This window comes from Stenotrophomonas sp. 82F1 (assembly GCF_056861525.1).
The window spans coordinates 171,663-285,662 of record NZ_JBSPUD010000004.1 but is presented as its reverse complement, the minus strand read 5'-3'; the positions used below and the strand labels follow the sequence as shown (position 1 = coordinate 285,662).

Sequence of the window (114,000 nt, the reverse complement as noted above, 5' to 3'; positions counted from 1 at the left end):
CCGGGGTGGCATGGGCACCTATTGGCTCAACACCTACAACCTGCCGTCGCGCCCGCTGTACAACCTGCCGGCGTTGACCCTGCATGAATCCGATCCGGGCCATGCACTGCAGGGTGCCATCGCCGCCGAGCAGAAGAACCTGCCGGAGTTCCGCCGCAGTGCCTACATCTCCGCCTATGGCGAAGGCTGGGCGCTGTACTGCGAAAAGCTGGGCGTGGAAATGGGCATCTACGAAACCCCGTACGAGGATTTCGGTCGCCTGACCTACGAGATGTGGCGCGCCACGCGGCTGGTGATCGACACCGGTGTGCACAGCAAGGGCTGGAGCCGCGAGCAGGCGCTGGCCTACCTGCGTGACCACACGGCGCTGAGCGAGCACGAAGTGACCACCGAAGTGGACCGCTACATTTCCTGGCCGGGCCAGGCGTTGAGCTACAAGCTCGGCGAGATCGCCATCGTGCGCCTGCGCGCGCAGGCGGAGAAGGAACTGGGTGACAAGTTCGACATCAAAGGCTTCCACGACACGCTGCTGAAGCAGGGCTCGGTGCCGTTGCCGGTACTGGAACAGCAGATCCAGGCGTACATCGCCGAACGCAAGAAGGCCTGACTCGCCGTGTGATCGGGTCAGAGCCCCGCCGGTGGCGGGGGGCCGACCCGGGCGCGGGGTCGGATCCCTTTCCCACGGAAAGGGCTCCGACCCCCCAACCTCACCCCACCGTCCGCACCTTCGCCACGCGCGCGGCGAAGGTCGGCAGCACCAGCAGGGTCAGCACCGTGGCGGTGATCAAGCCACCGATCACCACCGTCGCCAGCGGCTTCTGCACTTCCGCACCGGAACCACTGGCGATCGCCATCGGAATGAAGCCGACGATGGCCACCAGCGCGGTGGTCAGCACCGCGCGGATACGGCTGGACGCACCATTGATCGCGGCCATCATCGGCACGTCACCAGCGTCCAGGCGCTCGCGGATCGCCTGCATCAGCACCAGGCCATTGAGCGTGGCCACGCCGGACACCGCGATGAAGCCCACCGCTGCCGACACCGAGAACGGCATGCCGCGCAGCAGCAGGGCGAGGATGCCGCCGACCAGCGCCAGCGGCACGCAGCTGAACACCAGTACCGCTTCCTTGCCGCTGCGCAGGGCCATGAACAGCAGGCTGCCGATCAGCAGGAACACCACCGGCACCACTGTGGCCAGGCGCTTTTCCGCGCGCTGCAGGTTCTCGAACTGGCCACCCCAGGTCAGGTGCGCACCGGGCGGCAGCGCCACCTCGGCGACGGCGGTCTGCGCCTCACCAACGAAGCCGCCGAGATCGCGGCCACGCACGTTGGCCTGCACCACCACCCGGCGGCTGCCGTTGTTGCGGCTGATCTGGTTCGGCCCTTCGCTGACGCTGATGCGCGCGACCGAGGACAGCGGAATCACCACGCCGGCCGGCGTGGCGATCGGCAGCGAGGCCAGCTGATCCGGGTCGTTGCGTGCGCTGTCGTCCAGCCGCACAACTACATCGAAGCGACGGTCGCCCTCGAAGATCTTGCCCGCCGCCGTGCCGCCGATGCCGGTAGACAGCGCATCGCTGACGTCCGCGGCGGTCAATCCGTACTGCGCCGCTGCCACATGGTCGATCTTGACGTTGAGCGTGGGCAGGCCGGAAATCTGCTCCACGCGCACATCGGCCGCGCCTTCCACCGCACGCAGTTTCAGCGCCACCTGGTCGGCCACCTTCTGCAGCTGGCTGAAGTCATCGCCGAAGATCATCACCGCCAGATCGGTCCGCACGCCGGAAATCAGCTCGTTGAAGCGCAGCTCGATCGGCTGGCTGAACTCGAAGCTGTTGCCCAGCTGCTGGCCGGCCAGCTTTTCGAAGCGGGCCACCAGCGCTTCCTTGCCCAGCTTCGGATCGGGCCAGTCCGCACGTGGCTTGAGCACGATCACGCTGTCGGAAATGTTGGTCGGCATCGGGTCGATCGCCGCTTCGGCGGTACCGGTACGCGAGAACACCGTTTCCACTTCCGGTTGCTGGGCAATCGCCTTCTCCAGCGCCAGCTGCATCGCCAGCGATTGCTCCAGTGAGGTGGACGGCACGCGCAGTGCCTGCATTGCCACGTTGCCTTCATCCAGTGTCGGCATGAACTCGCGGCCGAGCAGGCCGAACGAACCAATACCCACCAGCAGCATCAAGCCCGCACCCGCCACCACTGACCGCGGACGCGCGACGGCCTGGCGGATGATCGGCTCGATGCGCCCACGCAGCACGCGGATCAGCTTCGTTTCGTGCTCGCCATCATCGCGGTGCGCCTCGCCGTCCTTCAGCTTCGGCTCGCGCACCAGCAGTGCGGCCATCGCCGGCACGAAGGTGAAGGAGAAGATGAAGGCACCCACCAGCGCCAGCATGAAGGTCGCCGCCATCGGGTGGAACGTCTTGCCCTCCACGCCTTCCAGAGTGAGGATCGGCGCGAACACCAGCAGGATGATCAGCTGGCCGAACGCTGCCGGTCGTGCCATTTTGCGCGCCGAATCAGCCGCGACACGCAGGCGTTCCATCGTGGTCAACGCGCGGCCCAGTTCGGCACGACGCTGGCCCAGCATCAGCAGCGTTGATTCGATCACGATCACCGCGCCGTCCACCAGGATGCCGAAGTCCAGCGCACCCAGGCTCATCAGGTTGCCGCTGATGCCGAAGCGGTTCATGCCGATCACTGCGAACAGGAACGACAGCGGGATCACCAGTGCGGTGATCGCCGCCGCGCGCAGGTTGCCGAGCAGCAGGAACAGCACCACCACCACCAGCAGCGCGCCCTCGGTGAGGTTCTTGGCCACGGTCTTGATGGTGGAATTGACCAGCACGCTGCGGTCCAGCACCGGCGCTGCCACGATGTCGGCCGGCAGCGATTTGTTCACTTGTTCCAGGCGCGCGGCGGCGGCCTGGGCCACGGTGCGGCTGTTGCCACCGGCGATCATCAGCGCGGTACCCAGCACGGCTTCATGGCCGTTGCGGCTGGCCGCACCCAGGCGCGGTGCGCGGCTCAGTTCGACCTCGGCCACATCGGACACCCGTACCACCACGCCGTTGCGGGTGGCCACCGGCGCTTGTGCCAGATCGTCGGTGGTCAGCGCCAGGCCATCGGCACGCACCACCAGGCCTTCGCCGGCACGCTGTACGAAGCCGGCACCGGCCTGCACGTTGGAGCGCTGCAGGGCCGTCACCAGATCGGCCAGGCCCAGGCCATGCGCGGCCAACCGCGCGCTGTCCGGGTGCACGCCATATTCCTTGACGTAGCCACCGACGGTGTCCACGCCCGCCAGTCCGGGGCTGGAGCGCATCTGCGGCGCGATGATCCAGTCCTGCACGGTGCGCAGGTAGGTCGCGCGTTCTTCCGGCGTGCGCAGCAGATTGCCTTCCGGCGTGCGGTAGACCTCACCGGCCTGCCAGCCGGCTTCACCGGGCTTGGCCAGCTTCGCAGGGTCGAACGCGGTGAAGTCCACCGTCCACATCAACACCTCGCCGAGGCCGGTGGTGACCGGCGACAGCATCGGCGAGGCACCCTCGGGCAGCGCTTCGGCGGCTTCGCGCATGCGCTCGGCCACCTGCTGGCGGGCGAAGTAGATGTCGGTGGCATCGGTGAAGATCGCGGTGACCTGCGAGAAGCCATTGCGCGACAGCGAACGGGTGGTGGTCAGGCCGGGGATGCCGGCCAGCGCGGTTTCCAGCGGATAGGTCACCTGCCGCTCGATCTGCTCGGGCGTCAGTGCCGGCGCCACGGTGTTGATCTGCACCTGGCGGTTGGTGATGTCCGGTACCGCATCGATCGGCAGCTTGCCGAGCTGGAACAGGCCCACCGCGGCAACGAGTGCAGCCAAGGCCACGACCAGCCAGCGGTGGCGTACCGCGGTTTCAATGATGAGCTTGAACATGGAAGGTCCTCAGTGCCCGTGCTCGGCTTCGCCCTTGGCCAGTTCGGCCTTGAGCAGGAACGCGTTGGCGCCGACGATGCGTTCGTCGCCGTTCAAGCCACCGAGGATCTCGATGCGGTCGCCGGCGCGTCGGCCGGCCAGCACCGGTTGCACCTTGAAGCCGCCCTCGACGGCGACGAAAACCGCGCTGCTGCCATCCACGTTCTGCACGGCATCGGCCGGTACGCTCAACGCGCCATCCTTGCCGTCGGTGACCACCACCGCGGACACCGGCGAACCGGCGGGCGGCAATGCCGCATTTACCGGCGTGGCACGGATCACCGCCACGCCACCCTGCTGGCGCACATCGGCGGCAGAACCGGTGACGGTGGCACTGAAGCTGCCGCCCGGCACGGTCACTTCCAGCGTCATGCCCGGGCTGACCTGTGCGGCCAGCGCTGGCGGTGCGGTGAACACCAGCTCGTTCATCGACGGATCGGCGACGTCGGCCACCGGGCTGCCGGCCGCCACCACGCCACCGGGCGTGACCTGCACGTTGCCGACGATGCCGGCCACCGGGCTGGTGATGCGCACGCGGCCGCTGCTGTCGGGTGAACCGTTGGCGGCGGCCTGTGCCTGTGCGGCCGCGGCCTGCGCCTGTGCCGCCAGCGAGCGCGCGCGTGAGGTTTCCAGTTCCTGACGGGCGACCACGCCCTGTTCGACCAGCGCCTTGTCGCGGCCATGGGCCAGGCGCGCCGCCTCGGCTTCCGCAGCGGCGGCAACCGCATTGGCGCGGAACACCGCCGCCTCGCCGCTGACCACGATCGCCAGCGCCTGGTTCTGCTTCACTGCCGTGCCCGGTGCGACCAGCACGCGCTCCACGCGCCCGGTCACGGTGGAGGCGACCGATGCACGCGCACCGATCGATGGCTCCACACGGCCGGACAGCCGCGTCGAACCGCCGCCGCCGCGGCCGACGGCAACCACGTCGATGCCGGAGGCCTTGATCTGCTCGGGCGTCAGTTGCACCACGCCTTCGTCGGCGTCGGGCACCTTGCGTGTTTCGGCCTTGGCTTCGGTGCTGTCAGCGGCATGACCATGGCCGTCGTCGACCGCTGCCTTGCTGGCGGTATCCGATGCGTCCGGGGTCTGTGCGTTGCCGGAGCAGCCGGCCAGCACTACGGTCAGCAGCAGGCCACCCACCAGGGGGAAAGAGCGGGACAGGTTCATCGGGCCTCCACAAAAGGTGCGCGCCCTTCGAGGCGGGCGAGATCGATTTCCGCGCCGACGCGCGACAGACGCGCGTCCACAGCGGTGCCGCGGGCGGCGATGAGGGCACTGCGGGTACTGCGCAGTTCCAGCTGCGAGATGCGTCCGGCGTCGAAGCCGATGCGGGCCAGGCGATAGGCTTCCTCGGCGGCGACCACGCTTTCGTCGGCCGCGCGGGTACGGCTGCCGGCCGCCTTCAGGCCCGCCACCGCCGACAACCGTTCCGCTTCGCTGTCGCGACGCTGCTGGTCCAGCCGCGCTTCGGCCGCACGCTGTTCGGCACTGGCGGCGCGGATGCCACCACGGTTGCGGTCGAACAACGGGATCGAGAGGCTGACGCCGAGCGTGTAGGCCTGCTCACGGTCCTCGCGGAAACGCGTCTGCGCGGCCGTGACGCTGAGGTCGGGCAGGGCACGCTTGCGCTCCACATCGACCAGGCGACCGGCTGCATCCACCTCGGCTTCGGCGACACGCACGGCCAGTGCCACATCGGTGGCGCCGCGCGGTGCCGGCGGTGCGCGGTCGAGCAGGCTGTCGTCGATCGTCTGCACCGGTGCATCCAGCAGGGCTGCACCGGCCAGGCGGGCCAGTGCGGCATCGCGGAAGGCCTGCGCCTCATCCAGCGTGGCGCTGGCATTGGCCACTTCGCTTTGTGCCTGCACCGCGCGCAACTGCGGCTCGCGGCCATGCTTGACCATGGCGGTGACCGCTGCCGCATCATCGCGGGTGAGGGTCAGCGCTTCGTCGGCCAGGGTGTAACGACGCAGGGCGCTTTCCGCCTGTGCGTAGATCGCCGCCAGCTGGCTGGCGACATCGCTGCGGCTCTGCGAACCACGCAGGGCAGCGGCCTGTGCCTCGGCGCGGGCGGCGCGGACGCGCGCGCCGCGCTGGCCCCAGACCTCCAAAGGCTGGGACAGGGTAAGTACGGTGTCGGCCCTGCCCATGCCGCCGTAGGAGCCCGTGCCCCAGGCGTTTTCGGCGGACCAGGAAAGGGAGGGGTTGGGCAGCGCCCAGGCCTGGTCGGCGCGGGCGTCGGCCGCCTCGGCCAATGCCGCGCCGACGCGGGTGCCGGGCAGCTGGTCGAGACGTTCAAGCAGAGTGTCGTACGAAGGTGCGGCTTGTGCGGCGACTTGTGCGGCGGGGATCAGGCCCAGCAGCACGGCGACGACCAGCCCGGCCGCGCGCGGCGACCGACGTGTCAGGATCGACATAGGGGGATTCCGGTTGTGAGTGAAACGGGAGCCCGCGATTGCGGGACGCGTTCAACTCACGCCCGGGGAGGACGTGCCAGTTCGTCCTGGGCGACCGCATAGGTCGCCGCGTCGCCTGCATTCATCCAGCGCGCCGGTTGCGGCGTGCCAAAGGCGGCGAAGGTGCTCGCCGGCAGGCTCAGGTTGGAGTGGTGGCAGTGGTTATGACTGCAGGCACCGGTGTGCTTGCCGTCGTTGTCACTGTCACCGTCGGGCTCTTCGGCAGCCGGCTCCACATGCACCACGGTGCTGTCGTGCGGTTCCACCGCACACGCCAGAACATCGGCCACCGGCACGACCACGAACGCCGCCATCAGCAGCATCAGCAGGGTCGAACGAAGGTGGCGGGCGATCCGGCGCATGGAGGGGAGGCTAGCAAGCGGTTTTCGGTGGATACAATATCAATGGCCACCTCGGGAATTCGTCGGAACCTGCCGTTCAGGTGCGCCGCGCACGGGACTGCTGCTCTGGTAGGTGCCGACCTTGGTCGACACGCCTTTCGGTCCGTGGGGTGGGACACCGGGATGCGCTTCTGTAGAGCCGAGCCCATGCTCGGCTGCTTTCGTGCGACCAGCCGCCCCGGTAGGTGTCGACCTTGGTCGACACGCTTTTTGACCCCCGACACATTGCCGGCCAGCGGCTGGCACTACCGGTCTGCAGGCAGCTTCGCGATCACCTTGATCTCGAACTGGAACCCATACAGCCAGATCACGCCGATGCCGGTCAGGGTCGGGAGGCGGACGTTGCCTGGCAGATCGCACCGGCTCCAAGCCATGCGCACCAGCGCCTGCTTGTCGGAATTGGCTCTTGGTGGGAAAGGTCGGGGCCGGGAAAATTCCGGCAACACGCCGCAGAAGCCCAGAGAATCGACTCGATGAACTACTACGCGCTATCCCAGGCAAATCCGCCAGGATGCCCCTCGTACTATCTGGACGCTCAGCTTCACGACAGGTTTCATCCTTTCCATCCTGCTGTTTCCCATGGCCGATTCCCTTGGTACGCCAGGGCCAGAACTGACACGGCACGGGTCTTCACAGACACCATGGTGCTGGTTGGCCCTGAGGCGAGTCATTCCCACGACATCGTCCGCATTACCTCGCACATTTACATTGCAAGCCAGAAGTTCATGGCAGCCTGCCTGAAATTTGATGCCAGGATGATCGACTTCAGGGGCATTCCTCATGTTTCAGAGAAGGGATGGACGACTTCAAAGAGTGAGTACAGTGCCATCATCTTCCATGAGACCAGCTTCTCCTCCGTCGCCTCTGAGGAAAACCAGATGGCGTATAGCAAGTATGGAGAGTCTCGCAGGATCAAGAAGCTGCGCGTGAAAAGCTCCTTCAAAGAACACTTGTTCCGGCTTAAGAACATGGAAGGCTCCAGCAACACCTTGATCTGCTCGGAGGACTTTCGTGCTTACGTCGGCGATAGTCTCAGCGACGTCGAATTTGTTGATACCGCGGATGTGGAGTGGCCGCGAATCAAGCCGATCTGACTCGCCCGACGACGTGGAAACAGGCGAGCGCAGGTCAACGCCCGTCGTTGCCGGCCAGCGGCCGGCACTACCGGTCGGCGGGCAGCTTCGCGATCACCTTGATCTCGAACTGGAAGCCATACAGCCAGGTCACGCCGATACCGGTCAGGGTCGGGTGCGGCGCTTCGCCCCAGTACTCCGGCACGATCGCCCAGGCCTTTTCGAAGTTGGTTTCCGGGTCGACCAGGAACACGGTCACGTCGATCACGTCGTCGAACGTACAGCCGGCCGCGGCCAGTACCGCGTTGAGATTGTCGAAGGCGCGGCGCACTTGGGTCTCGAAGTCCGGCTCGGGCGAGCCGTCCTCGCGGCTGCCGACCTGGCCGGAGACAAACAGGAAGCCATTGGACCGGATCGCCGGCGAGTAACGGTTGCGCTCGTACAGCGCCTGCCGGCCGGCGGGAAAGACGACATCGCGGTGGGACATACGGGGGATTCCAGACGGGAGGAGACCATCCTCCCCGCTGCCGCTGTCTGGATAAACCGCGATGATGCGCCTAGATTGATTGGTAATTCCAAATAATCAGGGCCGCTGACATGGACCGCTTCGAGGCGATGCGGGCGTTTGCCAGGGTGGTGGAGACCGGCAGCTTCACCCGCGCCGCGCACACCCTGCAGCTCAGCCGCACCACGGTCACCCAGCTGGTACAGCAGCTGGAGGCGCATCTGCGCCTGCGTCTGCTCAACCGCACCACGCGCCGGGTCAGTGTCACCGCCGATGGCGCGGCCTATTACCCGCGCATCGTGCGCCTGCTGGCCGAGCTGGAAGAGGTCGAGGGCGGCCTGGGCGATGCCGCCGCACAACCGCGCGGTCGCCTGCGCATCGATGTGCCCGGACCGTACGCGCGGCTGCGGCTGGTGCCGGCGCTGCCCGGTTTCCAGGCGCGCTATCCGGAGATCCAGCTGGAGGTGGGGGTCAGCGACCGCGAGGTCGATGTCATCGCCGACAACGTCGACTGCGTGATCCGTGGCGGCACCCCGGCCGACCCGGCGTTGGTGGCGCGGCCGTTGGCGAGCCTGCCGATCGGCTTCCATGCCAGCCCGGGCTATGTGCAGCAGTTCGGTATGCCGGAACACCCGCGCGCGCTGCAAGGGCCGGACCACCACACGGTCGGTTTCCTCAGCCCGCGCAGTGGCCGCGCCCGCGTGTTCAGCGCGAAGCGCGGCGCCGAGCGCTTCGAGGTGCAGGGGCGCTATTCCATCGGCTTCGATGATGGCAACGCCTATCTGGCAGCGGGTCTGGCCGGCCTCGGCGTGGTCGCGTTGCCCAGCTACATGGCCGAACCGCACGTGGCGCGCGGTGAGCTGCTGCCGGTGCTGCAGGATTGGCAGCTGCCGCCGATGCCGATGCACGTGATGTTCCCGCCGAACCGGCACATGAGCCAGCGGCTGCGGGTGTTCATTGATTGGGTGGTGGAGACGTTGGGCTGAGCCACCGCTCGATCGCCGCCACGCCGCATGCCACTCCGTCCTCGTTCGCCATTGCAGCGCCCAGCGCGGCTGCACGCACGCGCGTATCCGCCTGCTCGGCGAACGCCAGTGCATTGGCCAACGCCTGCGGCTGCAACCGTTTCGGTGACAGCGGCGCAGGCGCTACACCCAGCCGCTGCAGGCGATCGGCCCAGAAGAACTGGTCGGCGGCGAACGGCATCACCATCGACGGTATGCCGGCGCGACAGGCCGAATGCGTGGTGCCGCTGCCACCATGATGGATCGCCAGCGCGCAGCGCGGCAGCAAGGCTTCATGCGGGGTGGGCCCGATCACAAATACCGTGTCGGGCAACGCCATGTCGGGCACGCCGACCCAACCGGGGAACAGCAGCACGCGGCGCGGTGCCAGCGCCGACAACAGCGCCGGCAGCACACGTTCGCGGTCGAAGCCGGTCATGCTGCCGAAGCCCAGGTAGACCGGCGGTGGCCCGGCATCGAGGAAGGCCTGTAGTTCGGCTGACGGCTGCCACGGCGCTGCGGGTGCCGACCACTGGCCGCACACGAGGTGGTCGGCCGGCCAGTCCGAAGGCGGCGGCAACAGCTGTGGCGAGATGCCGTACAGCATCGGCAGGCCGGTCCACAGCGAGCGTCGTGGCCGCTGCCCGGCGTGCTGGCGGGCAGCGTTGATCGGGCCGCGGAACTGCCGCCAGATCAGGCCGTTGACCAGCCCGTAGCTGGCCCGGTTCAACCATCCCGGCGAGCGCCCGGGTGGCAGGAAGGGCGAGCGGAATGCGCGCGTTGGCGTCAGCGGAATCATGCCGGCGCCGATCACCGGAAGACCACGACGTTCGCCAACGCTCATGCCGACGAACGCCGCCAGGCCGCCGGTCATGATCGCATCGCAGCCCTCGGCTGCAGCATCGGCCTGGCGCATCCAGCCGGCGACGTGCTGCAGCGCCATCCGTGCCAGCCCGGTGCTGGCGGCGGCCACGCCGTTGCCGCGTGAGACCAGCGCCACCACTTCATCGTGGATGTCGCCTTCCAGCGCCGCGTGCGGGACGCCCATTGTTTTCGCGCTGCCCAGAGTGCCGCCGTCGGCCAACAGCATGACCTCGTGGCCGGCCGCGATCAGCCCGTGGCAGAGCATGACCAGCGGGCGCGTATCGCCTTCGGTGCCGTAGGTGAGGGCCAGCAATCGCATTGGAGCCTCCGCAGTGAAACGGCAGTATGCCGGTATCGCAGTGTTCGTCCCGCCTACCCGCTGGCGCGCCGCATGGGACAATCCCGCATCACCTGCCCACGCTGCACGGGCGCGCGCACCAGGATCCAGCACCGCATGACCGCACTGCCTTCACTACCGTCCCTTGTCTCCTGCCTGCGCGTTGCTGCTCACAGGTGTGCGGCATGAGCCGCGTCGTTGCGCTGGATACCGAAACCACCGGCATCTCGCATCGTCTCGGCCACCGGGTGATTGAAATCGGGGCGGTGGAACTGATCGATGGGCAGCTCAGCGGCCGCCAGTTCCACACCTATCTGCAGCCGCAGCGCAAAGTGGACTGGGGCGCGCAGCGCGTGCACGGCATCAGCGATGCGATGCTGGTGGGCAAGCCGCTGTTCGCGAGCAAGGCCGCCGAGCTGCTGGAGTTCCTGGGTGGCAGCGAGATGGTCGCGCACAACGCCACTTTCGATGTCGGCTTCCTCGACAACGAGCTGCGAATGGCCGGCATCCCGGGCACGCTGGCCCAGCACTGCCGCATCACCTGCAGCCTGAAGCTGGCGCGGGGGCGCTGGCCCGGCCAGGGCAACAAGCTGGACGATGTGCTGCAGCGCCTGCGCATTCCCGGTAATCGTGGCCTGCACGGCGCGCTGAAGGACGCCCATCTGCTGGCCCAGGTCATTCCGCACCTGCGTTGAGCTGGCCCTGTCGCCGTTGTAGAGCCGAGCCGACGCTCGGCTGCTTCTCCCCGTATGACCCAGCCGAGCGTGGGCTATGCGCTACAAGGGGCCCCGTCGCCGTGCTCAGGCCTTGCCCTGTGGGTAACTTGCGCAAGGCCTTGATTGCGTGCATAATGCGCGGCTCGCTGTGTCCGGTTTCGTGCCGGGCGGCGCCCCCGGGAGCACGTCCCCGGCCGCCCAACGCCAGCGTAACCCTTTGATTCTCTTGACGTGTGGTGGGCAACCATCGAGGCCGCCGTCTCCCGGGCTACGGGCTGACACAACTTACTATCGAGGTGCGCCATGTCCCGCGTATGCCAGGTTTCCGGCAAGCGAGTGCAGACGGGTAACAACGTCTCGCACGCCAACAACAAGACCCGTCGTCGTTTCCTGCCGAATCTGCACGAGCGCCGCTTCTGGGTTGCCAGCGAGAACCGCTGGGTGAAGCTTCGTGTTTCCGCGCATGCACTGCGCACCATCGACAAGAACGGTATCGATTCCGTTCTGGCTGAGCTGCGTGCGCGCGGCGAAAAGGTCTGAGGAGTAGACGATCATGGCAGGCAAGCGCGATAAGGTCCGTATGATTTCGACCGCTGGTACCGGTCACTTCTACACGACCGACAAGAACAAGAAGAACACCCCGGGGAAGATGGAATTCTCCAAGTACGATCCGGTCGTGCGCAAGCACGTCCCGTACAAGGAAGGCAAGATCAAGTAATCCGCAAGGATTGCTGATTGCCTCCGAAGAAACCCGCCCTCGTGGCGGGTTTTTTTGTGGTCCTCCGCCCCCGGTAGGTGTCGACCTCGGTCGACACGTTCCGACCCCGGTGGGTGCCGACCGTTGGTCGGCACGCTTGGCGCGGCTCGACTCCACCCACCCCGCTGGGCAGAATGGCCCATCACCCTCCCGACGGGCGCGCCTGATGCTGTTCGAGTGGTTGCTGGGTTCGTATCTGCTGCTGATCGACTGGCTGATCCGGCTGGTGGCGCTGTGCTGGATCCCCACCCGCACCACGCCGGGCGCGGCGCGCAGCTGGCTGCTGCTGGTCGGCTTCGTGCCGCTGCTGGGCCTGCCGCTGTACCTGCTGTTTGGCCACCCGTGGCTGTCGCGCGAGCGTATCCGCCGGCAGGCCGAGGCCTCGCAGGTGATCCGCGAGGAACAGGCGCTGCAGCGCCGGCTGCGCTGGACGCCACAGCCCGATTCGGCCAGTGCCGAAGTGGTGCCGCTGGTGCAGCGCCAGGGCGATTTCATGCCGGTGCACGGCAACGCGATCGATCTGCTGACCGACTACGACGAATCACTGCACACCCTGATCGCCGACATCGACCAGGCCCAGGACCGGGTGCACCTGCTGTACTACCTGATGTTCGATGACACGGTGGGCGAGGCCATCGTCGAAGCCCTGCAGCGTGCCGCAGCGCGTGGCGTGCAGTGCCGCGTGCTGCTGGATGCGGTGGGCGCCAAGCGCGGCCTGCGTGCGTACAGCAAGCGGCTGCGATCACGTGACGTCGAAGTGCGCGCGATGCTGCCCGGCGGCCTGCGCTGGCGCCGCAGCGGGCGCATGGACCTGCGCAACCATCGCAAGATCGCGGTGATCGACAACGAGGTGGGTTATGTCGGTTCGCAGAACCTGGCGCGGCCTGAATTCGTGGCCGGCCACCCCAACCGCGAGCTGGTGGCGCGCGTACGCGGGCCGGCGGTGGCGCATCTTGAAGCGGTGTTCGCCAGCGACTGGTACATCGAAACCGGACAGCGCCTGGATGTCATCGCCGACGTGCCGGTGTGCAGCGAGGACATCGCTACGCAGCTGCTGCCCAGCGGCCCGGCGTACCCCTACAGCAACGCGCGCGACGCGGTGGCCGCGCTGATCCATCTTGCCCGGCGGCGGCTGGTGATGGTGACGCCGTACTTCGTGCCCGACGAGGCAACCCTGAGTGCACTGCGCATCGCTGCATTGTCCGGCGTGCAGGTGCAGCTGATTCTGTCGGCCAGCAACAACCAGCGGCTGACCTCGTGGGCGCAGGAGGCCTACTACGATGAGCTGCTGCGCTGCGGGGTGCAGATCGCGCTGTACGAGCCGCAGTTCCTGCATGCCAAGCACATGAGCGTGGACGAGGACATCGCCGTGCTCGGGTCGATCAACATGGATATCCGCTCGTTCGCGCTGAATGCCGAAATCGGCCTGATCTGTTACGACCGTCAACTGGTCACGCAGCTGACCGCCATCGAGGATGACTATCTGCGCCAGTCGCGCCTGCTGGACCTGGAGCAGTGGCGCAAGCGCCCCGCGTGGCTGCGCAGCCGAGAGGGTATCGCACGGCTGGCCGATGCGTTGATGTAGGCCAGCACCAGCCGGGCAGGGTCGATGGCCTACAATCGGCGCATGACTGATTCACCGCGTAATGGCGAACTGGACCTGGCGATCATCGGTGGTGGTGCGGCCGGGGTGCTGGTGGCGATCCAGGTGTTGCGCCAGGCTCGGGCGCCGCTGGCGCTGGCCATCTTCGAGCCGACCTCGCAGCTGGCACAGGGCATCGCCTATGCCACGCCGTGGCCGGAGCACCTGCTGAACGTGCCGGCGGCGAAGATGAGCGCCTTCCCCGACCAGCCCGGCGACTTCCTCGATTACCTGCAGACGGCCAACGCCTACCCGGGCGAGGAGCGCGAGGTGCTGGGCGAACGTTACGTGTGCCGCCATTACTTCGCCGCCTACCTGCAGCAACGCCTGCGCGAGGCCGAAGCGACCAGCGCGGCGCGATTGCAGGTCATCGCCCAACCGGTGCTGGCGCTGCATGCCGATGACCACGGTTACCAGCTGCAGCTGGGCGATGGCCCAACGCTGCATGCAGCGCAGGCGGTGATCGCCACCGGCAACAGCATGCGGCCGCTGCCGGTGGACGGCGCCAATGCGCTGCTCGCCGATGACGTGGTCGAAGCCTGGGATTACGACGGCGTGCGCACGCTGGCCGGTGGCCATGCACTGGCCATCGTCGGCTCCGGGCTGAGCATGGCCGACACCGTACTGGCGCTGGCGGCCGCAGGTCACAGCGGGCCGCTGCACGTGATCTCGCGCCATGGCCTGCTGCCGTTGCCGCATGCACACGGTGGCCTGCCGGCGTTCGACCCGCAGGACCTGCTGCCGATGACCCTGCGCCAGCGCCTGCGTGAACTGCGCCAGCACGCACGGCAGGCACAGGCCGACGGCATCCCGTGGCAGGGCGTGATGGACCGCATCCGTCCGCACGGCCAGGCGCTTTGGCTCAGTCTGGGCGAGGCCGACCAGCGTCGCTTCCTGCGCCACGTGGTGCGCTACTGGGACGTACACCGACATCGCATCGCTGAACCAGTGGCCGAGCAGCTGCAGGCGCTGCAGGCCAGCGGCCAGCTGCGCGTCCACCGCGCCCGCCTGCAACGCGTGTGGCGCGACGGGGATGCCCTGCGGCTGTCGGGTCGCGAGGCGGGCGGTGGCAATGTGCAATGGATGATCGGTGCGGTGGTCAACGCCACGGGCGTGGAAACCCGCGCCTCGGCGCTGCGCACCCCCTTGTTGCAGCAGCTGCAGGCCGATGGACTGGCCCGTCCCGGTCCGCATGGGCTGGGCCTGGACAGCAGCGTGCCTGGCGACCGGCTGTGCGCAGCGGGTGGTCAGCCGCAGGCGCGCCTGGGCGTACTCGGCAGCCTGCGCATCGGCAGCCTGTGGGAAAGCCTGGCGGTGCCTGAACTGCGTCAGCAGGCGCAGGCACTGGCCGTGCAGGTGATCGCAGGAGCTGCGACGTCGATGCCGTAAAATGGAGGCATGGATGTCTCCCACTTGCTTGATGGCCTGAACCCGGCCCAGCGCGAAGCCGTCTCCGCTCCCCTCGGTCACCACCTGGTGCTGGCCGGTGCCGGGTCGGGCAAGACGCGCGTACTCACCCACCGCATTGCCTGGCTGCATGAAGTCGAAGGCGTGCCGACCCACGGCATTTTCGCGGTGACCTTCACCAACAAGGCCGCTGGCGAGATGCGCCATCGCATCGACGCACAGCTGCCGCATGGCAGCCGCGGCATGTGGATCGGCACCTTCCACGGCCTGGCCAACCGCCTGCTGCGCCTGCACTGGCAGGACGCCAAGCTGCCCGAAAGCTTCCAGGTGATGGATTCGGACGATCAGCTGCGGCTGGTCAAGCGCGTGGTACAGGCGCTGGAGCTGGATGACGGCAAGTACCCACCCAAGCAGATTGCCTGGTGGATCAACGCCCAGAAGGATGAGGGCCGCCGCCCGCAGCACATCCAGCCCGAGCCGAATGATGCGTGGCTGGAAACCATGCGCCAGGCGTATGCCGAGTACCAGGCGCGCTGCGACCGTGCCGGCCTGGTCGATTTCGCCGAGCTGCTGCTGCGCGCGCACGAGCTGCTGCGCGACAACCCGCCGTTGCTGTCGCATTACCGCGCGCGGTTCCGCGAGATCCTGGTGGACGAATTCCAGGATACCAACGCCATCCAGTACGCTTTCGTGCGCGTGCTGGCCGGGCATGAGTGCCACGTGTTCGTGGTCGGCGACGATGACCAGGCCATCTATGGCTGGCGCGGCGCCAAGGTCGAGAACGTGCAGGGCTTCCTACGCGATTTCCCCGGCGCGCAGACCATCCGCCTGGAGCAGAACTACCGCTCCACCGCCAACATCCTCAACGCCGCCAACGCGGTGATCGCGCACAACCCGGACCGCATCGGCAAGCAGCTGTGGACCGACAGCGGCGACGGCGACCCGATCGACCTGTACGCGGCGTACAACGAGATGGACGAGGCGCGCTACATCGTCGAGCGCGCGCGGCAGTGGGTGCGCGACGGTGGCAGCTATACCGAAGTGGCCGTGCTCTACCGCAGCAACGCGCAGTCGCGCGCGCTGGAAGAAGCGCTGCTGAGCGAACAGGTGCCGTACCGCGTGTACGGGGGCATGCGCTTCTTCGAGCGCGCCGAAGTGAAGGATGCGCTGGCGTACCTGCGCCTGTTGTCCAACCGCAACGACGACGCTGCATTCGAGCGCGCGGTAAACACGCCCACGCGTGGCATCGGTGACCGCACGCTGGACGAAGTCCGCCGCGAAGCACGCGCCCAGGGCATCTCGCTGTGGGAAGCCACCATGCTGGTGACCCAAGGCAGTGCATTGGCGGCGCGTGCGCGCAACGCGCTGGCCGGCTTCCTGGTGCTGGTCAATGAACTGCAGGCACAGACCCTGCAGATGACCCTGGCCGAGCGCGTGGACCATGTCCTGGTGCGTTCGCAGCTGCGCGAGCACTGGAGCAAGGAAAGCCGCAACGCGCTGGATTCGGAATCGCGTACCGACAACCTGGACGAGCTGGTGTCGGTGGCCTCGCGCTTCGTGCGCCGTGCCGACGACATCGAGGAAGTGGGCGAGGACATGGACGAGCTGGTCGCGTTCCTGGCCTATGCCGCGCTGGAAGCCGGTGAAGGCCAGGCGCAGGCGGGCGAGGAGGGCGTGCAGCTGATGACGCTGCACTCGGCCAAGGGCCTGGAATTCCCGCTGGTGTTCCTGGCCGGCGTGGAAGAGGGCCTGTTCCCCAGCGCACGGTCGCTGGAAGAAAGCGGGCGGCTGGAGGAAGAGCGTCGGCTGGCCTACGTCGGCATCACCCGCGCGCGACAGAAGCTGGTGCTGAGCTACGCCGAATCGCGGCGCATCCACGGCCAGGACAACTACAGCCTGCCGTCGCGCTTCCTGCGCGAGATTCCGCGCGAGCTGCTGCACGAAGTACGGCCGAAGGTGCAGGTCTCGCGACCGGCCTCGATGGGCGCAAGCCGGGTGATGGGTCACGCCGCCATCGAAGCGCCGCCGATCAAGCTGGGCGCGCTGGTCAACCATCCCAAGTTCGGCGAAGGCATGGTGACCGACTACGAAGGCAACGGCGCCCACGCACGTGTGCAGATCGAGTTCGCCGACGCCGGCAGCAAGTGGCTGGTGATGGCGTATGCCAACCTGACGGTGATCTGATCACCGCCGGGGTCGGATCCCTCCCGAAGAGAGGGCTCTGACTCCGGCGCGGTAGAAGGCAGCCGAGCATCGGCTCGGCTCTACAAAGGCGAGGGCTCATGACCCGCAACGTGCTCTTCCTCTGCAGCCAGAACCGCCTGCGCAGCCCGACGGCCGAGCAGGTGTTCGCCGAGTGGCCGGGCATCGAGACCGCCTCGGCCGGGCTGCTCGCCGACGCCGAAGAGATCCTCAGCCCCGAGCTTTTGCAGTGGGCCGACCTGGTGTTCGTGATGGAGCGGGCGCATCGCAACCGGCTGTCCAGCCGCTACAAGCCTTGGCTGAAGGGCAAGCGGGTGATCTGCCTGGATATCCCGGACGACTACGAGTACATGGACCCGGTGCTGGTGGAGCTGCTGAAACGGAAGGTGCCGCCCTTCCTGCGCTGAGCGCGGTCTTGTAGAGCCGAGCCCATGCTCGGCTGCTTCTGGTGGGAAAGAGCAGCCGAGCATGGGCTCGGCTCTACAATAGCGCCACATCTCCCAGGAACGCCCTCATGACCGAACCCACGCTGCATGTCACCGTGAAGTTGAACGCCAGGCTGCAGCCCGAGCATCGCCATGAGCTGTTCGAGGATCCGCTCGATGCGCTGCTGCAGGCGGCCGAACTGGGCGGGATCACCGGTGGCGGTACCGCGATGTCCGACGAAGGCGAAGTCGAATACGGCGATATCGAAGTGGCACTGGTCGATGCCGCGGGCGTGCCGAAGCTGATCGACCTGCTGGAGCAGCTGGGTGCACCGAAGGGTTCGCAGATACAGGGCGCAGGCGAGGCCGATCGCAGCTTCGGCGTGACCGAGGGCCTGGGCATCTACCTCGACGGCCTGACCTTGCCGGACGAGGTGTACGAGCAGTGCGATTCGAACCATGTGTTCGAACAGCTGTCCGAGCGCATCGATGGCTTGGGCGAGATCTGCAGCTGGTGGCAGGGGCCGAGCGAGACCGCGCTGTACATGTATGGTCAGTCGTTCGAGGCGATGCGTGAGGCGATCGCTGAATTCGTCAGCAGCTACCCGCTGTGCCAGAACGCACGCGTGGTGCAGATCGCCTGAGCGTAGGCCTCTACCGGTAGGTGCCAACCTTGGTTGGCACGATGTCGTCGGTCGCGGAGAGCAGCCGAGCATGGCTCGGCTCTACAGAAGGGCGTTACCGACTTGCGGCCTGCTGCGCGTTCTCGCGCAGGGCCAGGTGCTTGCCCAGCTGGTAGCCGCCATAGAACAGCACGAACGCGGCGGCCACGGCCAGAAGAATGGCCCGTGGGGTGATCCGTGATGTCGGCTTGCGGTCCTGCACGCGCGTGCTCCCCGATGGCGGCAGCGTGCCGCGCAGCCAGCATGCGCCGTGGGTGGCAGTCGGAGCAAGCTCGGCGCTAGGACATGGCCGGACCCTGCACCTGCTCCCAGTCCAGCCCGAACTTGGCCAGATACTTGCGCAGGCGGTCGGCGTCGTTGGTGCTGGCGCGCTGCGTGCGCGAGACCGCAAACAGCTCACGCCCGGCAGCGGACAGCGACTTCGCGCGTGCACAGACCCGCACCACCTCTTCCAGCTGCACGCGATCGAAACGGTCCAGCGTGTCCACGGCATCGCCCAACAGTGCATCCAGCGGTGACGGCGCATCGCCGCCGCGCCACTGCGCCTGCAGGCGCGCGATCTCGTCCTCCACGCCCTCGATCTGGATGCGCCCGGCACTCGCCAAGGTGGCCAGGCGCATGATCGACGCGCCCAGGTCGCGGAAATTGCCGCGCCACGCGGCTTCCGGGCTGGTGGCAAATGCGAGATAGCGCGTGCGTGCCTCGACGTTGAAACGTACCCGCGCATGCTGGTCCTTCGACCAGCGTTCCAGCTCGAACTCGATGTTCGGTTCGATGTCTTCCATGCGCTGGGCCAGGCCCGGCAGGCGATAGGTCCACAGGTTGAGGCGGGCCAGCAGGTCTTCGCGGAAGCGGCCTTCCAGCACCGACTGCTGCAGATCGCGGTTGGTGCCGGCGATCAGCTGGAAGTCGCTCTCCACTTCGCGGTCGCTGCCTACCGGCAGGAACCGCTTCTCTTCCAGCGCCCGCAGCAGCATCGCCTGTTCGTCCTGGCCGAGTTCGCCGATCTCGTCCAGGAACAGCAGTCCCTGGTGGGCTGAGCGCAGCAGGCCGGCACGGTCGCTGGAAGCACCGGTATAGGCGCCCTTGGTATGGCCGAACAGGGTGCTCATCGCACCGTCGCCGCGCAGCGTCGCGCAGTTCACCTCGACGAAGCGACCCGGCAACTGGTGCTTGAGCTTCTTCAGCTCGAACACACGCTTGGCCAGCTGGCTCTTGCCTGCACCGGTCGGCCCCATCAGCAGCATCGGCGCGCGCGAGCGGGTAGCCACCGTTTCGATCTGCTCGATCATGCGGTTGAAGGCCGCGTTGCGGGTGGCGATGCCGCCCTTCAGCAGGTCGCGGTCCTGCAGCTGCTGCTGGGCGAAGCGCTGGGCGATATGGTCGTAGCGCGATAGATCGAGGTCGATGACCGCGTACGTGCCGGCGGCGCCGTCCTGCTTGCGCGGCGGCGAGGTCTGCAGCAGGCGCCCAGGGAAGTGCCGGCTCTCGGTCAGCAGGAACCAGCAGATCTGCGCGACGTGCGTGCCGGTGGTGATGTGGACGTAGTAGTCCTCCTCCTCCGGCTGGAACGGATAGCTGGCGAGGAAGTCATGCAGGGTGGCGTAGACCCCCTCGAATTCCCACGGATCTGCCAGGTAGGTGTCGTGCCGCTGCACGCTGATGCCCGGCGCCGCCTGCACCAGATCCTCGCAGACCACCCGCGCCAGCTTGCTGTAGCGGCGCTCATCCAGCAGCAGCTCGATGCGGTCGGGCAGGAAATCCTCATGCATGCCCAGCGACACCGTCGGGCGCCACTTCTGCCAGCGCCCCGGGCCCTCGCCCGCGTCGAGCTGGGTGCCGAGCATGCCAAAGACCACCTGCCGACGCGCCATATCCATTCCTATAAAAGATGCGCCAGAAATATATATCGTTTCGCCGCGTCTCGCTGATCAAAATAGCTCGATTCAAGAGAAATTCCATGAAAATCAATCGCATGGATACTTGCGAGAAAAGTTGGCACGGCCATTGCTCTATATCCAGCAAGACACGACGCGGGCTGTTCCCGCCGAGGACATCAGCATGGCCAACCCTTCGCTCTTCTCCTGGATGCGCACGCCGCAGCCGCCGCAGGCAGACACCGTCAATGAAGCCGGTGGCCTGGCCTACCGCCGCGACCCGCGCGCAGCGCTGGCGCTGTATGCGGCCACCGGGTGCCTGAACAACACTTTCTACAGCGACGCCGAAGCGCAGCTTCAGCAGGTGCTGGCGCTGACCGCGCAGGTCGAGCCGCGCTTCATCGCCCGCACCGCGCTGTACGCCCGCCAGGTCGCACACATGAAGGACATGCCGGCGCTGCTGCTGGCGGTGCTCAGCCTGCGTGACCCAGAGGCGTTCGCTCTGGCGTTTCCGCGGGTGATCGACAACGGCCGCCAGCTGCGCACCTTCGTGCAGATCATGCGCAGCGGCCAGGTGGGGCGCCGTTCGCTGGGCTCGCTGCCCAAGCGCAGGGTGCGTGAGTGGATCCAGCAGGCGTCGGCGGAAACGCTGGTGCGTGCGGCGATCGGCCAGCAGCCGTCGCTGGCCGATGTGATCCGCATGGTGCACCCGAAGCCGGCCAACGCCGAGCGCAAGGCGCTGTATGCCTGGATCATCGGTCGCGCGTACGACGAGGCGCAGCTGCCGGTGGTGGTGCAGACCTACGAAGCGTTCAAGCGTGATCCGCGCGGGCTGCCGCCGGACCTGCCGTTCCAGTACTACAGCACGCTGCCGCTGGATGCGGCGCAGTGGTCGGCACTGGCCCGCAATGCATCGTGGCAGTCGATGCGGATGAACCTCAACACGTTCGCCCGCAACGGTGTGTTCGATGATCCGGCGATGGTGCAGGTGATCGCAGATCGCCTGCGTGATCCGCAGCAGGTGCGTCGTGCCCGTGTACTGCCGTACCAGCTGCTGATGGCGTTCCACGCGGGCGCTGGCCTGCCGTTGCCGATCCTGGAAGCGCTGCAGGATGCGATGGAGATCGCCACGGCATCGGCGCCGGCATTGCCGGGGCGGGTGGTGGTGGCGGTGGACGTGTCCGGTTCCATGCAGTCGCCGGTAACCGGCTACCGCAAGGGCGCCAGTACCGCGGCACGCTGTGTGGACGTGGCGGCGCTGGTTGCAGCCTGCGTGCTGCGCGGGCAGCCGCAGGCCAAGGTATTGCCGTTCGATACCGAGGTGCGCCACGTGCGGTTGAACCCGCGCGACAGCGTGATGACGTTGGCCCGCCAGTTGGCGATCAACGGTGGCGGTACGTCGGTCAGCGCACCGCTGCAGTACCTCAACCTGAAGCGCGAGCCGGTGGACCTGGTGGTGATGGTGTCGGACAACGAGAGTTGGCGCGACACCCGCACCGGCGGCCAGACCGCGACGATGCTGCAGTGGGACGCACTGAAGCGTCGCTGCCCACAGGCTCGGCTGGTGTGCATCGACCTGCAGCCGGTGGCCAGCAGCCAGACCGTGCAGCGCGGCGACGTGCTGCACATCGGAGGCTTCAGCGATGCGGTGTTCGACCTGATCGCGCAGTACGCCGCTGCGGCCGAGGACGGCAGCAGCTGGGTCCAGCGCATCCAGGACATGGCGTTGTAAGGCGGCAAGGATGTCGCCACGGACCGCCCGGCTGGCAATGGGGCCAGCCGGGCAGGGCCAGGAATTCGTTTTTGCGGTGAATGCTGGTGGAACTACATTGGTTGTCCCTTCGGGGTCGGGTTCGAGTCCCGCGTTTCCTGCCTGTCGTGAGGAAGCAGACGTTCCACTTCCCTTGTCACCGCACCTTTTCAAACGGCACCGGCAACGGCGCCGATGCTTCACCGCCGGCCGTGCGAATGCCGGAGGAACTACAGCCTCTTAAGCTCCAGGTCGCGGGTTCGACTCCCGCCTGCCGCGGCAACGCGGCGGTAGCTCAGTGGTAGAGCAGGATGTTCCTCCAGATTCTTGTCGTGCTGCCGGCACCTTCGCTTTCGTTGCGCGGGGAATGCAGGTGGAACTACATCGGAAGCCCTTCGGGGTCGGGTTCAAGTCCCGGCCGTCCTCCACGGCAACGTGGGCGACGGAATGTTCCACCACCTTTGTCACCGCACCTTCTTTGTTTTTGCTTTGGATGAAAGGAAACATCACCATGACCACCCTCAATTACGACGTGATCCAGCAGCCGGGTGCTGTACCGATCAAGCTGTGGACCCGCGGCGTGCCGCTGGAAGACCAGGCGCGCGAGCAGCTGCAGAACATCGCCAGGCTGCCCTTCATCCACAAGTGGATCTCAGTGATGCCCGACGTGCACCTGGGCAAGGGCGCGACCGTGGGTTCGGTGGTGCCGACCATCGGCGCGATCATTCCTGCGGCGGTCGGCGTGGACATCGGCTGCGGCATGATCGCGGTGCGCACCACGCTGGTTGCCAGCGACCTGCCGGACAACCTGTCGGCCGTGCGCAGCGCGATCGAGCGGGCGGTGCCGCACGGCCGCAGCGTGACCCGCGGTGGCCGCGACAAGGGCAGCTGGGACACGCCGCCCGAACTGGCGGTGGAAGGCTGGGCGCAGCTGGTGGATGACTTCGCATTGATCTGCGAGCGTCATCCGCGCCTGAAGAACACCAACAACCTCAAGCACCTGGGAACGCTGGGTACCGGCAACCACTTCGTCGAGGTCTGCCTGGATCAGGAGCAGCGCGTGTGGTTCATGCTGCACTCCGGTTCGCGTGGCGTGGGCAATGCCATCGGCACCTACTTCATCGAGCTGGCCAAGCAGGAAATGCGCCGCTGGATGATCAACCTGCCCGACCAGGACCTGGCCTACCTGCCCGAGGGCAGCCAGCACTACGGCGACTACGTGTTCGCAGTGGACTGGGCGCAGCGTTTCGCGCGCATGAACCGCGAGGTGATGATGCGCAACGTGGTGGCTGCGGTGCGCACGGTGATCAGCAAGCCGTTCGAGGCCGAGGCCGAGGCGGTGAACTGCCACCACAACTACGTGAGCCGCGAGACCCACTTCGGCAAGGACGTGATGCTTACCCGCAAGGGCGCGGTGAGTGCGCGCAAGGGCGAACTGGGCATCATTCCGGGCAGCATGGGAGCCAAGAGCTTCATCGTGCGTGGCCTCGGCAACGAGGACAGCTTCCACAGCTGCAGCCACGGTGCCGGCCGCGTGATGAGCCGTACCCAGGCGCGCAAGCTGATCACCGTGGATGACCACGCCAAGGCCACCGCGCACGTGGAATGCCGCAAGGATGCGGAGGTGGTGGATGAATCGCCGGCGGCCTACAAGCCGATCGAGGCGGTAATGGAGGCCCAGCGCGATCTGGTCGAGATCGTGCACACGCTGCGCCAGGTGGTGTGCGTGAAGGGATGAAGCAACCCGTGCGCGGCGTACACTGCGCCGCGCACGGCAGCAGGGCCCGGCATCGAAACAACGGGCATGGAGGAACAGACAGATGGACATGATTGAACTGGATGGCGGGCAGGGTGGCGGACAGCTGCTGCGCTCGGCACTGACATTGAGCCTGTGCACCGGCACAGGCTTCACGCTGCACAACATCCGCGCGATCCGGCGCAAGCCGGGATTGATGCGCCAGCACCTGACCGCGGTGAACGCCGCGGCGCGGGTCGGCAACGCGTGTGTGCACGGTGCGGAACTGGGCGCTACCTCGCTGCGCTTCGAGCCGGGGGCGGTGAGCGCTGGCGACTATCATTTCGCGACCGGCAGCAGCGGCTCGGCAACGCTGGTGCTGCAGACCGTGCTGCCGGCATTGTGGCGCGCGCAGGGGGCGTCGCAGCTGCGCCTGGAAGGCGGTACCCACAACCCACTGGCGCCCAGTGCGGACTTCATCGCCGAAAGCTATCTGCCGGCACTGCAACGGATGGGCGTGCAGGCGTCGATGCAGCTGCTGCAGCACGGCTTTCACCCGGCAGGCGGTGGCGTGATGGAGGTGCAGGTGCAGCCGTGCGCAGCGCTGCAGCCGCCGTCGCTGGAGGTGCGTGCGCCGTTGCAGGGAATCGAGGCACAGGTGCTGATGTCCGGCCTGTCCACCGGCATCGGCCTGCGCGAACTGCAGGTGCTGGCCGAGACGCTGGGCGTGGACCCGCATCCGCGCAACGTGCAGTCGATACGGCCGGCGCTGGGACCGGGCAACGTTGCCCTGGTGCGCGTGCGGCATGGCGACCACGTGGAGGTGTTCAGCGGGCATGGCGAGCGCAGTGTCTCCGCCGAGCAGGTCGGCGCGCGCCTGGCCGGGCAGGTGAAGCAGTACCTGGACGGCGCGGGTGCCGTTGGCGAGTACCTGTCCGACCAGTTGCTGCTGCCGATGGCGCTGGCGGGCGGCGGTGCGTTCACCACCCACGTGCTGAGCGATCACCTGGTCAGCAATGCGCGGTTGATCGAGAAATTCCTGCCGGTGGAATTCGACTGGCAACCGCACGAGGGTGGCTGGCGGGTGAAGGTGGAGGCCTGAGTGCCCGCCGCTACCGGAGCATCCCAGCCGCGTGTCGATCCTGGGCATGTTGCGCCGGCCGATGCCCGGCCGCGCATCGGCCGATCCACCCGCGCTGCGCAGACAGGCGTGCGCGCTGCCGGATTGATCCTGCGCAAGGCACGATCTCCACATCGGGTATGTAATGGTGTCGTTCCCACTGGGTAGATCATCGCGGAGCCCCACCATGTACAAGCGCATCCTGATCGCCACCGATGGCTCGGAGCTGGCCGACAAGGGCCTGGCCAAAGGCCTGGAGCTGGCCAAGGACCTCAACGCCGAGGTCGACATCGTCACCGTCTCCGAGCCATGGGCCGTCGGCATGTACGACGCCATGGGCTGGAGCGTGGGTTACATGAACAGCCCGGAGTACAAGGCCGACCGCGAGGAAGGCGCGCAGAAGGTGCTGCAGCCTGCCCTGGCCAAGGCGGTCGAGCAGGGCATCACCGCCAATCCGGTGCATGTGCTGGACCGCTATGCGGCCGACGGCATCATCGAGACGGCGGGCCAGCGCAACAGCGACCTGATCGTGATGACCTCGCACGGCCGCCGCGGCGTCACCCGCGTGCTGCTGGGCAGCCAGACCGCCGAGGTGCTGGCGCGCAGCACGCTGCCGGTGCTGGTCATCCGCTGATACAGAAGCGTTCCCGGGGAGGGGACCCGACGCCGGCCGCAGGATGCGCGCCGGCGTTGTTTTTTCCGGCGCCCGGCGGATAAGGCCACCGAAACATCCAGTAGATCCACCCCATGGGTGGATGGACATCGCCGATCGTCTTGATGGGGTCAGAGCCCTTTCCTGCGGAAAGGGATCCGACCCCGGTCACATCACCAGCTGTACAGCTTCCAGTACACCGGCGACACACCATCCTTGTCGTTGTCGAAGCGGCCATCGCCGTTCTTGTCGTACATGTAGAACGGCGCGCCGCGTGCCGGTGTCACCTTGACCATGCGCAGCTGGCCGGACACCCGGTACTCCTCGATGGTGTCACCGTTGTCCATGGTGCGCTTGGAGACATCGGCGCCCTTGACGTCCACCGGGGGCGCGCCGGCGCCGCCCATGCTGGCGCAGCCAGCGAGCAGGAGCACGGAAGCCAGCATCAGGGTTTTCATCGGCGGGGCCTTTGCCTGGAAAGAGCCTTGATTATGCCCCATCGTCGCGTCACTGCCGTGTCGCCTCGGTGCAGGCGTGGGCGCGTAGAATCGTCGCATGAGCAGATTAGTCCTGATCGACGGGTCCAGTTACCTGTACCGCGCGTTCCACGCGCTGCCGCCCCTGTCCAATGCACAGGGTGAGCCCACCGGCGCGCTGTTCGGCGTGGTCAACATGCTGCGCTCGACGCTGAAGGAACGCCCGGCCTACGTCGCGTTCGTCGTCGATGCCCCCGGCAAGACCTTCCGTGACGACCTGTACGACCAGTACAAGGCCAACCGCCCGCCGATGCCCGACGAACTGCGCAGCCAGGTCGAGCCGATGTGCCGCATCGTCGAAGCGCTGGGCATCAGCATCCTGCGCATCGATGGCGTGGAGGCCGACGATGTGATCGGCACCCTGGCCCTGCAGGGCGTCGCACAGGACCTGAAGGTCACCATCTCGACCGGCGACAAGGATTTCGCCCAGCTGGTCCGGCCGGGCATCGAACTGGTCAACACCATGACCGGCAGCCGCATGGATTCGGACGCGGCGGTGATGGACAAGTTCGGCGTGCGTGCCGACCAGATCGTCGACCTGCTGGCGCTGATGGGCGACACCGTGGACAACGTGCCCGGGGTCGAGAAGTGCGGGCCGAAGACGGCGGCCAAGTGGCTGGCCGAATACCAGCACCTGGACGGGGTGATCGCGGCCGCGCCGACCATGAAGGGCAAGATCGGCGAGAACCTGCGCGCCGCGCTGGAGCGCCTGCCGTTGAACAAGGAGCTGGTGACCATCCGCACCGATGTCGCGCTGGACGCCAGCCCGACCACGCTGGCCCTGCGTGATCCGGACGTGCCCACGCTGGGCGAGCTGTACCTGCGTTACGGCTTCACCCAGGCGTTGAAGGAACTGGGTGGGCCGGTACCAGCGCCTGCGGTGGCCAACGACGCGACGCCGAGCCTGCGTGGCACCGCGGCCGGCTTTGCCCGTGGCAGCGCCGAAGCGCCGCCGGCGGGCGAACTCGATCCGGCGCTGTCGGCGCCTGGCGAGTACGAGACCGTGCTGACCACCGAGCAGCTGCAGGCCTGGGTCGCACGCGTGCAGCAGGCCGATCTGATCAGCTTCGATACCGAGACCGATGCGCTGGATGCGATGCGCGCGCGGTTGGTGGGCATCAGCCTGGCGGTGGAGCCGGGCAAGGCCGCCTACATCCCGGTCGGCCATGACTATCCGGGCGCGCCGGCACAGCTGCCGCTGGCACAGGTGCTTGATGCACTGCGGCCGGTGCTGCAGGACCCGGCGAAGAAGAAGCTGGGCCAGCATGGCAAGTACGACCTGCACGTGCTGCGCCGCCATGGCGTGGACGTGCAGGGCTACCACGACGACACCATGCTCGAGAGCTTCGTGCTCAATTCCACCGCCACCCGCCACGACATGGATTCGCTGGCCCTGCGTTACCTGGGCTACAACACCATCAAGTTCGAGGAGGTGGCCGGCAAGGGCGCCAAGCAGATCTCGTTCTCGCAGGTGGGCATTGACGAGGCCAGCCGCTACGCCGCCGAAGACGCCGACATCACCCTGCGCCTGCACCACGCGCTGCAGCCGCAGCTGCTGGCCGAACCGACCCTGGACAGCGTGTACCGCAGCATCGAGATGCCGCTGGTGCCGGTGCTGACCAGCATCGAAGCCAACGGCGTACGGATCGACACCGACGAACTGCGCCGGCAGAGCCAGGACCTGTCCTCGCGCATGCTGGCCGCGCAGCAGAAGGCCACCGAACTGGCCGGACGCAGCTTCAACCTGGATTCGCCCAAGCAGCTGCAGGCGGTGCTGTTCGACGAGCTGAAGCTGCCGGCGGTGGTGAAGACCCCCAAGGGCCAGCCCAGCACCAATGAAGAGGCGCTGGAGGCGATTGCCGAGCAGCACGAGCTGCCGCGGGTGATCCTCGACTACCGTGGCCTGGCCAAGCTGCGCAGCACCTATACCGACAAGCTGCCGGAGATGGTCAACCCGGACACCGGCCGGGTGCACACCAGCTACCACCAGTCCGGCGCCGCCACCGGCCGCCTGTCCTCGTCCGATCCGAACCTGCAGAACATCCCGATCCGCACCGAGGATGGCCGCCGCATCCGCCGCGCGTTCATCGCCCCGGAAGGTTTCCAGCTGCTGGCGGCCGACTATTCGCAGATCGAGCTGCGGATCATGGCCCACCTGTCCGGAGACCCGGGCCTGGTGCGCGCCTTCGAGCAGGGCGCCGACGTGCATCGCGCCACCGCCGCCGAGGTGTTCGGCCGCACCCTGGAAGAAGTGACCAGCAACGAGCGTCGCGCGGCCAAGGCGATCAACTTCGGCCTGATGTACGGCATGAGCGCGTTCGGGCTGGCCCGCAACCTCGGCATCGACCGCGGCCAGGCGCAGGACTACGTGGCGCTGTACTTCAGCCGCTACCCGGGCGTGCGCGACTTCATGGAGCGCATGCGCGAGCAGGCCCGGGAGCAGGGCTACGTGGAGACCCTGTTCGGTCGCCGCCTGTACCTGAACGACATTCATGCACGTAACCAGGGCCTGCGTGCCGGCGCTGAACGTGCGGCCATCAATGCGCCGATGCAGGGCACGGCCGCCGACATCATCAAACGCGCCATGGTCGCGGTGGACCAGTGGCTGCGTGACAGCGGTGCCCCGGCGCGGATGATCCTGCAGGTGCACGATGAACTGGTATTCGAAGCCGAGACAGGATTCATTGAAGAGCTGCGCAGCAACGTCGTGCAGCACATGTCGCAAGCGGCACAATTGCGCGTGCCGCTGGTGGTTGATACCGGCACCGGCAGTAACTGGGATGAGGCGCACTGAGTCGCATTCAGGCCGAAAACGCCGTGAATTCGTTCATTTGCGTGATATTTCTGACTCGAACATGAATGTTTCCCTGAGGGGTGCTTATTAAATTGGGCCCCTTCACGAACCGTTAGTGTTCGGAGTGCTTCTATAACTCCCGACAGGCGCAACGCCTGTTGTGGATCTCTCCCATCCCCTGGAGCAGATCTCGGAACGGGGGCTCCTCCCCAAGCACCCGTTCCCCGGCCCCGTTGACCTCCCCCTGGTCAGCGGGGCTTTTTATTTGTGCGCTGCTGCGCCACGCTGGGCCATCGCTCAGCAGGGGAACCCGCAATGCCCGATCTGTTCGCCCTGGCAATGCCTTGGTGGGAATTCATCCTGCGCGCGGTGGTGGTCTATGCCGTGGTACTGGGCATGGTCCGGCTCAGCGGCAAGCGCGCGCTGGGGCAGGTCACGCCGTTCGACGTGCTGCTGATCGTGCTGCTCGGCAACGCGGTGCAGAACGCGTTGCTGGGCACCGATACGTCGCTGGCCGGTGGCCTGCTGCTGGCCGCCACGCTGATCCTGCTGAACTACGGCGTGGGCTGGATCACCGCCCGCAGCCGCCGCATGGAACGGCTGATCGAGGGCGAACCGGTGGTGATCGCGCGCAACGGCAAGCTCTTCGACAGCGTGCTGCGGCGCGAGCTGGTCAGCCGCGCCGATTTCGAGGTCGCCATGCGCCAGCAGAGCTGTATCGGCGTGGAAGAGGTGGAACTGGCCCTGCTGGAAACCAACGGCCACATCACCATCATTCCCAAGCGCAAGGACGATTGACGCGCGCCACAGCGTGGGCCGGAGGCAGTACTCCTGCGACCCACGCCGACACGGTTTACTGTTCGGCCGCCTGCGCCTTCATGCCCGCCCAGTCACGTGTGGCGTCCACATCGCAGGCTACATGGGTGCCCTTGCCGTCCTTGGCGCAGATCGCCGCCATCGTCTGCGGTACCTTGGGGTCGGCGGTGTGTGCATAGCCTGCGGCGAGCCCCAGGCAGCCATCGCGCACGCCGGCGCTGCACAGCTTGATGAAATAGGGCTGGGCCTGCGCCCACTTCTCGGCGTTGTGCAGTTCCTCACCCGCGACCTTGCAGCCAAGCAGCTTGCCGTCGTTGCAGCATGACGCGGCGCCGCCCTTGCGGGCCAGGGTCGGGCAGTCCAGCGGCTGCGGGATCTCCACGAATGCCGGCGGCGGCTGGCAGCTCGTCGCGGACTTGTCCATGCGCTGGTAGTAGCCGTAGCGGTTGTCCTTGTCCATCCCGGCCAGGGTTCCGTTGCTCAGTGGCTGCAGTACGAAATCGCTGCCGACGTCACGACGGATCAGGATCCTGCCGTCCTGCACGCGTGCGCGCAGGCGGGTGCCGACACCCTCCACTTCGACCAGGCCGGCATCCAGGAACCGCAGCGACGACAGCAGGCCAAGCTCGGCCTCGAAGCGGCCGCAGGGAAGCGCGGTAGCTGCGACCGGGGTCAGCGCCGACGGCGCCAGCGGGGTCAGCATCGCCAGGCCCTTGGCCGGGCCGCAGGCGTAGGTGCCCTCGCGCTGCGCGCACGAGCGCTGCAGGGCCTGCTGCGCCTGCTGCAGGCGTCCGCCGTTCCACAGCGCCTCGGCCACGTTGCTGCAGAACGACTCGCCCTGCTGCTGCGCGCACAGCGCCGCCAGTTCATCCAGCTGCGCTGCTGGCAGCGGTGCGTCCAGGGTCTGCTCCAGGCCCATCACCGCCCTGCCCATCAGCTCGCCGGCCATGGCCTTCATGACGGCCATGCAGGCTTCCCCCTCCTCGGGCGATGCGTCATCGCGGCAGTAGGGTGGCATCTGCGGCTCGGCCCGGGCACGCTGCGGTTGCGCCGCCGTGGCCTGGCGCTGGTAGGTCTCCTGCAACTGGGTGCAGGCCACCTCCACGCCCTCGCGGCACCAGGCGTGCAGCTGCGTGGGCGCGGCCTCGGGCAGTGCCTCCAGGCAGTCACTGGTGTCGGCCATGCAGCTGCCTTCGACCATCTCCGGTACCGGCTTGCAGGCGGCCGCTGCTTTCAGGTGGAACGTGTGGTACCCGCCGGTGACCGTGCGGTCGTTGTCGCTGAACTCCCAGTTCTCCAGGCGACCGGTGGACAGGTTGCCGGTGCCCAGCAGGTTGTCCTGGCGTACCAGCCGCAGCCGCTCCGTGGCCTGGTAGGGGCCCGAAAGGAAGCCGTGGGCTTCGCTTTCGATGGTCAGGCTGGCGTTGCCATCGTCCTGCAGGTAGGTGCCACAGGCCATCGACTGCGCGGCCACCGGCAGGCTGGGCACGGCCAGCGCGAGCAGCAGCATGAGGCGCCAGGTGGTCATCCGGCGGCGTGGGGAAACAACAACGGGCATCACGGTCTTCCTTGATTCAAGACAAGAGGGGGAAATGAAGCGGAGCACGCCGCAGCGCGGGCGGTGGTTCACACAACTGCCCGGATTGCGCAGCGGCAACGCGTGCAGCGTCCGGTGCCCGAAGCGCCTACAGCCAGTCGCGTGGCACCAGGTAATCGGCCAGGCGCGCTTCGGCGCTGCCGTCTTCCGGGGTAAACCCGTACTCCCAGCGCACGCGCGGGGGCAGGCTCATCAGGATGCTCTCGCTGCGGCCGCCACTCTGCAGGCCGAACAGCGTGCCGCGGTCGTAGACCAGGTTGAACTCGACGTAGCGGCCACGGCGGTACAACTGGAACTCGCGTTCGCGCTCGCCGTACGGCGTGTCCTTGCGCTGCTGCACGATCGGCAGATACGCATCGAGGAAACCATCGCCGACCGCGCGCAGGTAGGCGAAATCACGCTCGAAATCGCCGTGCAGGTCGTCGAAGAACAGACCGCCCACGCCACGTGTTTCGTTGCGATGGCGCAGGAAGAAGTACTCGTCGCACCAGCGCTTGTGCGCGGCGTAACGTTCGTCGCCGAAGGGCGCGCATAGATCGCGCGCGACCTGGTGCCAGTGCTGCACGTCCTCGTCGAACGGGTAGAACGGGGTCAGGTCGAAGCCACCACCGAACCAGCTGGCCACCACCTCGCCATCGCGCTGCGCCTGGAAGAAGCGCACGTTGGCATGGGTGGTCGGCACATAGGGATTGAGCGGGTGGAACACCAGCGACACACCGGTGGCGCGCCATGAGGCGCCGGCCAGCTCCGGGCGGTTGGCCGAGGCCGACGGCGGCAGCCGGCTGCCGGCCACGTCGGAGAAGCCGATGCCGGCCTGCTCGAACACCGCACCGTCGCGCAGCACGCGGGTGCGCCCGCCACCGCCCTCGGCACGCTGCCACAGGTCTTCCTGGAAGCGGGCCCGGCCATCGGCGGCCTCGATCGCCGCACAGATGCGGTCCTGCAGGTCGGTGAGGTAGGCGCGCACGCGCTCGAATTCGTTCATGGCGCGTACTTTACCGCAGGGCCCGGCCAGGCAAGCTCCCTTACTGCTTGTGGTTGGGGGTGCGTGGGGCCGGTCTGGTCCGATCCTCGTGCGCGGACTGTTCCTGGACCGCGCGGTCCAGAGCCTGGCCGAACTCCAGCAACCCCCAGTTGCGCGTCGCCAGCACGTCGCAGGCTACATGGCGGCCACTACCATCGGCCTCGCAGATGGCCTCAAGCATGGGGCGGGCGTCTACCCTGCTGCTGTTCTCCATGACGCTGACCAGGTTCTCACAGCCCTCGCGGATACCGGCCTGGCAGACCTTCTGGTAATGCTGGCTGGCCTCCACCCACTTCCCGTTCAGCGCGGCGCGACTGCCCAGCACGTGGCAGCCCTGCATCCTGCCGGCGGCGCAGCAGGCTTCGGCTTCACCGTCGATGGGCGCGCGCGGGCAGTCCTGCGGGAACGGAGTTTCGTCGAACACCAGTGGCGCGCTGCACTGTGCATTGCCCGGTTGCCGCTGGAACCGCTGGAAACGCGTCGAATCGTCCAGCCCCAGCAAGTCGCCGTTGGCCAACGGCTGCAGTACATAGTCAGCCCCACGCTCGTGGCGCATGCGGATCTGGCCGTCCTGTACGCGCGCGCGTACTCGCGAGCCGAAGCCAACCTCCACCATGCCACCGTCGCCGAAAGTCAGTTCGTCCATCAGCCCGCCGGAGGCCGCATAGTGGCCACAGGGCACGGCGGCGGCGGGGTGCTGCACCAGCGCTTCGCCCAGCTGCAGCAACGCGGACGCCTGACGGCACGATCGCTCGTCGCCGCCGTCGCAGGCCACCTGCAAGGCCGCCCGGCCTTGCTGAAAATTGCCGGCGGTCCACTGCAGCTTGGCGACATCCTCGCAGAAGCCACTTTCGCCCACCTTCGTGCAGAGCCCCTGCAGGCGTTGCAGCCGAGTATCCGACAGTGTGGGCTTGACTGCAGGCGAAAACACTTCAACCATGCTGGCCGCCATCGAGGCCGTGCGAATGGCGGTGTCGACTGCCTCGACGAGCTCGGGCCGCTCTTCCAGAATGGCCATGCAGGCCTCGGCGTCGGCAGCAGGGTCATCGTCGCGGCACTGGCGGGGGAAATCCATCTCGGCCATCGCCTTTTCCATGGTGGCCTGTATCACCGCGATCTGTGCTTCGGTCGGCGTATCGCTGCCGGGGGCCTGGTCGGCCTTGCGATAGCGATCGGGCAGGCGCTGGCAGAGTAGCGGAACGCCTTCGGCGCAGCCCGATTCCAGTGCCGGAAGGCTCAGCTCATGGTGGTTGTAGAGGCACTGCCGGGCGTCGGCCAGGCAGCTGCCGGGCGTATGTTCGACCGGGGGCAGGCACGCGGCCGGCTGGATCAGGCGGTAGCGTTTGCCGTCCCTATGCAGGGCGCGACCATCGCGCTGGACCTCCAGTTCAGAGACGAGGCCGAAGGTGAGATCAACCAGATTGAGGGTGCCTTCGCTGCGCTGGACAACGAAGGGCCGATCGGAGATGTAGCTGCCTTTCTCGACCCCGCGGTCAGGCCCATCCACGCGCAGCTGGTTGCCGCCGCCTTCGGCCTCGAAAACGCCGCAGCGTGGCAGGCCGGATGCGGCGGCCTGTTGGGCGCAAAGCAGCAGGGACAGCAACGCGATGCAGCGCGGAAGCCGGTTGCGCGGAGCGTAAGCAGACATGTCGAGGCCACAGCAGAAAGACGCGGGCCACGATAGCCAGCCCATCCCGATCCGCAATCAAATCCGCCAGAACGCAGGACCTGCCGTCGCGGCTTCAGCGCCGGGCGGGTCGTTCGCGACAAAACTGCGGGGCGCCCGGAGGACGTCGGTAACGCTGGTATCCGGTAAGCGCGTCCAGCCCCAGCAGATCGCCATTGGCCAGCAGGCCCAGCACGTAATCGGCGCCATTGTCGTGGCGTATGTGAAGGGTGCCGTCCAGCAGCAGCGCGCGCACGTCCTGCGTATCGACCCTGGCCCGCCCGGCATCGTCGAACGTGAGCGTGTCCAGGCTGCCACCATCGGCCTGATAGCGGCCGCACGGCACCTGCAGGAGCGGCACCAGGCGTAGATCGGCACCGAGTTCACGCAATGGTGCGGTACGTTCGCAGGCGCTGACGCGCCCCGCATCGCAGACCACCTGCAGGGCCTGCACCGCCAGCGCAGGTTCCAGCGCAATCAACTGTTGTTCGGCCACTTCGACGCAGAAGCGGCCACTGCGGTGCTGCAGGCACAGCTGCTGCAGGTGATCGCGTGCAGCGGCCCCAAGGCGCGAATCCAGTGTGTCTTCGTCTTCCTGCTGCAGGCGTTCACCTACCCGCTGCATGGCGGCAACCAGCGCATCATCGGTCAGCGCCTCGCACGCCCGTGGGTCATGCCCGGGCGTGTGTTCGCGGCAGACGGGCGGGCGCTCGAAGCGCGCGGGGCCGATGTCGTCGCTTCCCACCGCAGTCACTGCATCGCGCAGCTGTCGCAGCACCGTCGAGCAGCCCGCGCCAACGCCTTCGCTGCACGCGCGTTTGGCCTGGCCGGGCGAGGCCGTGGGCAGCTGCGCGATGCAGTGGCTGCCGGCGGCGCGGCAGCTGCCGTCCATCGCGGTGGGTTCGATGGCGCAGGCGCGCGCCTGGCGCAGGGTGTAGACCGTGACGACGTCGTCCTCGATGCGCTGCCCATCGGCACTGATCCGGATCGGCTCCGCCACGCCATCGTCGAGCATGACCAGCCGGGTCCGCGCCGCACTGCGATCGACCCACAGCGGCTCCGGCTCACTGATGTGGTTGTGGCGGTAGCCGGTACTGGGCGTGGTGAACACAAGCGCCATGCCGCCATCGGTACTGCGGTATTCGCCACACCGCAGCGCATCGGCACCGGCAGGCAGTGCGATGAGCAGGAACAGGGTGGGCAGGAAGTTCAACAAACGCATGCGACGGTCCTTGTCGTGCGGGAAAGAGATAGGGCTCAGCGGAAACGCGCGCGGATATCCGGCCGCAGCAGGCGCCAGCCCAGCCAACCCTGCAGCCCCGCGAACAAGACCGAGGTGCCGACCAGTGTCAGGGTGAACAGCACGCGCTGCACCTGCAGCTCATGCTGCGCTGTCGGGTCGCTGGCGAGCAGCGCGATGAATACCAGCAGCAGGCGGTCCATCCACCAGGCGATCACGAAGTTGGCCAACGCACTCAGGCCCAGCATCCACACGTAGGCCCACAGGCCCCATCGTCGCCCGCGCCACAGGCCCCAGCTGGCCAGGGTCGAGACCAGGCAGAGCAGGGCAACAAGCAGCGAGGTGGCCGCCGGGTGTTTCAGCATCCACCACAGGCTGCCGTCGAGCTGCTGCTCCCACGCCACTGTTACCAGCGTCATCCAGAACTCGGTGCGGGCCAGTGCAGCGGCCATCAGCGCCTGCGCGAGGAAGTAGAGGGTGACCAGCAGGCACAGCCAGAACGAGCCCTGCGCCATCGCGGCGACCCAGTTGTTGGGTGGCGGTGGGGTGGGCGCGGGAATCGGGGGAATCGAGGCTGACATCCGTTGTCCGGGTGAGCGATGCCCGCCTCGTCAGCGGGCCGTCGCCAGGGCAGCGACCGCTGGCAGGATATGGTGTTCGCTCAAGGGTGCCAAGGGCCGGCCGTGCGGCGGCTGCAGCGGTACCCAGGCCAGTTCGGCGATCTCCGCACGTGCGCACGGCTCACCTTCGATCCACACCCGCCAGGCCTGTGCCTGCACGCGGTGGCCGGGCTCGTTCACCGCCCAGTCCTCGAACGTGCCCAACGGCAGCGCCGAGGCGGCATCCAACCGCACGCCCAGTTCCTCGTGCAGTTCGCGTGCCAGTGCCTGCAGCGGCGCCTCGCCCGGGTCGGGCTTGCCGCCCGGCTGGATGAAGCGGCTGGCACCGTGCTTGCGCACCACCAGCGCCCGGCCGCGATCATCGAGGATGACCGCGGCCACGATGTGGATCGTGGCCGCGGCAGCACTCACTTCAGGTTCTGCTCGAACAGCTTGAGGATGCGCTTGTACTGGTCCAGCCAGGAGTCGGCACGCACGTAGCCGTGGCGCTCCAGCGGGTACGGCGCGATCGACCAGTTGTCCTTGTGCAGCTCGATCAGGCGCTGGGTCAGGTTCACCGAATCCTGGAAGAACACGTTGTCGTCCATCATGCCGTGGGCGATCAGCAGGTTGTCCTGCAGGTTCTGCGCGTACTCGATCGGCGACGACACGCGGTACGCCTCCGGATCGATGTCCGGGGTGTTGAGGATGTTGCTGGTGTAGCCGTGGTTGTACTGGTGCCAGTCGACCACCGGGCGCAGCGCGGCACCGGCCTTGAACGTGCCCGGCGAGCGGAACAGCGCCATGAAGGTCATGAAACCGCCATAGGAACCGCCGTAGATGCCGGCATGGTCACGGTCACCCTGCTGGGTGTCGACCAGCCAATCCAGGCCGTCCTTGTAGTCTTCCAGTTCCGGATGGCCCATGTTGCGGTAGATCGCCGTGCGCCAGTCGCGGCCATAGCCCTCGCTGCCGCGGTAGTCCATGTCCAGCACGATGTAGCCCTTCTGCACCAGCAGGTTGTGGAACATCTGCTCGCGGAAGTAGGCCGGGTAGCGCTGGTGCACGTTCTGCAGGTAGCCGGCACCGTGCACGAACATCACGATCGGGTACTTCTTCCCCGGTTCCTTGTTTTCCGGCTCGTAGTACTTGGCCCAGACCACGCCGGCGCCGTGCTTGGACGGCACCGCCACCAGCTTCGGCTGGACCCACTGGCGCGCCTTGTACTCGGCGGTGCGGGTATCGGTCAGCACGCGCGCCTGGCCAGCGCCGGTGCTCGGCACCACCGCCAGCTGCGCAGGCAGGTAGGCACCGGAGTAGCGCACCAGCAGCTGCTGGCCGTCCGGCGACAGCGAGAAGTCTTCCACGCCATTGAGGTTGGTCAGCTCGCGCACCTGGCGGGCGGCGGTATCGACCGCGCAGACTTCGTAGTCATGCGGGGCCTGCTGGTTGCACAGGAAGTAGAAGCCCTTGCCGTCCGCCGACAGCACCGGCGCCGAGGTCTCCCACTTGCCACTGGTCAACGCCTGCGGCTTGCTGCCACCGGCCTGGGTGTACAGGTGCGAGAAGCCCGATTCCTCGGACAGCAGCCACAGCGTGCGGCCATCGGCCATCCAGCCGAAATCGTTGAAGCCCCAGTTGATCCAGGCGTTGTCGGTCAGCCGGTGGCGGTTCTGCACGCGGCCGTCGGCAGCGGCAACGCTGACGATCCAGCGATCCTTGTTGTCGTTGGCGCGCAGCATCACCGCGGCCTGCTGGCCATCAGCGCTCCAGCGGATGCCACCGCCCATGAAGTCGCTCATCACCTGCACACTGCGCTCGCCCTTCAGCGCGTCCTTGCCGGCCTTGCGGCGCAGCTCGGCCAGCGGATCGGTGCCGATGCCCGGCAGGCTGGACAGCGACAGCTTCTCGGCCTTGCCGCTGCGTACATCCACGAACCACAGGGTGTGCGGCTCGAAGCCGTTGCGGCCGACGCGGGTGCGGGTGTCCTCGGTTTCCTCGTAGCCCGACTCGGTCACGTACAGCGGCATCTTGCCGCCGCGGCCGTCATCGAAGTCCTTCGGCTTGGTGGTCACGATCAGGTGGCCCAGGTCCGGCGACAGCACGCTGTCGACGATCTCCACGTCGGCGCCGAGGAACACCGGGCCAGGTGCGCGGGTCGGGTCGGCCTGGCGCCAGCGCTGGTCCTGGTCCTTCAGCGCCTCGCGCTGTTCGCGGTCGCGGCGCAGGGTTTCCAGCGTGCGCAGCTGCTGGTCGCGCAGCACGTCGGCCTTCGGCGGCGTGCTCGGATCCTTGTCGGCCTTCAGGCTGGCCACCTGCTGCACACCGCTGGCGGCGGTCCAGTGGAACCAGTTCTGGCCGACGCGCCAGATCACGCCGTTGTCGGCAGCGAAGTTCACACCGGCAGCGCGTTCGTTGCTGCGGGTCAGCTGGGTCAGCGCGCCGCTGCGCAGGTCGCGGACGAACACGTCGCCGTTGCGCACGAAGGCGCTGCGGCTGCGGCTGCGGTCATAGACCGGATCGGCCACGTCGAGGCTGCCGCGCTGGTCATCGGCCACCTGTGCGGCCACGCCACCGGCCACCGGCTGGCGGAAGGTGTCGCGCACCGGGCTGCCGTTGCGCTTGAGCTGGTATTCCACCTGCTGGCTGTTCCACGACCACCAGGCCTTCTCCACCGGCGGACCGATCCAGTCCGGATCGGCCATGGCCTGTTCGATGGTGATCGGCGTCGGCGCGGCCTGGGCGGCCGGAGCGGCCAGCACGGCAGACAGCAGGAGGGACAGGGGCAGCACTCGGGACATGGGCGGACAGCACCAGAAGAGGAAACCGGGCAAGCGTAGCAGCCGCAAGGGCCGGGGGAGGGGGCCACAGGTCATGGCAGCGGGATCGGCAAAGCGGTGCAACCGGTCGGCAGGGTCGCGCATCCAATCTCCTGAACCCGCATCATCCAGCGGACAGGAGCACGACCATGCAGGAACTCATCCCGATCACTCTCTTCATCTGCACCGCCTATGCGATCCATGCCATCGCCGATGCGCGTGCGCGCAGCAAGCTGGTGGCGCCGCACGTGCCGGAAGAGGTGATCCGCTCGCTGGCGGTATTGGAAGAGGAGCGCCGCCGCCAGGGCGCGCTGCGCTGGGGCATCAGCCTGGTGTGCCTGGCACTGGCCATGGCGCTGCTGGAGGCGATCGGTGCACGCGACCTGACGTTCGGCGCCGCCGCCGCGATGGTCGGCAGCGCCGGCCTGGGTCAGCTGCTGGCCTGGTACTTCACCCGCCCCGCAGCACGCAAGGGCTGAGCCGGCGCATGTTGCGGGCACAGGAGGAGCCCCACGCATGAGCCTGCTGGGGGAAGCGCTGGCCGCATTGCGGGGGCGGCATCGACAGGATGCCGCGGCCGCGACCACCCCTGCCGAGCCGCTGGATGCGGACCAGGCGCTGGTGCGCGCCATCATCGACGGCTCGCAACCGGCCTTCGAGCAGCTGGTGGAAACACACCAGCGCACCTGCGCGCATGTGATCGACCGCATGGTCGGCGACCGCGACCAGGTGGCCGACCTGCTGCAGGAAACGTTCCTGGCGGTATTCCGCCAGCTGCACCGGTTCCGTTTCGAATCCTCGCTGCGTACCTGGATTTCGCGCGTGGCCTACACCACCGCGCTTCAGTACCTGCGACGGCGGCGGCTGGAGGCGCAGTGGATGGTGGCGGTGGAAGCGCCCGAGGAACTGGGGATTGGTGACGACGGGCCGGGCCCGGCGGAAATCAGCGAGACATTGCAGGCCGGCCGCCACCTCGGGGCGGCGCTGGAACGATTGAGTGCGCCGCAGCGCCTGATCGTAGGCCTGCACTATCTGGAGGATTTCGATCTGGCCGAGATCGAACAGGTGACCGGCCTGGCCCGCGGTACCATCAAGAGCCACCTGTACCGTGCGCGCCAGGTCCTGAAGCAGGAACTGGTGCGGCACGCCACCGCCGGAGAGCTGCTGTGAACCGACCGACCGATTCCCGTGATGCGGAAGAGCGCGCGCTGGCAGAGGCGTTGCGTGAGCAGGCGCAGCAGGAAGAGACACCGGATGTGAGTGAGGCGCTGCGGAAGCGCATTGTCTCCGAATCGCGCGATAGCGGCGTGGGCTATGTCGTGGTGCAGGTGGTGTTGCTGGGGGCGCTTGTGGCTGGGGGCGTCTGGTACTTTTGGCGCTGAGAGGCTGATTGATAAGACGTCAGTCGCATCCGGCGTGAATTTTCTTCCGCCACTCCAACATTAAATTTCGGAAAATCCCCCGCGTCCGACGGATCGCGTCATCTTCAGACGCTAAGTGAAAGGCCCTGTGCTGAGGATAGTTGCAAAGGAATCCTCTTCTGTTGATGCCGATGATTCTGCTGGAAAAACCTAAATCGTCGGCATTCGCTGACGCTGGCCGGGAGCTGTGCAAGCTCACGGCTATATCCAGCAGTATCAACATCAAAGGAGCTGAATAATGTCGAAGATCGGCAAGTCCGTGCTTCTCCCTCCGGCACTCATTGCAATGCTTGGTCTATCTGGCATCGCATCTGCTGCGCATGAAAGTGCACCAAATGAACTCGCGCAGAACCACAACGTCCCTGTGCTGGACATCAATCTCGTCAGCGGAACGGAGTTGAAAGAAGGAATCGGCGATAACGAGATCGCAGGTGTTCAATGCACCAACTACTCAAGTGGTGGCACTCACTGCGGTCACTATTCGTCAGGCGACGCAGAAGAGCTCCAGTTCGCTCATGTTGTTCCTGAAGTCCAGAAGTTCAACGTCTAAGAACGCGGACGGTCGCCCATGGGGTGGCCGTCCGTCACCAAGGAGAAGTTGATGAGAACTTCCATAGAGGATCTTAGGAGAGCGATTGAAGATCCGCATAGAACGGTTGACGTTTGCTCAGTGCTGCTGGATGCGTGGCTTGAAGTCACTCCGCGTCGTTTGAGTGAGGCTCTTTCTAGATTCAGAGATAAGCGGATTGAGAATCAAGGGCGTGTGGAAAACTTTGAAAAAACGTTCAAACAGTTGGATCCCGCGGCGAGAAGAAGATTGCTTGGCTCCCCTTGGGTCTCCGGATTCATGGATGATCCAGATGGAGTTTCTCATGAAGATCCAGATGGACGGTCTGTCTCAACCATCGAAGCGCTTCACCTCGCCGCAACGGCCGAGTTTCTAGTTGCTCCCATCAATGACGGAATGGGAAAATTGCACCAAGGGAGGGGAGTCGAAAGCCCGCTGGGGGAGTGGGTGCTCAGACGGCATGAATCCGGATTTGAAAAAGTTGAGCGCGCAAAAGTGGGAGGTGTGATCGCTCTGGACGTGGATAGTGGGCTGGCGCGTCGAAACGAGCCAGAGAGTGGAACGTTCTGCAATCCATTCCTGAGTATCTCATCAGAAGAGCTTGTCGTAATCCAGGAGAAGCTGGAAGCAGCCATAGGGCTTGTGGACGAAGCCACTCCACATCTAGGTCTCCTGATTCGAACATTCACAAGGCGTGTGCTTGTGAGGAAGTCGATCCAGCCGGGTGATCAGGTTTCACCTCTGAATCTTGGGTCCGAGTATCGGCCGATTCATGCAGGTTGCATCCGAATCCTCAATGTCCATAGGCCAGAAATGACCGTGGATCTCTGCGCAGAGGCAATTCTGCATGAGTCCATCCACTCGTACCTTTCCGCCTACGAAGAGGTGCACGGGAAGTTCATGTCAGGCGCAATCAGGGTTCGCCCGGTTTCACCATGGTCTGGCAACTTCATTCCAAACCATTCACTGGCACACGCGGTTTTTGTCTACTACGCCATACATCAGCTCCTCGGGATATTGGTTGATATCGGAGCTGGCATTGGAGAAGAAGCCGGCAAGAGAATGAAGCGACGACTGATGCACGTTGCAGGCGGATTCTGCATCGAACGGAAGATCTCCACGCTATTCGTACTGGAGTCACCCGCTTCGCCGCAGCTGATGGCGGTCGTGAATGAAATTCAGGAGAAGATCAGGACTGAGTACAGCCAAAGAATGCCGAAGTACAAGCTGGAGAACGTGGCATGAAGACGCCAACCATTGTCATCCACTCCGATCCGGAAGACGTTGTCGCAGCCTTGCTTGGGGATGTTCAGGGCGTGAGTGTAATTCATCTGGACGAGCTGACTCGAAGCTGGTGCGTTCGGGAGGCTGAGGTAATTGAACCGGTACTGGAACAGTCGATTCCGAGCCTGTGCTCTGCCTACATCATCAACAGGGTCTTCGAGCTCTCTCGCACCGAGATTGGCTTGCGTCTTCGAGCATTTGGTCTGCATGAGAACTGGGCGCACGCAGCTTTGGGCTCTGTTCTGGCGCGAGCGCACGCGCTGGCACACGGTATTGGTCCTCGCGGCGTGAGTAGATCGCTTCTCCCCTTGAACGTGCAATGGAAGCTTCTTTCCGGGCGTATCCCTGGCATCAAGACGCCACAGTTCGCCTTTGGGTTCGGTCATCGAATGCCCGATATCTCGCATCTGGAAAAATTCGTGCAGAAGTCGGTCTGGTCCTACTTTCGGTGGAATGGCGATTCTGACGTCGCAGAAGATGAGCAGCAGTGGCATCCATTCTTCGTCGAGCAGCCGCAGGGCATCCCAATCGTGTGTAGCTATCACGGAGAGGCGTTCGCACTGAGTTTTCCGAGAGGATGGCCTGAGGTGGATCTTGGGGCTTTTCCTGGTCTCGTATCCGCATGCCGGGAACTGTTCGACAGCAGGATGGGCGAGATACTGGTGTACCAAGAGGATGAAATCCTGACCTTCTGCGCCTGCAGTCCTTACATGGCAGGAGTAGGTGAGCTGAGAGAAGGGAAGCAACTTCTTCTACGGGGAGTTCCTTCGAATTGAGGTTGAGGGCTCTGCAAAGGCCAAGGAGGGTAGGTGCACGGTTACTACATCAAGATGTCGTTGATTCGATTCAAGCAACGAATCGGCACACATCTCGCAATCGCTCTCATGCTGGGTGTCGGAGTAGGGATCACGACTGTGATGCTCTCCATTGTTCTTCAGGCATCTTCGGATCCCGTTCCAGAGCGGAGCTCCGCATTGTTCCGCCCGTATCTTGACGCACGTCCAGATGCCCTGCGCAATGCCTCCCCGGATCCTGGGCAGGCATTGACCTGGCCAGACGCGAAGGCGCTTCTGAACCAGGGCCGGACGTGGAAGCAGGCAGCTATGGCGGGAGGCGCGGTAACGCTTTCCCGGCCCGGAGAATCCAGCGCAAGACTGCGCGCGAGGTTCGCTACATCCGACGTCTTCAGTGTCCTGGGCATTGCCGTTGTTCAAGGGCGGGCATGGTCCGCCGAGGAGGGGCATGCCGCGAGCAGAACGGTGGTCCTTTCACGCGCGCTTGCAGAGCGGGAGTGCGCGCGTGACTGCATGGGCCATCAGTTGGAACTGAACATGCGCACCTATACCGTGGTGGGTGTCGCGGAGGACTGGCATCCGGTGCCCATGTTTCAGGGAGATCTGACACGCCGACCCTTTGTGGGACCCGATGAGATCTATCTGCCGGTCGAAACCGCAATCGCGGACGAGCTGACCGTTGTGGATGGAACGACGATCTGGGGAGGTGATCAGGACACAGATCCCGCAGGGCCCAACGTTTCCTGGCTTCAACTGTGGGTGTGGCTGCCCACCGCACACGATGTCGCCGCTTACAGCGCGAGTCTGAACGCCTATGCGAGGGAGAAGGGGCTTGGGATCGAGCCAGGCACCAAGCAGGTTGCACTCTGGCCGTTGATGGATTGGCTGGACAGGCTGGGATTGGTTCCGGAGCGGGCGAGGATGCAGCTCCGACTGTCACTGATCCTTCTCTGCGTGTGCATTGTCAACGCTGCGGCGTTGCTGAGCTTCAGTCTGGGTCGTCGTCGGCGGGAGCTCGCGATACGACGTGCACTGGGAGCGCGACGCCGAGACGTGTTCATCCAGCTCATGTGGGAGTCCATCGCAGCGGGACTCGCAAGCAGTGCGCTCGCTGTGGTCACTTATACGCTGGGAATCCTTCTGGTTGCTTCGGGAGACGTTCTGCCCAGTGCGATAACGTCGATGCATGCTGGGGCAATGCTGACGGCGGCGGGCCTGGGGGTCGCCACGACGTTGCTCTGTTCATTGTTCCCATCGTTTGAGATCTGCAGGGGTAGCTCATTGTCGAGTACCTTCGCGAAAGGGGCTGCCTGAAATGTTCGAATCGATGAGGGAGACCCGACGGCACATGGGGAGCGCCGCGCTTCTAGCAGTACAAACAGGGCTTGCAAGCCTGGCATGTGCATTCGCACTGCAGTCCGCTTTGGACAGCTTCTCCAGATTGAACACTCGGAACATCCGGGAGGCAGCATCGATTGGTGTGGTCAGGGTCTCGGATGCCGAAGAGGGCGTGGATGCTGCAGTGTTACGAGCAGACCTGTCCGCCATCCGGCTGCCCGGTGTACAGGACACGGTTGTGAGCGACTCTGTTCCGTTCGGAGGAAGAGCCAATCGATACGGCGTGTGCACCAGTGAATCCGCTATGGCGTACTCGATGAACGCGGGCACGACAGACGTTGCTGGATGTGATCGCATTCCCGTGGTAACTGCCAGCTCTGGCTTGCTGTCGATGCTGGGCGCGGGAATCGTCCTGGGAAGGGCTGTCACAGAGGACGACATGGTTGAAGGTGCCAAGGTGGTTCTGATCAGTGAAGCACTGGCTGCCAGTCTGTTCGGAACGGAGAGTGCCGTTGGCCGGCACCTGCATTTCGGCCCCGGCAGCAGTCGGGTCGTCGTGGGCGTATTCGCATCTGTTTCCGGGCCGGCACCAGTAGGCAATGAGCGAGACTCGCAGTGGGCGCTGCTTCCGGGACTTCCCGTGGGCGCGAGTCGCTATTATCTGGCGAAGTGGATGTCGGAGGTCGATCGGTCATCGCTTGATCGCGTTGTCGACGTACTGCAGCGGCCATATCGGATCGTGAATCCGGCCGGTATCGATACGCTGGCGGGATATCGCGACGCGTACGTCAAAGCTGATCGCTTCGCTACGTCCGTGCTCGCAATCATGACGGCCGTTGTTCTCGGTGTGCTGATGGCCGGTGTTTCCGGAGTCGTAGGCGCGTGGCTTGATCGACGTCGGCACTCCATCGGGATCCGACGCACATTGGGTGCTCGCGGGTCCGTGATCTTTGCAGAAATCATGTTCGAGGTTTCACTGTTTACAACGTTTGGCGCTGTGCTCGGCGCGATGACGTTGCCGTGGGTGTGGTCGTCACAGGACGACGTTCCTGGTTCACCATGGGTCCTGGGATTGATCGCTGCAGCGCTGGTGATGTCGGCCTGTTTCGCTGCCTTGGTGCCCAGGGCCCTGCGAATCGCCAAAGAGCAGCCGTTGACCTTGCTGAAGCCCTTCTAGCCATTCATCCCTCCCTTCACCCACCTCCACCTGCGACAAAGTGAAGCAGCGCGTCACCCTGTCGCATCCCGGCTTAACGATATCCCCCTAAAGTGGTCTGGTATCCCACCGGCTCCTGGCAGGAGGCGTCCCTTGGACGCGTTGTTGTTGTCGCGGATCCAGTTCGGATTCGTCATCAGTTTCCACGTACTGTTCCCGGCCTTCACCATCGGTACGGCCAGCTGGCTGGCCTTCATCGAATGGCGCTGGCTGCGCACGAAGCTGCCCGTATGGCGCGAACTGTATTTCTTCTGGCAGAAGATCTTCGCGGTGTCGTTCGGCATGGGCGTGGTCAGCGGCATCGTGATGGCCTTCCAGTTCGGCACCAACTGGCCGCGGCTGAGCGAAGTGGCCGGCACGGTCATCGGCCCGCTGCTGACCTATGAGGTGCTGACCGCGTTCTTCCTCGAAGCCAGCTTCCTCGGCGTGATGATGTTCGGTTGGGGCCGGGTATCGCCGCGCCTGCATTGGCTGTCCACGTGCATGGTGGCGCTGGGCACGTTGTTCTCGACGTTCTGGATCCTGGCGTCCAACAGCTGGCTGCATACGCCGGCCGGTTACGAGATGGTCAACGGCATCGTCCATCCCGTGGACTGGTGGCAGGTGGTGTTCAACCCGTCCTTCCCGTACCGGTTGGCGCACATGGCGCTGGGTTCGTTCATCACCACCTGTTTCGTGATCGGTGGCGTGGGTGCCTGGTACCTGCGTCGTGGCCAGCACGTGGAAGCGGGCCGACGCATGTTGATCGCCGCCGTCGCGTTCGCGGCGCTGACCGTGCCGCTGCAGATCTTCGTTGGCGACATGCATGGCCTGAACACGCTCAAGCACCAGCCGATGAAGATCGCGGCGATGGAAGCGCACTGGCATGAGACCAAGGAGGGCGAGGGCGTGCCGCTGGTGGTGTTCGCACTGCCCAACGAGAAGGAAGAGCGCAACGATTTCGAAGTGGCCATCCCGAAGCTGGGCAGCGTGATTCTCACCCACAGCCTGGACGGCACCTTCGATCCGCTGACGTCGGTGCCGGCCAGCGAGCGGCCGCCGGTGACGCCGGTGTTCTTCGCCTTCCGCATCATGGTCGGCCTGGGCACGCTGATGCTGGTGCTGGCCTGGGTCTCGGCCTTCCAGCTGTGGCGGAAGAAGCTGCTGGATTCGCCGTGGCTGCTGCGCGGCTGGAACTGGATGCTGCCCAGTGGCTTCATCGCGCTGATATCGGGCTGGTTCGTCACCGAGATGGGACGGCAGCCGTGGGTCGTCTACGGTGTGCTGCGCACCGCCGATGCGGTCGGCCCGCAGAGCGCATGGATGACCGCGCTGTCGCTGACGGTGTACGTGGTCGGCTACGCCTTCGTGTTCGGCTGGGGCATCTGGTACCTGGTGAAGATCCTGCGCCATGGCCCACAGCCGTACGACGCGGGCCCGTCGCTGGACCATGGCAGCCACACCCCGGCGCGGCCGCTGTCGGCCGCCGACGAACCGCTGGAGGAGCGCTGACATGGACCTGATGACCTGGCTGCCGGTGGCATGGTTCGCGGTGATCGGCTTCGGCGTGCTGATGTACGTGGTGCTGGACGGTTTCGTGCTCGGCATCGGCATCCTCGCGCCGTTCGCCGAAGATGAGGAACAGCTGGACCTTATGATGAACACCGCCGCGCCGATCTGGGATGGCAACGAGACCTGGCTGGTGCTCGGCGGCGCCGGCCTGATGGCGGCGTTCCCGAAGGCCTACGCGGTGCTGCTGTCGGCGCTGTACCTGCCGGTGCTGCTGCTGGTGGTGGCGCTGGTGTTCCGTGGCGTGGCCTTCGAGTTCCGCTTCAAGGCGCACCGTTCGCGGCGGCTGTGGAGCGTGGCGTTCGGCCTCGGTTCGTTGCTGGCCACGTTTGCCCAGGGCGTGATCCTCGGCACGCTGGTGCAGGGCCTGCCGCTGGTCGATGGTGTGTACGAGGGCGGTGCGTTCGGCTGGTTCAGCCCGTTCGCGATGCTGACCGGTGCCGCGTTGGTGGCCGGCTACGCATTGCTGGGCAGTACTTGGCTGATCCTGAAGACCGAAGGTCGTGTGCAGGCGCTGGCCCGGCAGATGACCCGGCCGCTGGTGGTGGCGGTGATCGCGGCGATGGGCCTGGTCAGCAGCTGGCTGCCGTTCCTGCAGTCGCGGCTGATGGAGCGCTGGTTCAGCGACGGCAACTTCTGGTGGCTGTCGCCGGTGCCGTTGCTGACCCTGGCGGTGGCCATCGCGCTGTGGCGCAGTGCCACCCATCCGCGTCGCGACCTGCCGCCGTTCCTGCTCAGCCTGGCGTTGTTCGTGCTTGGCTTCGCCGGCCTGGTGCTGGGCATGTGGCCGTACCTGCTGCCGCCGTCGATGACGTTGTGGCAGGCCGCCGCGCCGGCCTCTTCGCTCAGCTTCACCCTGGTCGGGCTGGTGCTGCTGCTGCCGGTGATCCTGGGCTACACGGCCTGGTCCTACCGGGTGTTCCGCGGCAAGGTGCGCGCCGACGCCGGCTATCACTGAATCCGTTCGCTGGTGCAGTCCACGCGGGGGGCGGTCGCTGACCGCTCCCCGTTGTGTTTTGTGAAACATGTCATCCCTGTGTCGGACGTGCTAGCGTGCGCTCCTTTCCGGCAGCCAGGGGGGCAGCCGGCGACGTCCTGGACGGATGCATGGCTGCAGGAATGGGGGGCAGCCGCGTGTCGCCGTAATGGCTCGAGACTCTCGTTCGCCCATCGAAACATCACCGGTAATGATCGAATTTTCCGTTGTCGACTGGGCCGCCTGGGCGCCTGGCCTGACCGAGCGTAGCCAATGGATGGGCTGGGCCGGGTCGCCGTTCCTGCCGCAGGGCGAGGACACGCCGGCGCTGGCCGAGATTCCGGCCATGCAGCGCCGCCGTATCGAGCGCCTGGGCCGCATGGCGATCCAGGCCGCGTGCTGGTGCGAGGACGGGCAGGGCGCTGACAGCCTGGTGCCGCTGGTGTTCGCCAGCCGCCATGGCGATGTCGCCCGTTCGATGGACCTGCTGGGCTCGCTGGTGGCCGATCAGCCGCTGTCGCCCACCGGCTTCGGCCTGTCGGTACACAACGCCATCGCCGCGCTGTATTCGATCGCCCGCGGCCACCGTGGCAACTACCTGGCGTTGTCTGCCGGCCAGTCGACGGTGGAAGCGGCGTGCCTAGAGGCCGTCGGCCTGCTCGGTGATGGTGCGCGTGAGGTGCGGATCGTGGTCTATGAGTCGCCATTGCCCGACGTTTACGCCAAATTCGCCGACGAACCCGACCCGTTCTTCGCCTGGTGCTGGCGTCTGGCACCCGTCGGCACCGCCGGTGGCACCGATCTTTCGCTGTCCTGGCAGGTCGCCGGCGACGTCGATCCGAGCGTGCCGGGCGTGTTGCCGCATGCGCTGGACCTGCACCGCTTCCTGCTGGCCGGGGATCCGCTGCTGCAGCACGTGACCCAAGGCCAGCGCTGGACCTGGCGCCGCCGTGGCTGAGGCGCTGCGCCGCCTCGATCATGCCTGGCGGGTGTTCGGCACCGGCCTCAGCTTCGCCGCGTTTGGCGTCGGCGGCCTGTTGCTGGGCGTGCTGGTGATGCCGGTGCTGCTGTTGATGCGCGACCCGGTCGCGCGTCGACGCCGGGCCCGCCGGCTGGTCCAGCGCGCCTTCGCCAGCCACGTGTGGCTGATGTGCCGGCTGGGGGTGATGACCCTGCAGGTGGAAGGGCGCGAACGCCTGCAGCGCGACGGCCTGCTGGTGCTGGCCAACCACCCGACCCTGATCGACGTGGTGTGCCTGATCGCCCTGCTGCCCAACGCCGACTGCGTGGTCAAGCGGGCGGTGGCCTGCAACCCGTTCATGCGCGGGCCGGTGCGTGCGGCGGGCTACATCTCCAATGACGACGGCGCCGGCCTGGTCGATGACTGCGCGGCGGCCGTGCATGCCGGCGGCACCCTGGTCATCTTCCCGGAAGGCACCCGCAGCGTGCCCGGGCAGCCGCTGCGGCTGCAGCGTGGCGCCGCCAACATCGCCGTGCGCGGGCGCCTGGACATCACCCCGGTGCGCATCACCTGCACGCCGCCGACGTTGACCAAGGGCCAGAAGTGGTATCGTGTACCCTCACGTCGTTTTCACGTTCAGCTGCAGATCGGCGAAGATATCCCGATCGCGCCGTTCCTGGCCGAAGATGACTCGCCAAGGGGGGATGCCCTGGCGGCCCGTCGCGTCACCGACCACCTCACTCGTTATTTCGACCTGTCTGGAGATCCGACCCGTGCAAGCACTTGAGCACGAGATCAAGGAATTGATCATTTCCTCGCTTTCACTGGAGGACATCACCCCGGAGGACATCGATCCGACCGCGCCTCTGTTCGTGGAAGGCCTCGGCCTGGACTCGATCGATGCGCTGGAACTGGGCCTGGCGCTGCAGAAGAAGTACGGTGTCAGCCTCTCGGCCGACTCGGAAGAAACCCGTCGCCATTTCTCCAGCGTGCGCGCGCTCGGCGAGTTCGTCGCCGCCCGCCAGTCGTAAGGCGCCAGGAACTGCCATGACCAAGAATGAATTGTTCGAGCGCATCGTCCGCATCCTGACCGACAGCTTCGAGATCGAGCCGGCGCGGATCAGCCCGGAGTCGCGCCTGTACGACGACCTGGACATCGACAGCATCGATGCGGTGGACCTGATCGTGCAGCTCAAGCCGCTGCTCGGCCGCAACCTGCAGCCTGAAGCGTTCAAGGCCGTGCGCACCGTGCAGGACATCGTTGATGTCGTGCACGGCCTGCTGCCCGGTCAGGCCGCTGCCTGACAGCAGCACGGACGCCGCGACCATGGCACGGGCACGCATGGTCGTGGTGGCAGCGATTTCGCTTGCCTATCCGGTACTGGTCTACGTGGCGATGGGCCGCTTCGAGCCGCGCTGGCTGGCGCTGCTGCTGTTCGCGCTGGCCCTGCTGCGCGCGCTGAGCACCCGGCAACCCTTGTGGTGGGCCGCCGCCGCCGGCGCGGGCCTGCTGGCCGGGCTGGCCACCGTGCTCAACCAGGCGCTGCCGCTGAAGCTGTACCCGGCGCTGGTGAACGTGGTGATGTTGACGGTGTTCGCCACCAGCCTGCGCTTCGGTCCGCCGCTGGTGGAACGCCTGGCGCGCCTGCAGGAGCCGGACCTGCCACCGTTCGCGGTGATCTATACCCGTCGCGTCACCCAGGTGTGGTGCGGCTTTTTCGTTCTCAATGGTGGTCTCGCCCTGCTCACCGCGCTGTATGCGTCGGACCGGGTCTGGATGCTCTACAACGGATTGTTGGCGTACGTGATGATGGGATTGTTGTTCGGGGGCGAATGGCTGGTACGGCGTCGGGTCAAGGCAGCGCACGCGCATGGCTGACTGGATCGCCCTGGATCGGCTGCTGATCACGGCGCAGCCCGGCCGCGACATCGGTGTCTGCGATGGCATTGCCGTCGACCACGTCGCCTTCCGCCTGCGCGTGCTGGCCTGGCGTGACGCTTTCAGCACTGCCGAAGGCCGCGACTGGGCGCTTTACTTCGATGACACCGTGGCCTTCGCTGCGGCGTTGTTCGGTGCCTGGCATGCCGGCAAGCGGGTCTTCCTGGCTGCCGACAACCTGCCCGCGACATTGCAGGCGCTGCAGCCGCAGGTGAGTGGTTTTGCCGGTGACCTGTCGGCCGATTACCAGCCCTTGCAGGCCACTGCCGCTGCTGCCGACGATGCGGCGCTGCTGCCGTTGGACGAGCGCGCCTGCGAACTGTGCGTGTTCACCTCCGGCAGCACCGGCCAGCCCAGCGCCATCAGCAAGCGGCTGGACCAGCTGGCGCGCGAGGTCGATGCCCTGCAGGCCGCGTTCGGCGCCCAGCTCGATGGCGCCCAGGTGCATGGCACCGTGTCCCACCAGCATATCTATGGCCTGCTGTTCCGCGTGCTGTGGCCGCTGGCCGCCGGCCGTGCGATCCAGCCCCGGCGCTTCTTCCACGAAGATCTGGTGGGCGCGCTGGCCGGTACCGATACGGTGCTGGTCGCCACCCCGGCCCATCTCAAGCGCCTGCCCGAGCAGCTCGACTGGGCCAGCCTGCACGGTCGCCTGCGTGCGGTGTTTTCCTCCGGCGGCCCGCTGCCCGAGGACGCCGCGCGCCAGGTCCGCCAGTGGTTGGGCGTGGCGCCCACCGAGGTTTACGGCAGCAGCGAAACCGGCGGTATCGCCTGGCGCCGCTGGGACGCCGATGCACCGCCGTGGCGGCCGTTGCCGGGCGTGCAGTGGCGGATCGAGGAGGACTGCCTGGCGGTTGCCTCGCCGCACCTGGAGACGTCGGACTGGTGGCGCACCCAGGATCGCGTGGAAGCACTGGCCGATGGCCGCTTCCGCCTGCTGGGCCGCGCCGACCGCATCGTCAAGATCGAAGAACGGCGCGTTTCGCTGGACGCACTGGAGCGCGCCCTGCGCGAAGATCCCGAGGTCGAGGACGCGCGCGTACTTGTGCTTCAGGGCCAGCGCGAGCAGCTGGCGGCAGTAGTGGTGCCGGCCGATCCGGCGCTGGCACGTGCCGGCGACAGCGCACGGCGCGCGCTGGGACAGCGATTGGGCACGCGGCTGGCGCAGGGCCATGACGCGGTCACCCGGCCGCGCCGCTGGCGCCTGGTCGAATCGCTGCCGATCAATGCCCAGGGCAAGGTCACCCAGGCGGCGCTGGTCGCGCTGTTCCAGCCGCTGCTGCCGGTGCCGGTCTGGGACTGTCGCGAAGAGGCCGCGGCCACCCTCCGGATGATGCTGGACCCTGCGCTGCGCGCGTTCCAGGGCCATTTCCCGCAGGCGGCGATCCTGCCCGGCGTGGCCCAGCTGGACTGGGCGGTGCGCTTCGGTCGGCAGGCCTTCGTGCTGCCGGCCGGGTTCCAGCGCATGGATGCGGTGAAGTTCCAGCGCGTGGCCCGCCCCGGCGACGAGCTGACCCTGCAACTGCAGTGGGACGCCGAACGCGGCGTGCTGACCTTCCGCTACACCTCCGTGCATGGCGTGCACGCCAGCGGCAGGGTGGTCTTCGCCGATGCGCATTGAACCAGCCACCGCTGGCGGCGCGTTCGCGCCGCTGGTGGTCATTCCCGTGTACGATCACGAACACGCCATCGGCGCGGTGGTCGACGGCGTGCAGGCCGCGGGCCTGCCCTGCCTGCTGGTCGACGATGGCTCGCAGTCCTCCTGCGCGCGGGTGCTGCGCGAACTTGCACAGCGATCGGGCGTCGACCTGCTGCGGCTGGACGTGAACCAGGGCAAGGGCGGGGCGATGCTGGCCGGTTTCGCTGAAGCGCAGCGTCGTGGGTATACCCACGTGTTGCAGATCGATGCCGACGGCCAGCACGACACCGGCGACCTGCCGCGTTTCATCGATGCCGCCCGCGCGCACCCGGACGCGGTGATCTGCGGCATTCCGGCCTACGATGCCAGCGTGCCGAAGGCGCGCCTGTATGGTCGCTACGCCACCCACATCTGGGTGTGGATCAATACGCTGTCGCTGCACCTGCGCGACACCATGTGCGGATTCCGCGTGTATCCGCTGCCGCCAGTGCTGCGCCTGATTGGTGAGGAAACCATCGGCCGGCGCATGGATTTCGACACCGAAGTGATGGTGCGCCTGTACTGGCGGCAGGTACCGGTCGAGCACCTGGCCACGCGCGTGACCTATCCGGCCGACGGCGTTTCGCATTTCGATGTGTGGCGCGACAACGTGCGCATCAGCCGCATGCATACCCGGCTGTTCTTCGGCATGCTCTGGCGTGCGCCGCGCCTGCTGTGGCGCCGGCTGCGGGGGCAGGGCTGAGATGAGCCGCGCGCAGAGCGCCCCGCACTGGGCCGATATCGGCGAGTCCACCTCGGTGGCCGGCGTGTTGTTCCTGTGCTGGGTACATCGCTGGTTCGGGCGCTGGCCGTTCCGCCTGTGCGTGTGGCCGGTGGTGGCCTGCCATTGGCTCGGCAACCGCGTCGGCCGCCAGGCCTCGATGCAGTATCTGCAGCGGTTGCAGGCGCATACCGGGGCGATTGGCCATGCGCCGACCCGGCGCGACAGCCTGCGCCATTTCTTCAGCTTCGCCGACACGATGCTGGACAAGATTCTGGGCCTTGGCGGCCGCTATCCGCCCGAGCGCATCCGCTTGCAGCGCGACCTGGTGCTGGGCAAGATCGCGCGCCGCGAAGGCGGCCTGATCCTGACCGCGCACATCGGCTGCCTGGAACTGTGCCAGGTACTGGCCGAGCAGGTGCCGGGGTTCCGCATCACCGTGCTGGTGCACACCGCGCACGCGCAGCGCTTCAACCGCCTGCTGCAGCGGCTGGACCCGCTGGCTGCGGTGGAGCTGGTGCAGGTCACCGAAATGGGCCCGGCCACGGCTGTGATGCTCGCCGAAAAGGTCGCCTCCGGTGGCTTCGTCGCCATCGTCGGCGACCGCGTGCCGGTGCAGGGCGGACGCAGCGTGATGGCCGATTTCCTCGGCCACCGTGCGCCGTTCCCGATCGGCGCCTACGTGCTGGCGGGCGCGCTGGGCTGCCCGGTCTACACGATGTCGTGCCTGCACCAGGGCGACGGCTATCGGGTGGCCTTCGAACAGTTCGCCGAGCGCGTGGTGCTGCCGCGCGGTTCGCGCGATGCCGCACTGGCCGAACAGGCGCAGCGCTTCGCGCACTGGCTGGAACTCCAGGTCATCCAGTCCCCGTTGGACTGGTTCAATTTCTTCCCCTTCTGGGATCAGGCTCCTCATGACTATTGACGCCGTACCCGTGTGCCGTTTCGGCGATGCACCGCTGACCATCGAAGACGTGGTCGCCCTGGCCCAGCGCAGATGCGAGGCCGCGCTGAGCGATGTGCAGGCGTTCCGCGCCCATATCCAGCGTGGTGCCGACTTCCTCGACCGCCTGCTGCGCGAGGATGGCGTCATCTACGGGGTGACCACCGGCTACGGCGATTCGTGCACGGTGAACATTCCGCCGGCACTGGTCGCCGAGCTGCCGCACCACCTGTACACCTACCATGGCTGCGGCCTGGGCCGTTACCTCGACCCGGCCGAGACCCGTGCCGTGCTGGCAGCGCGCCTGGCCTCGCTGGTGCGTGGCATGTCCGGCGTCAGCGTGCCGTTGCTGGAAGGCCTGGCCACGCTGCTGCAGCACGATGTGCTGCCGTTGATTCCCGCCGAAGGCTCGGTGGGCGCCAGTGGCGACCTGACCCCGCTGTCGTACGTGGCAGCCGTGCTGTGCGGCGAACGCGAGGTGCTGCACGACGGCCGCGTGCAGCCGGCGGCCGAGGTGCTGGCGAAGATCGGCATGACCCCGCTGAAGCTGCGGCCGAAGGAAGGCCTGGCGATCATGAACGGCACCGCGGTTATGACCGGCCTGGCCTGCCTGGCCTGGCAGCGCGCCGACTACCTGGCACGCATGGCCACGCGCCTGACCGCGTTCAACGTGCTGTCCAGCGACGGCAACGCGCACCACTTCGATGAAACCCTGTTCGCCGCCAAGCCGCACCCGGGGCAGTCGCGCATTGCCGCGCGCCTGCGCAGCGACCTGCACAGCGAGCGCCCGCCGCGCAACGAGCAGCGCCTGCAGGACCGCTACTCGCTGCGCTGCGCGCCGCACGTGATCGGCGTGCTGGAAGACACCCTGCCGTTCCTGCGCCAGCTGATCGAAACCGAGCTGAACAGCGCCAATGACAACCCGCTGATCGATGCCGACGGCGAGCGCATCCTGCACGGTGGCCACTTCTACGGCGGCCACATCGCGCTGGCGATGGATACGCTGAAGAACACCGTGGCCAACATCGCCGACCTGCTTGACCGGCAGCTGGCGCTGGTGGTCGATGCCCGCTACAACCATGGCCTGCCGGCCAACCTGTCGGCGGCGACCGGCCCGCGTGCGGCGATCAACCATGGCCTGAAGGCGCTGCAGATCAGCGTTTCCGCATGGACAGCCGAGGCACTGAAGCAGACCATGCCGGCCTCCGTGTTCTCGCGCTCCACCGAATGCCACAACCAGGACAAGGTCAGCATGGGCACCATCGCCGCGCGCGACTGCCTGCGCGTGATCGAACTGACTGAACAGGTGGTGGCGGCCATGCTGATCGCCGCCCGCCAGGGGCTGGCACTGCGCGAACGGGTTGGCATGAACGCGCAGCTGCATGGCAGTCTGGCCGACATGTACGCCGACCTGGGGCAGCGCATCGCCCTGGTCGAAGAAGACCGCGCGCTGGATCGCGAACTGCGGGAACTGCTGGTGGAGATCCGCGCGCAACGCTGGGAGCTGTATGTCGGTGAATGAAGGCAACGAACTGGTCGGCGAAATTGAGCTGGCCCCTGCGTTCCATGACTGCGATCCGATGAACGTGGTCTGGCATGGCAACTACTTCAAGTACTTCGAGATCGCGCGCTGCGCGTTGCTGAAGCGCTACGACTACGACTATCCGCAGATGCTCGAATCGGGCTACCTGTGGCCGGTGGTCGATGCGCGGGTGAAGTACGTGCGGCCTTTGCTGTTCGGGCAGGCGCTGCGCGTGCGCTCGCGCATCGTCGAGTGGGAGAACCGGCTGAAGATCGAATACGAGATCCTCGATGCGGAAAGCGGCCAGGTGCTGACCCGCGCGATGACCATCCAGGTCGCGGTCGACGCGGCCAGCAAGGAAATGCTGTACCAGTGCCCGCCGGTGCTGTGGCAGCGTCTTGGAGTGCCTGCCCCGTGATCCGAATCCTTCGTCTTCCGCGCGTGCTGCTGTGCGCGCTGCTGCTGGTTGCCGCGCCGCTGCTGCAGGCCGCCGATCCCGCCGTCGATGCCATCACCCAGGCCGTCGCCCGGCCGGACGTGCTGCGCGGGCAGTTCACCCAGGAAAAGCAGGTCAGCGGCTTCAAGAACCCGCTGCGCTCGCAGGGCCAGTTCGTGGTCGCGCGCAAGCATGGCGTGATCTGGTCCACGCTCAAGCCGTTCCCGTCCGAGGTGGTGGTCACCGCCGACCGCATCCTCAGCCGCCAGCGCGATGGCAGCACCCGCGTCGAGCTGGACGCGCGCCAGCAGCCGGCGATGCGCTCGGTCAACGCGATCATGTTCGCGTTGCTGAGCGGTGACGTGCAGGCACTGTCCAGCCAGTTCAACGTCCAGGCCACGCGTGAAGGGCAGGGCTGGCGTCTGAAACTGACGCCGAAGTCGGCGATGCTGGCCAAGGCCTTCCAGTCGCTGACACTGCAGGGCGACCGTTACGTGCGCCAGGTCGAGATCATCGAAGCCAACCAGGATCGCACCCGCATCCAGTTCACTGCGCTGAGCGAGGCTCCGGCAACGTTGAACGCCGACGAGGCGCGCCGCTTTGAGTGACAGCGCCGCACCGGATCGCCTGCGCCGCTGGTGGCACTGGCTGGGCATCGCCTGGCTGCTGCTGTTGCTGGTGCTGGGCGCGCAGCAGTGGCGCCTGTGGAGCCAGGAGTCGCGGATCGACACCGACATCCTCGCCCTGTTGCCGCAGGACGCGCACGACCGCCTGCTCAGCGACGTCACCCGGCGCATCGCCGATGGCAGCTCGCGGCAGGTGGTGGTGCTGCTCGGCAGCACCGACGGAGCCGCTGCCAAGCGCGCGCAGGCGGCGTTCGCTGCGGCAATGGCCAGTGATGCCGACAGCGCGCTGCTGGTGCCCAGTGGTTCGATCGAAGGCTGGTTCGATGACGCGCGAGCGTTCTACGCACCGTACCGCGACCGCCTGCTGACCCCGGCCCAGCGCGAGCAGCTGCAACAGGCCGAACCCGCTGCGCTGGCCGAACAGGCGCTGGGCGCGCTGTACGGCCCGATGGGCGCGCCGCGCCTGACCGAGTGGCGGCAGGATCCGCTGTCGCTGTGGCCGCAGTGGTGGCAGCAGCAGGCCCAGGGCTCCGGGCTGCGCCTGGGCGATGACGGTCTGCTTGAGGCCGAGGGCAAGCATTGGGCGGCATTGCAGTTCGATACGCCGGGCTCGGCCTTCAGGCTGGATGGCGAGCGCCATCTCGATGGCCTGCTCGAACGCGCCGGAGAAGCGGCCAAGGCCGCTGCGCCAGGTCTGGAGATCCTGCATGCCGGCGTGCCGTTGCATGCCGAAGCCGCCGCGGTGCAGGCCAACCAGGAGATCAACACCATTGGTTGGGGCTCGCTGGCGGCGGTGCTGCTTCTGGTGTGGCTGGCGTTCCGCTCGCTGCGGCCGATCCTGCTGGTCGCCGCCTCGCTGCTGATCGGCTGTGGTGTGGCGCTGGCGGTCACCGTGCTGGTGTTCGACAAGGTGCATGTGCTGACCCTGGTGTTTGGTGCTTCGCTGGTCGGCGTGGCCGAGGACTACGGCATCCACTGGTTTGCTTCGCGCCAGGCCGAACCGGCCGACCGCCGCTGGAAGCTGCTGCGGCATCTGCTGCCGGGCCTGTGGTTGGCGCTGCTGACCAGCGCGCTGGCCTACCTGGCACTGGGCCTGGCGCCGTTCCCCGGCCTGCGGCAGATGGCGTTGTTCTCGGTGGTCGGTCTGGCCGCTGCCTTCCTCACGGTGATCTTCTGGTTCCCGTGGCTGGACGGCGGCGAGATCCGAACCACCCGCTTCGCGCAGTGGCTGGGCAATACGCTGGAGCGCTTCCCGCGCCTGCACGGGCGTCGCCCGGTGGCGATCTTCCTTGGCGTGGCCGCGCTGGTGTCGGCCATCGGCATCGCCCGCCTGCACAGCAACGACGACCTGCGCAGCCTGCAATCGTCGCCGCCGGCGCTGATGGCCCAGCAGATCCGCCTCAGCCAGCTGCTGGGCATGCCCAGCCCGGCGCAGTTCTACCTGGTGCAGGGCAGTGACGCCGCACAGCTGTTGCAGCGTGAAGAAGCACTGACCGAACGCCTGCGTGAACTGACCCACGACAAGCGCATCGGCGGCTACCGCGCGATCAGCGACTGGTTGCCATCGCCCGCGCGACAGCAGGCCGATGCGGCGCTGACCGCCCGGGTGGAACCGGGTGTGCTGGCCGCGGTCGGCGAAGCGGTGGGTGAGCCCTTGCAGCGCCCTGCATTCGCAGCGGCGCCGCTGAGCGCCGAGGCCTTCCTCGCCTCGCCGGCTTCGCAGCCGTTCCGCCACCTGTGGGTCGGCAACGTAGGCGGGCAGATGATCAGCGTGGTGATGGTCGATGACCTGTCGCGTGCCGATGCGCTGGCCACCCTGCGTGGCGCTGCCGAAGGCCTGGACGGCGTGCGCTGGGTCGACCGCACCGCTGATTTCTCGCAGCTGCTGGGCCATTACCGCAAGCTGATGGGTGGCCTGCTGCTGGTTGGCATCGTGCTGGTGTTCGGCGCCCTGTGGCTGCGCTATCGGCGCCATGCCTGGCGCGTGTTCGCCCCCACCCTGGTCGCCGGTGCGCTCACCCTGGGCCTGCTCGGTCTGTTCGGCCAGCCGCTGCAGCTGTTCAATGTGCTGGCACTGATGCTGCTGCTGGGCATGGGCATCGACTACGGCATCTTCCTGATCGAGCACCGCGGCGATGCCAGTGCGTGGCTGGCGGTCTGCGTGGGTGCGGCCAGCACGTGGCTGTCGTTCGGCCTGCTGGGTCTTTCGCAGACACCCGCGTTGCGCGCGTTCGGGCTCACCCTGCTGTTCGGCATCGGCCTGGTCTGGCTGATCTCGCCGCTGTTCCGGCCGCCACCGCATGACGTGCCGCCGGCCTGAACGGACACGCTTCATTCCGATTCCTCCGCTTTTCCACCTGATCGAGCAACAAGGACGCACCGATGACTACTGCTGTGGATGCCGCTGATTCTTCCAGCCACGAAGACGTGGAACGTACCGAAATCCTGATCATCGGCGCCGGCCCGGCCGGTTCGGTGGCTGCGGCGATGCTGCGCCAGCAGGGGCGCAAGGTGCTGATGCTGGAACGCCAGCAGTTCCCGCGCTTCTCCATCGGCGAGAGCCTGCTGCCGCAGAGCATGGAATACATCGAAGCGGCGGGTCTGCTGCAGGACGTGGTCGAGGCGGGCTTCCAGTACAAGAACGGCGCGGCCTTCGTGCACGGGGACGCGCGCACCGCGTTCGACTTCAGGAAGAAGTTCTCGCCGGGTTGGGGCACCACCTACCAGGTGCAGCGCGCCGACTTCGACAACGTGCTGGCGCGCGGCGCCGAGCGCATGGGCGCGACCCTGCGCTTCGGCGACGAAGTGCTGGCGGTCGAGCCGGGCGAACAGCCGGTGGTGAACGTGCGCCGCCCGGATGGCAGCGAGTACCGCATCGAAGCCGATTTCATCCTCGACGCCTCCGGCTTCGCACGCCTGCTGCCGCGCCTGCTCGACCTGGAATCGCCGTCCAACTTCCCGGTGCGTGGCGCCATCTTCTGCCACGTGCGTGACAACATCCCGGCCGAAGCGGATTTCGACCGCAACAAGATCCTGATCACCACCCATCCCGAGCATATCGACGTCTGGTACTGGACGATCCCGTTCTCCAACGGTTGCTGCTCGCTGGGCGTGGTGGCCGAGCCGTCATTCTTCGAACGCTACGAAGGCGACGACCTGCAGAAGCTGCAGGCCATCGTCGGCGAGGACCCGAACCTGACCTCGCTGCTGGCCAACGCGGAGTGGGCGGTGCTGCCGGTGCGCCGCATCACCGGCTATTCGGCGAATGTCAGTTCGCTGTGGGGCCCGGGTTATGCGCTGCTGGGCAACGCCGGCGAGTTCCTCGATCCGGTGTTCTCCTCCGGCGTCACCATCGCGTTCAAATCCGCGCAGCTGGCCAGCGAATGCCTGAAGCGCCGCTACGCGGGTGAAACGGTCGACTGGGAACGCGACTTCTCGATTCCGCTGCGTGCCGGCGTGAAAACCTTCCGCCGCTTCGTCGAAAGCTGGTACCAGGGCGGTTTCCAGAAGATCATCTACCACCCCAACCAGCAGCCGCAGGTGCGCGACATGATCAGCTCCATCCTGGCCGGCTACGCCTGGGACACCAACAATCCGTATGTGGCCGATGACAGTGGCCGCCGCATGCGTGTGCTGGAGGAATTGTGCAGCGCCTGATTGCCCGCCTTTCTGCGGTCCTGCTGTGCCTGCTGCTGGCCGCCTGTGCCAGCCGCATGCCGCGGCCGCTGGTCGAACTGCCGCCGCTGCGGTTGGCACCATCCAGCCTGCCGGCGCCGTTGGCCCTGCAGCAGCAGCTGCACTTCCGCTTCGGCAGCCATGAGCGTGACCTGGACGCGCTGCTGGAAGCCGACGCGCAGCAGGTGCAGCTGGCCGTGCAGGCGATGGGCCAGACCGGCGTGCGCCTGCAGTGGGACGGCCAGCAGCTGACCCAGCAGCGTGCACCCTGGCTGCCGCCACAGGTGCGTGCCGAGCGCGTGCTGGACGATCTGCAGTTCGCGCTGTGGCCCACCGCCGCGATTGCCGCCGCGCTGCCGGCCGGCTGGCGGGTGAGCGATGACGGCCGCCAGCGCAGCCTGTCGCGCGACGGCACCGTGTGGCTGCAGCTGCAGCGCCTGGCCGATGGCAGCGTGCAACTGGACAACCGCGCCGAGGGCTACACGCTGCGCATCGAATCGATCGACATGGCCGGCCAGCCATGAAGAGCGCGCCCATTTTCCTCAACGACCTCGGCGTGGTCTGCGCACTGGGCGAGGGTCGCGCCGCGGTCGCCGCTGCGCTGTTCGCTGATGCGCCAAGCGGGCTGAGCGACAACGCCAGCCTGCTGCCAGGTCGCACCTTGGCGCTGGGCGAGGTGCACAGTCCGCTGCCGACGCTGGAAGCACTGCCGGTGTCCCTGCGGGGACGCAACAATGCGCTGCTGGACGTGGCCCTGGCGCAGATCGCGCCGGCCGTTGCCGATGCCATCAGCCGTTACGGTGCGGAACGCGTGGCCGTGGTGCTGGGTACCAGCACCTCGGGCATTGGCGAATCCGAACAGGCGCTGCGTACCCGCGCCGAGCACGGCCGTTGGCCCGACGGGTTCGACTACGCACAGCAGGAAATGGGCACCGCCGCGCAGTTCGTGCGAACCCGCAGTGGTGCGCTGGGCCCCGCCTGGACGCTGTCGACGGCCTGTTCGTCCAGCGCCAAGGCGTTGATGTCGGCCGCGCGCATGCTGCGTTCGGGCGTCGTCGATGCGGTCATCGCCGGTGGTGCCGATTCCCTGTGCCGGTTCACCGTGGCTGGATTCAGCGCGCTCGAATCGGTCTCCGCCGTGCGCTGCAATCCGTTCTCGCAGCATCGCTGCGGGATCAACATCGGCGAGGGCGCCGCGCTGTTCCTGCTGACCCGCGAACCGGGTGCGGTCAGCCTGGCCGGTTGGGGTGAGTCGGCCGACGCGCACCATATGTCCGCACCGGACCCGCAGGGCCTGGGCGCCATCGATGCCCTGCAGCAGGCGTTGCAGCGTGCCGGCTGGGCGGCTTCGGAAGTCGATTACGTGAATCTGCATGGCACTGCGACCGGCCACAACGACGCGATGGAAAGCCTGGCGGTGGCGCAGGTGCTGGGCACCGATGTGCCCGCCAGTTCGACCAAACCACTGACCGGCCACACGCTGGGTGCGTCCGGTGCGATCGAAGCGGCGCTGTGCTGGATCCTGCTGGCCGAGAATCCGCAGCAGCAGCTGCCGCCGCACTGGTGGGACGGCGTGGCCGATCCGGCGCTGCCGGCGTTGCCGCTGGTCGCCCCGGCGACCTTCCTGCAGCAGCTGCCGCGGCGTGTGCTGAGCAATTCGTTCGCCTTCGGCGGCAGCAATGCCGTGCTGGCACTGGAGCGCCGATGAACCTGCCGCTGTATGCAATCGAAGAGGTGGTGCCGCACCGCCAGGACATGTGCCTGCTGGACCGCATCCTGCGCTGGGACCAGGACAGCATCGAGGCGGAACTGGTGGTGCCCGAGGCCGGCCTGTTCATCGAAGACGGAGCGGTCCCGGCCTGGGTCGGCATCGAATACATGGCCCAGGCCATCGCCGCCTGGGCCGGCTGCCGTGCGCGCACGGCCGGCAACCCGCCGCAGCTGGGCTTCCTGCTCGGCAGCCGGCGCTATGCCAGCACGCGCAGCAGCTTCCCCAGCGGCACCCGCCTGCAGGTACAGGCGCGTTGCGAACTGTTGGGCGACAATGGATTAGGGATGTTCGCCTGCCGCATCCTGGCAGGCGAGGAAGAATGGGCGGTTGCCAACGTGTCGGTGTTCGAACCGGCCGACTCGATGGCCTATCTGGAGAGTGGACAGGCATGACAGGAAATCGAAGCGTGCTGGTGACCGGCGCGAGCCGGGGCATCGGCCGGGCCATTGCGCTGCGTATCGCGCGCGATGGCTTCGACGTGGTGGTGCATTGCCGCAGCCGTGTGGAAGAAGCACAGGCAGTGGCCGACGAGATCCAGGCACTGGGCCAGCAGGCCCGCGTGCTGGCCTTCGACGTGGCCGACCGTGCCGCCGCGCGCGCCGCGCTGGAAGCGGACGTGGAGGCACATGGCGCCTATTACGGCGTGGTGTGCAATGCCGGCATCGCCCGTGACGGCGCCTTCCCGGCGCTGTCCGAGGACGACTGGGACCAGGTGATCCACACCAACCTGGACGGCTTCTACAACGTGCTGCATCCGCTGATCATGCCGATGGTGCGGCGGCGCAAGCCGGGCCGCATCGTCACCCTGTCCTCGGTGTCCGGCGTGGCCGGCAACCGGGGCCAGGTCAATTACAGTGCAGCCAAGGCCGGCATCATCGGTGCCAGCAAGGCATTGGCGCTGGAGCTGGCCAGCCGCCAGATCACCGTCAACTGCGTTGCCCCGGGCCTGATCGAGACCGACATGCTCAACGAAGAAGTGGTCGAACACGCATTGAAGCTGATTCCGGCCGGCCGCGTCGGCCGTCCCGAGGAAGTGGCGGCCACGGTCGCGTTCCTGCTGTCCGAGCCGGCCGGCTACATCACCCGCCAGGTGATCTCGGTCAACGGGGGGATGATCTGATGGCCGCCGATCGTCGCGTGGTGGTCACCGGTGCCGCCGCCATCAGTCCGCTCGGCCACGACTGGCCGACCATCCAGGCCCATCTGCGCAGCTGCCGCAACGCGGTGCGTTCGATGCCGGAATGGGATGTGTATGCGGGCCTGAACACCAAGCTGGCCGCACCGGCGCAGGACTATGAGCTGCCGCCGAACTACAACCGCAAGACCACCCGCTCGATGGGCAAGGTCGCGATCATGTCGGTGCGCGCCACCGAGGTCGCCCTGCGTGAGGCAGGCCTGTTCGAGCACCCGGTGCTGCGCAGCGGCCGTACCGGCGTGGCCTACGGCTCATCGTCGGGCAGCCACGAGGCCACCGGCGAATTCGGTCGCATGCTGCATGAGTTCACCACCGACGGCATCAGCGCCACCACCTACCTGAAGATGATGAGCCACACCGCGCCGGTCAACATCGGTGTGTTCTTCGGCTTGTCCGGGCGTGTCTACACCACCTCCAGCGCCTGTACGTCGGGCAGCCAGGGCGTGGGCGCCGGCTACGAAGCGATCCGCAGCGGCAAGCAGACGGTGATGGTGGCCGGTGGCGCCGAGCAGCTCGACGCCACCGCCGCGGCAGTGTTCGACACCCTGTTCGCCACCAGCACGCGCAACGACGCGCCGCACACCACTCCGCGCCCGTTCGATGCCGGCCGCGACGGCCTGGTGCTGGGCGAGGGCGCCTGCACGCTGATCCTGGAAGATCTGGAGCACGCGCAGGCACGCGGCGCGACCATCCTGGCCGAGATCGTGGGCTACGGCACCAACAGCGACGGCCAGCACGTCACCCAGCCCAGCGCCGACACCATGGCCCAGGCCATGCGCCTGGCATTGGAAGACGCGGGCCTGCAACCGGCACAGGTCGATTACGTGAACGCCCACGGCACCGCCACCGACCACGGCGACATCGCCGAGACCCAGGCCACCGCCCAGGTGTTCGGCAGCCGCGTGCCGATCAGCTCGTTGAAGAGCTATGTCGGCCACATGCTGGGCGGTTGCGGTGCGTTCGAAGCCTGGATGAGCATCGAGATGATGCGCGCCGGCTGGTTCGCACCGACCCTGAACCTGGTCGAGGTGGACCCGCGTTGCGGCCAGCTCGACTTCATCACCGGGCAAGGCCGCGAGCTGCAGGCCGAGTACGTGATGAGCAACAACTTCGCCTTCGGCGGCATCAACACCTCGCTGGTGTTCCGCCGCTGGAGCGCGTGATCCCGCCGTACCCGCACCTCAACAAGGAGACGTTCCGATGCGCCGCACCCTGATGATCGCCACTGCCACCGCGCTGCTGGCCCTGACTTCCACCGCTTCGGCGCGCGATACCCGCGTCGAACAGTCCCTGCGCGAGCTGATCAGTTCGCAGGCCGCCAAAGATGCCGGCATCGACGGCAGCGTTCGCTTCTACCTGGCCGGCCAGCCGGTCAGCGTGCAGCAGCGCCTGGGCGAAGACGTGACCAACAAGAAGACCAACGCCGCCAACAAGAGCGACGTCGAGGCCTGCAACTGGGTGGCCCTGTCGGCGCTGCTGGCCCTGCAGGACGGTGCCAAGTCGCGCGGCGCCAACGCCGTGGTCGACATCGTCAGCTACTACAAGAAGAACGAGTTCAAGAGCGCGACCAACTACGAGTGCTGGGCCGGCACCTTCGTCGCCGGCGTGGCCCTGAAGGGCACCTACGCCAAGGTCAAGTAAGCGCGGCCGACCGGTGGCGCTGGCTGAACAGCATCGCCACATTGCTGAACCTCACCGGGGAAACGCCGTCGATCACGCCGCCATCGTCGCGTGACGGCTTTCCCCGGTGTCGGCTTTCCGACACAATCACGGCTCTTCCCGGGTTATCGTCCCGTGGACATGCACGCCTACGTCTATAAAAGCCAACTCAAGCCGGACACTTACGTCTATCTCGCCCGACGCGATGACTTCAGCGCTTTGCCTGCGCCGCTGTCGGCGTCGTTGGGTTCGCTCGTCTTCGTGCTGGAAGTGACCCTGGACGCGCAGCGCCGGCTGGCCCAGGCCGACCCGGCCAAGGTGCGCAGCGAACTGACCGAGCGCGGGTTCTACCTGCAGGTGCCGCCGTCGGTGAGCAGCATGATGCTGCGCCACTATGACTGAGCTTTCCCGATCCCGCGCCCTGTCGCTGGCCTTCACCGTCGGTGCCTTGCTGGCGCTGGGATCGGCGCTGGGTGGCCTGCCCGGCGCGGTGCTGGCGGCACTGGCCCAACCGGCGTTCGCGCTGGGGATTTCGTGGTGGCGGCGCAGCCGTGCGCTGCTGCCGCCGAAGGTGATCGCCCGCCAGGACCTGCCGGCCCTGCTGGCGCTGTGGACCGCCGCGCCGTTGCTGCTGGCCCTGCTGTTGGCCTGGCCGCTGGCCGCGCTGCGCGACAGCGGCAGCCTGGCCGCGGTGCTGGGCCTGAGCGTGCTGGTCAGCGCCGGCCTGCTGGCGGCATGGCGCACCTGGCCGCTGTGGAACGATGTCGAGCGTCTCGATGGTGGCCTGGCCCAGCATTGGCAGGCGCTGGCGGGTCGTGACCTCAGCGCCTGGCGTGGTCTTGGCGTGGCGGCCCTGGTGATGGCCCTGGCGGCACTGGTGGTACTGCCGACCTGGCCGGACCTGCTGCCGGAAAGCGCGCGTTGGCCGTCGGCCCTGGCGGTGCTGCTGCTGTCGCCGCTGCTGCACCTGCTGCTGCAGCGCATTGCGCAGGCGCCGCTGGTGTCGCTGCGCAGCCCGCTTGGTGCGGAACTGCCGGTCGATCGCGAAACGCTGTTCAGCGCGGTGGTGGACACCACGCCGCTGGAAGCCCTGGCGCCGCAGGAGCTGACCCCGGCCCTGTACGAAGCCGCACGCCACGGCCGTATCGACCGTGCGCTGCAGCTGCTGCAGGCCGGCGCCGATCCATACTCCCTGCCTGACCCGAACTGGCGCGACCAGCGCAGCCTGGCAGTGCTCGCCGCCGTCCTGCCGGACCTGCGCCTGCTGCGTGAGCTGATCGGCCGCGGCGTCGATGTGAACGCGCCGCATCGCGGCATGACCCCGCTGCTGGCCGCCACCCGCGACAGCTGGCATGGGCGTCCGGAAGCGGTGATGACCCTGCTGGCCAACGGTGCCGATTCGCGCGCCACCGACAGCGAGGGCAACACGCCTCTGCATCACGCCGCGCGCAGTTCCGACCCGGGCGTGGCCGCGCTGTTGCGTGACGCGGCCGCTGAAGTCGACGCACTGAACCGTGATGGCTGGTCGCCGTTGGCGGTAGCCTGCCAGGTCGGCAACTGGCGTCTGGCGCGCTTCCTGCTGGAGCGCGGCGCGCGCAGCGAACCGGCCGACGGCACCCCGGTGCTGCTGGCCGCGGCCGCCACCGAGGACGATGATCCGGCCGGCGTGCAGCTGCTGCTCAAGCACAAGGCACGTGCCGACGCGCGTGACCGCCAGCGCCGCAGCGCGCTGCATGAAGCGGCACTGGCCGGCCACGTGGACATCATCGGCGTGCTGCTTGCCGCCGGTGCCAACCTGGAAGCGCGCGATGCGCTCGGCCGTACCCCGTGGCTGGAAGCGGCCCGTGCCGGTCGCGCGGCCGTGGTCGAGCACCTGCTGCCGCACAAGCCCGACCTGGTTGCAGTCGACACCGATGGCCGCAACGCGGTGCTGCTGGCAACGATGGCCGAGGACGTTTCGCCGCTGTTGATCAAGCGCCTGCTGGAACTGGGCATCGCCGCCGACGGCAGCGATCCGGCCGGTCGACGCGCGGTGGACTACGCCGCCGAAGCCGGTCGCTGGGCGATCGTCGCCCTGCTGGATCCGTCCTATCCGTTGCCTGCCGCCGTCAGCGATGGCCTGGCCGAGCGCGGTGAGGCGGCCAGTGCCAGCGGCCTGCTGCCTGATCGTCCGCCGTTGACCCTGCTGCGCGAGGCGCTGGGGTTCGGCAATACCGATGGCATGGCCGCACTGGCCAGGCTGTGCCAGCCGGAAGAACTGGGTGGCCTGCTGCTCGACCCGGAGCTGGCGCTGGAGCCGCGTGCGGTCGACTGGCTGCTCGCCCACGGTGCCGATCCGTACGTGCGTGACGCCTGTGCCGATACACCGATGTTCGCGCTGCTGTCGCGTGGCATCGATGCCGTGCCGGCCCTGCAGGTGATGCTGCAGCATGGCCTGTCGCCGGCTGGCCGTGGTGGCCTGGCGCGTTTCCTGGCCGCCTGTGCGCAGCACGACCAGGCGGCGCGTGGCCTGGAACAGCTGGCGCTGGAACTGCTGGAACGCGGCGCCGATCCGTTTGCTGCCTCGCCGGCCGGTGATCCGCCGTTGTCACTGGCCGTGCGCCTGGGCTGGCTGCGCCTGCAGCAGGCCCTGCTCACCACCGGCGTGGACCGTGAAGCACGCGACAGCCATGGCATGACCGCGCTGCATCTGGCCACCGCACTGGCGCGCGAAAGTGCCCTGAAGCTGCTGGTGCAGCACGGCGCCTCGCCCGAAGCGCGTGCTGCAGATGGGCAGACGCCGCTGGGCGTGGCGCTGTCGATCGGTCGTCGCGATCTGGCCGACTGGCTGGACTGGCGGGTCTGGCCGCTGCCGCGCAGGACCCTGCGCGAAGGCGATCTGCCGGCCGCCGCGATGGCCGGTGATGTCGATGCCGTGCGTCGTTTGAATGATCTGGGCTTTGCCGTCGACGCCGTCGATGCGCAGGGCTGCACCGCGCTGCTGCGTGCTGCCGGCGGTGGCCATCTGGCCGTGGTCGACCTGCTGCTGGCGCGCGGCGCCGATCCGCAGCATGCCGCTGCCAGTGGTGCGACGCCGTTGTCGGCGGCGGTCAGCATGCGCCAGGTCGAGATCGTCTCGGCCCTGCTTGATGCTGGTGCGCAGCTCGAACACCGCCTGCCAGGCGGCGTCACCGTGCTGATGCTGGCCTCGGCGCTGGGCCTGCCGGACATCGTGGCGCGCCTGCTCACCGCCGGTGCCAACGTGCATGCCGGCGATGCCCAGCAGCTGGCACCGCTGCACTGCGCCGCCCTGTATGGCTTCAGTGCGCGCGACCGTTCGCGCCTGCTGGCGCTGCTCGACACCCTGCTGCTGGCCGGTGCAGAACCGGACCAGGCCGCCGCCGGTGCGGTCACGCCGCTGCTGCTGCTGATGGGCGCGCGCGCCGAACCGGGCACCGCCTGCGACGAGCAGGTGGTGATGGCCGCGGTCGAGCGCCTGCTGGATGAAGACGTGAGCCTGGACGTGCGCGACCCGCGTGGCTTCGGCCCGTTGCACCTGGCCGCCCTGCACGGGTTGCCGCTGCTGGTGCAGCGCCTGCTGCGCGCCGGTGCCGATCCGGAAGCGCGCGATGGCTTGAACCGCAGCCCGCGCGAGATCGCGGTGATGCGCGGCTTCATCGACGTCGCCGCCGAGTTCGAGCCGCGCGTGCCGGGCGTATCGTCGATGGCCAGGTTCCTGCGCGACAACGGCTGACCGACCGGGGTCGGATCCCTTTCCAACGGAAAGGGCTCTGACCCCGCCACGCAGTAGATCCACGCCATGCGTGGATGATCGCCGCGCACGGAAACAACAACATCCACGCATGGCGTGGATCTACTTGTCGTCGCTTTCCGCGTCCGCTTCGAACAGGTGCATCAGGTCGTTGCGCGCATCGCGCGAAGTCTGGATCACCGCCGCCTCGTCGTCGTAGACCAGGTACTGGTCGCGCAGCAGCTTCTCGTCGTGTTCGCGGAACTGCTGCACATGGCGCTCGGCCACGTTCGGGGCCACGCCCAGCGCGGTCAGCACGCGCCCGCTCATTTCCAGGCTGGTACCGAATACTTCGCGGAACGGTTCGGCCGACATGTCCATCAACCGCCACGCATGCTGGCGGTTGCGTGCGCGTGCCAGCACCGTCGCATCCGGGTACAGGCGGCGCACCATGCGCACCGCGCGCAGGTTGGTTTCCGGGTCGTCCACGGTGATCACGAACACGTCGATGTGCTCGCCACCGGCGGCGCGCAGCATCTCCGGCCGGGTCGGGTCGCCGTAGTACAGCTGGTTGCCGAAGCGGCGCAGGTCGGCCACGGTGTCCGGGTTCGCTTCCAGCGCCACGAACGGCACCTTCTGCGCGGTCAGCAGGCGCGCGATCACCTGGCCGAAGCGGCCCATGCCGGCAATCAGCACCTTCGGGCGATTGTCCGGCGCCACCTTGTCGGCCTCCGCCGCTTGCCGTGGCGCGGCTTTCTCCTCGCCGAGCAGGCGCAGCAGGGCGATCATCAGCAACGGGGTGATCGCCATCGACAGGCCGACAATCGCCACCAGCCGGTCATGGTTGGCATTGCCCAGCAGATGCGCACGCTGCGCTTCGTTGAACACCACGAAGGCGAATTCGCCGCCCAGCCACAACACGCTGCCCAGCAGCAGCGACTGCCGCGAACTGAGCTTGGCGATGCGGCCGATGGCGTACAGCAGGCTGAACTTCACCACCAGCAGGATCGCCACACCCGCGGCGATCATCCACGGCTCGGCGGCGATGCGGTCGAGGTCGATGCCCATGCCCACGGCGATGAAGAACAGGCCCAGCAGCAAGCCCTTGAACGGCTCGATCTGCGATTCCAGTTCGTGCCGGAATTCCGAATCGGACAGCAGCACGCCGGCCAGGAACGCTCCCAGGCTGGGGCTCAGGCCGGCTTCCTGCATGAACCAGGCGGTGCCCAGCACCACCAGCAGCGCAGTAGCGGTGAACACTTCCGGGCTGCGGGTGCGCGCGATGATGCCGAACAGGCGGCGCAGCACCGGCCGTCCACACAGGATCACCACCGCCAGCGCGCCCAGCGCGACGGCCGCATCTTCCCAGCGCAGCGTCTCGTTCTTGACCCCGCCCAGCAGCGGAATCGCGGCCAGCAGCGGAATGGCGATCAGGTCCTGGAACAGCAGGATGGCAAACCCCAGCCGGCCGTGGTCGCTGTTGATCGCCTTGTGCTCGGACAACAGCTGCAGGCCGACCGCGGTCGACGACAGCGCCAGTGCCACGCCCACCACCAGCGCGCTCTTCCACTGGAAGTGATCGAGCAGCAGCAGCCCGCCCAGCACCAGCCCGGACAGCGCCACCTGCGCTGCGCCCGCACCGAACACCGAGCGCCGCATCACCTTCAGCCGGGCAGGGGACAGCTCCAGCCCGATCACGAACAGCAGCATCACCACGCCGATCTCGGCCGCGCCGAGGATGCGGTCGGCATCCTGCACGAAGCCGAGGCCATCCGGCCCCAGCACCACGCCGGCCGCCAGGTAGCCCAGCACCGCGCCGAAGCCGAACTTCTTGAACACCGGCACCGCGATCACCGCGGCCAGCAGCAGCACCAGTGCCAGTTCCAGACCACCGCTATGCATGGGAATACCTGGTCATCGGAAGGCCGGCTGTGCGTCCGTTCGGCGGGGGGGAAGCGCGGCGGAGGCCACCTGGCCATTATGCGCGCGCGGCTGTGTACGCACGAGAACGGCAGTGGGCCCCTCGCCCGGTCACCGGCTGCGGGTTGACCTGCACCGGTCGCCGGTCCAGACTGCCCGCCGCTGCCGGCATGTCCGTCAGTACACCCCTCCAGAGTCCCCAACCCATGTCCAGCGACAGTAGAAGTCGACCTCGGTCGACGCCAGCGATGGCCACCGCCTGACATCGGGACGGTTTGCCTGCGTTGGCGTTGCGCGATGTCGCACCCCATGAAGGCGAATCACCATGAACCAGAAGCAATTGCTGCGTCCGGTGGCCGATGCCGCAGCATTGTCGGCACCGCTGGCGAACTACAACACCGCCGACGCGGTGGAATTCCTCAACACGCTCGAACTGCAGCGCGCCGCCGAGACGCTGGCTGCGCTGTCGTTGCCGCGTGCAGTGAAGATGCTGGAGGCGCCGGAGCTGCACCGCAGTGGCGAACTGGTTGCCGCGCTGCCGCCGGCACGCGCCGCCGCGCTGCTGGGGTTGATGGCCGACGACCGTGCCACCGACATCGTCCACGAGCTGGATGAAGAAGAACGCGCGCGGCTGATTCCGCTGCTGGGCAACGAAGCCCGGCAGACCATCCAGAAGCTGCTGAGCTACCCGCCGAACACCGCCGGTGCGCTGATGACCACCGAGTTCGTCGCCGTGCCCGCCACCTGGACCGTGGCCCAGACCCTGCAGCACATCCGCCAGGTCGAGCGCACGCGCGAGACCGTGTACGCGATCTACGTCCTCGACCCGGCCACCCAACAGCTGCAGCAGGTGGTGACCATGCGCCGGCTGATCACCGGCCTGCCGGAGGAATCGATCCTGGACGTGGCCCAGGTCAATCCGCCGGTGATGGTGGATGCGCAGATGGACCAGGAAGACGTGGCACGGCTGATCCGCCGCCACGATCTGCTGGCGATCCCGGTGGTGGACGCGCAGCAGCACATGCTTGGCATCGTCACGGTCGATGACATCCTCGATGCACTGATCGAAGAGTCCACCGAAGACGCGCACAAGTTCGGCGGCATGGAAGCGCTGGACAAGCCGTACATGCAGATCGGCTTTTTCGAGATGCTGCGCAAGCGCGCCGGCTGGCTGAGCGTGCTGTTCGTGGGCGAGATGCTGACCGCCAGCGCGATGCAGCACTACGAGGACGAACTGGCGCGCGCGGTGGTGCTGACCCTGTTCATTCCGTTGATCATGAGCTCGGGTGGCAACTCCGGTTCGCAGGCGACCTCGCTGCTGATCCGCAGCCTGGCCCTGCGCGAGCTGCGCCTGCGCGACTGGTGGAAGGTGGCCCTGCGCGAAGTGCCCACCGGCATGGTGCTCGGCGCCATCCTCGGCTGCCTGGCCATCGTACGCATCGTGATCTGGCAGCTTGGTGGCTTCCATGACTACGGCGAGCACTGGATTCTGCTGGCGATCACCATCGGCGCCGCGCTGGTGGGCATCGTCACCTTCGGTTCGCTGTCCGGGTCGATGCTGCCGTTCATCCTCAAGCGGCTGGGCTTCGACCCGGCCAGCGCCTCGGCCCCGTTCGTCGCCACCCTGGTGGATGTGACCGGCCTGGTGATCTACTTCAGCATCGCCGCGATGATCCTGCACGGCACCCTGCTGTAACGGGGGCGTCATCCACGCATGGCGTGGATCTACTGGTCCTGGCCGGCGTAGTAGATCCACGCCATGCGTGGATGCGATGCCAGGTTCCTGCGCACGATCATGCCGCCGCAGCGCCGGTCCGTGTAACGTAGGCGCATGAGTACCTACCACCTGCAGTCCGTGTTCCGTCCGCAGTCGGTCGCGGTGATCGGCGGCAGCCCGCGTGAGCGCTCGGCCGGCCGCGCAGTGATGCGCAACCTGCGTGGCACCGGCTTCCCCGGCAAGGTGGCATGGATCAACCCGCGCCACGCCGAGATCGATGGTATCCGCACGGTCAAACGCTTGAAGGACCTCGACTGGGTACCAGAGCTGGTGGTGATCACCGCGCCGGCCGCCATCGTGCCGCAGGTGGTACGCACTGCCGCCGAACGTGGCGTGCAGGCCGCGATCATCCTCACCGCGCATCTGGGTGAAGGCCCGGGTTCGCCGTGGGCACGGGTGGAGGCGGCCGCGCGCGCGCATGGCCTGCGCATCCTCGGCCCGCACTGCCTGGGCGTGATCGCACCGCATGCACGGCTCAATGCCAGCATTGCCGCGCATTTCCCGCAGGCCGGTGACCTCGCGCTGATCTCCGAATCCTCGGCGATCGCCGCGGCCCTGGTGGAGTGGGGCGTGGCGCGCTCGGTGGGATTCTCTGCCGTGGTTTCGCTGGGCGACACCATGGACGTGGACTTCGGCGACCTGCTGGACTATTTCGCTACCGACTACCGCACGCGCGCCATCCTGCTCTACGTCGAGCAGATCAAGGACGCCCGCAAGTTCATGTCGGCCGCCCGTGCCGCTGCGCGTGCCAAGCCGGTGGTGGTGGTGAAGTCCGGCCGCGCCGAACGGGTGCAGCCGGGCAGCGCCGATACCCACGTGCAGGCCCTGGCGCGTGCCGATGATGTCTACGGCGCGGCATTCAACCGTGCCGGCCTGCTGCGGGTGAGCGCGCTGGACGAACTGTTCACCGCGGCCGAATCGCTGGGCCGCCTCGGTACCTTCCCCGGTCGTCGCCTGGCCATCCTCAGCAACGGCGGCGGTGTCGGCCACCTGGCGGTGGACCAGCTGATTGCCCTGCATGGCACGCTGGCGCAGCTGTCCGACAGCACCGTGCAGAAGCTCGATGCGGTACTGCCGCAGGGCTGGTCGCGCAGCAACCCGGTCGACATCGTGGTCGATGCCGATGGTGATCGCTATGCCACGGCCATCGAGGCGCTGCTGGCCGACAACGAGAACGACGCGGTGCTGGTGGTCAACGTGCCCACGGCGTTCACCTCCTCGGCCGATGCCGCGCAGGCGCTGACCCGCACGCTCGGCCTGCGCCCGCGCCATCACCGCGACAAGCCGGTATTCGCGGTGTGGCTGGGCAACGACGACCAGGCCACCGCCACCCTCAATGCAGCGCGCGTGCCGACCTATCCCACCGAAGCCGAGGCCGTGCGCGGTTTCCAGCATCTGGTGCGTTACCGCGAAGCACAGAACGCGTTGATGGAAACGCCGCCCAGCCTGCCGCAGGACTTCAGCGTGGATACCGTGCGTGCACGTGCGCTGGTCGAGGCCGCGCTGGCCAACGGTCAAGGCTGGCTGGATCCACTGGCCACCCATGAACTGCTGAAGGCCTACGGCATCCCCTCTGCGCCGGTGATGCACGCACGCGATGCGCACGAGGCGATGGACCTGGCGCAACCGCTGCTGGAGCGTGGCGCGACCGTCGCGCTGAAGATCCTGTCGCCCGATATTCCGCACAAATCCGAAGTGGATGGCGTGCGCCTGAACCTGGCGACGCTGCCGGCGGTGCAGAGCGCTGCGAAGGCGATCCTTGCCCGTGCGCGGCAGCTGCGGCCGGATGCGCGCATTGACGGCCTGCTGGTGCAACCGACCATCGTCCGCCCGAAGGCACGCGAGCTCATCGTCGGCATCGCCGACGACGCCACGTTCGGCCCGGTGATCGTGGTCGGTCGTGGAGGCACGGCGGTGGAAGTGATCAACGACAAGGCACTGGCACTGCCACCGCTGGACCTGCGTCTGGCCCACGAGCTGATCGGCCAGACCCGCGCCTCGCGCATCCTCAAGGCCTACGGCGATGTGCCAGCGGCCGACGAGCGCGCACTGGCGCTGGCGCTGGTCAAGCTGGCGCAGCTGGCAGCGGATATTCCCGAAGTACGCACGCTGGACATCAACCCGTTGCTGGTCGACAGCAAGGGCATCCTGGCGCTGGACGCGCGCGTGGCGGTCGCGCCGTCGCGCATCCTGCACAAAGGGCGTGGCCATCCGCGCTTCGCCGTGTTCCCGTATCCGAAGGAATGGGAGCGCACCATCGAACTGTCCGATGGCGGTCGCGCCTTCGTACGCCCGGTGCGGCCTGAAGATGATGCGTTGTTCCGCGCGTTCTTCGCGCGCGTCAGTGACGAGGATCTACGCCTGCGCTTCTTCCAGTCCGTCAAGCACTTCAGCCACGAGTTCATTGCCCGCCTGACCCAGCTGGACTACGCGCGCTCGATCGCATTGGTGGCCATTGAGCCGCGCACCGGTGAAATGCTCGGTGCGGTGCGACTGCATGCCGATGCGGACTATCACCGCGGCGAGTACGGCATCCTGATCCGCTCGGACCTGAAGGGCCATGGCATCGGCTGGCGCCTGATGGCGATCATGATCGAGTACGCCAAGTGGCTGGGCCTGGACGTGGTGGAAGGCCAGGTGCTGCGCGAGAACAGCACCATGCTGGCGATGTGCCAGAGCCTGGGCTTCAAGACCAAACTGGACCCGGACGACCCGACGGTGATGATGGTGACGTTGCCGGTGCAGCAGGTGGAAGTCGCTGCGCCTCTGCTGTAGAGCCGAGCCCACGCTCGGCTGCACTTGATGCCATGCCCGGCGGAACGCCGGATTCAGCGCAGCGGCTCGACCACCACCGCCGTGCCATAGCACAGCACTTCGGTCAGGCCGGTCATCACATCGGTGGCGTCGTAGCGCATGCCGATGATCGCGTTGGCACCCAGCTGCCGCGCGTGCTTGACCATGTCTCGGTAGGTTTCCTCGCGCGCCTGCTCGCACAGCTCGGTGTAGATGGTGATGTTGCCGCCGAAGATCGTCTGCAGGCCGCCGACGAAGTTGCCGACGATCGAGCGCGAGCGCACGGTGATGCCACGCACTACGCCCAGGTTGCGTGCGATGCGGTAGCCGGGCAGCTCGAAGGCGGTGGTGACCATCGAATCATCGAAGCGCGCTGCGGAGGTGGTGGGTGTGCCACTGTTGTAGGGATCGGCCATGGCTGTGTGGTCGTGTTGTGGGTTTGAAGGCGCCACAATACCCCCATGACCGACCGCATTCCCCTGCTGCTGCTCCCGGGCCTGCTCAACGATGCCGAACTCTGGCGCGCGCAGCTGGCCGACCTGGCCGATATCGCCGACTGCACCGTGGGCGACCAGACCCGGGGCGAGACGCTGCAGGCGGTGGCCGAGGACGTGCTGGCGCAGGCGCCCGCGCGTTTCGCGCTGGCCGGCTTCTCACTGGGTGGCTTCGTCGCCCAGCAGATCCTGCGCACGGCGCCTGAGCGCGTGCTGCAGCTGGCCCTGATCGACACCTCGATCCATGCCGACTCCCCGGAACGTGCCGAACAACGCCGCAGCCAGCGCGCCAGCGTGCGCCTGCCGGGGAAATTCCATGGCTTTGGCGATGTGCTGATGCGCAGCTACATCGATGCCTCGCGGCTGGACGACTACGTGCTGGTGCAGCGCGTGCGTGACATGACCGCACGCCTGGGCGCGGAGGTATTCCTGCGGCAGAGCGCGCTGGAACGCAGTGATGGCCACGACGTGCTGGCCGCTTACCGTGATCCGCTGCTGATTGTCTGTGGTGCGAACGACCGCATCACGCCGTTGGCGGTGAGCGAAGAGATGCACGCGCTGGTGCCGCATTCGCAGCTGGTGGTGGTGCCTGATTGCGGGCACCTGGCGCCGATGGAAAAGCCGGAAGAGGTGAGTGCGGCGATGCGCGCGTGGCTGTTGCAGGGCGAGGGCTGAACCCACGCTTCTGGTAGGTGCCGACCTTGATCGGCACGTTGTTTCATCAATTGAACAGAGGCAAGCGCCGACCAAGGTCGGCACCTACCGGTAGCGCCGGGCCATGCCCGGCGGCTTTTGCTCAATCCCAGGCCGGCGCAATGCCTTCCGGGTTGGCCAGGCGATGGCCGCGGTCCAGCTTGGCGATCTGCGCCATGTCGTCCTCGGTCAGGCGGATCGCTGCCGCTTCCAGGTTGCTGGCCAGGTTCTCGCGCTTGGTCGACGACGGAATGACCGCGTAATCCTGCTGCAGCGCCCACGCCAGCGCGATCTGCGCCGGGCTGGCCTGGTGGCGGCCGGCGATGGCCTGGATCACCGGGTCCTTGATCACCTCGCCATAGGCCAGGCTCATGTACGCGGTGACGCGGATGCCGTTGTCCTGCAGGAACTTCACCAGCAGGCGGTTCTGCAGGTACGGATGAATCTCGACCTGGTTGGTGGCGATCGCATCGGCACCGAGGATCTCAATCGCCTTGCGGGTCTGGGCGATGGTGAAGTTGGAGATGCCGATCTCGCGGGTCAGTCCCTGTGCCTTGGCTTCAGCCAGCGCGGTCAGGTACTCCTCCATCGGCGTGTCGACCTTGTCGTTCGGCGACGGCCAGTGGATCAACGCCAGGTCGACATGGTCGGTGCGCAGCTTTTCCAGGCTGGTGCGCAGGCTCGCCAGCAGTGCGTCGCGCTTGAACTCGGTGATCCACACCTTGGTGGTCAGGTAGATCTCGTCACGCGGCACGCCGGACTCGGCGATGGCCTGGCCGACCTCGGCTTCGTTGCCGTAGATCTGCGCGGTGTCGATGGCGCGGTAGCCGACGTCCAGTGCGTTGCGCACCGAGTCGATCACGGTCTGGTCTTTCAGGCGGAAGGTGCCGAGACCGAAAGCGGGGACAGTCATGGGGAACTCCAAAGCGGGGGAAGGAGGTGATCACAAAGGGTAGGGCAGGGGCCGTGTGCATGCCGGCAACGGTGCATTGCGCTCATCAATGCGCCGCAATGGTGATGCCTTCGGCGCGATCATCGATGCCGTCGCGACGGTCCAGGCGACCGCTCAGCACGGTCAGGCCATATGCGCCGACCACCACCAGTGCGCCCAGCCATGGCGTGTGCATCAGGCCGATGTGTTCGACCACCAGGCCGCCCAGCGATGCACCCAGCGCGATGCCGATGTTGAACGCGGCGATGTTCAGGCCCGAGGCCACGTCGGTGGCCTGCGGTGCGTAGCGCTGTGCCTGCTTGACCACATACACCTGCAGGCCGGGCACGTTGCCGAATGCCACCGCGCCCAGTGCCAGTACGGTCAGCAGCATCAACCAGGTGTTGTGGGCGGTAAAGGTCATCACCAGCAGCACCACGGCCAGCAGCGCGAAGATGCGCTTCAGCGCGGGCACCGGGCCCATGCGGTCGGCCATGCGGCCGCCCCACAGGTTGCCGATCGCCACCGACACGCCATACACCAGCAGCACCAGGCTGACTGCGTTGGCGGAGAAGCCGGTGACGTCCTGCAGGATCGGCGTCAGGTAGGTGAAGGACAGGAAGGTGCCGCCGTAGCCGAGTGCAGTGATGGCGTAGACCATCAGCAGGCGCGGCTGCGCAAGCACGCCCAGTTGCTGGCGGAAGGTGGCCGGCGCGCTCTGCGCCAGGTCGCGCGGCACGAACAGCAGCGCACCCAGCAGCGCGATCACGCCCAGCCCGGCCACCGCCAGGAAGGTGGCGCGCCAGCCCAGGTGCTGGCCGATGAAGGTGCCCAGCGGTACGCCGGTCACCAGTGCCACGGTCAGGCCGGTGAACATGATGGCGATGGCACTGGCGGCCTTCTCCTTCGGCACCACGGCGGTGGCGATGATCGAGCCGATGGAGAAGAACACCCCGTGGGCCAGGCCGGTGAGGATGCGGGCGACGATCAGCGAGGTATAGCCCGGTGCCATCCATGCGATGACGTTGCCGAGGGTGAACAGCACCATCAGCGCGACCAGCAGGGTCTTGCGCGGTACGCGGCCGGTGAGCGCGGTCAGCACCGGTGCGCCGACGGCCACGCCGAGCGCATACAGGGACACCAGCAGGCCGGCCGACGGCAGGCTGACCTGGAGGTCGGCGGCGATGGTCGGGATCAGGCCGACGATGACGAACTCGGTGGTGCCGATGGCGAAAGCGCCGAGGGTCAGCGCCAGCAGGGCGAGCGGAATGCCACGGATCATGACAGTGTCCAGAGCGAAGGAAGGGGCGCAGTGTGCGCGGCCGACCTTTGCCGAAAAACCGGTCTTCACGCCAATCACTCTTGCCGCGTGGTCAATAATGGCGGCATGAAAACCACCCTCGACGAAATGCAGGCCTTCCTGGCGGTGATCGACAGCGGTTCGATCAGCGCCGCCGCCGAGCAGCTGGGGCAGACGCCTTCAGGCGTGAGCCGCGCGCTGGGCCGGCTGGAGGACAAGCTGGGTACGACCCTGCTGACCCGTACCACCCGTCGCCTGCACCTGACCGCCGAGGGCGAGGCCTACCTGCGTCATGCGCGGGCGATCATCGATGCAGTGGAATCGGCCGAGGAACAGATGGCCGCGCGCCGCGAGCGCCCGGCTGGCAGGCTGCGGGTGGATGCGGCGATGCCGTTCGTGCTGCACGTGATCGCGCCGCTGGTGGCTGGCTACCGGGCGCGCTATCCGGAGGTGCAGCTGGAGTTGAACAGTTCCGAGCGCTACATCGACCTGCTGGAACGGCGTACCGACCTGGCGATCCGCATCGGCCCGCTGGCTGATTCCACGCTGCATGCGCGGCCGCTGGGGCGCTGCCGGCTGCAGGTGCTGGCCAGCCCGGGCTATCTGGCCGCGCACGGAGAGCCGGCCAGCGTGGCGGCGCTGGGCCAGCACACGCTGCTCAGCTTCAACGAACCGGAATCGCTGAACCGCTGGCCGCTACCGGGCGATGCCGACGGGCAGTTGCTGGTGCGCCCGGATATCGCGGTATCCAGCGGCGAGACGCTGCGCACGCTGGCGGTGGAAGGCGTGGGCATCACCTGCCTGTCCGACTTCGTGACCGAACGTGATCGTGCGGCCGGCACGCTGGTGCCGGTGCTGGCCGCACAGACGCTGGATGTGTACCAGCCGATCCATGCGGTGTACTACCGCAACACGGCCGTGTCGGCGCGGATCAGCTCGTTCCTGGATTACCTGGGTGAAGCGATGGCCGCATCGGATTACCTGCGCTGATGTGAGCCGAGCGTAGGCTCGGCTCTACAGAGCCCGGAACGATCGACGGCCCGGTGTAGAGCCGAGCCCGGAACGACCGACGGCCCGGTGTAGAGCCGAGCCCGGAACGACCGACGGCCCGGTGTAGAGCCGAGCCCATGCTCGGCTGCCTGCAAAGGATCAGGCCGCCCGCGCCAAGGCACCCTTTGCCGCCGCCGTGGTCGACAGATCGAACACATCCACCGAGTCGATCAACCGGTTCGCCTGCTGTTCCAGGCTGCGTGCCGCCGCGCTCGCTTCTTCCACCAGCGCAGCATTCTGCTGGGTGGTGCCGTCCATCTGGATGATGGTCTGGCTGACCTGCTCGATGCCCGCCGACTGCTCCTGCGAGGCAGCGGAGATCTCGGCCATGATGTCGGTCACGCGCTGCACCGAAGCGACGATCTCGGCCATGGTGTCACCGGCCTGGCGCACACGCTGCGTACCGTGGCCCACCTGTTCCACCGACGTCTCGATCAGCGACTTGATTTCCTTGGCTGCCGCCGCCGAGCGCTGCGCCAGCGTACGCACTTCACTGGCGACCACCGCGAAGCCGCGGCCCTGCTCACCGGCACGCGCTGCTTCCACCGCCGCATTCAACGCCAGGATATTGGTCTGGAATGCGATGCCGTCGATCACGCTGATGATGTCGGCGATCTGCCGCGAGGAGCCTTCGATCGCATCCATCGTCGCCACCACCTGGCCGACCACTTCACCGCCGTGCGAGGCCACGCTGTGCGCACCGATCGCCAGCTGGTTCGCCTGCCGCGCATGCTCGGCGTTCTGGCGCACGGTGGAAGTCAGTTCTTCCATCGATGCAGCGGTTTCTTCCAGGTTCGCCGCCTGCTGTTCGGTGCGGCGCGACAGGTCGTTGTTGCCGGCGGCAATCTCGGCCGCGGCGGTGTGGATGTTGCCCGAGGCGTGCTTGATGTCGGTGACGATCGTGGCCAGCTGCGCCGCCGTGGTGTTGGCATCGCCGGCAATGCGGGCGAACACGCCCTGGAAATCGCCCTGCATGCGTGCCCCCAGGCGACCATCGGCAATGGCGCGCAGCATGGTCGAGACCTCGCCGAGGTTGTGTTCGGTGGTCTGCATCAACCGGTTCAGGCCATCGACCATCGCGCGGAAATCATGCTCGAAGCGCGCGCTGTCGCCGCGCTGGCTGAAGTCGCCTGCGGCAGCGGCTTCGGCCAGGCGGCGGATCTCGCCGTTGATCGCACCGAGGTTGGATTTGACCGCATCCAGCGCCTGGGTGATCACGGCTTTTTCGCCCGGCAGGCGCTCCATGTCCAGGCTGAGGTCGCCCACTGCATAGCGGCCCATGATCGCGATCGCGCGCATCTTCACCTGGATGTGTGCATCGACCAGGGTGTTGGTGTCGGCCACCATCGTGCCGTAGGCGCCGGGGAAGGCGCTGCTGTCCATGCGGTGGCTGATCGTGCCGGCGTCGTGTGCCTTGGCCATCGCGGTCTGCGCGTCGAGCACGCCGCGCACGGTGCTCTGCACGGCCTGCATCGCCTGCGCCAGGCGACCGATCTCGTCGCGGCTGCGTACCTGCACGCGGTAGTCGAGATCGCCGGCAGCGACCGCACGTGCGGCCGCTTCCACGGCCAGCACCGGCTGCACCACGGCGCGCCGCAGCCACCAGCCCAGGCCCATCAACAGCAGCACGGCCGCGCCAATGGTCAGTGCGGCGCACAGCAGCAGCGTCTGTCGTGCCTGCTGCGAACGCGCGGTCACTGCGGCTTCGGCCACCTGGGTGGCCTGCGTACCCAACGCATCCAGCGCGGTCGCCACCGGACGGTCTTTGCCACGCACCAGCGAATCGCCGGCCGCAGGATCGTAGCCGGCGTCAGCGAAGGCCTGCAGTGCCGCGTGGTAATCCTGCTGCAGCTGTGCGTGCAGGCCGGAAAACGCCTGCGCCAGTTCACGCGTGCGCGCATCGGGGCTGGCCGCCAGGCCTTTGGCCAGTTCGGCGACGAGGCGGCCTTCGCTGTCGAAGGCCTGCAGGTGGTGCTGGCGCAACGCGTCATCGTGACCGCGCAGCAGCACGTTCTTCCATTCCTGCACCTGCCCGCGGAACTCACGCTGCAGGCGCTCGGCGTCGCGGCTGTGGGCGACCTCCGGAGGGACTTCGGTGGACAGCTTCAACCAGGCAGACGCCAGGCCCGCCAGGGCGCATACCAGGACAACGGCCAGACCAACAGAAACGGCGCCGAGCAGCTTCGACTGCAGCCGCGGCGCATGGGAAGAGGCTTTCATGGGACGAGATCTCGGAAGGGGTGCGATGCGGTATCGACCATCCTTTAGGTCTCTGAAGTGCGATGCGTGTCACATTCCCGTTCTGTTTATTGATGTGAAGGGTGTGTTTAATAGGACAAATGTGTCCATATGGAACGAAAGCAGACCCTCGACAGCTGGTTTAAATGTAACTATTGTAGTTACATGAAATCCGCGAACCCGCTTTCCGACGCCCTGCACGTGATGGCCCATCTGGTCGGCCAGCCCGGGCCGCGAACCTCCGAACAGCTGGCGACCTGCCTGCCGACCCATCCGGTGGTGATCCGGCGCCTGCTGGCGCAGATGCACAAGGCCGGCCTGGTCCGCAGCACGCGCGGCCACGGTGGCGGCAGCCAGCTCGCCCGCGATGCGGCCACGATCACCCTGCACGACGTCTACCAGGCCATCGGCGCGCCGCCGATGGTCCAGGTCGGCACCCGCGAAGGGATGGGCGGCTGCCCGATCCAGCAGCTGGTCAACCAGGCCCTGCTGGAGAGTGCCCGCGAAGCGCAGCGCCTGCTCGAACAGCGGCTGCAGGCAACCACCCTCGACCAGCTTGGCGCCGACTTCGCCCGCCATCTTGCCCATCACCGTTCCCTGGAAGCGCACCATGAATCCTGATGTCCTCATCGTCGGCGGCAGCTACGCCGGCATCGCTGCCGGTCTGATCCTGGCGCGTGCGCGCCGGCCGGTCACGATCATCGACGCGGGTTCGCCGCGAAACCGCTTCGCCAGCCATTCGCACGGCGTGCCGGGCATGGACGGGATCAGTGGCGCCGAGTTGCTGAAGAACGCACGCCAGCAGTTGCTGGACTACCCGACCGTGCGTTGGCTGAATGCCGAAGCCGTGCGGGCCAACGCCAGCGCCGATGGCGTGGAGGTGCATACCGCCGACGGCCAGGTGCTGACGGCGCGCAAGCTGCTGCTGGCCACCGGTGTCGCCGACCAGTTGCCCGACCTGCCCGGCATGGCCGAACGCTGGGGCAGCACCGTGCTGCACTGCCCGTACTGCCACGGCTACGAAGTGGGTGGCGGTTCGATCGGCCTGCTCGGCGGCCATCCGATGTCGGCCGGCAAGGCGCCGCTGTTCGCCGATTGGGGCAACGTCACCTTCTTCAGCCAGGGCCTGCCGATCAGCGACGAGGAACTGGCCGCCATGCAGCAGCGCGGCGTGCAGATTGAAACCACGCCGGTCATCGGCGTGCACGGTGAGCAGCCCACCTGGCTGGAAGTGGAACTTGCCGATGGCCGCCGAGTCGCCCAGCGTGCGCTGTTCGTGCCTGCCGGCCAGGCGATGGCCACGCCGCTGGTGCAGCAGCTGGGCTGCGCGCTGGTGGAAAGTCCGCTGGGCGTGCTGATCGAGGTGGACATGATGAAACAGACCTCGGTGCCGAACGTCCATGCGGCCGGTGATGCGACCACGGTCGGCAACATCACCCTGGCCATGGCCGAAGGGGTGCGCGCGGGTATCGGCGTGCACCATGCGCTGGTCGGCGAAGACAGCCTGCCGCGTTGAGCTACTGCATCCACGCCTGGCGTGGATCTACTGAACGGTGCCGACGTTGGTCGGCACTGTCCTTCCTCACCCTTCCACGCTGGCCGCATCCAGTTGCGCCACGTCCTGCACGCTCAGCGTGACGTTCGCCGCTGCCAGCAGGTCGTGCAGCTGCTCCACGCTGGTGGCGCTGACGATCGGTGCGGTGATCGACGGCCGTGCGATCTGCCAGGCCAGCGCGATCTGCGCGGCAGTGGCGTTGTGCTTGCTGGCCACATCATCCAGCGCCTGCAGGATGCGCAGGCCGCGCGGGTTCAGATAGCGCTTGACCACGGTGGCACCACGCGCGCTGCTTTTGCCGGCATCGTCCGGCGTGCGGTACTTGCCACTGAGAAAGCCACTGGCCAATGCGTAGTAGTTGATCACGCCGATCTGCTCGCGCTGCACCAGCGGTTCCAGTTCCTTCTCGTAGCCGGCGCGGTCGTACAGGTTGTACTCCGGCTGCAGGGTTTCGTAACGCGGCAGCTTGTAGTCGGTGGACACCTTCAGCGCTTCAGCCAGGCGCGTGGCGCTGTAGTTGGACGCACCGATGGCGCGCACCTTGCCTGCCTCGATCAGGCGACCGAACGCAGCCAGGGTGGCCTCCAGCGGCGTGGATTCATCGTCCTCGTGAGCCTGGTACAGATCGATCACATCGGTCTGCAGCCGACGCAGCGAATCTTCGACGGCCGCATTGATGTTGTCCGGGGTGAGGCCGGGCCGCTCGGCCCATTTGGCCACCTTGGTCGCCAGCACCACCTTGTCGCGCTTGCCGCTGCGCGCGAACCACTTGCCGAGCAGCGTCTCCGACTCGCCACCCTGGTTGCCCGGCACCCACGCTGAATACACATCGGCGGTGTCGACCAGGTTGAAGCCGGCATCGACGAAGGCATCCAGCAGCGCAAAGCTGGCCTTCTCATCGGCGCTCCAGCCGAATACGTTGCCACCGAAGGCGAGCGGAGCTACATGCAGGCCGGAACGGCCCAGTTCGCGGATTGCCGTCATGGGCACGGACTCCTTGGGGGAAGTCCTTCAGGATAGAGCGCGATGTGTGACCGCGCTGCGGCGCTGACCACAAAACTGTGTTCCGCGACGCGCACGCGGCTAACGTTTTGTGAACACCTGCGGCGCGACGGCTGCTAGTCTCGCCGCATCTTCCGCTGGAGTCGTCCCGATGATTGCTGCCTCATCCCTGCGTGGTTGCCGCGTGCTGCTTGCCTCGGCGCTGCTGGTCGCCGTTCCCGCATTCGCTGCACCGGCCACGGTCGCACCGGCAAAGATCCAGGTGTCGCCGGCGATCGATGCGGCGGTGAAGGCCTCGACCCGCGACCCGGCCAACGTCAAGCGCGACGGTTTCCGTCATCCTGCGCAGACGCTGGGCTTCTTCGGCGTGGCGCCGGAAAAGACCGTCATCGAGATCACGCCCGGCAATGGCTGGTACTCGGAAATCCTGGCGCCGCTGCTGCGCGACAAGGGTCATTACATCGCTGCGGTGGTCGATCCGCAGGCCGTGGCGGAAGGTCGCGGCCGCGACTACCAGCAGCGCAGCCGCGACAGCCTGGAAAAGAAGTACGCCGCCGCACCGGCACAGTTCGACAAGACCACCGTCGTCGCCTACGACCCGGCCAAGCCGGTGTTCGGCGCGGCCAACTCGGCCGATGTGGTGCTGACCTTCCGCAACGTGCACAACTGGCGCAAGGCGGGCCAGGCGCAGGGCATGTTCCAGGGCTTCTTCAACGTGCTCAAGCCGGGCGGCGTGCTCGGCGTGGTCGAGCACCGCGCCAAGGCCGACGTGGCCGACGCTGACGACACCGGCTATGTCGGCCAGCAGCAGGTGATCGCGATGGCCGAGGCTGCCGGTTTCAAGCTGGATGCGCGCACCGAGGTCAATGCCAACCCGCGTGATACCAAGGACCATCCGAATGGCGTCTGGACCCTGCCGCCGACCAACCAGCACGACAAGGCCGATGATGCGAAGTACCAGGCGATCGGCGAAAGTGACCGCATGACCCTGCGCTTCATCAAGCCGTAAGCCGGCACGTCGTACTGCCAGCGCGGATTCCCCAGTGTAGAGCCGAGCCCATGCTCGGCTCATCGCGCACAGCGCGACGGATCGCAACAGCAGCCGAGCATCGGCTCGGCTCTACAGGTCGGTTGCACGACGCGCGGCGTGGGACAATGCCTTACCCGCCGCCTGCCGCGCCCGTAATGCTGATTGCCTTCAACAAGCCGTTCAACGTGCTCTGCCAGTTCACCGACCGCAGCGTGCCGCCGCGGCCGACATTGGCCGGTTTCGGCTTGCCGCCGCGCGTCTACGCTGCCGGCCGCCTCGACCATGACAGCGAAGGCCTGCTGCTGCTGACCGACAACGGCACGCTGGCGCACAAGCTGACCGACCCGAAGCACAAGGCGGACAAGCTCTACTGGGTGCAGGTGGAAGGCACGCCTAGCGAGGAGCAGCTGCAGCAGCTGCGCGATGGCGTGGTGCTCAATGATGGTCCGACGCTGCCGGCGAAGATCGAGCGCCTCGATCCTGCGCCTGAGCTGTGGCCGCGCGATCCACCGGTGCGTTTCCGCAAGACGGTGCCCGACAGCTGGCTGGCGATCACGATCCGCGAAGGACGCAACCGCCAGGTGCGGCGGATGACCGCGGCCGTGAACCTGCCGACGCTGCGCCTGGTACGCGCTGCGATGGGGCCGTACCGGCTGGATGACCTGCAGCCGGGGCAGTGGCGGCAGATCGGCTGAAACGAAAAAGGGCCGGAGGCCTTGCGGCGTCCGGCCCTCGTGCAGCGTCATGGGATCAGAGCCCTTCCTGCGGAAGGGATCCGACCCCGGCCAATCAGGCGTCGCTGCCGATATCGCTGTGCTCGTCGACCACGGTGTCGTTGCGGCGATCGCGCGCATTGATGCGCTGGGCCTGGCCGTTCACGACATGGCCATTGGCGGCCTTCTTCTTCTGCTGCTTGCGGTACAGCGCGTAGCCCAGCAGGCCCACGCCCACCGCAGCCGCCGCGATGGTCACCGCCGGATTGCGGCGGGCGAACTTGGTGGCGACCTTGCCGCCGGTCTTCACCGCGCCGAGCGCGGCGCCGGTCTTGATCCAGTCGCTGGCCTGCGGGCCGAGGTGCCGCAGGCTGCCGCCGGCGCTCTTCAGGCCATCGCCGGCGGTGTGGGCCAGGTCGAGGGCGCGCTCCAGGGCGCGGTCGGTGATTACGGTCAACTTGCTCATGCGGGGGTGTCCTTGCCTCGGGTCGAAGTCCAGTGTCGCCTGTTGCCCGTAAACGGTATGTCAGTCAGGCGGGCGCGTGGTGTGACTCTACCGCAGCCATTCAGGATCAGGCAGGTTGGGGTCGGATCCCTTTCCGTTGGGAAAGGGCTCTGACCCCGGCGCGCATCCTTGGGGTCAGAGCCCTTTGCCACGCAAAGGGATCCGACCCCGCCACTCAGGTTCCGCGCGGCTTGGCCCGGTGGGTCGCCGTGGCCGTCCACGGATCGTCCGGCCACGGGTGGCGCGGGTAACGGCCCTTCATTTCCTTCTTCACCTCGGCGTAGGTGTTCTCCCAGAAATTGCGCAGATCCTGGGTGACCTGCAACGGCCGGCCACCTGGTGACAGCAGGTGCAGGGTCAGCGGCACCCGGCCATCGGCGATACGCGGCGTGTCGGCCAGCCCGAACAACTCCTGCAGCTTCACCGCCAGCACCGGCGGCAGCGGCTCGCCGCTTTCGCCGTCCAGCGCGTAGGTGATCGGCCGTTCCAGCCCTGACGGTACGGTGATCCGGGTGGGCGCGTGGCGCTCGACCAGCTGCCGCTGCGACCATTCCAGTGGCGCCTTCAACGCTTCGCCGAAACTGGCCTCGTCCAGCGCATCCAGACGTGTCCTGCCAGCGAATGCCGGCTGCAGCCATTGCGCACGGTTGGCCAGCAATGCAGCGTCACTGCAGTCGGGCAGGCCCAGCTCGGGCATCCAGCGCCGCAGCGATTCCACCCGCGCCTGCCACTGGCGCAGACCCGCGGTCCATGGCAATGCCTGCAGGCCGAGCTCGGCAACGGCGTCGGTCAGCGCCTGCGCCGCCAGCTGCGGATCAACCCGGCCCGCCGAACGGCTGTCCATCACGATGCGGTCGAAGCGTGTTTCGCGCAGCGCAACCAGCGCGCGGCGCGTGTCATCCCAGCGCACCACGTCTTCGGTCACGAAGCGGTCGGGCCAGTTCCTGCGCAGGTAGCTTTCATCCACCGGTGCGGCGCGCAGCAGCAGCGCATCGCGGGCTTCGAAGCGCAGTTCGCTGGCCACCAGCCACGGTTCGCCCCGCAGGTCGCTCAGTTCATGCAGGCGTGCACTGCGGCCGTTGGCCAGCAGGTAGCGCAACGGGTCGTTCGGATGCTGGAAGGCAATGCGGTCGGGGAAGGCATGGGCCAGCAGGTCGCCCAGTTCGTGCGCTTCGATGCTGGCCGGTGGCGCGGCCTCACAGCGCAGGCGGCGGCGCCACTGCTTGGCAGCAGTGTCGATGGCGGCCAGGCCACTGCGGTTGGCATCGGCCGGCGCGCGGCCATTACGGAAGGCCGCCAGCGCACGCCAGCGCGCGGCCACTGCATCACCGCCCTGGCGCAATGGGTCGCGGGCTTCCAGCAACGCCGCAAGATCGGCGGCCAAGGCCTGTGCGCGGGCATCGGGTGCGGCCAGCAGCATCGCGGCCATCCGTGGATGGGTGCCCAGCGCCAGCACACGACGGCCGAGTGCAGTGATCGCGCCGCTGCTGGACAACGCGGCCAGGCGCTGCAGCAGCTCGCGTGCGGCGGCCATCGGCCCGCTCGGTGGTGGGTCGAGGAAGCGCAGGTCACTGCTGCCCCAGGCGGCCAGTTCCAGCGCAAGACCGGCCAGTTCAACCTGGTCGATCTCGGCGCGACGCTGCGGCTCCAGCCGTTGCGACTGCGGCCACAGCCGCCAGGCGACGCCCTCTGCCACACGGCCGGCACGGCCGGCACGCTGGTCGGCCGAGGCCTGCGCGATGGCGACCACGTCCAGGCGGGTGAACCCGCTGTTGGGGTCGTAGCGTGGCTCGCGTGCCTGACCGCTGTCGATGACTACACGCACGCCGGGCAGCGTCACCGAGGACTCGGCCACGTTGGTAGCCAGTACCACGCGGCGGCGGCCGTCGCTGGCGGCCTGCAGCACGCGCGCCTGCTGTTCCACCGGCAGCTCACCGTGCAGGGCCAGCACGTCCACCGCAGCGCCATCAAGACTGTCCTGCAGGCCGGCCTGCACGCGCGCGATCTCACGCTGGCCGGGCAGGAACACCAGCAGGTCACCCGGGTGCTCGGCCAGCGCCTGCTGCACGGCACGCCGCACCTGCAGCTCCAGTGCCTCGTCACGCCGCGCCGGGAAGTGGCTGATCGCCACCGGATAGCTGCGGCCCTCGCTGCTCAACCGCGGTGCATCGAGGAAGCGTGCCAGCCGCTCGCCGTCCAGCGTCGCCGACATCACCAGCAGGCGCAGGTCATCGCGCAGCTGCGATTGCACGTCCAGCGCCAGCGCCAGGCCCAGATCACCACTGAGATGGCGCTCGTGGAATTCATCGAACAGGATCGCGCCGACGGTCTCCAGCATCGGGTCGTCCTGCAGCATCCGGGTCAGGATGCCCTCGGTGACCACCTCGATGCGCGTGCGCGCCGATACCTTGTTCTCGAAACGGATGCGGTAGCCGACGGTGCCGCCGACCTCTTCGCCGAGCTGGCGCGCCATGAACATCGCGGCACTGCGCGCGGCCACCCGGCGCGGTTCCAGCAGGATGATCCTGCGGCCCTGCAGCCACGGCGCATCGAGCAGCGCCAACGGCACCTGGGTGGTCTTGCCGGCGCCGGGTGGGGCTTCCAGCACCAGCCGCGGGTGCGCGGCCAGGTGCTGCTGGATCTGCGGCAGCAGCGGAGAAATGGGGAATTGCGGGGCGTTCATGTGCAAAGGATAAGGGGCCATGACGGGCACGGGTACAATGCGCGGGTTTTCCTGCCCCTGCTGCCCCCATGCATCTGATCGATATCGGCGCCAACCTGACCCACGACTCCTTCGACCGCGACCGCGAGGCCGTGCTGGACCGCGCACGGCAGGCCGGTGTGGTGCAGATGATCATCACCGGTGCCAGCCGCGAGCACTCGCCGCTGGCCCTGCAGCTGGCGCAGCAGCACCCGGGGTTCCTGTACGCCACCGCCGGCGTGCACCCGCACCACGCGGTGGAGTACACCGACGAGTGCGATGCGGAGATGCGCGCGCTGCACGCCCATGCCGAGGTGGTGGCGGTGGGTGAGTGCGGGCTCGACTATTTCCGCGATTTCTCGCCGCGCCCGGCGCAGCACCGCGCGTTCGAGCGCCAGCTGCAGCTGGCTGCGGACAACGGAAAACCGTTGTTCCTGCACCAGCGCGACGCGCATGCCGATTTCATGGCGCAGATGAAGAACTTCGAAGGCCGCATCGGTCCGGCCGTGGTGCACTGCTTCACCGGCGAGCGCCAGGAGCTGTTCGATTACCTGGACCAGGACTGGTACATCGGCATCACCGGCTGGCTGTGCGACGAGCGCCGCGGTGGGCACCTGCGCGAGCTGGTGAAGAACATTCCGGCCAACCGGTTGATGATCGAGACCGACGCACCGTATCTGCTGCCGCGTACTTTGAAGCCGATGCCGAAGGACCGCCGCAACGAACCGGTGTTCCTGTCGCACATCGTGGAAGAGCTGGCGCGGGACCGTGGCGAGGATGTGCAGACCACGGCGGCGAACGCCACGGCCGCGACGCGTGCGTTCTTCCGCCTGCCCGACGCTGCCTGATCGGCACTACCCGTCAGCCGGGAACGCCCGGATCCGGTAGCGCCGGGCCATGCCCGGCGAGCGAAGCGGCAAGATCCGTCAGCCCTTCCCGATACGTTGGAAACTGCGGCGTCCAGCCCAGCGCTTGGCGCGTGCCGCGGCTGTCGATGCGCTTGTTGCTCTGGTAGAAGCGCCGCAACGTCGCGCTGAGCGCTGGATCATCCCAGGCCACTGCGGGCGGCAGGGCAAAGCCCCCCAGCTGCGCGGCGAAGGCCAGTACATCCTGCGACGGCGCCGGCTCGTCATCGCTCGGCAGATACAGCGCATTGGCCATGGGGCGGCGCATCGCGGCGATCACCACCGTTGCCAGGTCGTCCACATGCAGGCGATTGAACGCGAGCCCCGGGCGCACCACGTGCCGCGCGCGGCCCTGCGCCAGCTGCAGCAGCGCATTGCGCCCAGGCCCATAGAGGCCCGGCAGGCGGAACACGGCCGAGGCGATGCCGCGCGCCTCCGCCAGCGCACGCCACTGCGCTTCGGCGAGTTGTCGCTGCATGCCCACGGGTTCTGTGGCATCGGCAACGCTGCTCTCGTCGATCCAGCCACCGTCGCGGTCGCCGTAGACCGAGGTCGATGACAGGTAGCCGAGCCATCGCAATGAATCGCTGTCGCGCAGCGCGGCATGCAGCAGTCGCAGTGCCGGGTCGCCCTCGGCATCGGGTGGCACGCTGCACAGCACCGCGTCTGCGTGTGCGATGGCATCGAGCAGGGTGGGTGACAGCGCAGCGTCGGCCTGCAGTTGATGGCGCTGCAGGCCATCGTCAGGTGCTGACGCCGGATCGCGCACGGTGCCTTCCACCTGCACGCCTAGGGCCTGAAGGTGCGCAGCCAACACGCGCCCACTCCAGCCCATGCCGAGGATCAGTACGCGCATCGGCAACGGGCCAGGCGTGTTCATCGGATCACGCCGCGCGCTGGGCCTGATAGGCCTGCAGGCTGCTGTAGGCCACCTGCAGCAGCAACGCTTCCTGGCCCGCGGCGCGCGCACGCGCCAGCATGTCGCCAACGATCTGCGCGGCTTCCACCTGCTGGCCCGCTTCCAGGTCGCGCAGCATCGACGCCTTCAACGCCGAACCGGCCTGGGTCAGGGTGCTGCGCGCGGTGTCCTGCGCCGCCTGCGGCACCGGTTCGCCCGCGGCTTCGGCCACCGCCAGGCATTCGTCGTAGAGCCCACGCACGATGGTGTCGCCGTCATCGGTGGCCATGATGGTGCCGATGTCCGCGCGCAGCAGGCAGGTAGCCGCCGCCAGCGCGGTGAGGAACGTGTACTTGATCCACTGTTCCTGGCCGATGTGTTCGCTGGCCAGATGATCGAGATTCGCCTGCGCACAGGCTGCAGCGAATGCCTGCACGCGCGTGGAGATCGCACCGCCATCGCGTTCGCCGAAGGTCAGCTTGGCCGGCTTGCCCAGATGCAGCACGGCACCATCGGGCGCCTTGGTCGCACTGATGAAGCACAGCCCGCCGAGCACTGCGTCGCGGCCGAAGCGTGCGTCGAGCGCGTTGTAGTGGTGCAGGCCGTTGAGGATCGGCAGCACGGTAGTGCCCGCGCCCACGGCCGGTGCGATGGCATCGATCGAGCTGTCCAGGTCGTAGGCCTTGCAGCTGAGGATCACCAGATCGAACGGTTGTTCCGCAGCCAGCGCAGGCAGAGCTTCAGCGGTGACATGCTGCACCGGGAACGTGGCGTCACCCACCGGGCTGCGCACCACCAGGCCATCCCGATCCAGTTGCGCGGCGCGGGCCGGGCGCACGAGGAAGGTCACGTCCACGCCCGCCTGGGCCAGGCGACCACCGAAGTAACCGCCGGTACCGCCGGCGCCGAGGATCAGGATACGCATTGCACGCTCACCGCAGTTGGGGGATTCACTGCCGTGATTGTGCCGGAGTTCGCGGCCAACGGCTGCGCCCCTCGTGGTGGTTTGAAGCACAAGCCGTGTTTGGGTCGGGGGGGGGGGGGGGGGGGGGGGGGGGCGGGCCACGAGGGGCCGGGGGGTCGCCCTGGGGGCCGCCCCCCCCGTCCCCCCCCCCCCCCCCTACCCCTGACGGTTTCCGTGTGCGTCCACCACGGAAAACAAAGAAGAAAATCAAAAGCAACAGCGGGTCGCTCCGCTCGTTTCTCGTGATCATCTTTCGGTGGATCCACATTCATCAGATCGCAAACAAAAAGAGCCGAGCATTGGCTCGGCTCTACATGATCTCCAGCCATCCACGCATGGCGTGGATCTACCGTGTCGACCAAGGTCGACACCCACCAACAGCAGCACACACCGCCGTTCCGGCAGCAGCGGGAAACTGTCGAAGGCGGGGTGGTGTCGGGTTGCGGGGTGTCCGCGCCATGGATGGCGCGGCCAAGCCTACAAGGACGTACTTGCGGCGTCCCCGCAGCCCGACACCACCCCGCCAACCCACGGATATCTCGCCTTTGACGTTGACGTTGCCGGCCAGCGGCCGGCACTACCACCGCGGGTGCAGGGCCGCAGGCCCTGCAGGACATCCTCAGCTGCGCATGCCCACGCCACGCTTCAGCAGCCACAGCGCCAGCGCCGTCAGCACCACCACGAAACCGATCATCAGCGCATACGCCACCACCACCGGCACATCGCTGCTGCCCAGCAGGCCATAGCGGAACGCGTTGACCATGTAGAAGATCGGGTTCGCGTGCGTGGCCGCCTCCGCCCATGGCGGCAGCAGCTTCACCGAATAGAACACGCCGCCCAGGTAGGTCAGCGGGGTCAGGATGAAGGTCGGCACGATTGCCACGTCATCGAACTTCTTCGCATAGACCGCGTTGATGAAGCCGGCCAGCGAGAAGATCGTCGCGCCCAGGATCACCGTGGTCAGCGTCACCAGCGGATGCGGGATGCGCACCGGGGTGAAGAACATCGCGATGATCAGCACGATCACGCCGACCATCAGGCCGCGCAGCACCGCACCGGCCACGTAGCCCCACAGGATCACCCAGTTCGGCATCGGGCTGACCAGCAGCTCTTCCACGTGGCGGCCGAACTTGGCGCCGAAGAACGACGAACTGATGTTGCCGTAGCTGTTCTGGATCACGCTCATCATCACCAGGCCCGGCACGATGAACTGCATGTAGGTGTAGCCGCCCATGTCGCCCACGCGCGAACCGATCAGGCCGCCGAAGATCAGGAAGTACAGGGTCATGGTGATCGCCGGCGGCACCAGGGTCTGGCCCCAGATGCGCATGATGCGGGCGACTTCGCGGCGCACGATGGTCATCAGTGCGATGCGGTTGCGCTGCCCGTCGGTCAGGACCGGGGTCGGGGTGCTGCTCATGCGGACGTCTCCTGGTTGCCGGTGAGGCGCACGAACAGTTCCTCCAGGCGGTTGCTCTTGGTACGCATCGAACGCACGCGGATGCCCGCTGCGTTCAGTGCTTCGAACACGCGGTTCAGATCCATCGCGCGCGGCATGTCGATGTCCAGCGTGTGGCTGTCGGTGGCGATCAGGGTCGCACCCTCGATCACCGGCAGCTGCGCGGGCAGGGCGCCGTCGATGTCCAGCAGGAAGCCTTCCACATCAAGCTTGGCCAGCAGTTCGCGCATCGGGCCCTGGGTGACGATCTGGCCATGGTCGATGATGGCCAGATTGCGGCACAGGTGCTCGGCCTCTTCCAGGTAGTGGGTGGTCAGGATGATCGTGGTGCCGGCGGCGTTGATCTCCTTCAGCACCCGCCACATGTCGCGGCGGATCTCGATGTCCACGCCGGCGGTCGGTTCGTCCAGGATCAGCAGGCGCGGGCGGGTCATCATCGCGCGGGCGATCATCAGCCGGCGCTTCATGCCACCGGACAGGGTGCGGCTCATCACCTGCGCCTTCTCCCACAGGTGGGCGCGCTTGAGTTCGACCTCGGCCATCTGCTCGGCTTCCGCGCGCGGCACGCCGTAGAAACCGGCGTAGTTCACCAGGATGTCGAAGGGCTTTTCGAACAGGTTGAAGTTGATCTCCTGCGGCACCAGCCCGATCAGGCGCATGGTGGCGCTGCGGTTGCGCACCAGGTCGCTGCCGAACACCTCCACCTGGCCCTCGCTGAGGTTGACCAGGGAGCTGATGATGCCGATCAGGGTGGACTTGCCGGCGCCGTTCGGGCCCAGCAGGGCAAAGAAGTCGCCGGGGGCCACTTCCAGCGAGACCCCTTTCAGGGCCTGGGTGCCGTTGTCATAGGTTTTACGCAGGTCGCGCACGCGCAGGGCGGGCGCCGTATCGTTCAGGGAAGCCAAGCTCGAAGCCTTCGCGCCCATGGGCTGGCGCTGGAGAGGGGCGGGGAAGGTCTATTATAGAAGACCCCGAGGGCTTGCCCCGGCTACACACTGTCCCGAAAAGTCGTGCCTGTCCAATTCCCCATCAAACTGGTCGACCGCCGCATGCTGGCGCCCTCCATCGGCCATTACCAGTTCGTGCGTGACGACGGCCAGCCGCTGGATTTCCAGCCCGGCCAGTTCATCCAGGTCCATTTCAGCTACGCCGATGGCACCGAAACCAAGCGCAGCTATTCGCTGGCGACCATCCACGACCACGCGCTGGGCCCGGGCGAGGCGGTGGATATCGCGGTCAGCTTCGTCCCCGGCGGCGCCGCCACGGCCCTGTTCGAGGCGCTGGACATCGGCGGCCAGGTCAGCGCGTCCGGCCCCTACGGTCGGTTCTGCCTGAACCCCGGCGACCACAACGGCCGCTACCTGCTGATTGCCACCGGTACCGGCGTCACCCCGTACCGCTCGATGCTGCCATTGCTGGCAACGGCGATGGCCGAGCGCGGGGTGCAGGTGGTCCTGCTGCAGGGTGCACGCAGCCCGGGCGAGCTGCTGTACAGCGAAGACTTCTACAGCTTCGCCGAAAAGCACCCGAACTTCCGTTATGTGCCGTGCCTGTCGCGGGAACTGCCAGCCGAGCCGCACCCGGACGTGCACCATGGCTACGTGCAGCAGGCGCTGGCGGAGTTCACGCCGGACCCGGCCACCGACATCGCCTACCTGTGCGGCAACCCGGACATGGTCGACGCCTGTGCAGAAGCGCTGAAGGCGGCGGGCCTGGGCAATCCGCAGATCCGCCGCGAGAAGTACGTCAGCAGCAAATAGGCCCAGGTAGTGCCGGCCGCTGGCCGGCAACCTCATGGACGCACGAAGCCCTCACCGGAGGCGGCATCACGCCGCCCCCGGACCATGCCTCAGTACGGCACCCAGGCATCGCGCCAGGCCGAACCCACGCCCGGGCGGTACGCCTCGGCATTGACGTTGCACCACGCGCCTTCCGGGAACGGGCGGCAGGCATAGAGCTTGCCGTCGCTGCCCTTCACCACGGTCTGCCCGGGCACGTAGCTGCCGATGCCGGCCGGATAGATGAAATCGAAGTCGCCCGGCGGCTGCACCGGATCAGGCACCTTCGTATCCAGCTGGAACCGGTGGCCCTGCGCCAGATAGACGCGGTTCGCCGTTGCCGAAGCAATCGGCGTGATCACACCATTCTCCAGCACGCCGATACGGGCATGCCGCGCACCTGCATTGACCGCACGGGCCAACGTCAGCGGCCACTGCGTTGGCAGCGTCTGGCCAGTGGTCAGCGTGGTGTCGATGCGTTCCAGATCATTGCCGTTCGCGTTGAACACGCGCAGGGTGAGGGTCGTACCCGCGTCCAGGGCTCCGCGCGCGGTGACAGGGCCGGCATCGTGCCATTGCGGCGGCGGCGTCACACCACCGCCCCCCTCGAAACGCACGTCCATGCAGGTGTAGAACGCCTCGGCCGAATCCGAGCGCTGCCAGGTGTTGTAGATCAGATGCTGGCCGGTGCGCTGGGGCAACGGGCAGTCCAGCTTGTAGACACCACCTTCCGACAGCGGCACGTTGCCGAGGACGCAGAACTCCTGCAGATCCGACCAGCCCACGGGCGTACCTGGCTGCCATCCTTCGCGCGTCACATAGAACTTCCAGTCACGGGTGGCATGCGGGGCGGAGGCAAGGAATTCAAAGGTGTAGCGGCCGTTTCCATCGGCACGGATCGGCGTGGTCGACCAGTCGGACCGATCCAGATCCAGGCCGCGGTACTTGCTGTTGCCACCGCTGCACAACTGCCCGTCCGGCACCACGGCCTGGTGGTTGCCGTTGGCGCTGGCTTGGTTGACGCCGGCCCAGTCATAGAACGGCTGTGCGCCACCGATCGCCTTTGCGGCGGCACAGGCGGGATTGGTCGGGTTCTCCGGATTGCCCTGGAAGCAGGCATAGACCCGGCTGCTGGGTTTGGACATGGTGCCGTGTGCCAGCGCACCGGCAGAGACGCCCAGGCCGGCGATGGCAGTCATCGCGAGAGCGAGTCGATTGAGCGGTTGCATGGTGGGGATCCTGTGAACGGTGGAAGGACCAGCGAGTCTCCACACGATGCACAGCGCCATCCATTCAACGATTCCGAAAAGCCGCAGGCTGCGACGCAATGTGCATTGCCAGCGCGAACGGGTTAACACTTGATGCCGTTCCGGCGGATCTGCATCTGCCCGATTGCAGAAGCGGGGCGGCACGAGGGCGCCGCTCCCGCTCCATCACTCAGTCAGTACGGCACCCAGGCATCGCGCCAGGCCGCGCCCACGCCCGGCCGGTACGCCTCGGCATTGACGTTGCACCACGCGCCTTCCGGGAACGGGCGGCAGGCGTAGAGCTTGCCGTCGCTGCTCTTCACTACGGTCTGCCCGGGCACGTAGCTGCCGATGCCGGCCGGATACACATGGTCGAAGTCTCCGCCGGGTGAGGGCGTGCCCGGGTCCGGCACCTTCGTGTCCAGCTGGAAGCGGTTGCCGTCCTTCAGATACACGCGGTTGTCGGTGGCCGAGGCGGTCGGCGTGATCGCGCCGTTGCTGAGCACACCCACGCGCGCGTGCTGGGCGCTGGCATTGACCTTGCGGGCCAGCGCCAGCGGCCACTGTGCCGGCGTGGTCTGGCCTGCGGCCAGCGTGGCTTCCACACGTTCCACGTCGTTGCCGTTGGCATTGAACACACGCAAGGCCAACGTGGTGCCCACCGGCAGCTCGGTACGCGCGGTGACCGGCCCGGCATCCTGCCACTGCGGCACCGGCGTGGTACCACCGCCGCCTTCAAAGCGCACATCCATGCAGGTGTAGAACGCTTCGGTCGAATCCGAGCGCTGCCAGGTGTTGTAGATCACATGCTGGCCGCTGCGCTGCGGCAGCGTGCACTGCAGCTTGTAGGTGCCATCGGCCGACAGCGGCGTATTGCCCAGCGAGCAGAACTCCTGCAGGTCGGCCCAGCGCAGCGGGCTGCCGGGCTGCCAGCCGGCGCGGGTGACGAAGAACTTCCAGTCGCGCGTGGCATGCGGGGCGGTGGCTTTGAACACGAAGGTGAACTTGCCGTTCGCATCCGGCTGGATCGGCGTGGTCTGCCAGTCGCTGCGATCCAGGTCCAGGCCGCGGAAAGTCGGATTGTTGCCGCTGCACAGCTTGCCGTCGGGCACCACGGCCTGGTGGTTGCCGTTGGCGTTGGCTTGGTTGATGCCGTTCCAGTCGTAGAACGCCTGCGAGCCGGCCACTGCTTTGGCGGCCGCGCAGGCCGGGTTGGTGGGGTTTTCCGGGTTGCCCTGGAAGCAGGCATAAACGCGGCTGACCGGGGTGATCATCGTGCCGTGTGCGGCCGCGTTGCCGGCAACGCCAACACCGGCGCCAACGAAGACGGTAGCCAGCAGCAAGGGGGGGTATCGCAGAGACATGGCGCATCCTTGTGATCGTCGAAGGGAGCGGTGACCGCAGCACCCGCGCTGTGCTACGCGACGGACAATGAGCGGTACCGCCGCGAGTATCGAGCGGCAACGCACAGCGGGAAACCACGTCAACACCGATCCGTGACTACGTGTGTGAAGCCCTTCCCGCAGGCTTCACGCCACACTGAACGAATGCGTTGGCGGTCACGCCTGCAGCGCGGCAACGATCACGTTCGCGCACGGTCATGCCCGGTGATTGCCTGCCCGATCCACCCGGCACGAAAAGCACCCATGCCCTGCGTTGTGCAGGTGCACGAAGGCCACCGTCGTATCGGCAAACAACCGGTCCAGCTGCGCAGCAACCTCGGTGCCTTGGCAGACCAGGCCGCTCAGCATGAAGTCCGCGCTGTCATAGGCACGCACTGAAATCAGCCGACGGTGCACGTAGGCAGGTACCACGCCTGCCGGCAGCACGCAGCGGGTGGCACCGCGCTGCACGAAGATCGGGCCCGACGCGCGGTAAGGCGAACGTGTGGCCAGGTGTGTGTAAGGCAGCAGAAGCAGTTCGGCACCCGCAGGCGCGTCGGTCAGGCTGACCCTGCAGGGGTAGCCACCACCGTCGCCTGCGCGCCGCCGCACGATTCCCCGTGCAGCCAACGCATCGTCGCTGGATTCGAAAAGCGCTTCGAACGGCTGGTGGTCGATGCCACTGAGTTGCCACGAATGCATGAAGTGTCTCCCGGTTTTCCGCGCATTCTGTCGCCGCCACGGGCTGCGTGCTCGCCATTTTCCGCCACCGGATTCGATGGCCCGCCTGGCCCTGCCCAGGTGCGACGGTCCGTGCGGCCGCCACAAGGCGCTAAGATGCGCGCGCCGCCCTTCATGCAGCGCCGCATGTCCCTGGATTTCCCCACCGTCGCCGTGCTTGGCTTCCTGCTCTGCGTGGGCATCGCGCTGGGGTTCTCGTTGCTGCTGGTGGTGCTGCGCGGTCAACCGGTGCTGCGGCTGTGGACGCTCAGCCTGTGGGCCCTGACCCTGGGGGTGACCCTGCTGGCGCTGCGTCCCTACCTGCCGCAGGTGCCGGCGATTCTGGCCGGCAACGCGGCGATGGCCGCCTGCGCGGTGCTGCTGCTGCGTGGCATGGCCCTGCATCTGGGCCAACCCCTGCCGGTATGGCGACCGCTGTTGCTGGTGGCCGCGTTCATGGCCGGCATCTTCCTGTTCCTGGTGCCGTGGCCGAACCTGGTCGTGCGCCTGCATGTGTTCAGTGTGTTCGCTGCGCTCATCGATGGCTGGATCGCCTGGCTGCTGCTGCGCCACGCCCCGCCACAGCAACGCACCAGCTGCAGGCTGGCTGCGGCGGTATTCCTCGCCGAGGGCCTGCTGTACGTGGTGCGCCTGTTCCTGCCGGTGGCGGCCGGCGCCGGCGAGGACATCATGCGTACCGGCACGCCGATGTTCGCGACCTACCTGGCCGGGGTGATGCTGGAGCTGGCCCGTTGCTTCGCACTGGTGCTGCTGCTGGTCGAACGCATGCTGGTGGAACTGCGCCGGGCGGCACAGATCGATGGTCTTACCGGCCTGCTCAATCGCAGCGCGGTGCTGGCGGATGGGCAGCTGCAGCTGGAACAGGGACGCCGGCACGGTGCGTCGTTGGCGGTGCTGCTGCTGGATGTGGATCATTTCAAACAGGTCAACGATCGTTGGGGCCATCTGGCGGGTGACCAGGTGCTGCAGCATTTCACCGGGGTGCTGCAGCGCTGCGCTATCGGCCGCGTGCATCTGCTCAGCCGCTATGGAGGCGAGGAGTTCCTGCTGCTGCTGCCTGGCAGCAACGGCAGCGAGGCGACGGCGCTGGCCGACGCGATCCGCCACGGGCTGCAGCAGCGTCCGGCCCTGCTCGACACCGGTCCGGTGGCGGTGACCGCCAGCATCGGCCTGGTGCTTGACGACGGCCGGACCGATCTTTCCGGCCTGATCGCGTTGGCCGACAGCGCCCTGTACCGGGCCAAGGCCGAGGGCCGCAACCGCCTGGTGGCGGTGCCGACGCCGGCCTAGGACATCCACCTGTCGCCGCCAGCGCCCGGCGCGTGTAAGTTGGGTCACATCTGTTTGGTCACATCTGCCGCGGCACACCGTCGTGGTGGACAGGAACATTCCCAGGGGAATCACGCACGATGCAACGACACCATTTCGCGCGGGCCGGGTTGCTGGCCAGCATGCTGATTGCCGGCTGCAGCGCACCGCCGCAGGCAGGCACCGACGGCGCAGGCGATACGCCCAGCCGCCGCTACGGCCAGATCGATTTCCGTCCCTGCACGCTGGCCACTGAAGGCGCCAGCGACAATGTCGAGGCGCAGTGCGCCACGTTCCAGGTGCCGGAAGACCGGTCCCGTCCGGATGGCCGCAGGATCGACCTGCGCGTGGCCTGGCTGGAGTCGGGCAACAGCGGTTCCGGCCTGCCGGACCCGGTGTTCTTCCTGGCCGGCGGCCCCGGCCAGGCGGCCAGCGAAGTCGCCGTCATCGTCGATACGGCACTACGCCAGGTGCGCAAGCAGCGCGACATCTTCCTGATTGACCAGCGCGGCACCGGCGGCTCCAACCCGCTCAGCTGCCTGGGCGCGGATGGCAAGGAACTGCCGATGGATGAAGAGGCTGCGCCCAGCGAAGCGCTGCTGCGCGAGTACGCCGAACGCTGCGCTGCGTCGCTGAAGGGCCGTGCCGACCCGCGGTTCTATACCACCGCCGAGGCCATCGCCGATCTGGACGCGGTACGCCAGGCGCTCGGCGCCGATACGCTCAACCTGGTCGGCGGCTCGTACGGCACCCGCGTTGCCCAGCGCTATGCGGCGGCCTACCCGCAACACACCCGCAGCATCGTCATCGACGGTGTGGTGCCGAACGATCTGGTGGTAGGGGGTGAGTTCGCCAATACCTTCGACAACGCCATCACCCTGCAGTCGGCGCAGTGCCGCAAGGATGCTGCCTGCAGCAAGCGCTTCCCGGTCGATACCCGCGCACAACTACGCAGCGTTGCGGACACCCTGCGCCGCACGCCGGTTACCGTCGAGTACCGCGATCCGGGTACCAATGCGCCGCGCAAGGATGTGTTGACCCCGGACAGCGTGGTCGGCCTGGCGTTCGCCTTCTCCTACGTGCCGCAGTATTCCTCGCTGCTGCCACTGGTGCTGGACGAGGCCGCGCAGGGGCGTTATGCGCCACTGGCCTCGCTGGTACGCGGTGCGACCCGCAGCATGGATTTCCAGATCAACCGTGGCATGCAGTGGTCGGTGATCTGCAGCGAAGATGCACCGCGCTACCAGGCGCCGGCGGAAAGCGGAGACGCGCTGTTCGGGCCGGAAGCGGCGCGTGCGTTCTTCGCCGCCTGCCCGGTGTGGCCGCATCAGCCGGCGCCGGCCGCTGCGGCAGCGCCGCTGCGCAGCGATCTGCCGGTGCTGTTGCTGTCCGGCGAGCTGGACCCGGTGACGCCGCCGCGTTACGCCGAACAGGTGCTCAAGGGGCTGCCGAAGGGACGCGCGCTGGTCGCCCGCGGGCAAGGCCACGGCACCCTCACCGCCGGTTGCATGCCGCGCCTGCTCGGCCAGTTCATCGACACCACCGATGCCAAGGCGCTGGATGCCAGCTGCCTGGACACGCTGAGCTACGTGCCGGCGTTCACCTCGTTCAACGGATGGGCCCCATGATCGTCGCCGACAACCTGCACAAGGCCTTCAACACCCGCACCGGCCGTATCCAGGCGGTGGCCGATGTCGGCTTCCGCGCCGAGGATGGCCGCATCACCGGCCTGCTCGGGCCGAACGGCGCCGGCAAGACCACCACCATGCGCATGCTGTACACGCTGATGACGCCGGATGAAGGCAGCATCACCGTCGATGGCATCGATGCCGCCCGCGATCCGGTGGAAGTGCGTCGCCATCTCGGCGTGCTGCCCGACGCGCGTGGCGTCTACAAGCGGTTGACCGCGCGCGAGAACATCGCCTATTTCGGCGAGCTGCATGGCCTGTCCGCGTCGCGCATCCGCGAACGCATCGAAGTGCTGTCGCATGCGCTGGACATGGGCGACATCCTCGACCGCCAGACCGATGGCTTCTCGCAGGGCCAGCGCACCAAGACCGCCATTGCCCGCGCGCTGGTGCACGACCCGCGCAACGTGATCCTCGACGAACCCACCAACGGCCTGGACGTGATGACCACCCGCGCGCTTCGCCGATTCCTGCTGGGCCTGCGCGAGGAAGGGCGTTGCGTGATCCTGTCCAGCCACATCATGCAGGAGGTCGGTGCGCTGTGTGACCACATCGTGATCATCGCCAAGGGCACGGTGATGGCCGCCGGCAGTGCCGATGAACTGCGTGCGCAGTCCGGCGAACCCAACCTGGAAGATGCGTTCGTGAAACTGATCGGCAGCGAAGAGGGCCTGCACGCATGAGCATGATGTCGACCATGATGACGGTGATGCGCAAGGAACTGCGCGACCTCTCGCGTGACCGCCGCACCCTGATGCTGACCCTGCTGTTTGGCCCCTTGCTGTACCCGCTGCTGATCCTGGGCATGGGCAAGCTGGCCGAAAGCCGTGTGCGCATCCAGATTGAACAGCCGCTGCAGATCCCGACCATCGGTGCCGAGAATGCGCCGAACCTGGTGCGTTTCCTGGCCGCGCAGGGGCTGAACACCGCGCCGGCGCCCAAGGATCTGGCCGAGTCGATCCGCTCGCAGGAGATCGACGTCGCGCTGCGCATCAGCCCCGATTTCGGCAAGGACTGGGCCGACGGCAAGCCCGCGCTGGTGGAAGTGATCCGTGACAGTACCCGGCGCGCCGCCGAGGTGCCCAGCGCCCGCCTGCAGGCGGCCCTGGCGACCTACAACGGCCAGGTCGGTGCACTGCGGCTGATGGCACGTGGCGTCGACGCACAGGTGGCGCGGCCGCTGGAGGTGGCTACCCAGGACATGGCCAGCGCCGAGGCCAAGCGCGGCATGATGCTGTCGATGCTGCTGCCGGTGCTGCTGACGCTGACCTCGTTCATTGGTGGCGCCTATCTGGTGATGGATGCCACCGCCGGTGAGCGCGAGCGGCAATCGCTGGAGCCGCTGCTGGCGACCCCGGGTTCGCGCAGCGCCATCGTCAGCGGCAAGATCGCCGCCGCCTGCGTGGTCGGCTTCGCCTCGTTGCTGCTGACGTTGATCGCGTTCAAGGCCAGTGCGCAGATCGCGCCCGGCAATGTCGGCCGGCAGCTCAACATGAACATCGGCTCGATGTTGCAGATGCTGCTGGTGATGGTGCCGATGCTGCTGATCGGCACCTCGCTGCTGACCTTCCTCTCGGCCGCGGCCAAGAGCATGAAGGAAGCGCAGAGCCACATGACCTGGCTGGTGCTGCTGCCGATGCTGCCCGGCTACGCGTTGATGGCCTACCCGGTGAAGAGCGAGCTGTGGCAGTACGCAGTGCCGTTCCTGTCGCAGAACCAGATGCTGCTGAAGGTGATCCGCCACGAGGCGATCAGCCCGACCATCTGGGCGGTCTACCTCGGCGCAAGCCTGGGTCTGGCCGCAGTGCTGTGGTTTGCTGCCGTGCGTCGTTACCACAACGAACGCCTGGCGATTTCCGGCTGAGCGTAACCGGTAGCGCCGGGCCATGCCCGGCGGATACAGAACGAGGCCCGGTCATCCCGGGCCTTGTTCATGTCAGCGCAGTGAGGCGTTTCCTCCCCCATACCGCGCCGGCGTCACTCCCATCTCGCGCTTGAACACGGCGATGAAGGAACTGGGCGTGTCGTAGCCCAATGACAATGCGACGGTGGTGACCGGCTCACCGGCCAGCAATCGCGGCAGTGCCAGCAGCACGCGCAGGCGCTGCCGCCAGTGGGTCAGGGTCATGTTGGTCTCGGCCTGCCAGCGGCGGGCGAGGCTGCGACTGGACAGGCCGCTCGCTGCGGCCCAGCCCTCGACGCTGCGGGTGTCATGCGGCGCGCGCGCCAGGGCCGAGGCGATGCGACGCAGGCGGCGGTCGCTGGGTTGCTGCAGGGCCAGCGGCAAAGGCGTGCCGGCTTCGATCTCATCGATGATCACCCCCGCCAACCGCTGCTGCACCGCATCCAACGCCTGCCCGGACCACCGCAGTGCACGCGGCACCGCCACCTGCAGCAGGTCGCTGGGCTGGAAGATGCGTGGTGTGGTCGGCAAGCCCGCGCAGGCTTCCCTGCTGAAGTACAGGCTCCAGCCATCGAAGCTGCCGATGCTGGACAGCGCATGCGGGTGCTGCGGCGGAAGCCATGCCACGTGTCCGGCCGGAAGCAGCCAGTGGATGTCGCCCGCCTCGATCCGCAGCAGGCCCGTGTGGGCGCCCAGCAGTTGCCCGCGCGCATGCTGGTGGCGAAGGGTGCGGCGTGAACCCGGCATCGCCAACTGCGTGCCGAGCAGGGCCGGTCCTCCGCTGGCATCGGCCAGTGCAGGATCGATCAACGGCGTCTGGGCTGTCTGCTTTGCCATATCTATTGGCAGTTATACGGCAGAACAGTCGGCGGCGAGCGTTGAAACTGGTCGTCCATTCCCCAGGAGCACGCCATGCAACCGCAGGACATCCTTCCCGATCACCAGAACGACGTGCAGGTGAACGGTCTTACCGTGCGCAAGGGCAGCGTCGGCGCCTTTCTCGCCAGCGTCCGCGACTGGCAGGACCCGGCCGGTGATGCCGCCACCCGTGTCGCCGCCGAAGCAGATCTGCGCAGTCTGCTGCCGGGACTGCACGCACTGGGCCTGTTCCAGGTGCTGGCCGCACGTGATCCGGCGCTGCAACGGTTGATCGACGGCGCAGCCTGAAACGTACAAGGCCCGGACATGCCGGGCCTTGCTCCAGAACCACCGGGCGCGGCCCGGCGCTACCGCCTTGGGCATCAGCCGCCCGGTGCGAACACCAGCGTGCGGCGGGTGGTGACCGGGGCATTGACCGGCTCGAAACGCCAGCGCTTGACCGCGTTGAGGGCTTCGCGATCGAAAACGCGCGAGGGCGTCGCGCGCAGAACGCGCGCGTTGGTCACCGAGCCGTCGGTGCCGACGGTGATTTCCACCAGCACTTCGCCGGAGGTACCCGAACGCAGCGCTTCGGCCGGGTAACGCGGTGCCGGCGTGCTGACCGGGCGCAGGCTCGGCGCAGCGGCGGTCGCGGCCTGGCGGGCGGCGTTGGCCTGCTGGGCAGCGGCCTGCTGCTGCTTCTGCTCGGCATCACGGCGGGCGGCGGCCTGGCGCTCGGCTTCCTGGCGCTCGCTGTCACGACGGGCAACATCCTGCTGCGCGGCAATCTGCTTGGCCGCCTCGGCTTCCTTGGCGCGCTGTTCGCTCAGGCGCTGCTGCTCGGCCAGCTGCTTGGTGCGGTCTTCAGCGTCCTTCTTGACCTTCTCGGTCTCGTCTTCGGTGCGCTTGGCCGCGATCTGTACGCCCTTGCTCAGGCCTTCTTTCAGGCGCGGCAGGGCCGGGGCCGAGGCGTCGACCTTTTCGATCAGGGCGACCAGCCGCTGCGCTTCGGTGAAGTCCTCGCGGCCCAGGTGCTGCTCGGCGGCGATCAGGGTGTAGGGCAGCAGGTCGGTCAGCGCGCTCTTCACCGAGGCATCGTCCGGGGTCTTGTCGCGCAGGGCCAGGTAATACTCGATGGCGTTGTCGCCGGCCGGGGCGTACATGCGGTTCTCGCGCAGTGCCTGGCTGGCCGATTCGCGCAGCTGCTCGGTGCCCATCGACTGCACCTTGGCAGCCACCGCTGGTGCGGCTGGCGCTGCAGCGGCGGGGGCGGTGGCACCCTGCGCGGCCGGGGCCGGTGTTTCTTCCTTGCCCGAGCAGGCAGCCAGGGCCAAAGCCAGAGCGACCGGCAACCACCGGCGCGCGGCAGCGATCATTGCGACGTGCGACATCCTGCTCCCCTCTAAGAAGACGACGTTACGAAAAACGTAGATACGCATGGCCGGAACGGAAGATCCGGGCGTGGCGGGGGACGTTTCCCAGCGTCACCGTCGCCTGCAGCGAGGGTGCAATCTAGCATCCCGGCCACCCTTGCGTACAAGGGCCGGGAGCGGCGCCGGCAGCGGCAGTCGTGCCGCCGCCGGCGATGGCGTCAGTGCGCGGCAGCCTTGCTGTGGCTGTTGGACATCAGCTTGTCGGTCCAGGCGATGCCGATCGCCGACAGGATGAACACGCAGTGGATGATGGTCTGCCACAGCACACCATCGGGGGTCAGGGTCGTGCAGGTATCGGGGCCGGCGTTGTAGAAGCTGGCCGATGCCGACGAAGCCGCTGCCGCCCATTGTTCCGGCTTGCACAGCGGCAGGCCGTTCAGCGGGCTGGCTGCAATGAACGTCTTCAACAGGTGGATCGAGGAGATGCCGATGATCGCCATCGCCAGCTTCACCTTCAGCACGCTGGCGTTGACGTGGCTCAGCCATTCCGGCTGGTCCGGGTGGCCTTCCAGGCGCAGGCGCGAGACGAAGGTTTCATAGCCGCCGACGATCACCATCACCAGCAGGTTGGAGATCATCACCACGTCGATCAGGCCCAGCACGATCAGCATGATCTGCTGCTCGCCCATCGACACCGAGTGCGAGATCAGGTGCCACAGTTCCTTGCCGAACAGGAACACGTAAACGCACTGGGCAACGATCAAACCCAGGTACAGCGGCAGCTGCAGCCAGCGGGTAGCGAAGATCAGGCTGGACAGCGGGGACAGTAGCGGACGGTTTGCACTCATGCGGAGGATGCTGCGTTTCGGGGGAGAGGCGAGGTTACCGGCCCGCCATGACGGTGCCAAGCCAACGCACGCACTAGACTTCAGGTTCCTTTCCGTACCCCAGAGCCGCCGCCATGATCGACCTGTATTACTGGCCTACCCCGAACGGCCACAAAGTGACCCTGCTGCTGGAAGAAGCTGGCCTGGAGTACCGCATCCACCCGGTCAACATCGGCTCGGGCGACCAGTTCAAGCCGGAATTCCTGGCCATTTCCCCCAACAACAAGATGCCGGCCATCGTTGACCACGCCCCGGCCGACGGCGGCGCCCCGCAGAGCGTGTTCGAGTCCGGCGCGATCCTGCTGTACCTGGCCGAGAAGACCGGCCGCTTCCTGCCGGCCGATCCGCGTGGCCGCGTCACCACCCTGGAATGGCTGTTCTGGCAGATGGCCGGGCTGGGCCCGATGAGCGGGCAGATGGGCCATTTCAACGTGTACGCGCCGGAGAAGATCCCGTACGCGATCGAGCGCTACGACAATGAAGTGCGCCGCCTGCACGGGGTGATGGACAAGCGCCTGGCCGAGCACGCCTTCCTGGCCGGCGCGGACTACACCATCGCCGACATGGCCAGCTACCCGTGGGTTGGCGCCTACGACAAGCTGCCGGCCGACTTCGACGCGTTCCCGAACCTCAAGCGCTGGCACCAGGCCATCGCCGCCCGTCCGGCCACCCAGCGCGCCTATGCGCTGCGCACGCAGGTGAACCCGGACGCTGGCAAGCCGCTCAGCGACGAAGAGCGCAAGCACCTGTTCGGCAAGCGCTGACCCGGCACGGTGGGTGCCGACCGTTGGTCGGCACTCATCATGGGAAGACATCATGGGCAGAAGGTCATGCTGTCTTCCCGCACCGGCTTGGTTAGGATGGAGGCTGACCGTCCCGCGCCCGCCGCGGTGACGGACCTGCCGTTTGCCGGGATCCTCCATGCGCCATCTGTTCGCCTCGCTCGCCCTCATGCTCGCCACCGCTACCGTCGCCCACGCTGAAAAACTCACTCTGGAAGCCATCACCGGCCCGCTGCCGTTGTCCGGCCCGACCCTGATGAAGCCGAAGGTGGCACCGGACGGCTCGCGCGTGACCTTCCTGCGCGGCAAGGACAGCGACCGCAACCAGCTGGACCTGTGGAGCTATGACATCGGCAGCGGCCAGACCCGCCTGCTGGTCGATTCCAAGGTGGTGCTGCCCGGTACCGAAACTCTCAGTGACGAAGAAAAGGCCCGTCGCGAGCGCCAGCGCATCGCCGCGATGACCGGCATCGTCGACTACCAGTGGTCGCCGGACGCGCAGCGCCTGCTGTTCCCGCTGGGCGGTGAGCTGTACCTGTACGACCTCAAGCAGGAAGGCAAGGCAGCGGTGCGCCAGCTGACCCACGGCGAAGGCTTTGCCACCGATGCCAAGCTGTCGCCCAAGGGCGGCTTCGTCAGCTTCATCCGCGGCCGCAACCTGTGGGTGATCGAGCTGGCCAGTGGGAAGCAGATGCAGCTGACCGCTGATGGCAGCACGACGATTGGCAACGGTATCGCCGAATTCGTCGCCGACGAGGAGATGGACCGCCATACCGGTTACTGGTGGGCGCCGGACGATTCGGCCATCGCCTACGCCCGCATCGACGAAAGCCCGGTGCCGGTGCAGAAGCGCTACGAAGTCTATGCCGACCGCACCGATGTGATCGAACAGCGTTACCCGGCCGCGGGCGATGCCAACGTGCAGGTGAAGCTGGGTGTGATCTCGCCGGTGGAACAGGCGCAGACGCAGTGGATCGACCTCGGCAAGGAGCAGGACATCTACCTGGCCCGCGTCGACTGGCGCGATCCGCAGCACCTGAGTTTCCAGCGCCAGTCGCGCGACCAGAAGAAGCTTGACCTGGTGGAAGTCACCCTGGCCTCGAACCAGCAGCGCGTGCTGGCCCACGAAACCAGCCCGACCTGGGTGCCGCTGCACAACAGCCTGCGTTTCCTCGACGACGGCAGCGTGCTGTGGTCGTCCGAGCGCACCGGTTTCCAGCATCTGTATCGTATCGACAGCAAGGGCAAGGCCACTGCGCTGACCCACGGCAACTGGTCGGTCGATGAACTGCTGGCGGTCGATGAAAAGGCCGGCCTGGCATACTTCCGTGCCGGCATCGAATCGGCGCGCGAAAGCCAGATCTACGCCGTGCCGCTGCAGGGTGGCCCGCCGCAGCGCCTGTCGAAGGCGCCGGGCATGCATAGCGCCAGCTTCGCGCGCAACGCCAGCGTGTACGTGGACAGCTGGTCCAACAGCAGCACCCCGCCGCAGATCGAACTGTTCCGCGCCAATGGCGAGAAGATCGCCACCCTGGTCGAGAACGATCTGGCCGATCCCAAGCATCCGTACGCGCGCTACCGCGAGGCGCAGCGCCCGGTCGAATTCGGCACGCTCACCGCTGCCGACGGCAAGACCCCACTGAACTACAGCGTGATCAAGCCGGCCGGCTTCGATCCGGCCAAGCGCTACCCGGTGGCGGTGTACGTGTATGGCGGCCCGGCCAGCCAGACCGTCACCGACAGCTGGCCCGGCCGTGGCGACCACCTGTTCAACCAGTACCTGGCCCAGCAGGGCTATGTGGTGTTCTCGCTGGACAACCGCGGCACCCCGCGCCGTGGCCGTGACTTCGGCGGCGCGCTGTATGGCAAGCAGGGTACGGTGGAAGTGGCCGACCAGCTGCGCGGCGTGGCGTGGTTGAAGCAGCAGCCGTGGGTGGACCCGGCGCGCATCGGCGTGCAGGGCTGGTCCAACGGCGGCTACATGACCCTGATGCTGCTGGCCAAGGCGTCGGACAGCTACGCCTGCGGTGTGGCCGGCGCGCCGGTGACCGATTGGGGCCTGTACGACAGCCACTACACCGAGCGCTACATGGACCTGCCGGCGCGCAACGATGCCGGCTACCGCGAAGCACGCGTGCTGACCCACATCGAGGGCCTGCGTTCGCCGCTGCTGCTGATCCACGGCATGGCCGACGACAATGTGCTGTTCACCAATTCGACCAGCCTGATGAGCGCGCTGCAGAAGCGTGGCCAGCCGTTTGAACTGATGACCTATCCGGGTGCCAAGCACGGCCTGTCCGGTGCCGACGCACTGCATCGCTACCGCGTTGCCGAAGCCTTCCTGGGACGTTGCCTGAAGCCTTGATCATCATCCGGGAAGGAGCCCGCCCATGACCCTGCCGCCGCCGATTCCTGCTCCCTCCAACCTGGCCTCCGGCTGGTGGTGCCGGCATTGGCGCTGGGCGATGCCGCTGGCGGTGCTGCTGTTCCTGGCCGCCCTCGGTGGTGCCATCGCCTGGAGCGTGCTGCGCTGGACCGAGGCCGCGCACGACAGTGCGCCGATGCGCGAGGCGATGCGTCGCGCCGGCTGCAGCGTCGAACTGGTGCAGGTGTTCGGCGAACCGCTGCAGGCCGGCACACTGCCGCTGGGCAGCATGCAGACCGCCATCAACGGCGAGCGCGATGTCGGCCTGACCGTGGCGCTGGAAGGACCGCATGCGCATGGCCGCTTGTTCGTGAAGGGCACCCGCAGCGACGACGTGTGGGATTACCCGGTGATGTACGTGCTGGCGGAAGACAAGCAGACCTTCGACCTGAGCGCACTGGATGATGCCGAGGCGGCTGGCGAATGCGAACTGCAGGAATGCCGCGCGCGTGGGGAATGTGCGCTGACGGCCGCGCTGTGACTGTACGACCGAGCGCGGAATCAGAGACTGTCGCGATCCGCCACAGTTGAATTCACTCTTCCCGATCAAGCCTCGGCTCGGCTCAGCACCTCTCGTGGGAGTCTGCTCAGTCACGTCATTGCATGGCGCTGATCAGCTGGATCGTCATTGGTATCGCCATGAATTTTCGCCGCTTTGATAGGGTGGATTGATAGTGCGAGCGACGTCGCGGAACGCTGAGGCACACTCATTCCAATCATTGATCCGTTGCAGCGTTTGTTCGGCTGCAGCGTTTCACTTGATCCTGGAAGGAACGTGCAATGCGAACGTATGCAATCAGGAGCGCGGTGGCACTGACGGTCTTCGCGCTGCTTTCGGTCGGTCCGACCAAAGCGGCCGAGCCATTCGTGGAGGCGCTCCCAGACGCAGTGCTGGCTGAAGCCGAGCAGGGGTTGCGCAGAGGAGGCGGCGACGTGGAGTGGGTGCGCCGGGTTCGCGTGAATGAGACCGCCCTGGCTGCTGATGAGATCACCGTCGATCTCCACGACAGGGTTCTTCACCTTGTCCGCGATCCTTCCGAACCCCTGTTCGAGAGCGTCCAGAGTGTGATCTACCGGCCTGCGGATGACGTAGGTGCCCAACGAGAGGTGCGCTCGATCTCAGGCCTGCAGTGGGTGGGTAAGGTGAAGTCCGTAGCGCTGGATGCTGAAAGGAAGCTTGAGCAGCGCACGTACGTGAGAATCTGGTCGGACGCTTCAGGAACACATGCGAGATTCGCCCTTGGGTTCTGGCATTACACGCTGGACGGTGATCGACTGGTAAAGCGCGATGTGCGCCGCGCTCTACGAGACGAGCGTGACGATGTGAGGGACCGGCGACCAGATCGGCCCGCTCCAGACCTTCCTCCAGGAATTGCCGCCGGCGGGAGCGGCGAAGGTCGCGATGTGATTCGGGTTGCGTACGGCTTTGCGGCAGGCGCGCTGGTGGATGGGCTGGATCCGGCAATCGAGCAGGTCAGGGCTGCAGTGATCGAGGCGAATGCCGGATTTGCAGCAAGCGGTATTGAATTGGAGTTGCAGGCGGCGGCCAACGCGCTTCCGGGATACCGCGAAGCCACGCTTGATCAGACTCTCGACGACATCGCAAAGGGTAGGCGCGGACCACTCTGGCTGCTGCACGTGGCGCGCGAGGGCGAGCGAGCCGACGTGATGGTGATGATCATCGATACACATTCGTGCGCTCCCGCATGCGGATTGGCCCAGCAGGTATTGGCGACCCGGGAAACGGCCTTTCTCGCTGTTGAGCGCAGATGCCTGGCCCAGCACACCCTTGCGCATGAGATCGGCCATTTGCTGGGAGCAGATCATGATCCCGAGAACGTGACACTTGATCCGCCCAGATTCGCATTCGGGCATGGCTATCAGTTCAACGCGGAAGACGCGCCTGGTTGGCGTACCGTCATGGCCTTGGAATGCAGTGACCGGACCTGCCCGCGGGTGAACCTCTGGTCATCCCCGCTCATCCAGCACGGAGGCGTGCCAACGGGATCGGTTGATCTTCATGACAACGCAAGAGTCCTGCGCGAGACGAAAGGCGTCGTTGCCGGCTTCTACCCGGATCCGCCAGCGCAGAACCCCGATGCCTCATATCCGCACCCGTGACGTCCGGGCGATTGTCGGCACCGCCATGAGCGCGTAGGGTGCGGGCAACCCTGTCCTGGAGTGCTCCATGAAGCCGATCGCGCTTGCCATCGCCCTGGCCCTGACCGCCGCCCCGCTGCTGTCGGCCCCACCGGCCCTGGCCGCACCGGCCGCCAAGGCCTCTACGCCGGCCAGCCCGGCCTGGGTCGCGCGCAGCAACGCGCTGGCGCAGATCCTGCTGGACGCCCAGGGCCCGTTCCAGCCCGAGGAGACCGGCTTCTTCGGCGTGCCCGGCTACGACGACAAGGTCGCCGACCTCGGCCCGGACAACGACCAGCGCTACCGCGCCGCGATGGCCAAGGCCCGCGACGAACTGAAGGCCAAACTGGCCACTGAGAAGGATCCCAACGTCCGCCAGGACCTGGAGATCATGATCGCCGCCGCCAACCAGAACATCGAAGGCAGCGAGCTCAACCAGAAGTACCTGCTGCCGTGGCGCGATGCGCCGCAGAGCGTGTTCGGCGGCCTCAACCTGCTGCTGTCCGACCAGGTGCCGGCCGAGCGCCGGGCCAAGGCGGTCGATCGCCTCAAGGCATACGCGGGCCTGCAGCCGGGTGGCACCGCGTTCACCACGCTGGCCCGCCAGCGCTACGAAGAGCGGTTGAAGGACAGCACGCTGCTGCAGCCGACGAAGATCGAAGTGCAGCAGTCGCTGGACAACGTCGAGACCTACATCACCGGTATCGAGTCGCTGCTGAAGAAGTACCAGGTTGCTGGTGCCGACGAGGCGATGAAGGCGCTCGCCGCACAGATGAAGGACTACGCCGCATGGACCCGCAAGGAGGTGCTGCCGAAGTCACGTGCCGATGCGCGCCTGCCGGCCCCGCTGTACGCCTATCAGCTCAAGCAGGTCGGCATCGACATCGACCCGAAGCTGCTGATGCAGCGCGCGCAGCTGGAGTTCATGGAAACGCGCTCGGCGATGCGCCAGCTGGCGCCGCTTGTCGCGAAAGAGAAGGGCCTGAAGGTCAGTGATCCGAGCGACCCGGTGGCGGTGATCCGCGCGCTGAAGGGCGAGAAGATCGCCGATGACCAGCTGGAAGGTCACTACCGCAAGGTGATCGATGCCATCGATCCGTTGATCCGCGAGCACCGCATCGTCGATGTGCCGCAGCGCGCAATGCAGATGCGCCTGGGCTCGGCCGCCGAAAGCGCTGCCAGCCCGGCACCGCACTTCCTGCCCGCGCCGCTGGTCAACAACACCGGGCAGCAGGGCACCTTCGTGCTGCCGCTGGGCAACCCGGCGGCCGGTGCGGGCGCGCAGTACGACGACTTCAACTTCGGGTCGGCGGCCTGGACGCTGAGCGCGCATGAAGGCCGCCCGGGTCACGAACTGCAGTTCACCGCGATGGTCGAGCGCGGCGTGTCGCTGGCGCGCACGATGTTCGCGTTCAATTCGGTGAACGTGGAAGGCTGGGCGCTGTACGCCGAAGCGGAGATGGTGCCGTACGAGCCGCTGGACGGGCAGATGATCGCGCTGCAGTTCCGCCTGCTGCGTGCCGCCCGCGCCATGCTGGACCCCATGCTCAACCTTGGCCTGACCGACCGTGCCAACGGCGAGCGCGTGCTGATCGAGCAGGTGGGCCTGTCCAAGGCGATGGCTACCCAGGAACTGGACCGCTACATGGTGCGCATGCCGGGCCAAGCGGGCAGCTATTTCTACGGCTACACCCGCATCCTCGAACTGCGCATGCAGACCGAGCTGGCACTGGGCGCGAAGTTCGACCGCCTGGCGTTCAACAACTTCCTGCTCGACCAGGGCCTGTTGCCGCCGGACCAGCTGGCTGAAGCGGTGAACCAGGTGTTCGTGCCGAAATACCAGAAGAAGTAACGGTAGCGCCGGGCCATGCCCGGCGAGCGCAGCGGAAGAGACGCCGGGCATG

The 114,000-nt window shown here is 67.1% G+C and carries 102 protein-coding genes and 1 pseudogene (1 of these 103 cut by a window edge); 68 read left to right on the top strand and 35 right to left on the bottom strand.

The genetic code is table 11. From position 1 onward, the window contains the following. Positions 1–607 carry the 3' portion of a DUF885 domain-containing protein gene (locus AC13GI_RS07510; RefSeq protein WP_482995953.1) on the top strand. The gene continues 1,166 nt to the left of window position 1, outside the view, so 607 of the gene's 1,773 nt are visible here — the last part of the coding sequence; its start codon lies off the left edge, out of view; the stop codon is at positions 605–607. Positions 608–707: 100 nt separating this feature from the next. On the opposite strand, the gene AC13GI_RS07505 is transcribed toward AC13GI_RS07510, so the two are convergent. The 5 genes and pseudogenes from AC13GI_RS07505 to AC13GI_RS07485 all read right to left on the bottom strand — a co-directional run. Then, complete coding sequence (locus tag AC13GI_RS07505) at positions 708–3,917, bottom strand: efflux RND transporter permease subunit (RefSeq protein ID WP_482995952.1); 3,210 nt, start codon at positions 3,915–3,917, stop codon at positions 708–710. A gap of 9 nt (positions 3,918–3,926) precedes the next feature. Next, entirely contained in the window at positions 3,927–5,126 is a 1,200-nt protein-coding gene (locus tag AC13GI_RS07500) for an efflux RND transporter periplasmic adaptor subunit (protein ID WP_482995951.1), read from the bottom strand. Further along, on the bottom strand, positions 5,123–6,376 hold the full coding sequence (locus tag AC13GI_RS07495) for a TolC family protein (protein WP_482995950.1): 1,254 nt from the start codon (positions 6,374–6,376) through the stop codon (positions 5,123–5,125). The genes AC13GI_RS07500 and AC13GI_RS07495 overlap by 4 nt, the downstream gene beginning before the upstream one ends. A gap of 56 nt (positions 6,377–6,432) precedes the next feature. Then, positions 6,433–6,777 (bottom strand): hypothetical protein, encoded by a 345-nt coding sequence (locus AC13GI_RS07490; protein WP_099819917.1) that lies wholly within the window; start codon positions 6,775–6,777, stop codon positions 6,433–6,435. A gap of 284 nt (positions 6,778–7,061) precedes the next feature. Next, positions 7,062–7,163, bottom strand: a pseudogene (locus AC13GI_RS07485) (RidA family protein); the annotation flags it as partial. Positions 7,164–7,289: 126 nt separating this feature from the next. Between AC13GI_RS07485 and AC13GI_RS07480 the strand changes: the two are divergent. Further along, positions 7,290–7,910: a hypothetical protein gene (locus tag AC13GI_RS07480; RefSeq protein ID WP_482995949.1), complete on the top strand. Its 621-nt coding sequence runs from the start codon at positions 7,290–7,292 to the stop codon at positions 7,908–7,910. Between the two features lie 67 nt (positions 7,911–7,977). On the opposite strand, the gene AC13GI_RS07475 is transcribed toward AC13GI_RS07480, so the two are convergent. Further along, a complete protein-coding gene (locus tag AC13GI_RS07475; protein WP_100461983.1) occupies positions 7,978–8,376 on the bottom strand; it encodes a RidA family protein in 399 nt (132 codons plus the stop codon). 110 nt (positions 8,377–8,486) lie between these two features. Between AC13GI_RS07475 and AC13GI_RS07470 the strand changes: the two genes are divergently transcribed. Continuing rightward, positions 8,487–9,380 carry a LysR family transcriptional regulator gene (locus tag AC13GI_RS07470; RefSeq protein ID WP_482995948.1) on the top strand — a complete coding sequence of 298 codons (894 nt, stop codon included), beginning with the start codon at positions 8,487–8,489 and terminating at the stop codon, positions 9,378–9,380. Here the strand turns inward: AC13GI_RS07470 and AC13GI_RS07465 are convergent. Next, positions 9,349–10,581, bottom strand: coding sequence for a glycosyltransferase (locus AC13GI_RS07465; protein ID WP_482995947.1), 1,233 nt, complete (start codon positions 10,579–10,581; stop codon positions 9,349–9,351). The genes AC13GI_RS07470 and AC13GI_RS07465 overlap by 32 nt on opposite strands. Before the next feature lie 203 nt (positions 10,582–10,784). Between AC13GI_RS07465 and AC13GI_RS07460 the strand changes: the two genes are divergently transcribed. The 8 genes from AC13GI_RS07460 to AC13GI_RS07425 all read left to right on the top strand — a co-directional run bounded on the left by AC13GI_RS07460 (position 10,785) and on the right by AC13GI_RS07425 (position 18,392). Further along, positions 10,785–11,294, top strand: coding sequence for a DNA polymerase III subunit epsilon (locus AC13GI_RS07460; protein ID WP_482995946.1), 510 nt, complete (start codon positions 10,785–10,787; stop codon positions 11,292–11,294). Between the two features lie 324 nt (positions 11,295–11,618). Continuing rightward, the gene (rpmB, locus tag AC13GI_RS07455; RefSeq protein ID WP_005411638.1) at positions 11,619–11,855 is read left to right on the top strand and encodes a 50S ribosomal protein L28; all 237 of its coding nucleotides are present in this window, start codon (positions 11,619–11,621) and stop codon (positions 11,853–11,855) included. Between the two features lie 10 nt (positions 11,856–11,865). After that, positions 11,866–12,033 (top strand): 50S ribosomal protein L33, encoded by a 168-nt coding sequence (rpmG, locus tag AC13GI_RS07450; protein WP_170272460.1) that lies wholly within the window; start codon positions 11,866–11,868, stop codon positions 12,031–12,033. Positions 12,034–12,238: 205 nt separating this feature from the next. Next, positions 12,239–13,657, top strand: a complete 1,419-nt coding sequence (gene cls / locus AC13GI_RS07445; RefSeq protein WP_482995945.1) for a cardiolipin synthase — start codon at positions 12,239–12,241, stop codon at positions 13,655–13,657. Positions 13,658–13,681: 24 nt separating this feature from the next. Then, positions 13,682–15,103: an FAD/NAD(P)-binding protein gene (locus tag AC13GI_RS07440; protein ID WP_482995944.1), complete on the top strand. Its 1,422-nt coding sequence runs from the start codon at positions 13,682–13,684 to the stop codon at positions 15,101–15,103. Between the two features lie 9 nt (positions 15,104–15,112). Further along, positions 15,113–17,305 carry a DNA helicase II gene (gene uvrD, locus AC13GI_RS07435; RefSeq protein WP_482995943.1) on the top strand — a complete coding sequence of 731 codons (2,193 nt, stop codon included), beginning with the start codon at positions 15,113–15,115 and terminating at the stop codon, positions 17,303–17,305. 98 nt (positions 17,306–17,403) lie between these two features. Beyond that, the gene (locus AC13GI_RS07430) at positions 17,404–17,730 is read left to right on the top strand and encodes a low molecular weight protein tyrosine phosphatase family protein (RefSeq protein WP_099819909.1); all 327 of its coding nucleotides are present in this window, start codon (positions 17,404–17,406) and stop codon (positions 17,728–17,730) included. Between the two features lie 107 nt (positions 17,731–17,837). Next, a complete protein-coding gene (locus AC13GI_RS07425) occupies positions 17,838–18,392 on the top strand; it encodes a hypothetical protein (RefSeq protein ID WP_205404547.1) in 555 nt (184 codons plus the stop codon). A gap of 94 nt (positions 18,393–18,486) precedes the next feature. On the opposite strand, the gene AC13GI_RS07420 is transcribed toward AC13GI_RS07425, so the two are convergent. Beyond that, positions 18,487–18,633, bottom strand: a complete 147-nt coding sequence (locus AC13GI_RS07420) for a hypothetical protein (protein WP_164745102.1) — start codon at positions 18,631–18,633, stop codon at positions 18,487–18,489. 76 nt (positions 18,634–18,709) lie between these two features. Next, the gene (gene rtcR, locus AC13GI_RS07415) at positions 18,710–20,305 is read right to left on the bottom strand and encodes an RNA repair transcriptional activator RtcR (protein WP_482995942.1); all 1,596 of its coding nucleotides are present in this window, start codon (positions 20,303–20,305) and stop codon (positions 18,710–18,712) included. 187 nt (positions 20,306–20,492) lie between these two features. On the opposite strand from rtcR, the gene AC13GI_RS07410 reads away from it, so the two are divergent. From AC13GI_RS07410 to AC13GI_RS07395, 4 genes are all read left to right on the top strand, one after another. Beyond that, positions 20,493–22,040 (top strand): RNA-binding protein, encoded by a 1,548-nt coding sequence (locus tag AC13GI_RS07410; protein ID WP_482995941.1) that lies wholly within the window; start codon positions 20,493–20,495, stop codon positions 22,038–22,040. A gap of 529 nt (positions 22,041–22,569) precedes the next feature. Further along, complete coding sequence (locus AC13GI_RS07405) at positions 22,570–23,796, top strand: RtcB family protein (protein ID WP_099819905.1); 1,227 nt, start codon at positions 22,570–22,572, stop codon at positions 23,794–23,796. An 82-nt stretch (positions 23,797–23,878) separates the two neighbouring features. Then, entirely contained in the window at positions 23,879–24,895 is a 1,017-nt protein-coding gene (gene rtcA / locus AC13GI_RS07400) for an RNA 3'-terminal phosphate cyclase (protein ID WP_482995940.1), read from the top strand. A 205-nt stretch (positions 24,896–25,100) separates the two neighbouring features. Further along, complete coding sequence (locus tag AC13GI_RS07395) at positions 25,101–25,547, top strand: universal stress protein (RefSeq protein WP_482995939.1); 447 nt, start codon at positions 25,101–25,103, stop codon at positions 25,545–25,547. A 191-nt stretch (positions 25,548–25,738) separates the two neighbouring features. Here AC13GI_RS07395 and AC13GI_RS07390 read toward each other — a convergent pair whose 3' ends face one another. Next, complete coding sequence (locus AC13GI_RS07390) at positions 25,739–26,023, bottom strand: DUF2782 domain-containing protein (protein ID WP_099819903.1); 285 nt, start codon at positions 26,021–26,023, stop codon at positions 25,739–25,741. 97 nt (positions 26,024–26,120) lie between these two features. On the opposite strand from AC13GI_RS07390, the gene polA reads away from it, so the two are divergent. Then, positions 26,121–28,895: a DNA polymerase I gene (gene polA / locus AC13GI_RS07385; protein ID WP_099819902.1), complete on the top strand. Its 2,775-nt coding sequence runs from the start codon at positions 26,121–26,123 to the stop codon at positions 28,893–28,895. A gap of 315 nt (positions 28,896–29,210) precedes the next feature. After that, positions 29,211–29,693 carry a DUF421 domain-containing protein gene (locus AC13GI_RS07380; protein ID WP_089237785.1) on the top strand — a complete coding sequence of 161 codons (483 nt, stop codon included), beginning with the start codon at positions 29,211–29,213 and terminating at the stop codon, positions 29,691–29,693. 55 nt (positions 29,694–29,748) lie between these two features. On the opposite strand, the gene AC13GI_RS07375 is transcribed toward AC13GI_RS07380, so the two are convergent. The 7 genes from AC13GI_RS07375 to AC13GI_RS07345 form a co-directional block, all read right to left on the bottom strand. Next, the gene (locus AC13GI_RS07375) at positions 29,749–31,269 is read right to left on the bottom strand and encodes a hypothetical protein (RefSeq protein WP_482995938.1); all 1,521 of its coding nucleotides are present in this window, start codon (positions 31,267–31,269) and stop codon (positions 29,749–29,751) included. A gap of 127 nt (positions 31,270–31,396) precedes the next feature. Further along, entirely contained in the window at positions 31,397–32,293 is an 897-nt protein-coding gene (gene hemF / locus AC13GI_RS07370; RefSeq protein WP_482995937.1) for an oxygen-dependent coproporphyrinogen oxidase, read from the bottom strand. A gap of 40 nt (positions 32,294–32,333) precedes the next feature. Further along, positions 32,334–33,935, bottom strand: a complete 1,602-nt coding sequence (locus AC13GI_RS07365) for a hypothetical protein (RefSeq protein ID WP_482995936.1) — start codon at positions 33,933–33,935, stop codon at positions 32,334–32,336. A 139-nt stretch (positions 33,936–34,074) separates the two neighbouring features. Then, a complete protein-coding gene (locus AC13GI_RS07360) occupies positions 34,075–35,220 on the bottom strand; it encodes a hypothetical protein (protein WP_482995935.1) in 1,146 nt (381 codons plus the stop codon). Positions 35,221–35,255: 35 nt separating this feature from the next. Next, complete coding sequence (locus AC13GI_RS07355) at positions 35,256–35,819, bottom strand: hypothetical protein (protein ID WP_380653824.1); 564 nt, start codon at positions 35,817–35,819, stop codon at positions 35,256–35,258. Positions 35,820–35,849: 30 nt separating this feature from the next. Beyond that, positions 35,850–36,269, bottom strand: a complete 420-nt coding sequence (locus tag AC13GI_RS07350; protein ID WP_099819896.1) for an NUDIX hydrolase — start codon at positions 36,267–36,269, stop codon at positions 35,850–35,852. Then, on the bottom strand, positions 36,266–38,638 hold the full coding sequence (locus AC13GI_RS07345; RefSeq protein WP_482995934.1) for a S9 family peptidase: 2,373 nt from the start codon (positions 38,636–38,638) through the stop codon (positions 36,266–36,268). Before AC13GI_RS07345 ends, AC13GI_RS07350 begins: the two co-directional genes overlap by 4 nt. A 167-nt stretch (positions 38,639–38,805) precedes the next feature. Here AC13GI_RS07345 and AC13GI_RS07340 point away from each other — a divergent pair, with 167 nt between their 5' ends. The 31 genes from AC13GI_RS07340 to AC13GI_RS07190 all read left to right on the top strand — a co-directional run bounded on the left by AC13GI_RS07340 (position 38,806) and on the right by AC13GI_RS07190 (position 68,660). Then, positions 38,806–39,135 (top strand): hypothetical protein, encoded by a 330-nt coding sequence (locus AC13GI_RS07340; protein ID WP_099819894.1) that lies wholly within the window; start codon positions 38,806–38,808, stop codon positions 39,133–39,135. A 37-nt stretch (positions 39,136–39,172) separates the two neighbouring features. Next, entirely contained in the window at positions 39,173–39,826 is a 654-nt protein-coding gene (locus tag AC13GI_RS07335; RefSeq protein ID WP_482995933.1) for an RNA polymerase sigma factor, read from the top strand. Beyond that, positions 39,823–40,038 (top strand): hypothetical protein, encoded by a 216-nt coding sequence (locus tag AC13GI_RS07330; protein WP_099819892.1) that lies wholly within the window; start codon positions 39,823–39,825, stop codon positions 40,036–40,038. Before AC13GI_RS07335 ends, AC13GI_RS07330 begins: the two co-directional genes overlap by 4 nt. Positions 40,039–40,315: 277 nt before the next feature. After that, on the top strand, positions 40,316–40,627 hold the full coding sequence (locus AC13GI_RS07325) for a hypothetical protein (RefSeq protein ID WP_133119604.1): 312 nt from the start codon (positions 40,316–40,318) through the stop codon (positions 40,625–40,627). 51 nt (positions 40,628–40,678) lie between these two features. Next, positions 40,679–41,890: a hypothetical protein gene (locus tag AC13GI_RS07320; RefSeq protein ID WP_133119603.1), complete on the top strand. Its 1,212-nt coding sequence runs from the start codon at positions 40,679–40,681 to the stop codon at positions 41,888–41,890. Continuing rightward, positions 41,887–42,705: a hypothetical protein gene (locus tag AC13GI_RS07315; protein ID WP_099819890.1), complete on the top strand. Its 819-nt coding sequence runs from the start codon at positions 41,887–41,889 to the stop codon at positions 42,703–42,705. Before AC13GI_RS07320 ends, AC13GI_RS07315 begins: the two co-directional genes overlap by 4 nt. A gap of 33 nt (positions 42,706–42,738) precedes the next feature. After that, complete coding sequence (locus tag AC13GI_RS07310; RefSeq protein WP_099819889.1) at positions 42,739–44,037, top strand: ABC transporter permease; 1,299 nt, start codon at positions 42,739–42,741, stop codon at positions 44,035–44,037. 1 nt (position 44,038) lies between these two features. After that, on the top strand, positions 44,039–45,238 hold the full coding sequence (locus AC13GI_RS07305; protein ID WP_099819888.1) for an ABC transporter permease: 1,200 nt from the start codon (positions 44,039–44,041) through the stop codon (positions 45,236–45,238). Between the two features lie 132 nt (positions 45,239–45,370). Beyond that, positions 45,371–46,768, top strand: a complete 1,398-nt coding sequence (locus tag AC13GI_RS07300) for a cytochrome ubiquinol oxidase subunit I (RefSeq protein WP_482995932.1) — start codon at positions 45,371–45,373, stop codon at positions 46,766–46,768. A gap of 1 nt (position 46,769) precedes the next feature. Then, positions 46,770–47,783, top strand: coding sequence for a cytochrome d ubiquinol oxidase subunit II (gene cydB / locus AC13GI_RS07295; RefSeq protein WP_482995931.1), 1,014 nt, complete (start codon positions 46,770–46,772; stop codon positions 47,781–47,783). Positions 47,784–48,012: 229 nt separating this feature from the next. Beyond that, positions 48,013–48,759 (top strand): beta-ketoacyl synthase chain length factor, encoded by a 747-nt coding sequence (locus AC13GI_RS07290; RefSeq protein ID WP_482995930.1) that lies wholly within the window; start codon positions 48,013–48,015, stop codon positions 48,757–48,759. Continuing rightward, complete coding sequence (locus tag AC13GI_RS07285) at positions 48,752–49,549, top strand: lysophospholipid acyltransferase family protein (protein ID WP_089237756.1); 798 nt, start codon at positions 48,752–48,754, stop codon at positions 49,547–49,549. The genes AC13GI_RS07290 and AC13GI_RS07285 overlap by 8 nt, the downstream gene beginning before the upstream one ends. After that, positions 49,536–49,793: a phosphopantetheine-binding protein gene (locus AC13GI_RS07280; RefSeq protein WP_005411610.1), complete on the top strand. Its 258-nt coding sequence runs from the start codon at positions 49,536–49,538 to the stop codon at positions 49,791–49,793. The genes AC13GI_RS07285 and AC13GI_RS07280 overlap by 14 nt, the downstream gene beginning before the upstream one ends. 16 nt (positions 49,794–49,809) lie before the next feature. Beyond that, positions 49,810–50,067, top strand: coding sequence for an acyl carrier protein (locus tag AC13GI_RS07275; protein WP_025878014.1), 258 nt, complete (start codon positions 49,810–49,812; stop codon positions 50,065–50,067). Positions 50,068–50,089: 22 nt separating this feature from the next. Further along, positions 50,090–50,641: a COG4648 family protein gene (locus tag AC13GI_RS07270; protein WP_265951669.1), complete on the top strand. Its 552-nt coding sequence runs from the start codon at positions 50,090–50,092 to the stop codon at positions 50,639–50,641. Continuing rightward, positions 50,634–52,322, top strand: coding sequence for an ApeI family dehydratase (locus tag AC13GI_RS07265; RefSeq protein WP_482995929.1), 1,689 nt, complete (start codon positions 50,634–50,636; stop codon positions 52,320–52,322). Before AC13GI_RS07270 ends, AC13GI_RS07265 begins: the two co-directional genes overlap by 8 nt. Beyond that, positions 52,312–53,082, top strand: a complete 771-nt coding sequence (locus AC13GI_RS07260) for a glycosyltransferase family 2 protein (RefSeq protein ID WP_099819882.1) — start codon at positions 52,312–52,314, stop codon at positions 53,080–53,082. Before AC13GI_RS07265 ends, AC13GI_RS07260 begins: the two co-directional genes overlap by 11 nt. A gap of 1 nt (position 53,083) precedes the next feature. Next, positions 53,084–54,025, top strand: a complete 942-nt coding sequence (locus tag AC13GI_RS07255; protein WP_482995928.1) for an LpxL/LpxP family acyltransferase — start codon at positions 53,084–53,086, stop codon at positions 54,023–54,025. Then, positions 54,015–55,565 carry an HAL/PAL/TAL family ammonia-lyase gene (locus AC13GI_RS07250; RefSeq protein ID WP_482995927.1) on the top strand — a complete coding sequence of 517 codons (1,551 nt, stop codon included), beginning with the start codon at positions 54,015–54,017 and terminating at the stop codon, positions 55,563–55,565. The genes AC13GI_RS07255 and AC13GI_RS07250 overlap by 11 nt, the downstream gene beginning before the upstream one ends. Then, complete coding sequence (locus AC13GI_RS07245) at positions 55,552–55,983, top strand: acyl-CoA thioesterase (protein WP_033832524.1); 432 nt, start codon at positions 55,552–55,554, stop codon at positions 55,981–55,983. The genes AC13GI_RS07250 and AC13GI_RS07245 overlap by 14 nt, the downstream gene beginning before the upstream one ends. Next, complete coding sequence (locus AC13GI_RS07240; RefSeq protein WP_482995926.1) at positions 55,980–56,609, top strand: outer membrane lipoprotein carrier protein LolA; 630 nt, start codon at positions 55,980–55,982, stop codon at positions 56,607–56,609. The genes AC13GI_RS07245 and AC13GI_RS07240 overlap by 4 nt, the downstream gene beginning before the upstream one ends. Beyond that, a complete protein-coding gene (locus tag AC13GI_RS07235) occupies positions 56,602–58,947 on the top strand; it encodes an MMPL family transporter (RefSeq protein ID WP_482995925.1) in 2,346 nt (781 codons plus the stop codon). The genes AC13GI_RS07240 and AC13GI_RS07235 overlap by 8 nt, the downstream gene beginning before the upstream one ends. Before the next feature lie 62 nt (positions 58,948–59,009). Further along, the gene (locus AC13GI_RS07230) at positions 59,010–60,284 is read left to right on the top strand and encodes an NAD(P)/FAD-dependent oxidoreductase (protein WP_380653787.1); all 1,275 of its coding nucleotides are present in this window, start codon (positions 59,010–59,012) and stop codon (positions 60,282–60,284) included. After that, positions 60,272–60,826: a DUF3261 domain-containing protein gene (locus AC13GI_RS07225; RefSeq protein WP_482995924.1), complete on the top strand. Its 555-nt coding sequence runs from the start codon at positions 60,272–60,274 to the stop codon at positions 60,824–60,826. Before AC13GI_RS07230 ends, AC13GI_RS07225 begins: the two co-directional genes overlap by 13 nt. Then, positions 60,823–62,010: a beta-ketoacyl-[acyl-carrier-protein] synthase family protein gene (locus AC13GI_RS07220; protein WP_482995923.1), complete on the top strand. Its 1,188-nt coding sequence runs from the start codon at positions 60,823–60,825 to the stop codon at positions 62,008–62,010. The genes AC13GI_RS07225 and AC13GI_RS07220 overlap by 4 nt, the downstream gene beginning before the upstream one ends. Next, positions 62,007–62,465 carry a hotdog family protein gene (locus AC13GI_RS07215; protein WP_482995922.1) on the top strand — a complete coding sequence of 153 codons (459 nt, stop codon included), beginning with the start codon at positions 62,007–62,009 and terminating at the stop codon, positions 62,463–62,465. The genes AC13GI_RS07220 and AC13GI_RS07215 overlap by 4 nt, the downstream gene beginning before the upstream one ends. Further along, positions 62,462–63,193, top strand: coding sequence for a 3-ketoacyl-ACP reductase FabG2 (locus tag AC13GI_RS07210; protein WP_099819873.1), 732 nt, complete (start codon positions 62,462–62,464; stop codon positions 63,191–63,193). Before AC13GI_RS07215 ends, AC13GI_RS07210 begins: the two co-directional genes overlap by 4 nt. Then, the gene (locus AC13GI_RS07205) at positions 63,193–64,431 is read left to right on the top strand and encodes a beta-ketoacyl-ACP synthase (protein ID WP_482995921.1); all 1,239 of its coding nucleotides are present in this window, start codon (positions 63,193–63,195) and stop codon (positions 64,429–64,431) included. Before AC13GI_RS07210 ends, AC13GI_RS07205 begins: the two co-directional genes overlap by 1 nt. A 37-nt stretch (positions 64,432–64,468) precedes the next feature. Beyond that, positions 64,469–64,909: an excinuclease ATPase subunit gene (locus AC13GI_RS07200; RefSeq protein WP_380653771.1), complete on the top strand. Its 441-nt coding sequence runs from the start codon at positions 64,469–64,471 to the stop codon at positions 64,907–64,909. A gap of 159 nt (positions 64,910–65,068) precedes the next feature. Beyond that, a complete protein-coding gene (locus tag AC13GI_RS07195) occupies positions 65,069–65,329 on the top strand; it encodes a YcgL domain-containing protein (protein ID WP_176022324.1) in 261 nt (86 codons plus the stop codon). Next, a complete protein-coding gene (locus tag AC13GI_RS07190) occupies positions 65,322–68,660 on the top strand; it encodes an ankyrin repeat domain-containing protein (protein WP_482995920.1) in 3,339 nt (1,112 codons plus the stop codon). The genes AC13GI_RS07195 and AC13GI_RS07190 overlap by 8 nt, the downstream gene beginning before the upstream one ends. A 120-nt stretch (positions 68,661–68,780) precedes the next feature. Here AC13GI_RS07190 and AC13GI_RS07185 read toward each other — a convergent pair whose 3' ends face one another. Further along, entirely contained in the window at positions 68,781–70,559 is a 1,779-nt protein-coding gene (locus AC13GI_RS07185; protein WP_099819870.1) for a monovalent cation:proton antiporter-2 (CPA2) family protein, read from the bottom strand. A 343-nt stretch (positions 70,560–70,902) separates the two neighbouring features. Here AC13GI_RS07185 and mgtE point away from each other — a divergent pair, with 343 nt between their 5' ends. Beyond that, positions 70,903–72,273: a magnesium transporter gene (mgtE, locus tag AC13GI_RS07180; RefSeq protein ID WP_099819869.1), complete on the top strand. Its 1,371-nt coding sequence runs from the start codon at positions 70,903–70,905 to the stop codon at positions 72,271–72,273. Positions 72,274–72,408: 135 nt separating this feature from the next. Further along, positions 72,409–75,129: a bifunctional acetate--CoA ligase family protein/GNAT family N-acetyltransferase gene (locus AC13GI_RS07175; RefSeq protein WP_482995919.1), complete on the top strand. Its 2,721-nt coding sequence runs from the start codon at positions 72,409–72,411 to the stop codon at positions 75,127–75,129. Between the two features lie 53 nt (positions 75,130–75,182). On the opposite strand, the gene AC13GI_RS07170 is transcribed toward AC13GI_RS07175, so the two are convergent. Continuing rightward, positions 75,183–75,563 carry a YbjQ family protein gene (locus AC13GI_RS07170; protein ID WP_482995918.1) on the bottom strand — a complete coding sequence of 127 codons (381 nt, stop codon included), beginning with the start codon at positions 75,561–75,563 and terminating at the stop codon, positions 75,183–75,185. A gap of 45 nt (positions 75,564–75,608) precedes the next feature. On the opposite strand from AC13GI_RS07170, the gene AC13GI_RS07165 reads away from it, so the two are divergent. Beyond that, positions 75,609–76,316 (top strand): alpha/beta fold hydrolase, encoded by a 708-nt coding sequence (locus AC13GI_RS07165; RefSeq protein ID WP_482995917.1) that lies wholly within the window; start codon positions 75,609–75,611, stop codon positions 76,314–76,316. 121 nt (positions 76,317–76,437) lie between these two features. Here AC13GI_RS07165 and dkgB read toward each other — a convergent pair whose 3' ends face one another. Together dkgB and AC13GI_RS07155 are read right to left on the bottom strand one after the other, a co-directional pair. Next, positions 76,438–77,247 (bottom strand): 2,5-didehydrogluconate reductase DkgB, encoded by an 810-nt coding sequence (dkgB, locus tag AC13GI_RS07160; protein ID WP_099819865.1) that lies wholly within the window; start codon positions 77,245–77,247, stop codon positions 76,438–76,440. 85 nt (positions 77,248–77,332) lie between these two features. After that, a complete protein-coding gene (locus AC13GI_RS07155; RefSeq protein ID WP_482995916.1) occupies positions 77,333–78,547 on the bottom strand; it encodes an MFS transporter in 1,215 nt (404 codons plus the stop codon). A gap of 105 nt (positions 78,548–78,652) precedes the next feature. Here AC13GI_RS07155 and AC13GI_RS07150 point away from each other — a divergent pair, with 105 nt between their 5' ends. Further along, positions 78,653–79,555 carry a LysR family transcriptional regulator gene (locus tag AC13GI_RS07150; RefSeq protein ID WP_099819863.1) on the top strand — a complete coding sequence of 301 codons (903 nt, stop codon included), beginning with the start codon at positions 78,653–78,655 and terminating at the stop codon, positions 79,553–79,555. Positions 79,556–79,714: 159 nt separating this feature from the next. Here the strand turns inward: AC13GI_RS07150 and AC13GI_RS07145 are convergent, their stop codons facing one another. After that, the gene (locus AC13GI_RS07145) at positions 79,715–81,835 is read right to left on the bottom strand and encodes a methyl-accepting chemotaxis protein (RefSeq protein ID WP_482995915.1); all 2,121 of its coding nucleotides are present in this window, start codon (positions 81,833–81,835) and stop codon (positions 79,715–79,717) included. A 183-nt stretch (positions 81,836–82,018) separates the two neighbouring features. Between AC13GI_RS07145 and AC13GI_RS07140 the strand changes: the two genes are divergently transcribed. Further along, on the top strand, positions 82,019–82,474 hold the full coding sequence (locus AC13GI_RS07140; RefSeq protein WP_265951649.1) for an Rrf2 family transcriptional regulator: 456 nt from the start codon (positions 82,019–82,021) through the stop codon (positions 82,472–82,474). Next, positions 82,464–83,369 carry an NAD(P)/FAD-dependent oxidoreductase gene (locus AC13GI_RS07135; RefSeq protein WP_482995914.1) on the top strand — a complete coding sequence of 302 codons (906 nt, stop codon included), beginning with the start codon at positions 82,464–82,466 and terminating at the stop codon, positions 83,367–83,369. Before AC13GI_RS07140 ends, AC13GI_RS07135 begins: the two co-directional genes overlap by 11 nt. 66 nt (positions 83,370–83,435) lie before the next feature. Here the strand turns inward: AC13GI_RS07135 and AC13GI_RS07130 are convergent, their stop codons facing one another. Next, complete coding sequence (locus tag AC13GI_RS07130; RefSeq protein WP_180165010.1) at positions 83,436–84,392, bottom strand: aldo/keto reductase; 957 nt, start codon at positions 84,390–84,392, stop codon at positions 83,436–83,438. 169 nt (positions 84,393–84,561) lie between these two features. Here AC13GI_RS07130 and AC13GI_RS07125 point away from each other — a divergent pair, with 169 nt between their 5' ends. Both AC13GI_RS07125 and AC13GI_RS07120 read left to right on the top strand, forming a co-directional pair. Beyond that, positions 84,562–85,419, top strand: coding sequence for a class I SAM-dependent methyltransferase (locus AC13GI_RS07125; RefSeq protein ID WP_099819858.1), 858 nt, complete (start codon positions 84,562–84,564; stop codon positions 85,417–85,419). Positions 85,420–85,595: 176 nt separating this feature from the next. Continuing rightward, on the top strand, positions 85,596–86,135 hold the full coding sequence (locus AC13GI_RS07120; RefSeq protein ID WP_099819857.1) for a pseudouridine synthase: 540 nt from the start codon (positions 85,596–85,598) through the stop codon (positions 86,133–86,135). 94 nt (positions 86,136–86,229) lie between these two features. On the opposite strand, the gene AC13GI_RS07115 is transcribed toward AC13GI_RS07120, so the two are convergent. Continuing rightward, the gene (locus AC13GI_RS07115) at positions 86,230–86,619 is read right to left on the bottom strand and encodes a hypothetical protein (protein WP_025877588.1); all 390 of its coding nucleotides are present in this window, start codon (positions 86,617–86,619) and stop codon (positions 86,230–86,232) included. Positions 86,620–86,833: 214 nt separating this feature from the next. Further along, a complete protein-coding gene (gene hrpB / locus AC13GI_RS07110) occupies positions 86,834–89,341 on the bottom strand; it encodes an ATP-dependent helicase HrpB (RefSeq protein WP_482995913.1) in 2,508 nt (835 codons plus the stop codon). Positions 89,342–89,409: 68 nt separating this feature from the next. Between hrpB and AC13GI_RS07105 the strand changes: the two genes are divergently transcribed. Continuing rightward, positions 89,410–90,207, top strand: a complete 798-nt coding sequence (locus AC13GI_RS07105) for a TatD family hydrolase (protein WP_180165017.1) — start codon at positions 89,410–89,412, stop codon at positions 90,205–90,207. Between the two features lie 13 nt (positions 90,208–90,220). On the opposite strand, the gene AC13GI_RS07100 is transcribed toward AC13GI_RS07105, so the two are convergent. The 4 genes from AC13GI_RS07100 to AC13GI_RS07085 all read right to left on the bottom strand — a co-directional run bounded on the left by AC13GI_RS07100 (position 90,221) and on the right by AC13GI_RS07085 (position 94,511). Further along, positions 90,221–91,144: an NAD-dependent epimerase/dehydratase family protein gene (locus tag AC13GI_RS07100; RefSeq protein ID WP_482995912.1), complete on the bottom strand. Its 924-nt coding sequence runs from the start codon at positions 91,142–91,144 to the stop codon at positions 90,221–90,223. Between the two features lie 4 nt (positions 91,145–91,148). Then, positions 91,149–92,087 (bottom strand): 2-dehydropantoate 2-reductase, encoded by a 939-nt coding sequence (gene panE / locus AC13GI_RS07095; RefSeq protein ID WP_482995911.1) that lies wholly within the window; start codon positions 92,085–92,087, stop codon positions 91,149–91,151. A gap of 658 nt (positions 92,088–92,745) precedes the next feature. Further along, positions 92,746–93,546 carry an ABC transporter permease gene (locus tag AC13GI_RS07090; protein WP_099819852.1) on the bottom strand — a complete coding sequence of 267 codons (801 nt, stop codon included), beginning with the start codon at positions 93,544–93,546 and terminating at the stop codon, positions 92,746–92,748. Next, a complete protein-coding gene (locus tag AC13GI_RS07085; protein ID WP_236512602.1) occupies positions 93,543–94,511 on the bottom strand; it encodes an ABC transporter ATP-binding protein in 969 nt (322 codons plus the stop codon). Before AC13GI_RS07085 ends, AC13GI_RS07090 begins: the two co-directional genes overlap by 4 nt. An 84-nt stretch (positions 94,512–94,595) precedes the next feature. Here AC13GI_RS07085 and AC13GI_RS07080 point away from each other — a divergent pair, with 84 nt between their 5' ends. After that, the gene (locus AC13GI_RS07080) at positions 94,596–95,345 is read left to right on the top strand and encodes a ferredoxin--NADP reductase (RefSeq protein ID WP_089237690.1); all 750 of its coding nucleotides are present in this window, start codon (positions 94,596–94,598) and stop codon (positions 95,343–95,345) included. Between the two features lie 89 nt (positions 95,346–95,434). Here AC13GI_RS07080 and AC13GI_RS07075 read toward each other — a convergent pair whose 3' ends face one another. The 3 genes from AC13GI_RS07075 to AC13GI_RS07065 all read right to left on the bottom strand — a co-directional run bounded on the left by AC13GI_RS07075 (position 95,435) and on the right by AC13GI_RS07065 (position 98,694). After that, positions 95,435–96,592 carry a lytic polysaccharide monooxygenase auxiliary activity family 9 protein gene (locus AC13GI_RS07075; RefSeq protein WP_380657187.1) on the bottom strand — a complete coding sequence of 386 codons (1,158 nt, stop codon included), beginning with the start codon at positions 96,590–96,592 and terminating at the stop codon, positions 95,435–95,437. A gap of 212 nt (positions 96,593–96,804) precedes the next feature. After that, positions 96,805–97,974 (bottom strand): lytic polysaccharide monooxygenase, encoded by a 1,170-nt coding sequence (locus tag AC13GI_RS07070; protein WP_380657185.1) that lies wholly within the window; start codon positions 97,972–97,974, stop codon positions 96,805–96,807. Between the two features lie 234 nt (positions 97,975–98,208). Next, the gene (locus tag AC13GI_RS07065; RefSeq protein WP_482995910.1) at positions 98,209–98,694 is read right to left on the bottom strand and encodes a DUF1203 domain-containing protein; all 486 of its coding nucleotides are present in this window, start codon (positions 98,692–98,694) and stop codon (positions 98,209–98,211) included. A gap of 165 nt (positions 98,695–98,859) precedes the next feature. On the opposite strand from AC13GI_RS07065, the gene AC13GI_RS07060 reads away from it, so the two are divergent. From AC13GI_RS07060 to AC13GI_RS07045, 4 genes are all read left to right on the top strand, one after another. Next, complete coding sequence (locus AC13GI_RS07060; RefSeq protein ID WP_482995909.1) at positions 98,860–100,023, top strand: GGDEF domain-containing protein; 1,164 nt, start codon at positions 98,860–98,862, stop codon at positions 100,021–100,023. A 119-nt stretch (positions 100,024–100,142) separates the two neighbouring features. Then, positions 100,143–101,669 (top strand): alpha/beta fold hydrolase, encoded by a 1,527-nt coding sequence (locus tag AC13GI_RS07055; RefSeq protein ID WP_482995908.1) that lies wholly within the window; start codon positions 100,143–100,145, stop codon positions 101,667–101,669. Then, positions 101,666–102,412 carry an ABC transporter ATP-binding protein gene (locus AC13GI_RS07050; RefSeq protein ID WP_099819845.1) on the top strand — a complete coding sequence of 249 codons (747 nt, stop codon included), beginning with the start codon at positions 101,666–101,668 and terminating at the stop codon, positions 102,410–102,412. The genes AC13GI_RS07055 and AC13GI_RS07050 overlap by 4 nt, the downstream gene beginning before the upstream one ends. Next, complete coding sequence (locus tag AC13GI_RS07045; RefSeq protein ID WP_482995907.1) at positions 102,409–103,593, top strand: ABC transporter permease; 1,185 nt, start codon at positions 102,409–102,411, stop codon at positions 103,591–103,593. Before AC13GI_RS07050 ends, AC13GI_RS07045 begins: the two co-directional genes overlap by 4 nt. 72 nt (positions 103,594–103,665) lie before the next feature. On the opposite strand, the gene AC13GI_RS07040 is transcribed toward AC13GI_RS07045, so the two are convergent. Beyond that, entirely contained in the window at positions 103,666–104,469 is an 804-nt protein-coding gene (locus AC13GI_RS07040; RefSeq protein WP_482995906.1) for an AraC family transcriptional regulator, read from the bottom strand. Between the two features lie 75 nt (positions 104,470–104,544). Here AC13GI_RS07040 and AC13GI_RS07035 point away from each other — a divergent pair, with 75 nt between their 5' ends. Beyond that, complete coding sequence (locus AC13GI_RS07035) at positions 104,545–104,799, top strand: hypothetical protein (RefSeq protein WP_099819842.1); 255 nt, start codon at positions 104,545–104,547, stop codon at positions 104,797–104,799. Between the two features lie 74 nt (positions 104,800–104,873). Here AC13GI_RS07035 and AC13GI_RS07030 read toward each other — a convergent pair whose 3' ends face one another. Next, positions 104,874–105,881 (bottom strand): energy transducer TonB, encoded by a 1,008-nt coding sequence (locus AC13GI_RS07030; protein WP_099819841.1) that lies wholly within the window; start codon positions 105,879–105,881, stop codon positions 104,874–104,876. Between the two features lie 200 nt (positions 105,882–106,081). Further along, a complete protein-coding gene (locus tag AC13GI_RS07025) occupies positions 106,082–106,711 on the bottom strand; it encodes a TIGR00645 family protein (protein WP_100553955.1) in 630 nt (209 codons plus the stop codon). A 113-nt stretch (positions 106,712–106,824) separates the two neighbouring features. Between AC13GI_RS07025 and AC13GI_RS07020 the strand changes: the two genes are divergently transcribed. From AC13GI_RS07020 to AC13GI_RS07000, 5 genes are all read left to right on the top strand, one after another. Next, positions 106,825–107,514: a glutathione binding-like protein gene (locus AC13GI_RS07020; RefSeq protein WP_180165037.1), complete on the top strand. Its 690-nt coding sequence runs from the start codon at positions 106,825–106,827 to the stop codon at positions 107,512–107,514. A gap of 157 nt (positions 107,515–107,671) precedes the next feature. After that, the gene (locus tag AC13GI_RS07015) at positions 107,672–109,897 is read left to right on the top strand and encodes a S9 family peptidase (protein ID WP_482995905.1); all 2,226 of its coding nucleotides are present in this window, start codon (positions 107,672–107,674) and stop codon (positions 109,895–109,897) included. Positions 109,898–109,922: 25 nt separating this feature from the next. Continuing rightward, a complete protein-coding gene (locus AC13GI_RS07010) occupies positions 109,923–110,438 on the top strand; it encodes a cytochrome c oxidase assembly factor Coa1 family protein (protein ID WP_099819837.1) in 516 nt (171 codons plus the stop codon). Positions 110,439–110,764: 326 nt separating this feature from the next. Next, complete coding sequence (locus AC13GI_RS07005) at positions 110,765–112,078, top strand: M12 family metallo-peptidase (protein WP_482995904.1); 1,314 nt, start codon at positions 110,765–110,767, stop codon at positions 112,076–112,078. Between the two features lie 67 nt (positions 112,079–112,145). Continuing rightward, entirely contained in the window at positions 112,146–113,948 is a 1,803-nt protein-coding gene (locus tag AC13GI_RS07000) for a DUF885 domain-containing protein (protein ID WP_482995903.1), read from the top strand. The last annotated feature ends 52 nt before the right edge of the window (positions 113,949–114,000 follow it).

Excerpts from the sequence above, each read along its gene's own strand:
- AC13GI_RS07305 (WP_099819888.1), top strand. The coding sequence starts at position 44,039 with ATGTTCGAATCGATGAGGGAGACCCGACGGCACATGGGGAGCGCCGCG.
- AC13GI_RS07030 (WP_099819841.1), bottom strand. The coding sequence starts at position 105,881 with ATGTCGCACGTCGCAATGATCGCTGCCGCGCGCCGGTGGTTGCCGGTC.
- AC13GI_RS07335 (WP_482995933.1), top strand. The coding sequence starts at position 39,173 with ATGAGCCTGCTGGGGGAAGCGCTGGCCGCATTGCGGGGGCGGCATCGA.
- AC13GI_RS07250 (WP_482995927.1), top strand. The coding sequence starts at position 54,015 with ATGACTATTGACGCCGTACCCGTGTGCCGTTTCGGCGATGCACCGCTG.
- AC13GI_RS07115 (WP_025877588.1), bottom strand. The coding sequence starts at position 86,619 with ATGAGCAAGTTGACCGTAATCACCGACCGCGCCCTGGAGCGCGCCCTC.
- AC13GI_RS07495 (WP_482995950.1), bottom strand. The coding sequence starts at position 6,376 with ATGTCGATCCTGACACGTCGGTCGCCGCGCGCGGCCGGGCTGGTCGTC.
- AC13GI_RS07475 (WP_100461983.1), bottom strand. The coding sequence starts at position 8,376 with ATGTCCCACCGCGATGTCGTCTTTCCCGCCGGCCGGCAGGCGCTGTAC.
- AC13GI_RS07255 (WP_482995928.1), top strand. The coding sequence starts at position 53,084 with ATGAGCCGCGCGCAGAGCGCCCCGCACTGGGCCGATATCGGCGAGTCC.
- cls (WP_482995945.1), top strand. The coding sequence starts at position 12,239 with ATGCTGTTCGAGTGGTTGCTGGGTTCGTATCTGCTGCTGATCGACTGG.
- AC13GI_RS07265 (WP_482995929.1), top strand. The coding sequence starts at position 50,634 with ATGGCTGACTGGATCGCCCTGGATCGGCTGCTGATCACGGCGCAGCCC.
- AC13GI_RS07145 (WP_482995915.1), bottom strand. The coding sequence starts at position 81,835 with ATGAAAGCCTCTTCCCATGCGCCGCGGCTGCAGTCGAAGCTGCTCGGC.
- AC13GI_RS07085 (WP_236512602.1), bottom strand. The coding sequence starts at position 94,511 with ATGGGCGCGAAGGCTTCGAGCTTGGCTTCCCTGAACGATACGGCGCCC.
- AC13GI_RS07315 (WP_099819890.1), top strand. The coding sequence starts at position 41,887 with ATGAAGACGCCAACCATTGTCATCCACTCCGATCCGGAAGACGTTGTC.
- AC13GI_RS07025 (WP_100553955.1), bottom strand. The coding sequence starts at position 106,711 with ATGAGTGCAAACCGTCCGCTACTGTCCCCGCTGTCCAGCCTGATCTTC.
- AC13GI_RS07340 (WP_099819894.1), top strand. The coding sequence starts at position 38,806 with ATGCAGGAACTCATCCCGATCACTCTCTTCATCTGCACCGCCTATGCG.
- hemF (WP_482995937.1), bottom strand. The coding sequence starts at position 32,293 with ATGAACGAATTCGAGCGCGTGCGCGCCTACCTCACCGACCTGCAGGAC.
- AC13GI_RS07505 (WP_482995952.1), bottom strand. The coding sequence starts at position 3,917 with ATGTTCAAGCTCATCATTGAAACCGCGGTACGCCACCGCTGGCTGGTC.
- AC13GI_RS07405 (WP_099819905.1), top strand. The coding sequence starts at position 22,570 with ATGACCACCCTCAATTACGACGTGATCCAGCAGCCGGGTGCTGTACCG.
- AC13GI_RS07195 (WP_176022324.1), top strand. The coding sequence starts at position 65,069 with ATGCACGCCTACGTCTATAAAAGCCAACTCAAGCCGGACACTTACGTC.
- AC13GI_RS07500 (WP_482995951.1), bottom strand. The coding sequence starts at position 5,126 with ATGAACCTGTCCCGCTCTTTCCCCCTGGTGGGTGGCCTGCTGCTGACC.
- AC13GI_RS07020 (WP_180165037.1), top strand. The coding sequence starts at position 106,825 with ATGATCGACCTGTATTACTGGCCTACCCCGAACGGCCACAAAGTGACC.
- AC13GI_RS07185 (WP_099819870.1), bottom strand. The coding sequence starts at position 70,559 with ATGCATAGCGGTGGTCTGGAACTGGCACTGGTGCTGCTGCTGGCCGCG.
- AC13GI_RS07150 (WP_099819863.1), top strand. The coding sequence starts at position 78,653 with ATGAAAACCACCCTCGACGAAATGCAGGCCTTCCTGGCGGTGATCGAC.
- cydB (WP_482995931.1), top strand. The coding sequence starts at position 46,770 with ATGGACCTGATGACCTGGCTGCCGGTGGCATGGTTCGCGGTGATCGGC.
- AC13GI_RS07105 (WP_180165017.1), top strand. The coding sequence starts at position 89,410 with ATGCATCTGATCGATATCGGCGCCAACCTGACCCACGACTCCTTCGAC.
- hrpB (WP_482995913.1), bottom strand. The coding sequence starts at position 89,341 with ATGAACGCCCCGCAATTCCCCATTTCTCCGCTGCTGCCGCAGATCCAG.
- AC13GI_RS07090 (WP_099819852.1), bottom strand. The coding sequence starts at position 93,546 with ATGAGCAGCACCCCGACCCCGGTCCTGACCGACGGGCAGCGCAACCGC.
- AC13GI_RS07120 (WP_099819857.1), top strand. The coding sequence starts at position 85,596 with ATGCTGATTGCCTTCAACAAGCCGTTCAACGTGCTCTGCCAGTTCACC.
- AC13GI_RS07320 (WP_133119603.1), top strand. The coding sequence starts at position 40,679 with ATGAGAACTTCCATAGAGGATCTTAGGAGAGCGATTGAAGATCCGCAT.
- AC13GI_RS07245 (WP_033832524.1), top strand. The coding sequence starts at position 55,552 with ATGTCGGTGAATGAAGGCAACGAACTGGTCGGCGAAATTGAGCTGGCC.
- AC13GI_RS07390 (WP_099819903.1), bottom strand. The coding sequence starts at position 26,023 with ATGAAAACCCTGATGCTGGCTTCCGTGCTCCTGCTCGCTGGCTGCGCC.
- AC13GI_RS07010 (WP_099819837.1), top strand. The coding sequence starts at position 109,923 with ATGACCCTGCCGCCGCCGATTCCTGCTCCCTCCAACCTGGCCTCCGGC.
- AC13GI_RS07465 (WP_482995947.1), bottom strand. The coding sequence starts at position 10,581 with ATGCGATTGCTGGCCCTCACCTACGGCACCGAAGGCGATACGCGCCCG.
- AC13GI_RS07075 (WP_380657187.1), bottom strand. The coding sequence starts at position 96,592 with ATGCAACCGCTCAATCGACTCGCTCTCGCGATGACTGCCATCGCCGGC.
- rtcR (WP_482995942.1), bottom strand. The coding sequence starts at position 20,305 with ATGGCGCGTCGGCAGGTGGTCTTTGGCATGCTCGGCACCCAGCTCGAC.
- AC13GI_RS07460 (WP_482995946.1), top strand. The coding sequence starts at position 10,785 with ATGAGCCGCGTCGTTGCGCTGGATACCGAAACCACCGGCATCTCGCAT.
- AC13GI_RS07380 (WP_089237785.1), top strand. The coding sequence starts at position 29,211 with ATGCCCGATCTGTTCGCCCTGGCAATGCCTTGGTGGGAATTCATCCTG.
- AC13GI_RS07200 (WP_380653771.1), top strand. The coding sequence starts at position 64,469 with ATGCGCCGCACCCTGATGATCGCCACTGCCACCGCGCTGCTGGCCCTG.
- dkgB (WP_099819865.1), bottom strand. The coding sequence starts at position 77,247 with ATGACTGTCCCCGCTTTCGGTCTCGGCACCTTCCGCCTGAAAGACCAG.
- AC13GI_RS07040 (WP_482995906.1), bottom strand. The coding sequence starts at position 104,469 with ATGGCAAAGCAGACAGCCCAGACGCCGTTGATCGATCCTGCACTGGCC.
- AC13GI_RS07325 (WP_133119604.1), top strand. The coding sequence starts at position 40,316 with ATGTCGAAGATCGGCAAGTCCGTGCTTCTCCCTCCGGCACTCATTGCA.
- AC13GI_RS07430 (WP_099819909.1), top strand. The coding sequence starts at position 17,404 with ATGACCCGCAACGTGCTCTTCCTCTGCAGCCAGAACCGCCTGCGCAGC.
- AC13GI_RS07175 (WP_482995919.1), top strand. The coding sequence starts at position 72,409 with ATGAGTACCTACCACCTGCAGTCCGTGTTCCGTCCGCAGTCGGTCGCG.
- AC13GI_RS07155 (WP_482995916.1), bottom strand. The coding sequence starts at position 78,547 with ATGATCCGTGGCATTCCGCTCGCCCTGCTGGCGCTGACCCTCGGCGCT.
- AC13GI_RS07345 (WP_482995934.1), bottom strand. The coding sequence starts at position 38,638 with ATGTCCCGAGTGCTGCCCCTGTCCCTCCTGCTGTCTGCCGTGCTGGCC.
- AC13GI_RS07135 (WP_482995914.1), top strand. The coding sequence starts at position 82,464 with ATGAATCCTGATGTCCTCATCGTCGGCGGCAGCTACGCCGGCATCGCT.
- AC13GI_RS07220 (WP_482995923.1), top strand. The coding sequence starts at position 60,823 with ATGAAGAGCGCGCCCATTTTCCTCAACGACCTCGGCGTGGTCTGCGCA.
- AC13GI_RS07060 (WP_482995909.1), top strand. The coding sequence starts at position 98,860 with ATGTCCCTGGATTTCCCCACCGTCGCCGTGCTTGGCTTCCTGCTCTGC.
- AC13GI_RS07100 (WP_482995912.1), bottom strand. The coding sequence starts at position 91,144 with ATGAACACGCCTGGCCCGTTGCCGATGCGCGTACTGATCCTCGGCATG.
- AC13GI_RS07045 (WP_482995907.1), top strand. The coding sequence starts at position 102,409 with ATGAGCATGATGTCGACCATGATGACGGTGATGCGCAAGGAACTGCGC.
- AC13GI_RS07290 (WP_482995930.1), top strand. The coding sequence starts at position 48,013 with ATGATCGAATTTTCCGTTGTCGACTGGGCCGCCTGGGCGCCTGGCCTG.
- panE (WP_482995911.1), bottom strand. The coding sequence starts at position 92,087 with ATGCGTATCCTGATCCTCGGCGCCGGCGGTACCGGCGGTTACTTCGGT.
- AC13GI_RS07230 (WP_380653787.1), top strand. The coding sequence starts at position 59,010 with ATGACTACTGCTGTGGATGCCGCTGATTCTTCCAGCCACGAAGACGTG.
- AC13GI_RS07355 (WP_380653824.1), bottom strand. The coding sequence starts at position 35,819 with ATGTCAGCCTCGATTCCCCCGATTCCCGCGCCCACCCCACCGCCACCC.
- AC13GI_RS07205 (WP_482995921.1), top strand. The coding sequence starts at position 63,193 with ATGGCCGCCGATCGTCGCGTGGTGGTCACCGGTGCCGCCGCCATCAGT.
- AC13GI_RS07270 (WP_265951669.1), top strand. The coding sequence starts at position 50,090 with ATGGCACGGGCACGCATGGTCGTGGTGGCAGCGATTTCGCTTGCCTAT.
- AC13GI_RS07360 (WP_482995935.1), bottom strand. The coding sequence starts at position 35,220 with ATGCGTTTGTTGAACTTCCTGCCCACCCTGTTCCTGCTCATCGCACTG.
- AC13GI_RS07130 (WP_180165010.1), bottom strand. The coding sequence starts at position 84,392 with ATGACGGCAATCCGCGAACTGGGCCGTTCCGGCCTGCATGTAGCTCCG.
- AC13GI_RS07470 (WP_482995948.1), top strand. The coding sequence starts at position 8,487 with ATGGACCGCTTCGAGGCGATGCGGGCGTTTGCCAGGGTGGTGGAGACC.
- AC13GI_RS07125 (WP_099819858.1), top strand. The coding sequence starts at position 84,562 with ATGATTGCTGCCTCATCCCTGCGTGGTTGCCGCGTGCTGCTTGCCTCG.
- AC13GI_RS07070 (WP_380657185.1), bottom strand. The coding sequence starts at position 97,974 with ATGTCTCTGCGATACCCCCCCTTGCTGCTGGCTACCGTCTTCGTTGGC.
- AC13GI_RS07375 (WP_482995938.1), bottom strand. The coding sequence starts at position 31,269 with ATGCCCGTTGTTGTTTCCCCACGCCGCCGGATGACCACCTGGCGCCTC.
- AC13GI_RS07260 (WP_099819882.1), top strand. The coding sequence starts at position 52,312 with ATGCGCATTGAACCAGCCACCGCTGGCGGCGCGTTCGCGCCGCTGGTG.
- AC13GI_RS07170 (WP_482995918.1), bottom strand. The coding sequence starts at position 75,563 with ATGGCCGATCCCTACAACAGTGGCACACCCACCACCTCCGCAGCGCGC.
- AC13GI_RS07055 (WP_482995908.1), top strand. The coding sequence starts at position 100,143 with ATGCAACGACACCATTTCGCGCGGGCCGGGTTGCTGGCCAGCATGCTG.
- rtcA (WP_482995940.1), top strand. The coding sequence starts at position 23,879 with ATGGACATGATTGAACTGGATGGCGGGCAGGGTGGCGGACAGCTGCTG.
- AC13GI_RS07395 (WP_482995939.1), top strand. The coding sequence starts at position 25,101 with ATGTACAAGCGCATCCTGATCGCCACCGATGGCTCGGAGCTGGCCGAC.
- AC13GI_RS07210 (WP_099819873.1), top strand. The coding sequence starts at position 62,462 with ATGACAGGAAATCGAAGCGTGCTGGTGACCGGCGCGAGCCGGGGCATC.
- AC13GI_RS07000 (WP_482995903.1), top strand. The coding sequence starts at position 112,146 with ATGAAGCCGATCGCGCTTGCCATCGCCCTGGCCCTGACCGCCGCCCCG.
- uvrD (WP_482995943.1), top strand. The coding sequence starts at position 15,113 with ATGGATGTCTCCCACTTGCTTGATGGCCTGAACCCGGCCCAGCGCGAA.
- AC13GI_RS07190 (WP_482995920.1), top strand. The coding sequence starts at position 65,322 with ATGACTGAGCTTTCCCGATCCCGCGCCCTGTCGCTGGCCTTCACCGTC.
- AC13GI_RS07140 (WP_265951649.1), top strand. The coding sequence starts at position 82,019 with ATGAAATCCGCGAACCCGCTTTCCGACGCCCTGCACGTGATGGCCCAT.
- polA (WP_099819902.1), top strand. The coding sequence starts at position 26,121 with ATGAGCAGATTAGTCCTGATCGACGGGTCCAGTTACCTGTACCGCGCG.
- AC13GI_RS07065 (WP_482995910.1), bottom strand. The coding sequence starts at position 98,694 with ATGCATTCGTGGCAACTCAGTGGCATCGACCACCAGCCGTTCGAAGCG.
- AC13GI_RS07410 (WP_482995941.1), top strand. The coding sequence starts at position 20,493 with ATGGCCAACCCTTCGCTCTTCTCCTGGATGCGCACGCCGCAGCCGCCG.
- mgtE (WP_099819869.1), top strand. The coding sequence starts at position 70,903 with ATGAACCAGAAGCAATTGCTGCGTCCGGTGGCCGATGCCGCAGCATTG.
- AC13GI_RS07480 (WP_482995949.1), top strand. The coding sequence starts at position 7,290 with ATGAACTACTACGCGCTATCCCAGGCAAATCCGCCAGGATGCCCCTCG.
- AC13GI_RS07215 (WP_482995922.1), top strand. The coding sequence starts at position 62,007 with ATGAACCTGCCGCTGTATGCAATCGAAGAGGTGGTGCCGCACCGCCAG.
- AC13GI_RS07015 (WP_482995905.1), top strand. The coding sequence starts at position 107,672 with ATGCGCCATCTGTTCGCCTCGCTCGCCCTCATGCTCGCCACCGCTACC.
- AC13GI_RS07440 (WP_482995944.1), top strand. The coding sequence starts at position 13,682 with ATGGCCTACAATCGGCGCATGACTGATTCACCGCGTAATGGCGAACTG.
- AC13GI_RS07050 (WP_099819845.1), top strand. The coding sequence starts at position 101,666 with ATGATCGTCGCCGACAACCTGCACAAGGCCTTCAACACCCGCACCGGC.
- rpmB (WP_005411638.1), top strand. The coding sequence starts at position 11,619 with ATGTCCCGCGTATGCCAGGTTTCCGGCAAGCGAGTGCAGACGGGTAAC.
- AC13GI_RS07035 (WP_099819842.1), top strand. The coding sequence starts at position 104,545 with ATGCAACCGCAGGACATCCTTCCCGATCACCAGAACGACGTGCAGGTG.
- AC13GI_RS07425 (WP_205404547.1), top strand. The coding sequence starts at position 17,838 with ATGACCGAACCCACGCTGCATGTCACCGTGAAGTTGAACGCCAGGCTG.
- AC13GI_RS07490 (WP_099819917.1), bottom strand. The coding sequence starts at position 6,777 with ATGCGCCGGATCGCCCGCCACCTTCGTTCGACCCTGCTGATGCTGCTG.
- AC13GI_RS07165 (WP_482995917.1), top strand. The coding sequence starts at position 75,609 with ATGACCGACCGCATTCCCCTGCTGCTGCTCCCGGGCCTGCTCAACGAT.
- AC13GI_RS07275 (WP_025878014.1), top strand. The coding sequence starts at position 49,810 with ATGACCAAGAATGAATTGTTCGAGCGCATCGTCCGCATCCTGACCGAC.